Below are 115,343 nucleotides of genomic sequence, written 5' to 3' on the forward strand. Positions count from 1 at the left end.
TCTAACAAGAAATGGAAAAAGCGGTATGGTTATCATAAGCGCTCGCTCTCAGAGACAGCAATGTATCGGGTAAAACATATATGGACGCACCTCAGGATGCAATGGCTAATTGAATGATACGGTCGCTAACATATATCCGACGTCTTTCTAGGTCGATAATAAACCTGCGCCATGATGTAATCCGCCCCTCACTGTCTTTTCAAAGCCTCGGTTTCAATAACCATGTTGCGTTATCAGAGTGTAGTAAGGATGGTTCACCGTTTATTCATCAGCTATTGCAAACTCAGTTGCTTCTCTAGGATAACTCCTTAGAACTTGCTATTTTTTATCAAACAGGCTTAAAGGCCTGATTAATATCGTATTCACTATTTTTCACCAAGATGTGCCATGCTACCCGACCGAGCTTGTTTGCAAGAGCGACAATCGCTTTTGCTTTGCCTCGGCGTGCAATGAGTCCTCTCAACCATGCTCCCATAGAATCCACTTTGTTAGCTCCACATCGAACCACTGCGCGAGCGCCGTGAATAAGTAATGCTCTTAATTTGCGATTACCATTCTTCGATAGAGAGCCGAGACAACTTTTTCCACCTGTACTATTTTGTTTTGGAACCAGGCCACACCATGCTGAGAACTGGCGACCATTTTGGAATTGGTGTCCAGCACCTACCTCACTAATCAGTGCCGCTGTCAAAATCGGACCAAAACCAGGAATATTCCGAATAGCCTCATACCTTGGATTTTGCTGACTCAACATGGTGACACTTTGGGTCATTTCATCTATCTCTTCGCTAAGGCTGACAAAGTCACAGTATAAAGTTTGCAGTAAGTTCCTCATTACTGGGGAAAGATCATTCTCTGCATCTTCAAGAGCTATCGGTAAATGACTTCGCAAAGCTTTAATAGACAAAGGGAAAACCACTCCGTATTCAGCGGCGAGTCCTCTGTTCTGGTTCGACAAGGCAGTTCTGTTCTCCACCAAGCGTTTACGGACACTGCGTATAGCTTTGAGGTCTTGTTGCTCAACAGACTTAACAGGAACAAAATGAATATCAGGCCTAGAAAATGCTTCGCAAATTGCTCTCGCATCATTAGCATCGTTCTTTTGCCGCCCAACAAATGGCTTTACGTGCTGAGCTGGGATAAGAGCTACGCTATGTCCAAGCTCTTGAAATATTCTGCCCTAATGATGCGAAGTTGCGCATGATTCCATCGCAATAGCCGTTTTCTCTGGTAATTGACGGACTGTATCAAGAAGCTTGTCACGCTTTACCTTTCGGTTTGACAAGATTTGTCCATCAGAACTCAACACGCATACTTGAAAGAGGTTTTTGGCTATATCGATACCGACAACTTTAATAGACATGATGATTACTCCTGCTCTTACTGGTTGCACCATTAGTTTGGTACAACGGTGCTAGAAGGGAGGTGCGTCCATCACATCAAAGCCTTTTACATGTTCAAGCAATCAGGAAAGAGGATGTAAGCGATAGTGATAGTTCCTCAATGATTCGTTAACTTGAAAAGTGTCATATTTAAAATGGATTTGTTCATCAAGACATTGAGTAAACTTGTCTAATTGTTCTGTATGAATGAGTAAAGAAATTGGTGCGATTTGGTGATTATCGATCTCATCGAAACAATTGTTAATGTGTGCTCTATCCAAATAAACTACATCTTGATTCTGTGTTGAAGTTTCCTCAATCAGCTTTGTTTCAAACCCTGCCTTCTCGAACTGCTCAAGCAAGTCATAGAGTTTGTCTACATCATTCTTGCTCTTGATTGAGCTATATTGTTGAATAATCCCACTTAAGTGTTTCTCGATTGACCCAAATTTGTTTTTCATTAAGCAGATGGTTTTTAGCTTTTTTTTGATAAGTGAATAGCGTTGCTCTCTCAATTTTGGTTTTAAGAAGTCAATGAGGATTTTGTTGCGCTGTACTTCTTTGACAAAGTTTTGAGACGCACTGACCTTAAAGTAGAGATGAAGCAGTGCATTTTCAAAAGTAGATTTTAAAAGCTTGTGATATGACTGTTCTGACATTGTAAGCGTTGATTATTTACTGGTGTTGTTATTCTAACATACAAAAAGAAATGCAAACGAACACAGCAATTGAATTACTGTCATTTTTATAAGGGGGTGTGTCCGATTATCTGAGCGGATGTCCACTAAAGGGTGGTATGGAGCAGTCTAGTAGTAAGTGTAATGGAACTAACTAAGTCAATTCTGCCCGTTCAATACTAAATGTTTTCCCAATGTGGTACCAAGCGTTTTCATTCAGCACTGCTTTCGCAGGCATCAATCGATGTTTGATTCATAGTCAACAAACCATCTTTACCCCTTATAGAGGGTAGTCTGTCGTTTACCCCCGCTAAGGGGTAAAACCGATTCTTTGTTTTTATTAGATATAAATAACGTCAAAAGTAAATAGTAAGTATATGTTTTAATTGAAATAAATTATTGACGAATAGCTTTTTATACGTTTTAATAAGCTCGAACACTCTCTATCTCAATTTGTATAAAGATTGAGTTAAATAAATTAAACAATATCAAAGAATTCATCACCTTATCGGTGAGAGGAGGGGATTATTTTTTAATAAAAGGAAACGCCAAAATGGCCAAGCAAACACTTACTCTTGTGCGTGGATTACCAGGCTCTGGAAAGTCTACATACGCAAAAACTCTCGATGCTGTCTTAGTTGAAGCTGACCAATTTTTTATCGATAAAAACGATACCTATCAATACGCCCCCGCTCTAATCAAAAATGCTTATGCCTGGTGTCAACTCGAAACGAAGCGCTTACTTCGTGCAGGATTTGACGTCGTGGTTGCAAACACATTTGTAAAAAACTGGGAAAGGTCATTTTACAAATCACTTGCGGATGAGATGAATGTATCATTCAAAGTCATTGACATAAATGGGAAATACCAAAATATTCATGGTGTACCTGATGCTGCCATTACTCGAATGAGTAAACAGTTTGAGAAGTTAAATCCTGCATTGATGTCTTCAACTGCAATGGAGGCGTCACAATGAGTTTAATAAAAATCAATGGGTTAGACAAAGCACTCGAGTCAGTGCAAAAGCGTACAAGTGCTAGAGAATTAACCAGCGAAGGCGTCTATAAAATACTCAACGAAGTACAACAGACTTTAGATACTTATCTATTAAAAAAGGATCAGGTAGGTATTCAAGTCTTGATTACAGTTTATACAGCAGTTGCGAGTTCATACCGAGGCATACCTCATGCAACTTTCGTTGAAGTTGAACGTGGTAAAACCGTGTGGAAATTGATCAACGTGTATCGCGATGAAGCGATAGCGGCGGACGCAAAGATCCTCAACACGCAAAAATTTACTGATCAGATTTATTGTAAAGCTGAAAAGAAACTCAATAGACTAGTGTATCCTGACATCGATTTGTTGAGTGTGTGATAGCGAACACCTGATCTTCGGTTCATCGACCCAGCGGGTCGTATATTGCGGCGTTAACATCTGACGCCGCATTTGCACTTCTGCGATTCCCCCTTGTTCCACACACCCAAATCTTTGGTTTAACGTATCATAAACATCCATTAATTTTGGACCAATTGTGATTCAGATTAAAGAGTTCGACTGCTCATGTTGCTCACCCACTAAGTCAACCAGTTCCATACCAATTTTATAAAATCTTATCTCGTTTGAAATAACAGGTCTGATAGTTTAGAGGATGCTTAGTAGGTTCAGCCCAGCATTGTAACTCGGTTTTAGGTATTACCTCCCAGTGCAAAATGCTCTGTATTTTTTGATTCGTAATTTATTACGATAAATTACGATAAATAAGTAATTACATCTCATTGGGTATTCTATAGTCTATAAATCAATACTTAAGGAGAACTTATGAGCAAGAAACGAGATACCATATTGTGGATAAACCACGCTATCAGCTACTTTAAGAGTCAGGGTAAAACGCAGAAAGATATGTCAAATGTACTCTGTATAGAAGAGTCTCGCATAAGTGAGATGAAAACGGCCAAAAGACTTTTGTCGCCATCTGAAAGGCAATCAATTATCGACTTTTGCGGAGCGCCGCGTCGTGAGTCTGGACGTTTTGAGCATGCTTTATGCTTTAACAGCGTAGACACCTTTGTCGCGTCGTTTGATGAGTTAATGGAAAATCGCTACTTGCGGGAACTCATTCGCTTTTTCCAAGATCATGAAAATCAGGCCAATTTATTAAGTAAGTGTATTCCAATAGAAGATGAGAATGGTAACTACATTGAAACTATTCGCTTGTCAGATATAGATGAAATGATTCGCGATGATGACTTAGAAGATACCTTCCAAAGATATCATCACTGGTTAAAAAATCAGAATGAGGATTCCTGTCTTAAGATGCCTGTGTCCAACAGCTCTGTGTTAGTTGAAGATAAAGATGTCTTCCACTTGATATACCAACTTTGGATGCTTGTTAAGCAATGTCCGACATTTTTACTAGCTACCGAGGAGTCTTTTAATCTAAATCCTGTCGTTGATGTTGAAGAGGTCGTCATGACAGGAGAGAAAGTATTACTAATCGAAAACTCGAACAACCCCAAACCTGTTAATCAACCGATTATCGAGCGTTTTGGCGATGGCAGTCGTTATCCAAACAATAAATGCATCAAACATGATTTATGGCAATCGGTACGATGTGAACTGTACCTAAGTGAAGACATGAACTATCACCTGCTGATTCATCTTTCTCATGAGTACCAGATTTGTTCTTATCCAGATGCTGAAAAATACGGTGATGGGGCCGTACATATGAATGAACTCACCTGGCTAACGGATGTGGATGAGAATGACTTGTTAGTCGTAGTTGAGAACATCAATTCACTGAAGTTATTCTCTATCATTGAAGATGTCAGAAAGTGGTGTGGACTACCTATTGATAACCACCTCGAATTAAAACGTAGGATAGCTAAGTCGGGCGGTTACGTACCAGGTGCAAGGGTATTGGTGTAGGATAGTTGCTGTGAGATTTGTTGCATTTTTTAAGGCTTGCCATTAAATACCTACATTAATGAACAGGTCAATTCCGATGTTGACAGTGAGTCAGTGCAAGCGAAGAAATGATAAAAACTGAGCAGCATAATTATATTAAAGCGGCATAAGCCGCTTTAATATCTCATAAACAAATATCAACTAACCCCGAGGGCCTTGTAAACAGCATCTACAGGGTCACTGTAAAAGCTAACTTGAAACTTAGTAAATGTTTCAGCTGGCACTGTCGGGATATCCGTAGCAGATGCCATAGGAATAAGAATCTTGCTTGCACCAGCTTCGAGAGCGACTTGCATTGAACCTGCTAAATCCTGAACTGGATGCAATACTCCTCCTAGGGTCATCGACCCCAAAACCACCATCGATTCTTGCATCGGCTTTCCAAGTAGAGCTGAGCAGTTAGCAATCAAAGCGGCTAGGCTAGAACTATGTGAATGACCAGACATCTGGAGGTCAACAAAATGCAAATGGAACTCATGTTCCGAATACTGATTGTTCGCCGCTATTCGTGATAGGTTTCCTTTGAAATACTCGAAACCGACTTTGACTTGCTCTTTTGCTTCGGTATCCGAACCAAGCCCTGATGTCGTTAGTTTACCGTTACCTGCTGTTTTTTGAGTTTCAATACGGAAGACACCAAGTTTACCCGCAGTGCCAGGGCTAACGAAATGAACGACTCCTGCATTGGGTCTACCTGGAGGGATGATTTTAGACCCGCCTTGTTCTGGAACGTTGACAAAGAACTCTTCGAGCGTTTCATTATCAATGTAAGAGAAGTTAACATCGAAGAACTCCATTCCTCCAATTTTTTTGAGCTGCTCTTTCACTCGGCGGCGAACCTCGAGTGCATAGGTCAAGCAAATCCGTACATCTTCTTTAGAGTACTCGCCATGTGGCACTAAAAGTTTTAGCAGTCCAGATGTGGTACGGCGAACGGCGATAACATCTCGCTGATTGAGATTGTTTCCCAGCTTGAAGAATTTGTCGATAGCATCGGCAAATGCATGTTTGCGCATTTCGCGCATGTATTCAGCAAGGTAATCTGTGATCAAACCAAAACGGTTTGTGAAAAACTCTGGACGCATTTTAGGAATTTCCCAGCCAGGAATATAGGCGTGGAAACGGTCAAAAAACGCTGAGTCAATCATCTCTGCAGGGAATGGGGCAAGTAGATGACTCGTTTTAACCAGTGTTTCGACACTTTGATCAATATTACCGACAAAGACCATTGAAGCCTTCGCTTCAATGGAATCACGACCACGGCTAAATGAACCTGAAGCCATGTAGTCTTTCATTATCTGCACGCCATCTTTGTCTTTAAATCGGATACCAGCGACTTCGTCAAAAGCGACAATATCCCACATGCCAACCAAACCGACTTGGCGGCTTGACATGTTATAGAAAAGGTTAGCGACGGTGGTTTGACCACCCGATACCAATAAAGAGTTCGGGGAACATTCTTTATAAACGTGAGATTTACCTGTACCTCGAGGGCCTAGTTCGCAGACGTTATAGTTATTTTCAACGAACGGTATCATTCTAGCTAAGATATGCCACTTAGCACGCTGCTCCAGATTGGCAGGTTCCATACCAATTGAGCGTAATAGCATATCTAGCCATTGATCCATAGTGAAGTTGCGTCGAGCATCAAACACTTCTTGCATGTTCATTGAAGGCATTTGAATTGCTTTTAAGCCAACAACAGAAAATGGTGACGTCTTTTGCCCTTCCTCATAGAAGTAGCTTAGAGTGATGATGCACCAAATACCGCCTGTCAGCAGCTTTTCATTCTCTTTAACAACATTGGCAGAGATCACCGCGTCCTTGATACCTAAATTCGATAGGCTCGCCTCGTATACGTCTTTTTTCTGATTAAGCTTTACAGTGACTTTATCAATAACTTTATGTGTGCCTTTTTCTCGGATCAGTGATTTGACCTTTTCAGCTTCGTCTGGGCGAACATAGTTATCAGTCAGAATTTGTTTTACTCGACCTAAGCCAGCTTCTATCAACTCATCATCATCAGTCGAGCAATACATCCCTAACAGGTACTCGAGGACATAGACAGGAACATTGGCTCCTTCCTTAAGTTGTTTGGTCAGGTCTTTACGTACAACTCTTCCTTTGAATTGAGTCGTCATCAACTCATCCAGATCGACATCTCTGACATGTTGGATTTCATCTGCCTGACTAGGAACGTCAATAGGCTCTTGTTGATTATAATTTTCTGTCATACAGGGTTCCTAACGCCTTAAAAGAAGTCATCTTCTATCGCGATATCGATCGTGACGGAGTGAGGTTGTAGCTCTTGTGTCTTAGTCGGATCGCTGATGTCTTTCATCATTAACTTATAAGATAAGGTGCGATCAAATCCCGTACCGTTGAGCATGATCACAACATTTCGCTTCCTATCATCTTGCTTTTCAGAGGTCGCATCAAACATCACTTTCTGTTTGTGGGATACGGGTTGGCCATTAGGATCAGCAATCCAAATCTCTAGCTCACGAGCCGTGTACTTTTCGCCAACAGCTGCTGCCTGGAAAAGCTCGATTTTATCTGCCATAGAGACAAGACGGATAGGGTTTGAAAGCGGAACAACGGGTACTCGCTCTTTGGCGTATCGTGACTGCAATTTATTTGTAGTCAGTTCTTTGACTTGGATGACTGGAACACAAATTTCTTGTGGCATAATGCCACCGTGAATAAATTTTGCCCCTCCAACGAAGTTAAATCTATTTGATCCACGAGGAACAATAAATTCACCGTCACTGCATTCCGAGTTTACTGTTAAACTCGCTGTGTTGGTCATCTTACCGTGCCAATAGAAGCTATCGTTTGGAAGGCTTTCACCAATGATGTAGCGCTTTTTAGCTTCAACAGCGCCTTTTGGTTTGACGGTTAAAGCCGTTCTATCTGAATCGACAACATCGCTGGATTTAAAAATAAAACCATGATCAGCGGTAATCAACACACGACTACCATTTAAGCGATTGATGATACGTTCAATTAACTGCTTGATTTCACTGATAGCTGTCGCACAGGCTTCAAACGTTTGATGCTCTGATTCACCTTTATCTCCAACCTTGTCAATTTCATTGTGGTAGATATAGATCACTCTAGCATCGTGAACTTTTTCTCTGCCTTCCTCATTAGTCCAGTTCAGCACTTCTGAAGCTTTAAACGCGATCCCATTGCGCTTAGCCAAAATCTTATTTCGATTGTCTGTACCACGAGCACTGATACCATCGACTTTGTATTCGACGGTTGAGTTGATGTGTGTAGAGATTTCATTGTGTGGTAGCAAAGAAGCCATACCAAGCTGAGTATAGGAAGGTACGACACCAAGTTGAGATTTAATCTCGGAATGAAAGCGCTTTTCATTATTAATTTGGTCACTTATTGCATGTGCAACCTCATAACGAAGTGCATCAGAGATAATGACAAATACTTTTTTGACTTGTGTTGTATTAAAAATGCCTTCGACTTGTCGTCTATAAAACTCATTTTGGTTTGGTACGCCTGAAATCGTCCAGTTATCTAACAAAGACTCTTCATCGACCAGTTTACCCCAAGCGATCGCTAGGTCGTGTAAGTACCAGTCCACATAGAGTGTTTCGATATCAGAAACCAACCCTGTTTTTTTCAATATATCAGAGCCATTATGAGCGACTTTTAAAGCATGCTCACAGAAACGACGGTATGCAGAATCGAACTTATACAAGTCAGTTTCATACGCTCGGTACATTTCTTTGGCAGACGAAAAATTAAAGCCATCAATATACTGCTGCTTTAACGCATAAAACTGTTTGGCAGCTCGAATTGCTTTTAAGATAGCTGCGTAATTTGGCTGATGATGAGTCCAATGTGTCGTTAAGCGATGAGAGATCAACGAATCGACTTCAACTTGATCGAGGTCGCTCAATTGTTGAGCGAGTAAGATAATAAAATGTTGCTCTGCATATTCAAAAGTATCGACACGATGAAGGTGCGTAGAGGACTTAACCATCGACAAGATGTGCTTTATCTCGAATTCTTGCTCTACTTGTTTTGCAAGGGTGTTATATGCATTTGATAAATTTCGATTTTCTCGCATACCCTTAATAAAACTGATCGCTGTCGCTCGTTTAGATGAGTTAAATGTTCTTCGCTCGGTATAATCGCGTTTACCTGATTCATCTAAATTGATTGGTAGCAGGTGCTGCTTGAACCTTGCAAAGACCTCGTGATTACCGTTGATTCCACTATTAAGTAAAGACTGGTAGCACTCTGTGAATAGAAGTTTGGTCACCAAATCGTTTAGATGAGGTTGAATTTGCTCTGTGTCATCAAATTTTTCAACTTGATATCCCATCACATCGAAAGCAAAGCGCCAGAAAGTATCAACCAAGTTGTACTTTTCTAGATCACTGAAAATAGTATTAACATCGATGCCATCTGCAAGCTTTAATAACAGATGATTCAAGATAGCAGGAAAGGTTGGAGACTCAACTTTAAGTGTCGCTGCTAGTAGTGCTAGTTCCAGCTCTTCTTTATTTGCACTGTGAGGCAACAACTTCTTCAGGCGTTCACGGCGAACCTTAGCTGTAAAAAAGGCGCGGTAATGGGAAATAACCTGACGAAACTCCATTCTCATGCCAATCTCATTCAGGATCATTGAGCTTGAGTCAGCATAGAAATCTTCGGAGTAAAGGCGAATGTCATATAACCAATCGCGTTCTGGTTTGTTGGTTTCAGTGTTGCTGTACAGAACAAATCGGGTGGTTGGTTCAAGTAGCTCGACACGAGTCTTTACTTCGAAGTGGGACTTATCATCTAAATGGATGATCTCAATGCCGTCAATAGAAAGCTCATCAAGCTGATCAATAAACTCTTTGTCGGTATCTTGCCAAAATACCAAACGGCTATGTTCAAATTTGTTTAAAAGGCCCTGAGATATTTGGTCTATGTTCATTGTGTATTCCGATAGGGCAGTTATAGTGCTGAAAATTCTATCTTATTTTAACACTATGACTGGCTATAGTCAGGTGATTACTGTGATGACTAAACGTATCGGATTTAGATAACAAGGGAGATAAGTTCCCCCTTGCCAAATTTTCTTGGATTAACTGGCAACTACCTCTAATTTTGGTGTTTGTAATTCTTGTAATAGCAGAGGGTTATGTTCCGATTGGAAGAGCTGCTGCAACTGTGCTTTTTTTTCATGAAATGGAATAGAGATAGCTTTATCATCCCCCCTTATTGCTGCTTTTGCTTTGTCGTTACACCAAAATCGAAACTCATTAAGTGTTCTATTGTATCGCTTGGAGTTTTCTCGCATGAGGTGCTCTGAGAGCTTAAACTTGCTATATCGGTCACAAAGTTGACTTTCTATATAAATAGCTTTGGGTAAAATATCCAGCATTAATGAGATGAAATCCAGCATGTGCTCAAGATGTCGATCCGTCGCTTTATCTGCAAACGAAGTTAGGTTGTCAATCAGCGACAAGACTTCGTTTCTTTGTATTGATAACGTGCTGATTAAACTTGCTGCAATATCTTGAGTTTCAGATACCAGTGATTTATCAAGTAGAAGCACTCTAGCTGACTCAATAGTACCGAAATATTTAGACATTTTTTCTAAATAGAACAAGATGTTTTGAGCATCAATATCAGAAGAGATCACATCAATTGTCTGCTGCAACTTGTCAATTTTTTTCGCTAAATACATGGTTTGAACAACAATAGCACCTACAATAATCGTTGTTGATAACCCGATCGCTGCCATCTGTGTTGCATGAGTTGCTTGTATCAATTGACTAATTTCGTTCAATTTTTCTGGATCAAAAGGTACTTGCTTTAAGGGCATATGTTGAACAATTCCAGATTGTTCCGCTAGCTCCGTCCAATACGCAACACCATCCCTTAAGACAACTGTACCGTTTTGTAGCCCTTCTATAACTTTTGGGTAAACTTGTGCCCAGTCGAAAGTGAAAATTGTGTCCATTAGAAAATAGGCTCCTCTGAATTTAACATTTGCTGTCTCATTGCCGCAATTTGTACTACTGAGGGTAGCGTTACCCGAAATGCTGGCCCACTTATAGCAGGTATTGTCAAGAGCACCGTAACTGCCATTCCGATTGGACCTGCAAAAAGTCCAATCACACGCGCTAGCCCAGCGTTTGCGGCGATCGTGAGGCCGCTACCAAGTATTGCTTTTGCTACTGCGCTCGCGACAATCATAGCGATTTGATATGACATAAAACCACCCATCCTAATAGCAGTGATGATTGCAGCCAAAGCGGCGCTACTCGTTAACGACGGATCTATTTTAAGTTCTTGTCTAAGTTGGTCTCTTTCGGTCTCTGACATTTTTTCCCAAGAATCCTGGAATAGCTTGGCTAGGAGTGCTTGTTCAATATCAACGACACCAGCTTTATAGTCGGTTTTTATGCTCAGTTTTTTACAAACATCGATTAGAATTTCTCTGTATTCCACGCCTGATCTTCTAAACAGATTAACTAGAGTATCCCCACCAAAGTGTTGTAATTCACCCGCGATAAGCTGCCACACTTGTTGATAGTTGCCTTGGGCAGCTTTAAATTGTTTATCACCCGTCAATGTTTCGGTGAAGCGAGTTTTGCCATCTTTATCTATGGTTAAGTACTTGACTAAGATGCTGAGCATTTCATTATCGGCGTAACGGAGTAACTCTAAATCTTTGTCGTTTCTATATGTATTGCTCATTTTTAGCTCTTCTGATGTTGCAAGTGATTGCCAAACTATTTTTAAGCTAGGCAATTAGATTTATTATTTTGTTCACGAAGTTGTCGTGATTACTTCATTAAATCCAATCATCCCGACTTTGAAGTAAAATGAGCAGCCATTACGACTGCTCAATACCTCACTTGAGTTCTTCTGGTTTTTTACCATGAATCGCTTTGACGTCAGCGAGTAGGTTACCGAACTTACCGTAGTTAACTTTTACTCCGTCATCTAGGTCTATAGAAATCTTCATTTCTGCTAAGTGCTTTAACTCTTCATCGAAGGCACGAAGTTCGGACTGTTTCTTCTCGATTGATTTCAACTCTTTATCAATGCGTCGCTGCTCTGTGCTACTCGCGTTTGTGCGGCTTTCCGTTAAGACCGAGTGCTGAGTTTCCAGCTTACCCATCAATGGGGTGACATACTCAGTACGCATACGGGCAAGGGTACTTTCATTGTAACGATGCAAGTACACCAAGCATTCAAATGCCTTTTCTTTGCCTGAGCTAAATAGCCAGTAAATAGGGCGTTTTTTATACGTTTTTAAATGATCTTTGTAGAACTGAGTCGAGAAGTAACGACGAATCGTCTCCATCGAGCTTTCGTTCTTCTTCGGCTTGATGGCATCTAAGCACAAGCTTTCGGCTACAAAGTCGAGGTTTTCTTGTAGGTGCTCTTCACCCCAAACCGTTTTTACAAACTCTCGGAAGCGACTAGTTGCATCGTCATCGAATAACCACTCTTCGGCTGCTATTGGAATGATGCCATCATCATCAGCAGGGAAGGTGTTGTATGCGCCTTTTGCTACGAGTTCTTTGAAGCCTTGGTTACCTGAGTGTGCGTAGACTAAACCTTCGCGGTCAAGGGAGTAGCGGCCCATCATACATCCTAGGGAATAACTGATTAATTCAGCAATAGTGTCGGATTGATACCTTCCAGATAAGTCAACGGTTGTATTATCAGACTTATATCTGTAAGCAAGGTTTGACATTAAAGTAATTTCATCGTTATTCAGGTCTTCTAATAAGTGTCCGCCTAATTTTAAGGCATTTATAAATATCTTCTTATTTTTTATTTCTAATAATCTAGCCCTTTCAAGTTTTTCTGTATGAAGTTGATTTAATTTTTCAAATGATAACTTTAAAGTTTCCGATTTTATATTCAGAAGGTCTGGTTTCTTAAAGTTCCATGAACGTTCAAATGCATCCCAGTCTTTTTGAGCTATATCTATTAATTCAGAAACACATGCAGAAACTTCATTGTGTTGTTCAGGTGACAATACTGGATTAGGTAGAGTACTAACATTACCAGGCTGTAAATTTAATGTGGGATTTAAAAAACGAAGTATATATTGAGCTACTCCAGAGCAAAAATATCCAGTGTACACATGATGAGAATGATTGCTTTTAGGAAATGCGGAACATCCTGCGTAGTCAAATAAGTGGCCTTGAGGAGTGTATCGTGCTCCGAAATATGATGAGCTGATAAAAGTCCACGTGATTCCCTCTTTAAGCATATAGTCTAGGTTCTGGATATACCTTGACCAATGTTTACCACCATTTCTTTTAACAGCATACTCTTTAATTTCTTGACCATCATTCTCCCAATTGATTACTGAGTCGAAATTACCGTACCATTTTCTAAACTCTCCACCCTTGTTGTAAGGGTACCACTTAAATCCATTTGATAACGTATCTTCAAGAGACTTTGTGTTGTAACCAATTTTCGAATAGTCGATTTCACTCCAATTGCGAATGAATCTTGCGTTATCGCCAGTGTTTTGTCCTGATTTTGCATTTAAAACATCAGCAAGGTATCCATTCTCTTGGAAGCAGTTAATAAGCGGTGTTGGCATGTCATAAGCGATTGGGCTTCCTGGGATCTTTTTAAAGTCGTCAGGCTTAGTATCAAAGAGCCATCCACAATCCCTATTATTAATTGCCTCTAAAGTCTTAGGGCCTTGATTTGTCGAACCTTTAAAGTTAGATAATCGGATATAAGAGCCTGTATAATTACGTATATGGCCTTTGGTTAAGGTAAAAGTGCATATTGGTACGGTTGCCCCATCAAAGCCAGAGTATTCTAATTGTACTAGAGATGAAATGATTTCATCGTCGATGAGTTTAGTTCGCAATTCTTCATAGCTGGAGATAAACATCCAAACAAACGGTGTCATAAAGCCGAGTTCACCGAATTCGCGCGTAAGCTGCAAGTTGCGAATGATGAACGCTGAGAAAAGATCCTTTTCATATCCTTTGAAATTATCTTTAAGATATTTTTTCACCAATGGAGCTTGATATTTACTACCCATATAAGGTGGATTGGCCACACATACATCGTACTTATTAGCCAGGAGTATAGCCTGATTAACGATAGGTAAAAGAGTCTCGCTAGTGACACGAGTCGTTGGGTTAGTATCTCGTGTTTTGTCTTCAAGCAACTTCCTGAAATTGTCAAGTACCGACTTATACTTGCTATCAACTTGAATCAAAGAACCAAGGTTTTTCGCATCAATAAACTGTGCATTTAGGTATCGAAGTAGCTCTAGATATTTTTTGTTCTCATTTGATGGTTCTGCTATCTCTAACTGCGGCTCTGCAAACAGGTCATTCATAGAGCCTGCTTGTTTATTTTCATCTAGATCTAAGTCTTGCCAAAGCTTATTGATATCAAGGTGTTCTGTTGACTGGATTGAGTGAATATTAAGTTTAATGTGGTTATCTTCAACGCGACTAAAGATACGACGATCATCCTTGCGAGCCTTCATTAGCACAGCGAAAGCGGCCATTTGTGCAGCACGATCATCAATATCTAAACCATAAATATTCTTAGTCAGGATTAGCTCTGGAATTTCGCGTAAGCGATAGCCACGCTCGAGATAGATTTCACGCAGCACTTCATACACTTCAACCAAGATATGACCACTACCACAAGCAGGATCGAGGACTTTAATTTGCTCTGGGTCAATACTGGTAGGCGTAATTGCCTTTAGTTGCTCAACTACGTCATCACTTTGCTCGGCAGGAGTGATGTAGTATTCCATTTTATCTTTCAGCTCAGAGTCAGGGTAGGTGGCTAGCCACTGGCGACCAAGTGAGTTTTGAACTAAATACTTTACAATCCAATTTGGAGTAAAAAGCTGTGTTGCAGCTGGAATATCTTCTTTTTTTACAACTTTACCAATAACCGTATCTTTGTGCTCTGAAATGTAGAACTGGTACAGCCAACCGATGACTTCGATTTCGCGCCAGTTATCTTCAGGTACGTCATTAACCAGTTCTTTGAGAATTGAGTCGGTTTTAGTCAGGTTATCTGGTAGTAGCAACTCAGTGGCGTCATCTAGTTTTTCGAACATAAATGGCATGATTTTGCTGAGCTGGTGGCATTGAGCGAGCAATAATTCACGATACAGCTCTTCTTCTTTGTCGCCAGCTAATAGCATTTGTACGATGTCGGATTTATTTAATCCCAAATCCTCTGCCACATCAGCGGCATGAGCTAAGATTTCAAAGCCTTGGCCAAACTCTGAACCCTCTTCTTTACTCAGCATACGGAAGCCATGGTCAAGATAACCATTCACTTCCATGAAACGAATGGCTATAAAACGGTTAAACCAGGTAAACGCCATTTCGTTAATAAATTGGTTGTAGCCATCTTTACTACCACCAAGCGCTTCGATGCGATTCACTAACTGTTGACGCTGTTGACCTTGCTTGCGTGTAAAGATACGCCCTTCAATAAGGGTATCCGTTCCTTGTGTCGTGGCTTCACTGATTTTATTTTCGTAAATGCCGAGTACGGCAGCGCGTTTTTTTACTGCATCCATAAAAGCCAAACGGGCTTTCGGAGCATAAGCTTTGAGTTTGTTGGTATTCATTTATATAACTCGATGGTTTAGCCTGAGCTTGCGCTCAGGCAGAAATTCAATGGTTGTTGTTTTTCACTGCTATTTAATGCGTACTTTATGGTTACTCTCAACGAGAGTGACCAGTTTATCGCGCAGCGCCTTCAGGTAATTTTCAACATCTTCGACGGTTTCCATATAAGTCGCCTCAGAGACTTCTCTGTAGACTTCCATCGCATCAATTGCTTGAGTAGGCTTTGCCTTGGGCGCTTTTTCGCGGACAGGCATTGCTTCTGTCGTCGATGAACCATAGTTCGCAGAAGATTGACTCGTTGATGATGGTGAGTCGGTGGCTTCTGAATTTGAAGATTGTGTTTCTTGCGTTTTTTCCGCTAGCGCTTGCTGCTGAAGAATGTAGGCGTTCACTGCCTTTTCCGCATCGTTAAACCAATCATCCGCTTCGATAAGCTCGTGCTTAATCTGCGAAACACTGTTTTCACGTTGCACGCGTTTAATTGCGTTCTGGAAAGGCAATAATGCTTTATTGCTGATCTCTGCACTTGCTCCAGCGTTTTCAATCAGTTCTTTAACTTCACCAATACGTTGTTCGAGCTTTTTAATGGTATAAGTTTGCTGTTTTTCAATCAGTTGGTTATTGATTGAGGTCAGCGTCTCAACCAGAGGTTGAATATTACGAATATCTCGATACGGTGATGTGTTGTGGTAAATAGCAGTCAGTTTATCAAGTGCAGCCATTGCCTCTGCATTCTTTTCAAGGAACGCTCGGTTTGCGGAGAAGGTGATATTTAAAGCTCGCTCTAGCCCTTGCCAACTTGTAAACTGAGTTTCGTAGAAGTTTTCCAGTAACTCATAGTCTTCTTCAAAATCGAGCAGGTCGTTGGTTTTAGCGATGAATTCATCAACGAACTGGAAGCTGGTTTTGATTTCCGTTAAGCCTGATAACAACATAATGCCATCATCGATCTCGTTACCACCAGGGTAATGACCAGTCGATGACATAGATTTGAATCGTCTCAGTTTAGTCAGCCATTGATTTAACTTTTCAACTGCTGAGTTAAATAACTCTTTTTCGGCGCTAGGAGCGGTGCCCAAGCTAAGGTCTTTATACAGCTTCGCTGCCTTTTTGAGATTAGCTTCAGATTGTTGCTTGATACGGCGAATACGCAGGTTCGCTCTTTTTTGAGACTTACTTAGATGTTCATATAAGCCTTTTAACGGGACTTCCTGTTGATTAGCCTGAAACACAAGTTTATTGGCAAGGCCAAGACGTGCCAATATTAGGATGATCTCATCGGTGTTCCAACCATAAGGGCGCTTTGAGAACTTCTTGATGATATCGGCCGCTGTGACCGCGTAACCATGGTCGTCACTTAATGAAACGTGCTGTTCTATTTCAAGAACTGCGAGTGGATTGGCTTCTTCACCTGCTAAGTCGAGGCCAATCTGTGCCGTATCGCCAGCGGCTAAAGTTTGCTGTGTTTCGCTTAGGATATTTCCAGGGAATGGCTTGATCAGTTTGAGCTTACCGAAAGTATTTTCAATGATGTAGCGGTAGGCTCCCTCTAGCATGACAGCAAGTGAGCTACCTTTTGCATCAAAGCCAGAGCCAAGCGTGTAAAAATCAGACTCTTTGATGAGTTCTTCGAGATCTCCGACTAATCGCTTGCGACGATTCATGTTCTCGTTGGCTTTATCGCGGCGGATCTGTTCTTGACTCGAGCCTGAGGCACTACTGCTTTTGCGAATGAATTTTTCCGTCTTTATATAAGCACGAAGATCATCGAATAGTCGAGGGTTATCATTCAGTTTGACAAGAATGCAATCTGATGAAAAGTTTGCACAGGTAGCGTCGTTGTATTCGTCGTAACTGTTGTCGATAGGTGAAACGACTTTCAGCAAAATATCACTGTCTAAATTGCGATCAAAAGGAACACCGTTACAAAAACGAGCCACTGGAAAATCTTGCTTGTTCTCTGGGTAACGGTAGTTGTTGTTGCGACGCAATATCTCGTTAAAGATGATGTTACTCAGTTCGGTGGTCTCATCTGAAGGTTCGATATCGGTCTTCTTAATCGCTTCTTCAATCTCTTTTTCCTCATTAGTAAGGAAAATGTATTCATCGTTTTGTCGAGCAATTAAGTTGTTACGTTCCAATACCTCGAGGCGAACCTCAATAGCCAGTCGCAACGCGCGTTTGTCCTGATCAATTTCGCTGATGCAAAGGGTTACCAAGTTATCGATATTGGATTTCACTTCATCGACGTAACGGATCATAAATAAAGTTTGCAGAACTTGAACTGCAAATTCATCGATGGAAGATTTGTCTGCGGCATGGTTAATGTCACGCACGACAGCATCATCAAGAAACTTCTTAATAGAGTGATAAAAACTGTGAATTGGGATCAAGCGACCTACGTTTTCATCGGCAAATCTTTTTGAGGCGATTTGGAAGGCGTCAATCAACGAACGTTCACCACGACTCATGTGTTGCCCTGAAGCACCAGCACGGCTGATGCCTGTGAAGATCTTTTGTACCAAGTTGTATTGGTACGGCACGAATGGATAGGTATTGATGAAATCATCGCTACTTTGATAGTTCGCCATTTCTGCCGCATTGCTTTGTTCAAAACTCAACTGGCTACGAATGATATCGCCTTTGGCATCATAAAGTTCAGACAGGTGACTTTTAGCTTCCTCTGTTTTACTGAGTAGACGCTTTTCGATGACTTCATTTGTGTTGGAACTAGAAAGCGAAATACGTTCAAATCGACCTTGGATTTTGGAAAAATCCTGGCTTTTTGAGCCTTGCATACCGCCAACAATGGAGTCGATATCGGCTTGAGAAGTCACTATCACCCAAGCGCGACCACCACAAATTGTTCCGAGATTCTCGGTGATAGTTTGTAGTTTGAGCATCATCTGGGTGTTTTTACCAATAAACTGACCGATTTCATCGACGAAGAAGAGCAAGCGGCGATCGGGATTCCCATCAAGGTATTCTTTTACCCACTTACAGAAATTGGCAATATCCAGAGGGAAGTTTTCTTCAATTTTCTCGACCCACAGCTTAGTGGAATCTAATGATTGCCCCGTAACCTGTGCCAGTGCTTCGGCCATGTCATCACGGTAGAAATCATAGGAATCCCGTTGTTCTAGCCAACTTTCACCTGTAATTGACTCAAAGGCTGTTTGAAAGCCTTCAAACTGTCCACGAGAATCCAGTTCTCGCTCCAAGTGGGCAATATGCGCATGATCGCCTGAGTAGCCCATTTCTTCATTGAATACTTTTAGGAAGACCTTAAGAATCGCATCTTCTTTGTCATCAGTGTCGGCTCGGCTATCAATATTGAATAAGATAACTTTGTTGTCTTTCTGGATCGCTTTTTCAATGTCACCAACTAGGAATGCATCGTCTTTCAATTTTTCAGAGAAAAAATCAAACGCTGTGCGAGTTGTTTTTCCATCAGTAGCCGACACATTTTTCAAAAGGTATGACAGGATCTTGATGAAGTGCGACTTACCGCTACCGAAAAAACCAGAAACCCAAATCCCTGATTTGCCAGTGATCGCAGCTTGTTCAGGATCGTACACAGAGGGCATATAAAATTTAAAAAAGTTCTCTATATGCTCTTTTAGTTCATTCGTGATTACGTATTCATCAAGTTCGACGAAGACGGTTTCATTTTCGGTTTGATCTGCTTTAACAACGCCATTGATAGGGCGAGCGATATCTTTCGTAAAAAGTTGTTTAATATTCATTCTTTTTCTAACCAACATGCTTATTGTAAGTTTGCAAGTTCATCGTCATATACTTTTTACTGAGCTACGGGACGAGTTTGAACGCACGGTAATAGTTATTTGATTCGATACGGCCGAATGGTTTTAATGTTGCTCCATCATATTCACCTGGATAAAACATTACAGTAGGCACGTTACCCACTTTGGCATGCAATGCATTGAGAAGACCATGCCCGCGAATGATAGGCCAGACACTGCCTAGGCCGTGTAAGATTACGAAGTCGCACTCAAGTACATTAGCCTGTTTCACAATAAATTCAGCAAACCGATTTTGTTCAAGAGGGCCTTTTAGTGCTTTGAATAAGGCATCATCACCTTTCTCAAATTGCATCTTGTAAGCTCGGTCGAGGAGCTTACGAGACTTCAGTAACTCGACAACCATTTCATACAAATTGATACTTGCGAAGCGTTTACCTGTGATTTCGCTGCGTGATGCCAGTTTTTTAGTCAAAAAGTCGATATGCTCTCGAACGATAATCTCGTGCTCAGCAGGGTAGTCGAAAATGTAGAAGCCTATCTCACCGCCTAATTCTTTATTGGTAAGAAATTCATCACTTTCCAGTCTGACTTGCACTTTTTCCAAACGTTGCTGGAGTTGCTGTACTGTTTGCATTATGGCTCCATTGCTCTGACGATATCATCTCTATCCATCTCTGATAGGAGACTGCGTACATCAGGTGAGACAAAGATATTCATGAGTTTTTTGTGTTTGGTGGAGTCTATATAGCCTGCATCTGCTAAAACTTTGAACGCGACTTGGGATATTTTATATGTAGATGCCTCTGACATCTCCAGTAAACCTGGGTATAAGCGTCCGCGCTCCTGCCAAAAATGCTGCCAGTCATCTACGTTCAATGCTTCTCTATACATACGCTTTGCGTCTGTTACTACGATTCGCATGAAATCCGCTAGGATAGGGGCGTTGATTAATGTTGCAGCGAACATTAACTGTGTTGCTTCTTCTGTACCGCTATAAGCTAATTTTTGAAGGTACTCGTTGTTTAACGACTCCAGACGCTTTTTGATAGTCGCGGCATTGCGTTTAGCTGACGCAGCTGAAGGCTTTTGCAAGATGTTATCTTCTACAATCGCTTTGTTCCAAGCCTCTAGGGTTGGTTCTGTTAATAGTAGATCGGCAATGATTTGGCTTTCACGGAGCATTAGACTTCCACCAATAAGATCGCCTAGGTAGCGTTTGTGTTCAGACATCAATGTTTCCTAAAGAATGAAGTTGAGTTCGATTCCCCTCGTAGCCTGCGGCTAAGTGTAGGTTTTCGATACCATAAAGTGTTGGACTGTTACGCAGCCATAATTGGTGTTCTGGAGACAGTAATCTGGCACTATCAGAACAATCGACATTGAGTCTTCGTAATAAATAACCAGCAATAGCAGCTCTAACATCGAGGTATAAAACACCATCATTCATGTTGTAATCCAACTCAATGGCTTTGGGGTGCTTAATATTTTGGGGATGGGGTACTAGCTCTAATGGAACGATACGTAACCATTGGTTATCTGACATCTTGGATTGAGACTCTGATACCGCTAGATCCAGCAGTTTGGCTTTAGTTATACGAGTAACAACAAAATCACGAAACTCATGGCTCTTCATATCGTAGGCACGTACATGCCATCGAAGACCATTGTTCACTAATGTGTGTGGTACTATCGTTCTTTTGCTTGGGCCACTATCTAGAGAAATGTATCCAATCGATACCGCTTTGTTGTTGAGTGCTGATTGGGTTAGCTTAGAAACAATGTGGATATCGGGTACAGCAAGCTGACTCGGTGTTTCAACAGGGAAACGAACATCTTCCATTATGTCGATGCTATCACTGAAGTTGTGCGTAAGCTGACTGAGCGCTTTTTGCGCATCATAGTCAAAAAGTGGCTTAAAAAATGACGTTTGGAAATAACGCTTCTCGGCATTGTCGTACACAAGGTTCTCGCCAGCCAGTTCTTTATACAGGTTAATGTCCCGAGTGGCATTGGAAAGCCCCATCTTAAAATGTGCGACGACTTCAGCTCGCGAAAAATGGCCCACAAACATCAAACGGAAATCTATATAAGACAAACGTTGTTTTTGAGCGTAGCTAAGTTGTTCCATAGCAATTATCATGAATTATTTAATGTTTGAAGTATGAACCATTTTGGGTCTTACATCAATCCAGATAGTGTTGATGGGTGTTTTATTGAGCATAAATGTGAGGTAGGCACAGACGATAAAAGCCAGCGTTTACACGCTGGCAACAATCAATCTGGGGAAAGATTAACATAGAGTAAAAATATGGTTTACGAGGTTTTATGGGTCTTAACTTGTTTTAGCCAGTCGTTAATTGAGAAAGAGCAACATAAATCATCCATTTCGGAGTTGTTATCGACATCATCAAAAAGATAAAGTTGAAGTTGCCCATTATCAGTTATATTTCTAAAGTGAGATTTATTGAGAGCAAACACTACGTTTAAAATGTCTTCCTCACTTTCAACCTGACATAGAAACGTGCTTGAAAAGGTTGCCATAATAACGGAACCATCGTTCAATTTGATATACGAAAGGAGCACAAGTTCCATAGATTGTGCAAAAGTAAGGCACAGGTCTAGTGGGGAAGTGATATGTAATTTTCTGCCGTTTAAACGAATGTCATGACTAGTAAGTATAGGGCGGTTAATCAAAGAAAGTTGATTATTTAACTGTTCTTGATAGTTCTTCAAATTTTGCATAATAAATCCTTAATAAACTTACCCCAAAAACTTCGTTTATTGTAGATTTATTAAGTGACACGCGGGGTGTTTAACGAGTCTGTTTTTAAATTATAACTGATGATGATTAAAGTCAATTAAATTCTATAAAAAGTGAAGGTTTATCATTTTAATTATTTAGTCATCACAATAGAGTTCTTCGTAATCGATAAGATGCATGTTTCTATCAATCCGTTTTAAATCTTCGAAAGCAAAAAATTTCTTAGCTAATCGAATAGCGTAATAAGGTTCGGTCGTATTTGAAAGTATTACCTCTCGACTATGAGGAACATGGACAAACTCAATACTGCCAAACCTAGTCTTATAAAAACCTGATTCCCCTGTTGTACCCAGAATTAAAATCATCGGGATCTGAGAGATAACACTCCACCTTGAGAGGGCATCTTCGAAAGATATATAACACAGTTCGTCTTCTCGCAGTGACAAGGCTAATTTATCAAAAAAATCAGGCGGCAATGTCGAACGCAAGTAAACAAATCGCTCAAAATCAATACTGACGATGTAGTCGTTTTTTGCGATGATCTGCTCAATATCATCACTTCTAAAGATTGAGCAGATCTCTTCACGTTTATAGATGAACTTCTCTCTACGCCGATACTGCATTTCGAAAATCATTTTCAAGATGGAACTCCTTACATTAAAAATGATTAAACTTAATGGCTTTAGCAACATCATTCTATGTTATGTTTAATATTAAAACAACATTAATCTGATGAGATTATATAGTCATAACTACAGATAATTATATTTTATTTGAGATTTAATAATTAAATATTTAATTATTAAATTAGCAGAGCATAAAGTTATAAAATATTCTTTACAGTGGGGAGTAATTATGGTTAATTAAAGTTATTGGTTTTATTTTTAATGGATATAATTATGAGTTTTGAAGTAAAAACTAAGAAAAAAAGAAAGTATCATTACATTAATAAAAGAAGTGTTGAAATTTTTTCTGATAATAATGTTGGAAAGAATAGTTTATGTATTTCAGATGAAGAAGCAATTTTTAAAGCTAATTCATTAACAGTTGAAGAACAACTCGAGCGCTTTAGGTATTCTGGTACTAGAGAAAAGTCCGTTACCAACAATTTATATCAGCAAAGCTCGATCCAAAAGGAGTCTCGTGTTCCTGGACTATATGGTTGTAACAGGTATAAATCGAGAAGAAACGTAGCGACTGAGACATCAGAAAACTTCGTATTCTTTTAGACAGATAAACTCATTAAAGCCGAAGGTGAATGCATGAATAAACAGCATCAATGTGAACACATGCCAGAAGAGGTTGTTATCTATTTCACGGATCATTACACATCAGATCGACAATGGTTTCTATTCATTTCAGAAACTGCAAAAGAAAGAGACTTGGAGCTAAGCACGGAAATCAATACCGTGGGAGAGCTTTTATGGCAAACGGCGTTTAATATTCGCTTTTGTCCTTACTGCTCGGAAAAACTCGATATGAACAATGAGGAGACTCACTTTCATAAAGCCGTGAACTACAAACTTGTGTAGAAAAACAACAGAGTGGTTACTGGTGAGCTTTGAAGCCGAGGAGTTTATCGTAATTGTCTTCCATCCCAATAGCGCAGTGGTGTGCAACTAATCCCTTCGTGCAGAAGAAGCAGAAAAAGAAGCAAAACAAATTTCTGCTCAAGGATTAGATGTCAATGAACTGATTTCAGCTTTATCATCGACTAGTACTAAGAAATCTAAAAAGCAGGGTAAGCATGAACTTCGACCCACGAAGCACAAATACATGGATGCAAATGGCATCGAGAAAACCTGGACTAGTCAAGGAAGCACTCCGTCAGCCATTCAAGAAGCTCTTGATGCAGGTAAAACACTCGAAAAATTCGCAATCTAAAGCCTTGGCCCACTCATTGATTAAAGAATCTAGAATTATCGATAAGCCCAGCACACGCTGGGCATTTTTCAGTGCGCTTTTTCTGAAATCTTTGCACTAGCAGAGAACTTGTGATTCGATTTTCTGAGTGTGAAAGCGGGCGAGAGTACGCTACTGAGTATTTAGGAGAGATTAACATTATCATTTGATTAATCATTAGAATTTTGAGTTTGATATTGTTTTGATGAAGTCATATCTAGAAGAGTTTTAGATATGTAACCATCACTAACATTAAGAACTGCGAGAATGTCTTCCTCTGTCGCTATATCTTTAATTTCTTGAATTAGCTGTGATGCCTTTTTCATGTTTGCAGACGATTTCTTAATTTCCCATGCTAGATCGTCCCAATTGAATTTAGCTGATCGGAAGGCTTTCTTAACCTTGTCTTTATGTGATTTAATTACTTTAATCTGGATCTTTTCAGTTTTTATATTAACACGAAAGATATGTTCTTTAAATTCACTAATTATTTTGGTTTTATTAGCAGCAATGTCGTGAAGAATAGTCCCGACCATCTGATCGAGTTGTTCTGCCTGCGCCATATTATTGAATTTAATTAGACTTCGAGCGTGGCTAGTAACGCCATGATTAAAGATGTTGCTTTTCGTGTTTAGGTCTACTTCGAAAATTGTATCCTGGCGCTGTTTACCTTTACGTAGTCTGAGTTTACTTTTATTTTCTCTTTCTGTGATGGTGATATTTTTAAAAGTGGATTTATTCATTTTGGTTTGCCTTTATATCCTGTATTTATATTTATTAATTATAATTTTACATTTGTTGTTTGTCTATGAATATTTTACTGTGCTGAATTATCTGACACGGTAGGTGAAAATAATCGTAGTATTACGTAATTATTTTTTCTAGCTGAGATATATGTTGTTATTGAGGAAGGCATTGTTACTAGTACAAAGGTAAACTTTGATTTCCATCCGAAATCATTTTATAAAAATTAAGTTTTCGTATGTTCGGTAGGGAAAGCTATTACCTAAAATATTTAACTAGATAACGGACAAAGACACGATCTGGTCATCTGAATACTAAGAAGAGTAGTAGAGAGAACTTTCAAATGCCGAAGTTTCTTGTTAGCTTGTGGTTAGAGATAATAAGCTTTTTTAGGCATTAGTCCACTGGTTCTCAAGCGGACAGATCCTTTGGGGTTACAAATTAAGGTGGTATTACCGTCAGCGATGAGTTTCTCTACAGCATCATGTTGATGCCCAGCCACCCAAAACCTCGCTCTTGAAATCAAGTCATTACTTAGCCCTGCTTGGTAATAGGGAGTATAGACACTGTTGGCATTTACTTCTGAGGCGAAGGCTTCTTTAGAAGGAAGATGATGTGAAACAACAAGATCAACTTTTTCTGGTAGGTTCTTAACGAACGATTTGTACTGCTCTTCAATCATTGAGCTGTCAATAAACTTAATGTCGTTCATCAACTCAGAATATGCTTCTACAAGCTCGGCAGAGTATGTATGAATAGGAAACCAGAGCGTTCCACCAAAGATAGTGAATCCTTCCAACTCAATCGATTCATTATTCAAAAAGAACAGGTTTTTAGTAGTATCGCTATGAGCCTTAAGCCTTACTAGTACTGAACTCGTATAATCTTTGATAACGCCAGATTTGGTAATGGATTCGTTGCCAAGGAGTGTGCTTTTTTTACAGTAGGATCTACTTTTGTTGCTATACCATTCATGGTTTCCAGCAATCATGATGACGGTTTTAAAGTGGCGGCAAAGTACATTCTTTACGTATGTTATGCCTGAGAGACCGTTCGCCGTGTCACCTGCAACGATCAAAGTAGCTTCTTTATCGAAGTCATGCCAATAATCACGGCGTATTCCGTGAATGTCGAGATGTAGGTCGGAGACAACGTAAAACTTCAAACTATCATGGCCTTAAGATTGATTGACTACTTCATATTACATTGGTTATTGGGATTAGAGAAGTGAGTATATACGCTAAGGCACTTCTATCAGTTACTTGAAATTGTAACTTCTGGTCATAAAACAGTTGAGCACGGATACGACACAGATCCTACCTATCGATTCTCGCAGCGTAGCTGCGTCAAGTCAGCACAGCGAAGCTGTGCAATATCAAATGGAGGGATGACGTCAGCTATGCACTTATCGTCAAATTTATATATTCACGTAAAAAGTGCATAGCGAAAAGGAAGTGGGAGAAACGAAGACACACAGTTGGGCACGGACGCGACACAGGGCTTACCTATCGTTTCTCGCAGCGTAGCTGCGCCAATAAACATGGAGTTGCTGTACAACTATAAGGTTAAGGGGGCACAAGTCGTCATTCATTAGAGACTTGTTACTATGACAATCAGTGCGGGAATTCATGTAATATGTTAGATTTACAAAGCATTTTTATTTTAATAGGACAGTTGGGTGAAGGTACGGAACAGTGTCATTCACGATAAGGTATCTCGCTTTGATTGATAGTAAATACATCAATTTTCATATGATTATAATTTAATGGCAAACAGTAAAGAGTATTTCTCATTACATGGAAATAAAAAATGTAATGAGTGCATCATTGTATTATCAGATATGCTTCCAGAATGGGCTATGTACGATAATCGAAGAGTCATACATATTAAACATGTTAATGATATACAAAGAGCTTTAGAATATCATAAACGAGGTCTTATAGTTAAAAATTGGTTGAAAGCGATTTATATCTCTGATGAAAAATTCTCGTTTTCAATGTTTAATAATTTTTTTATTTATAAAGGATTAAATATATCCAATATAAAAAGCATGCTCTTTCATGATCTTGATGGAAACGTAATATTTGAGTTTTTAAGTAACCCACTTATTGAAGACATAACTTTTAATTACTATTTATCTGTATATAAATTTTTGATAAGGCATAATGCATCGAACTTTTGCACATCAATGGCTATGTTGAAAGCTAGAAAATCTGTAAAAGATCAATTTAGTCAAGAAGATATAGATAGTGCAATTGCATTTTCATTAGATCTAGATTTAACCTCAGTTGTAGAGATTAAAAGAAAGTCAGCCGAAAATTTTGTTCATCATATAGTTGATGAGTCATTGGTTTTTTCAAAAGAAGTGACTGATCCTGGTTCTTTTATTTATTTTGAAGGTGCAATTAATGGCAATAGTGATTTGAATATCCGATATTTAAAACGTTTGCGAGGTATGGGGCGAGGGGATTTGTGGAAGTTTATACCTGATATTACTCTATTAAAATCAGGTACAGGTAGTGGTAAAACTGATTTGGCTCTAGACGTTGTTATTCATGCTCATCGCATAGGAAAAAAAACATCGATAATTTCAAATTTGAAGTCGGTAATTCAGTCTTATGAGCATAGGCTACAAGAAAAAGTCAGTCAGTTAATGGTAGAATTAGAGCCTTGCCATATTATAACATCAGAAGCAGTTCTCTATGAAATTGAAGAAAGTAAACATATTGCTACGACATTAAAATCATTAAGTAAACCGCATATTATAGATTCTGTGATATCATCAGATATAATTATTATTGATGAGGTGGAAAAAGTTTTTGAGGCATTATATTCAAAAAGTAATAGCTATATAGACGAACGTGAAAAATCTATAGTCAGAGAATTACTTCAATATTCATTAAATGACCCTAATACGAAACTGTTGTTAATGGACGCGGATATTACTAACAAAATAACAAAAAATGTCATCAAGAGCTTGTTAAATTTTGAAAGGAACGTATTGCTCGCGAACGCATATAATTCTTGTCTAGAACATGATTTTGGGTCTATAGAGGTATCTCTTTTAAATGGAAGCCATGAAAAACAAACTATCATTGATAAAATCCAAAATGTGAATGAGAACTGTTTTGTATTCTCATCTTCAAAAGATAAAGTTGATGTTATCTTGAAAGAATCGGGATTTATTAGTGATGATGGCAATGTAGATTATATAAGTGCCTTGGATAACCAAATACTTGTAATTGTTGCAAGCAAATTCTTGAAAGAACACCATGAAGAGGCTGTCGAAGAATTTATCCGTAGCCCAAATACGGAAATATTTAAGTATCATACTGTTATATGCAGTCCAGTTTTAAAAGAAGGCTTCAGTATTGAATCGAATTACACGGATACCGTTTATTGTTTGTGTGATAAAGTTTTGACACCCAAAGAAATAATACAATCTTCCAGACGATTACGGAAAGCAAAGAAGATCCGATTTGGCATTTTTGGTCTATCTACACCGAGCACGTTAGACCATAATAAATATAATAATTCTCCTGAGGATTGGATAGAGTCCAGTATCGAATTTAGAAAAAAAGTGCTGATTGATAATTTTTATGATGCTCTTAAATTAACCTTAGCTAAGTTGAAGTTCAATATTGTTGAAGATTCATTTGATAATTTACCAAGTGGTATTTATGGTAAGAAAAAAAATCCGCACTTTGATAAAGATGTGTTAGAAATTATCATGACAGGGAGAACTATTAGTCAGCTATCCTCAGCAATTGAGAAAACTAAACTCGAAGCAGCTTTACTCCTTCGAAGTATACTTAAGGTTGATTTAGTTCAAGACTTTATTGTTATCTCTAGCAGAGAAGAGTATAAAGGTAAAAATTTTCATGGTTCATTTATAGGTATAGATAAGGAACTATATAACCATAGAAGCATCATCAATCATATTCTTCCAAATAAACTCAAAATTACTGAACGTAAAGATGAAAATATAGGACAAGCTAAAATTACAAGGAAAATTAAAAATATATTCCAATCGCTTGGTTTTAATTCTAAGAGAATTGACTCTGGAAAGTCTTACAAATTCACCTATATGGAAGAGGATAAATAGTAATTTTAAAAACTTTTATCTTATAGACATACAAGGGATAATTAGGATTTTGATTTTCACTAACACTAAAAAATTAACGTTGAAAGTGCTTTTCCGATTAACTGAATCCTTTTCAACTGAAATAGTATCTTAGCTAATCAATCGCGCTTTTTTAACTACTTGTCAGCAAAAGGGCGCGTTGCTTAAATCAGTTAAAAAAATTCCCAACCTTGCGATCAGCTCCTTTGTTATGGTTAGAACGCTCGGTGTTGATGTGGGTAAAGTGAAAAAGAAAATAACTAACTGGGGAAAGTAGAATAAGACGGTGTAAACGTGGTTCAGTTACGTACTATATAGATGACTTAGCCATAGATGCATGGCAATGTAAAAATGGTAAGTGTGGTTATTACTAAAGCATATATACGGGGGCTTATATGAAGCATAAAGCTAAAAGGAGTAACAGTACTCAAATGACAGTGATATTGTGCTAACAGAGTCTCTTGACTTGCTTGAGCACGATATTTCGAACTACCAAGATAAGATAGTTGAAGGAACAGCGACCTATAAAAACGAACTTGAAGAGATCATCGGTGACTATCAAGTTGAGCTGGACGGCAAGTATTAAGAATAATCTTTATTTGCACCTGCACAGCATAAAGCTGTGCTATCTAAGCGGAATATTCCGTAGAAAAGAGGTATTGCTGTCGTGGCTAGCTCAGTACTGTTCAAGACTTAGGACCTATCTCAATAGGTGTTGTTTTAGTTAAATCAACACCTATTGAAAACACTGCAAATGAGTTCAACACAATACCTAATCTCCGATGCCCTCTGGGAAAAAATAGAGCCGCGACTTCCCGTCCACAAGACTAACAATCCTCTAGGTACGCATCGAAGACGAGTCGATAACCGCGATGCGATGAACGGCATTTTTTGTTCTCAGAACTGCTTGTCAGTGGAATGCATTTGTCCCTCTAGCTCTGCGCATCGCCGCTTTCAAGAGTGGCGAGATGCGGGAGTATTTGAGCGATTTTGGCAAAACGGTCTGGTTTACGGTGGAGTTGATTGGCGTTCTCTATCAGTGGATGGGGCTGTCCCCCTTAGCTGGCTCAAAAAACAGGAAAGAACCCAACACACAGAGTGAAACAAGGAGTAAAACGTAGTTTGTTGACGGATGCGAATGGATTGCCACTTACCGTAGTCAGCGATGGTGCCAACGTTCACGATATCAAATTGGTACTTCAAACTTTAGAAGCATTAGCGTGTTATTGACCACCTTTACAAATGCCACTGTATCTAGACAAAGGTTATACAGGCCAGTGGTTACATGTGAACTGGTTACTTTGAACTACATCCCTCATGTTCAATCCGAGTATAAGAGGCTGCGAGGTTAAACAATCTGATGATTTTAAGGCTCATCGTTGGATTGTGGAGCTAACCCATAGCTGGTTAAACCGCTATCGTAGATTACTTGTTCGTTGGGAGAAGAAAATAGAAAACTACGATGCCATGCTGCATTTTGCTTGTGGCCTCATTGTTTGGAATAAATCCCTTTATGGATAGGTTCTTAGTAACCTGGTCATCTGTTTTTTCTGAAGAAAATTGAAGGTGGAGAGGTGTACCCAAATCTTACAATTAGTTGACAAAATTGCTAGTGCCGATTTTACAGCACAGTGGACAGACTATTAAGGGATACGGTTAGTTATACAACAGCCAGCGATCAAAGTGCTGGCTGTCAATTTTGTTAATAGTAATTACATTTTTGAATGAAGATAGGTTCGATAACCGCCTATAAGATTACGAGCTTTGTAACCATTGTTAACTAACTGACGATAGGCAACGTTACCACGTAACCCAACTTGACAGTAAATCACAATCTCTTTGTCTTTTGGTAGCTCGTTCATACGATGACGTAATTGGTCAACAGGAATGTTGATTGCACCTTCAAGATATCCTACCGACTCAAGTTCACCTGGATTACGTACATCAAGAAGGACCTGGTTTTCAGACAATTTATCGATTTCATCATAATGAATCGCAATCGCGTCACCTTTGATGATGTTGTTTGCGACAAACGCAGCTTGGTTGATCACATCTTTTGCACTGCCGTAAGGTGGCGCGTAAGTCAATTCTAAGTGTTGAAGTTGCTCTACCGTCATACCTGCGCGTTGAGCCACGGCCATAACGTCGATGCGTTTATCGATACCGTCTTTACCAACTGCTTGAGCGCCGAAAATCTTGCCCGACTTTGGATCAAACAACATTTTAAATGAAACGACTTCTGCACCAGGATAGTAACTCGCGTGGCTTGCGGTATGGACGTAAACTTTTTCGTATTCAACGTCAGCATGTTTCAATTGTTTCTCATTTTTTCCTGTTGAAGCCACAGCAAGGTCGAAGATCTTACAAATCGCAGTACCTTGTGTACCTTGGTAAGTTTCTTTGCGACCTAGCATGTTATCGGCAGCCATACGACCTTGACGGTTTGCTGGTCCAGCTAGAGGAACAAGTGTCTGCTCGCCAGTGACAAAATCTTTTTCTTCAACTGCATCACCAACAGCGTAAATTGAAGGATCGTTAGTTTGCATGTATTCATTGGTACAAATACCACCTAGAGCACCGATTTCTAAGCCAGATTCTTTTGCCAATTTGATCTCAGGGCGAACACCAATTGCCATAATCAAAATATCGGTGGTGAGTTTTTCACCGTTATTTAGAGTGAGTTCCAGTTCACCTTCTAAGTGTTGGTGCTTTTCGCTTTCACCAGCCTCGATACTTGCAATATGCTCGTTAGGTAAGAACTGAACAGATTCAAGCGCCACCCCAAGCTTCAGGTTGATCCCTTTTTCACGGATTTCTGCGTGAGCAAAACCTGCCATTTCACGGTCAACAGGTGTCATGACTTGCTCTGCCATTTCAAGCAAAGTGGTTTTAATCCCAAGTCGGTGGAAGGCTTCCATTACTTCTAAACCAATGAAACCGCCGCCTACAACCGTGGCGTGCTCTGGCTTGTTCATCTGGATCGTTTTAATGATGCGATCCATATCAGGGATATTACGAAGTGAATGAGTCAACGGGTTATCCAGACCAGGGATTGGTGGAACGATAGGGCCTGCACCTGGGCTAAGTAATAGGAAGTCGTATGTCTCTTCGTATTCTGAGCCATCAAGAAGATTTTTTACTGTCACTGTTTTGTCTTGACGGTTTATCGATACCACTTCATTCATTACACGAACATCAACGTTGAAGCGCGCTAAAAAGCTTTCTGGTGTTTGTAGCAATAATTTACTGCGATCTTTGATGTCGCCACCGATGTGATAGGGAAGGCCACAGTTAGCAAAAGACACGAAATTACCTCGTTCGAACATAATAATTTCTGCATCTTCACTTAAACGACGAGCGCGGGCTGCTGCTGATGCACCGCCAGCCACACCACCGACAATGAGAATTTTGGTCATATAGACACTCCAACTTAGCGAGTAAAAAACAAACAATAATACACTCGAAAACAAGTAAATTTTTGTTTGTTTTTAAGATTATATTAAGAGCAGTGCTAAACTATTTTTAATGTCGTCTATCATATAGTTGACTAATGACACAAATGGACCGCGTTCAAACATAATGATTTCTGCGTCTTCACTAAGACGACGAGCGCGAGCTGCTGCAGATGCACCTCCAGCAACCCCACCAATAATCACGATTTTGCTCATGGATTTCTCCTGCTGAATGATCGAAAACGCCTACACCTTACTTAAATAAATTAGCTAAGTCTAATGTTATTTAATCTACATTAGCATTGACTTAATAATATTAATTAGTAATATCTAATGAAATGTAATGTAGTAATGAAGAGGCATAAGAATGGACGACAGTATGCTACAAAGTGCGACCGAAGCGAGTGAGCTGCTTAAAATTATGGCTCATCCAGAGCGCCTAATCGTGATGTGTAAGCTGATTGAAGGCGAGAAAGGGGTTGGTGAACTGTTTGAAGGTTCATCATTAAGCCAATCTGCTTTTTCACAACATCTCACCGTATTGAGAAAGCACGACATTATTAAAGCTAGAAAAGTTTCTCAGCAGGTATTTTATTCAATTTCTGATGAAAGAGTTGGTCCGTTGGTTGAGGCCTTTAAGCAAGTTTTCTGTAAGTAATTAGTTTGGCGGTTGCTATGTTTGAAGTTCCTTGGATGTCGCTGTTGGGCGGCATAATAGTTGGCGTATCAGCGATAACACTGATGCTATTTACTGGCAAGACTGCTGGGATCAGTGGGATCTTAAACGGTGCCGTTGAGAGCGCAGACCGCGTTTGGCGAATTGTTTTTTTAATTGCGATGGTATTAGGTGGCTTGTTTGCTGTTTATGTTCTTGGCGGGCATGTACCAGATCAGTACAGCGGTTCTCTTATTTTAGTTATCGTTGCTGGCTTGTTAGTCGGTGTTGGTACGCGTATCGGCAATGGTTGTACTAGTGGCCATGGCATTTGTGGAATAGGGCGTTTCTCAATCCGTTCTGTGGTCGCGACGTGTACTTTTATGGCCACAGCCATGTTAACCGTCTTGCTAGTATCGTGAGGAATAGTGTCGTTATGAAAACTCACGTAATGAAAAGTATTAAGCAAATGTCCGTTGTTGCATTTTCTGGTGTGCTCTTTGGTATTGGTATGGTGGTCTCTGGTATGGCAGATCCGGCAAAAGTGATCGGCTTTCTTGATATTACCGGTTCATGGGACCCAAGCTTAGCCTTCGTTATGGGCGGAGCACTTGTTGTGTTCGTTCCTGCTTATCTTTTATTAATAAAGCCAAGAAGCGAATCTGTGTTTGGTGATGAGGTTGTCTGTCCGACTTCTAAAACGATAGACAAAAAGTTAGTCGGTGGTGCAGCACTGTTTGGTATTGGTTGGGGCTTACTGGGTGTGTGTCCTGGTCCTGCGCTTGCCAGCCTTTTTACTGGCAACGTACAAGTTCTGCTCTTTATAGCGGCAATGTTGGTTGGGTCATTCACCGCTAAAAGAGTGGTTCGTGGCTAAAAAGAGAGCGTCGTAGATACCGGGCAATGATCACTCAGTTTGTAGTCGAGCACATCTTGTGTTTTGAAAACAGTTTGAACACCAGACGACGCCTTTAAATCACCACTCACAATAATGTGGTCTATCACCGAGCGGAATTGGTGGGTTTTATTCGGATTACGATTAGAACGCACTTTACATTCCGCTTTGGTATTTTTGGTCACTAACTTAGCATCGGTATTGTCCGATAGTACTTCCCATAACCAATCTCCTCGATAACCCAGATTGTGGTTAAAGTCGCCAAGCACCACATATTGTTGTTTGTTGTCTTCGCGCGCTTTTATCCACTTAGCTAGTGCCAGTCCTTGTTGTTTCACTATCTTACAATCGCGGTTATTACGATACGCGCCACTGCAACCCGCTTTCAGATGTACAGAGAGTAGGTGAGTCTCGTTTTCTTGGTTTGGATTTAAAACAAGGTAGCTCGCGAAGCGAAGCTTGCTGTTGCCTCGTGTGATAGAGAAGTCTGGCTTGTCTAATACGCTTACGACATTGCGCACGGCAAAGCCTGTGTATTGGTTGGTGTCGTTAAACTGAAGGTGTCGGTTGGAGGCGTTTGAACGATCGGAAAGATAAATAGTGAAGTCATTGCCAACGGCTTTTTGGATGGCAGCAGCACTTTCGACTTCTTGAAAAGCAAAAATGTCGGCTTGTGTTTTATCCACATAGTGGGTCAGTTTTTCAAAATCTTGTGGTGTTCTCGACACTTTTCCACCATCTATAGATAACCATTCTATGTTCCAACTGGTTAGATTGATGGAGTTTTGAGCAAATGAAAGAGAACTAAAAAGTAATATTAACGTAACAAAAAGTGATCGCATTTTGGCCTGTTGCACTCCTATCTTTTAGCGTATTCCTTTCCATCCTTTATCCTACAAGACCTCCAAAAATAGCAAGTAGATTTAGTACCAATTTTGCAATTTTCATGGTTTTCTTCGCAACTGAGATCAACGCCAATAAGATCGATTTCTTCTTGTTCGCTAGCCAATCTTTATTGATCAAAATCAATGTTTTCGAGTGGTGCTTCTCGTTAAATACGCCACAATATATTGTGTTGCCAGAATAAAAAATAACCCCATATAGTGTGTTTGTGGATAACTCTGTGAGTATGCTCGGGTAAGGAGAACAAAGTGAAACCAATCGTAATCAAACGCGACGGATCAAGAGCTCCGTTCAACAGGGATCGTATCCAAGCAGCAGTTGAAGCAGCAGCGGAAAACAAAGATAAAGATGTCGCTATTTATGCTCTTAATGTGGCTCTTGCTGTCGAGTTACAGTTAAGAGAACACGATGAAGTTCACATCCATGAGATTCAAGACTTAGTCGAAAATGAACTCATGCAAGGTCCTTACAAAGCCCTAGCGCGTTCTTACATTGAATATCGCCACGATCGCGACATCGCTCGTGAGAAGCAAAGTGCACTAACTCGCGAAATCGAAGGTTTGATTGAAGAAAGTAATCTGGATCTAATCAACGAGAACGCGAACAAAGACGGCAAAGTAATTCCGACTCAACGTGACTTGTTGGCTGGTATCGTAGCGAAACACTATGCGAAGACGCACATTCTTCCTCGCGATGTGGTTCAAGCGCACGAAGTGGGTGACATTCACTACCACGATTTAGACTACGCACCGTTCTTCCCAATGTTTAACTGTATGCTTATCGATCTTAAAGGCATGCTGACGCATGGTTTTAAAATGGGTAACGCTGAGATTGATACGCCAAAATCAATTTCGACTGCAACAGCGGTAACAGCGCAAATCATTGCTCAAGTCGCGAGCCACATTTACGGCGGTACAACCATCAACCGTATTGATGAGGTTCTAGAACCGTACGTAATCACAAGCTACGAGAAACACCTAGAGATCGCAAAAGAGTGGAACATTGCTGAGCCAGAAGAGTTCGCAAAAGCACGCACTGAGAAAGAGTGTTACGACGCGTTCCAATCTCTAGAGTACGAGGTAAACACGCTACACACGGCGAACGGTCAAACACCATTCGTTACGTTTGGTTTTGGTCTTGGTACAAGCTGGGCATCACGCCTTATCCAGAAATCGATTCTGAAGAATCGTATTGCAGGTCTAGGCAAGAACCGTAAAACAGCGGTATTCCCTAAACTTGTATTCGGCATCAAAGATGGTTTGAACCACAAATCAGAAGATCCAAACTACGACATCAAGCAACTTGCGCTTGAGTGTGCGTCTAAGCGTATGTACCCAGACATTCTTAACTACGACAAAGTAGTGGAAGTAACCGGTTCATTCAAAACGCCAATGGGTTGCCGTAGCTTCCTTGGTACTTACGAAGAAAACGGTGAGCTGATTCACGAAGGTCGTAACAACCTTGGCGTCGTGAGCTTGAACCTTCCTCGTATCGCTATCCGTGCAAACGGAAGCGAAGAGAAATTCTACGAGCTTCTAAATGACCGCCTACGTCTTGCTCGTAAAGCACTAGAGACACGTATCTCTCGCCTTGAAAACGTGAAAGCACGTGTGGCCCCAATCCTATACATGGAAGGCGCATGTGGTGTTCGCTTGAAAGCAGACGACTCAATCGCAGATATCTTCAAGAACGGTCGTGCGTCTATTTCTCTTGGTTACATCGGTGTACACGAGACAATTAACGCGCTATTCGGTACAGAAGCGCACGTTTATGATGACGCTGTTTTGCGTGAAAAAGCGGTCGCGATCATCAAGCATCTAAAAGATGCTGTGAATCAATGGGCTGACGAAACAGGTTATGGTTTCAGCTTATATGCAACGCCAAGTGAAAACCTATGTAGCCGTTTCTGCCGCATCGATGCGAAAGAGTTCGGCGTAATTGAAGGCGTAACAGACAAAGGTTACTACACCAACAGCTTCCACCTAGATGTTGAGAAGAAGGTGAACCCATACGACAAGATCGACTTTGAGATGCCTTACCCAGAAATCTCAAGCGGCGGCTTTATCTGTTACGGCGAGTTCCCGAACATGCAACGTAACGTTGAAGCACTAGAAAACGTATGGGACTACAGTTACACCCGAGTGCCTTACTACGGTACAAACACGCCAATTGATGAGTGCTACGAGTGTGGCTACAACGGCGAGTTTGACTGTACAAGTAAAGGCTTCACTTGCCCAAGCTGTGGTAACCATGACTCAACTAAAGTATCAGTAACACGTCGAGTTTGTGGCTACCTAGGCAGCCCAGATGCACGCCCGTTTAACTTCGGTAAGCAAGAAGAAGTGAAGCGCCGAGTTAAACACCTGTAAGGTTTACTACCACTCGTTTTAACACTTTGAAAATCAACTTTAAACAGGTTGATTTTCTCTTTCGCGATAACACAGAGACGCATTATGAATTACCACCAATACTATCCAATTGACGTTGTTAACGGACCGGGTACGCGCTGCACGCTGTTTGTGTCGGGTTGTGTGCATCAGTGCCGTGGGTGTTATAACCAGTCGACGCAACGTTTGGATTCTGGTGTACTTTTCACGCAAGAAGCGGAAGACAAAATCATCGCTGACTTAAACGACACGCGTATCAAACGCCGTGGCTTGTCGTTGTCGGGTGGAGATCCGCTTCACCCTGCTAATGTGCCTCATATTTTGAAGATAGTGAAAAGGGTGAGAGAGGAGTGCCCAGGTAAAGACATTTGGGTTTGGACTGGCTACACGCTGACGGAACTGAATAACGCGCAAAGGGAAGTGGTGCAATACATCGATGTTTTGATTGATGGTAAGTTTGAACAAGACAAGAAAGACCTCAATCTCGAATGGCGTGGCAGTTCAAACCAAATCATTCATCGCTTTACGGACATCTAATCAAGCATTCTCCGCACATAAAAAGGGCTCACGCGTGCATAACGGGTGAGCCCTTTTGGTGTGAGTTCGTTAATGTCTTTTTGGTTACGCCGTCACCGATTGGTCATCTTCAACCATATTATTTATCCAACGTTTAGATTGAATACGGTAAGTCGTCAGTACGCCTTTCACTAACTCTTCCGCGAGCAGAGACATCAAGACAAAATGCAAAGGCAGCCCTAACACCATGCCTGTGTAATAAGTAAGGGGGATGCCAATAGCCCACTGACCGAACGTGTCGATGAAAATGCTATAGCGAATATCAGCGCCACTCTTTAGTACGCCGCCAATCCCAACCATGTTAAACACCCTCAAAATCATACCTAGCGCCATGACTAAACATACGTTAAGTGCCATGTCTGCATCGGTTAACGGGCTCAGTACCAATAGGTGATGAATCATGGGCGAGCTCAACCACACTAGGAAAAACAGCAAGGTGGCTAAGATTGCGCTGGTTAACACATACCACCACGCCGTTTTCTCGACTCGGTCATAATGTTTTGCACCAATATCATTCCCAAGAAGAACGGATGCAGCGACCGCAAATCCCATAAAGGTTGAAATCAGTACCCCTTCAATCGGTGATAAGAATGAGATGATCGCCAGTTCTGAAACGCCCAATTGACCATAGATGATGCTGTAAACGATCAATCCACCAGTCCAAAGCGCATCGTGGACCAACATGGGTAAAGAAACCTTAAAGTACTTTTTTCGATACTGTTTTAAGCGGCCTTGTACCCAATCGAACTTAGTCGGAATTAGGTAAGCATATCGTTTGTAGAAAAAATAAATCAAGACGGCGGTTTGGAAAAATCGAGAAACAAAACTACCTACGGCTGCACCAAATACGCCCCATTGAGGGAAACCAAATAAACCAAAAATCAAAACATAATTAAGCGCGATGTTAACGACAATGGCGGAGATACTAACGTTGGTTGCCAGTTTGGTTTGGCCCACGGAGCGCAATACCGCTTCAATCGGTACTACTATCGCCGTAGCAATGAGGCTAAAGCCCGTAACCACAAGATAATCACGTGCATAAGTGACGTATTCAGGATCGTCTGACATAAAAGAGACGATCTCTTCATCAAAAATCGCATAAAGAACGATAAACGGCAGCGTCACCAAAATGGAAATAAACCAAGATTGCGCCAACGTTCTGCGAATTCCGGCTAGGTTTCCTGAGCCGTAGTATTGAGAAGCAAGTACGGTAACTGCACCGCATAGGCCAAAGACAACCGCTAAGTTGAAGAAAAAGATACGATTTCCAACTCCAACTGCTGCCGTTGCAGATTCACCGAGTAGGCTTACCATGAAAATATCCACGACGCCGAGCAAAGCAAAAAGCATGGACTGAAGTGAAACAGGTAGGCCAATCGTAATCAGTTTTTGCCAAAATACTTTATCGATGTATTCGCGTGTTAAGAGCATCGCATTTCTCCTTAAAGATTAATGCGAGTAGTTTATCCTCATGATTTGGCGGTGTATTTTTCAAAGGAATCCAAAACCTTTGTAAAACTCTCTACTAACGCACATGTGAGCCAATAAATCATGGAAGATAAACAAGAACGCTACGCGATTTCAGAAAAAACTTATCAAGAGTTTATTGATCACAGTCGAGTATTAGCACTTGAGGAGAGAGGCATTGTGCAGTGCGGCATTGCCACTTGTCGTGACTTCTTCTCTGTTTATCGTAAAAACCAAAAGAAACACATGCTGCTCTATACGGTGCGTGGTAAAGGGTGGCTAGAGAGTGGGACTTATCGATACGATTTGGAACCGGGCTCGTTGATTACAGTACCCGCAGGTGTTGAAAACGGTTTTGGTATAGAAGAAGAACCTTGGCAGATCGCGTGGCTTTTTCTTGCTCCTGATAGAGAGTGGCCGATATTAGAATGCGATGTTCGCTACCAGCTTTCATCTACACCTGAAGTGATGTATGCATGTATCCAAACACTACTACGCAGCATTCACCTTCCAATCGATTATGGTGGTGCGGTAGGTGAGCATAGTGTGGCTCAGTTAGAGCTGATGTTAAACATGCCGCCCTCAGAGTCGATATCACGCAGCCAATTGAGGCTTCGGCGTGTATTTGACCTTGTCCAACGTCAGCTCCATAAGGATTGGAGCGTTGAGCAGGTGGCGGCTCTATATCCATGTTCGGAGCCTCATTTGCATCGACTGACTCAAAAGCAGTTTGGTCGAAGCCCAATGGCACATTTAACGCGTATGCGCATGGAATATGCTGCTAGGTTACTTCGTTCAACAGAATGGCCAATTCAGCATATTGGAGAAATAGTCGGATATCCGACAAGCGCTAACTTTAGTACACGTTTTAAAGCGTGGTCGACCATGACACCAAGAGAGTTTAGAAAAAACGGTAGAGTGGATTGGTACGACAAGGAGTGAATCGTTCTTTTTCTGAACGATAGAGCGCACAAAACTCACCGTAAGCCAGAATTTTGTTCTCTAATTGATGAAATAAGTGAAAAATCATTTCGTCATTTTTTGCGATGGTGTTAACGTGAGGTTCGGTACTTGAATTTCAAAGGGTTATGACTTTCATGTTTTCTAATCTCCCAACTCCCGTATTAGATCCTATTTTATCTCTATCCGTTGCATACCGTAACGATGAACGTCCAAACAAGGTTGACCTTGGCATTGGCGTATACAAAAACAGCGCAGGCGAAACGCCGATTATGAAAGCCATTCAAATGGCGCAGGATGTCGTTGTTGAAACTCAAAAAACCAAGTCTTATGTTGGTCTTGCGGGTTGCGAAGAATTTAATAAAAGCATGATCGATTTGCTGCTGACGGGAACGTCTGCAATGGATCGTGTTGCAGCAATTCAAACGCCAGGTGCAAGTGGTGCGCTGCGTATGCTCGGTGATCTGATGAAGATCGCACAGCCAGATACGACGGTTTGGATTTCCAACCCAAGCTACGTAAACCACAAGCCAGTAATGGAAGCAGCAGGCCTTAAAGTTAAGTTCTACCACTATTTCTCTTCGGAAACGAAACAAGTAGACACCGCAAAAATGATGGATGATCTTGCGAAAGCTGGGCCTTCAGATGTGGTACTTCTTCATGGTTGTTGCCACAATCCAACTGGTGCGGATATTGACTTCTCTGCTTGGCAAGCCATTACAGAATTGTCGCAGAAGAACGGTTTCATCCCATTTGTGGACATTGCCTACCAAGGCTTCGGTGATGGCCTAGAAGAAGACGCAAAAGGTCTTCGTTTTATGGCAGATAACGTTGAAGAGATGTTGATTACTACTTCATGTTCGAAGAACTTTGGTCTGTACCGTGAACGAACTGGTGCAGCGATTGTGGTTGGTAAGAACATGCATGATGTAACCAATGCAAAAGGTAAACTCCTCACTCTAGCTCGCTCGACTTACACGATGCCACCCGACCATGGTGCAGCTTTAGTTAAGACCATTCTGCAAGATGACAATCTCACTTCCGTTTGGAAGCAAGAATTGAGTGAAATGCAACATCGTTTGGTTAGCCTTCGTCAAAGTTTGTGTAACGAGTTGAGAAACAACCATAATACAGATCAATTTGATTTCATTGAGGGTCACAAAGGCATGTTTACTGTGCTAGGCTTTAGTGGAAACCAAATGGCGCAACTGCGTGAAGATTATGGCATTTATGGTGTTGGCGATGGTCGAATTAACATTGCCGGACTTACCGAAACTCATATTCCATACGTAGCGGACGCAATTAAGAAAGTATCTCAAGCTTAATTGGAGTGTGGATGAAAAACTGGAAACTGATTCTGCCGCTTATGATGAGCGGCAGTTTAATTGCTTGTACGTCAACTCAAACGACGCAGGAACCTGTTGAGCCAGAGTCGCCAAAGGTCGAAGAGCCCGTTAAAGTCGAGCCAGAAGTGAAACCTGATGTAGATCCAAAGCCAGAGGTGGAGCCCAAACCAGAAGCGAAACCTGAGAAAAAGCCGGAACCAAAGCCTAAGAAGCCAGTCAAGGTCACAAAAACACCCGATGGCATGTTAATTCTTGGTTCTGAAGAATGGGTTTATGTTCCTGAAATTGACCAGACTTTCAAGGCTAGAGTCGATACAGGTGCGACAACATCATCAATTAGTGCGACTGACATTGTTCCGTTTGAGCGTGATGGTAAAGACTGGGTTAAATTTAAGATAGATTTAGGTGACAAAGACACCAAAGAATTTAAAGTACCCGTTGAGCGCTGGGCTAAAGTTAAGCAGTCTTCGTCAGAAGAGGTGGATAAACGAGCGGTGGTAAAAGCCTACATTACCGTTGGGGATCACAAAGAAAAGACAGAGTTTACGTTAGCGGATCGCGGACATATGACGTTTCCAATTTTGCTTGGTCGAAGCTTTTTTAGAGATATCGCCGTTGTAGATGTATCGAAAAAATATGTGCAAGATAAACCTAAAAAAACCGCTAAAAACTGATGTATTAAAGCTGGTTTCTGCTACAAGCTAATAATTCGTGATTAACAAAAAATGGCCTCCAAAATCGGAGGCTATTTTTATTGAATCATATGCTTGCTTGTGATGCCCTAGTAGTCATGTCCACTAAAATGCAAAACGAGCAGACATTACAATTTGCTGGCCATAGACACCATTATTTTTGAAATCTGCACCAAGCGATAGTTGCTGAGTTGAGTGGAATCGTGCGCCCAGATTGTAAATGGTGTTCGAATCGTCATTATCTATGATTTGGCCGATACGGCCATGTAGCTCAACATTTTGCATAAACCAAATACGAGTGCCAATATTCACTTCCGTGCGCCACTCGTCGCCCACTTTATCACTGCCGTTCTCCTTAATGTTGTGTACCAACATTTGGCCATAAATATCTGCAAATTGGCCTGCTGGCCCATTAAAGCCTATACCACCAGCAATGTCCCAGTCTCCGCTAAACTCACTGTCTGCGCGAGCAATGAAATGGGTATTCTCTGTAAAGTAGGTATTGAACTCGCCACCAAATGTACCAGGGCTAGTACCCATGCGAAATTCCATCGTGTTGTAGTTGAAATTATTTGCATGTGCGGAAAGTGGCAAAATAGCACACAAACCAAAGGCTGCAACCTTTAGAGCTTTACCTAGCATGGTGTCTCCGGGCAAGATGATTAAAATGAACAAAAAAATGGTCTGCAAAAAGCAGACCAAGATTGATAAAGCTATCATTTTAAGTGCTTGCCGTCACTATTTAGCTGTAATCGTCACTACATCATGTTGATATGCACAGCAATCGGGGTTTTGTTTTACATGACCACGAGTTGTTCGACTTCAATCTCTGGCTTATTTCCGCCTTCAAATTCGCCAAACAGACGGACTTTAGTCGTGTGATCAATCGGAGTATTTAGCTGAATATCGTCATCGAGTTCGACCATCACTTCACCGGAACCATCGCTAAAGACAAACTTATCCGCGCGAACTTGACGCAATAAGTTACCTTCAACGACCACATCTTTTTCAGTAAACATATTGGAGTCGTTTAGCAAGGCATCCAATTTTTCCACAGTGACAGGACCGTTAAACTGCAAGTTTGATTGGTTTTGAGCGTTATCTTTCGCGAACGCGATAGAAGGAGCAATAGCTAAGGCGGCGATTGTTGCGATAATTGTATTCTTTTTCATGTTACATCCTCATCGGTTTGTTTTGATGGGGTCATTAAAGCAGGGCTTGTTTGAACCAATGATGATTTCAACATTCATATTCTATTCATTTGCTTGAGTAAGTGGGGACGATGACGTTATGATTGTTCATCTTCCTCTATTCCTTACAAATGTTCATGAAATCAGCGATCCCATCTTTAATGGTTCAAGGCACCACTTCGGATGCCGGAAAAAGTGTCCTTGTGGCAGGTTTATGCCGTGTATTAGCACGAAAAGGGATAAATGTTGCCCCATTTAAGCCACAAAACATGGCACTAAATAGTGCGGTAACCAAAGATGGCGGTGAAATAGGTCGAGCACAGGCCGTTCAGGCACAGGCGTGTAATATTGAGCCAACCGTACATATGAATCCGGTTTTAATTAAACCTAACAGTGATACAGGTGCTCAGATCATTTTGCAGGGTAAGGCGATTTCCAATATGGATGCGGCTGGCTTTCATGATTACAAGAAAGTGGCGATGGACACGGTGTTAGATTCCTTCTCTCGTCTGACTCAAGAATTTGATTCGATCATTATCGAGGGCGCGGGGAGTCCTGCTGAAATCAATTTACGAGAAGGCGATATTGCAAACATGGGTTTTGCTGAGGCCGCTGATGTACCAGTGATCATTGTTGCTGATATTGATCGTGGTGGAGTGTTTGCACATTTGTACGGAACACTTGCGTTACTTTCTGAATCTGAACAAGCGCGAGTAAAAGGATTTGTTATCAACCGTTTTCGAGGTGATATTCGTTTATTGCAATCGGGCCTCGATTGGCTAGAAGAAAAAACAGGTAAACCTGTACTTGGTGTACTTCCTTTTCTTCATGGTTTGAATTTAGAAGCAGAAGACGCGATCACTGCGCAGCAAGAGTTGCACTCTGAGGTAAAACTGAATGTTGTTGTGCCTGTTTTAACCCGGATTAGTAATCATACTGATTTTGATGTGCTGCGATTGAATCCAGATATCAATCTACGTTATGTAGGTAAAGGCGAAAAAATAGATAAAGCCGACCTTGTTATTTTGCCTGGGACCAAATCAGTGAGAGACGACTTAGAGTATCTAAGAAGCCAAGGGTGGGATAAAGATATCTTGCGTCATATTCGTCTTGGTGGAAAAGTGATTGGTATCTGTGGCGGCTACCAGATGCTTGGAAACTTGATTGATGATCCAAACGGCGTCGAAGGCCAACCAGGTCAAAGCGAAGGACTTGGCTTGCTTGATATCACTACGACGCTAACTAACAGCAAACAGCTTACAAACACACAAGCACAGCTTTCTCTTAACGGCAAAACAGCCAATGTAAAGGGTTATGAAATCCATGTAGGGCGAAGTGAAGTACGGGGCCTGCAACCTCTTACATTCAGTTCCGGTGAAGCGGAAGGGGCGATCAGCGAGTGTGGTCAAATCATGGGAACCTACCTTCACGGGTTCTTTGACGAGGCAGATGTCTTAAGCCTGGTATCAGAATGGGTAAACGGCACCCAAATCAAACAACAAGACTTTGAAGAGTTAAAGGAGCAAGGCATTAATCGCATCGCAGATGCGATAGAACAACATATGCGCCTTGATTTTTTGTTTAAATAGCACATTAACTGATTGAACTTTATATTCAAATAACCTGTTCTTTCGCTTGCCTTGTATTGGAGTATCTCTATGAAAGCATGGAAACAGTATGCTTGCCTTACGGTAGTATTAAGCATTTCATTTTCAGCAAACGCAGCAACGAACCTAAAAGTGTATGCAGCCTCTTCTATGACGAATGCGATTAACGAGATCGCGCAAAACTTTGAAGAAAAGTATGACGTTTCTATCACTCCCGTTTATGGTGGTTCTTCTTCTATCGCTCGACAAATTATCAATGGCGCACCAGCGGATGTATTCATTTCTGCGAACACGAAATGGATGGATTATTTGGTCGATAAAGAAGTCATTTATCGTGACAATGTCACAAATCTAGTGCGCAATAGCTTAGTGTTGATTGCTCCTCAGTCTTCAGAATTAACCTCATTTAACTTTTCTGATGCAAAGGCATGGGAGAAGGCATTGCATGGAAATCGTCTTGCTTTAGGCAATCCGACGTCAGTACCTGCTGGTATGTACGCGAAAGAGTCATTGACTACACTGGGTGTATGGAAAGCGGTTCAAACTCACGTCGCACCAGCAAAGAATGTGCGCTTAGCTTTGGCGTTGGTTGAACGTGGAGAAGCGCCTTTAGGTGTGGTCTACAAAACCGATGCTCAGTTAACTGATAAAGTCAAAATTCTCGGCGAATTTGCAAGTGATACGCATGCGGCTATTGTTTACCCGGCTGCAATTGTGAATGATTCTACTGAGTCAGAGCAGTTCTTCCAGTACCTAAAATCGGACGAAGCCGCACGCGTTTTTGCTCAATATGGCTTTCAGCAATAAACCGGCCTTCAATTATAGGAACGAAGCGTGACAGAACTGGAATACCAAGCCTTAATGTTAAGCCTCAAAGTAGGCGCGTACGCAGTACTTTGGCTGATTCCTCTCGGCGTTTTTCTTGCTTGGCTACTTTCTCGAAAAACGTTCATTGGTAAATCGATTCTCGATAGCTTAATTCATTTACCACTGGTATTGCCGCCAGTGGTAATCGGCTATTTATTGTTGATTTCTTTAGGACGACAAGGGTTCCTTGGAAAGTGGCTCTATGAAAACTTAGGGGTAGTATTTAGCTTTAATTGGAAAGGGGCAGTAGTCGCTTGTATTGTCGTGGCTTTGCCTTTGATGGTTCGTTCAGTACGCTTAAGCTTAGATAGCGTCGACCCTAAATTGGAGCACGCAGCCTCTACGTTAGGCGCTTCTCCTTTAAAAGTGTTTCTCACCGTCACGTTACCACTGACCATTCCCGGAATTATTACGGGCACGATGCTGTCATTTGCTCGTAGTCTTGGCGAATTCGGGGCGACGATCAGTTTCGTCTCTAACATTCCGGGTGAGACCCAAACGATTCCGCTGGCAATGTACAACTTTATTGAAACGCCAGGTGCAGAAATGCAGGCGGCTCGTCTGTGTATCATTTCTATCGCGTTAGCCTTGTCTACATTAATGATCTCTGAATGGCTAAATCGTAAAGCGGCAAGCAGATTGGGTGCGAAGCAATGACGATTAAAGTCCAATTTAAACAAATGCTTGGTGAGGCTGACTTCGACATTAAACTTAAGTTACCCTGTAACGGAATTAGTGCCTTGTTTGGACGATCTGGTGCTGGTAAAACGACGTTGATTAACATCATCAGCGGATTGGTAACTCCAAGGCAAGGGTATGTTGCGGTTGGTGAGCATGTTTTGTTTGACAGTGAACAGGGAATCAACCTACCAACGCACAAGCGTGGTATTGGTTATGTGTTTCAGGATTCACGTTTGTTTCCTCACTATTCGGTTCAAGGCAATTTGTTATATGGCGTTAAAGAAAAAGATGACGAGTATTTTGATGCAGTCACCGAACTCTTGTCTATCAAACCGTTACTAAAGCGCTTTCCGGTATCACTTTCTGGTGGTGAAAAGCAACGTGTTGCGATTGCGCGCGCATTGCTATCTAAACCCAATTTGCTTTTGATGGATGAGCCACTTGCCTCACTCGATATGCCAAGAAAGCGTGAGGTAATGCCTTTTCTCGAGGAGTTGTCGGAGAAGGTAAATATCCCTATTATCTATGTCACACACAGTCTCCAGGAAATTTTAAGGCTTGCTCAGCACCTTGCAATTATTGACCAAGGTAAAATTTCGAGTTCAGGTAAGCTTGAGGAAGTGTGGGCTTCTCATGCTATGCGTCCATGGCAATCTTTCTCAGATCAAAGCAGCTTATTTGAAGGCCGGATTGCTGAACATCATGAACGTTATGCACTGACTTGTATCAGCCTTGCACCTAATGTATTCCTGTGGGTGCAAAAGATTGACGGAACACCAGACACGCCAATACGCTTGCAAGTGCGTGCCAACGACGTTTCTATCACGCTCGAGCAACCCAAGGCGACGTCGATTCGAAATATTTTGCCTGCTATTGTCGATTCCATTGAGGCGTTTAACGCAGCCGATGACAAGCAGAGTATTAATGTATCACTCAAGCTAGACGAGAAATGTTATTTGTGGGCAACGATCACACCGTGGGCCCTTGATGATCTCAACCTAAAAGTTGGTAGCCGTGTTTTTGCACAAATTAAAGGTGTCAGTGTGACACAAAAAGATATGGCACTAGCGCCTCATTAACCGTTTAGACTGATTTACGCTTCATGATCAAAAAAGGCCGCAAAGTGCGGCCTTTGTTACTAGAAGAATGTCGGAATTACTTCGCGAATACTTCTTTGAATTCACGCTTAAGAAGTGGGTCACGACGTGCTTTCTTAAGTTGCTTAACCATGTCTTTCACACAGTTGTGAAGCACATTATCAAGTAGTTGAGCACGGTATTCTTCTTTATCTTCATCTGTCATGTTTTCTGGCAGATTAAGAGTCGGAAACTCTTCCATCACATTAATACCAGCGAATGCTTGGCCTACAGAAACTAGAGCATGAAACTGTTCAAAGTTGTCTAGAATGTTCTGTGCACTTGCTGGCATTTCGTCCCATGATTCACGTACCGCTTCTTCAGACACTTCATGGATAGAGGTAACCATTTCGAACATTTGCTCTGGAACTTCGTCAAATTCGATAACTTTACGTAGCTCTGGAGAAATGCTGGCTAGATCGATTTTTTTGCTTTCGCTGTTAGTTGCTTCTGACATGGTGTGTCTCTCATTACAAAAAGGCGGGAATATTAATACCAAATGCATCAAATAGCTATACCCATTAATCCACAAGATGACCAAAGTGAATGAGTTTGTTGAACTTCTGCTCACAGGCCATGATTAGATAGGGTAACGTCCAGTCTAACTGCTTTATGCAATGGATTCCGTGATATTCAAACAAAAATATAGCACTTAATTATGAGTCGAATGCAACAACTCTATGAGTATGGTATATGTTTAATAAAGACATAATTAAAAATGGAACGCGTTATGCAACCGACAGGGACATCGATGCGAATCCTTCTGGTTGACGATGTTCAGCTAGACAGGATGCAGTTGGCTATTCGTCTAAAGCAACTTGGACATATTGTAAAAGCCGTAGGTAGTGGACTAGAGGCGTTAAATACCTACGAGAGTTTTGAGCCGGAACTGGTGTTACTCGATATATCAATGCCAGATATTAACGGTTTTGAAGTCTCTCTTCATATAAGAGAAACGTTTCCGGATTGGATCCCTATTATTTTCTTGAGTAGTCACGAAGAGCCAGAAATGATTGCTAAAGCCATAGACGCGGGCGGTGATGACTATTTAATTAAGCCGGTAGATAAACTGGTACTGAACTCTAAACTTATCGCAATGCAGCGTATTGCTCATATGAGACGAGAGCTTAAGCAAGCGACAGCTCAATTGGAGCAAGTTAATCAACTTTTGACTCAGCAAGCGAATGAAGATGGCCTAACCAAACTCTATAACCGCCGTTATATCGACCATAAGTTGGAATCGATGGTTGCATGGCATGGCCGTCACAATATGCCAATGGCTTTGATTCTATTGGACGTCGATTTTTTTAAACCGTTTAATGATAATTACGGTCATATTGAAGGCGACCGTTGCTTGCAAGCGATTGCGAATCAACTAAAGGCGACGTTTTGTCGCTCTGGGGAATATGTAGGTCGATATGGTGGAGAAGAGTTTGTTGTGTTGCTAGGGTGTACCGACACTCAAACAGCAGAAAGAGAAGCCGAGCGTATACAAGAGGCTATGTATTTTCTCGATTACCCACATGAGTATTCTAGTGTGTCAAATAGAGTGACAGTGTCACAGGGTGTTTTTGTTTTTCAACCAACAGGGAAAGAAGTGCAATCAGACTTGTATGCAACCGTTGATAAAGCACTATATACATCAAAATCTTTGGGAAGAAACACACATACTGTAGTTAATTCTTTTTAAAACAAAGTCTTATGAATACCACTTTTTTGTTGCGTTGTCACGTTTTGGTAATTCTTTTAAAGTTAACTCAAAGTAAGATAGGCAAACAGTGCGAACGGAATGTCGCAATCGGGCGTATACCTTATACCTTTGATTAGATAGATAACATCGGGATAGTGGCAACGATGAGTGCAGTTATTATGCTGATGGGGAAGTTCGGTTTTGTTTTAAACCCAGACAAGCTTGTTAACTTTCACGATTGGTGAGGGTCTAACGAAGCTTTATGCAGTTACGTCCGGCCTTTTTCGCTTTGTAAAGTGCTTCGTCCGCTGATTTAATAACGTCCAGAGGAGCTTGCCCATTCCGGCTATCAGCAACTCCGAAACTTGCGGTAACAAAAACCGACTTTCTTTTCGAACTGTTGCTACCACGACGTTTTTGTCCTTGTTTATGGTTCTCAGGGCGAGATTCTTCATCGCGTAATATCATCTCGTATTCTGCAATCGATTTGCGAGCTTCTTCCAAAAAGTTCTTACATTCGTCAGCGTATTTGCCTTTAAAAACGATGGTAAATTCTTCTCCGCCAAATCGATAAACTTTTGCGCCGCCTGGGGTTTTAGTGAGGCGCGAAGCGACCATTTTTAGAACGTCATCACCAGTATCGTGACCGTAGGTGTCGTTAAACTTTTTAAAATGGTCAACATCAAGCATTGCGATCGTGAACTTCTTACCCATGTGTTTTAGATCGAGATCAAGTGCACGTCTGCTTGGAATCAGCGTTAGGCTATCGGTGAAAGCCAGTTGATGGCTAGCGGAAGCGGCATAAATAATGATAAGCAGCCCTGTTAGCGTAAACATGGTGCTTGATATGTACTGCACATCAAAGAAAATGAACGTCGCAGACGCCAATACCATGGCAGAGTAGGTCATCGCATGAATAATTTCATTCTTCTTTAAAACAAGGATTCCAAGAAAACAGACAATACCCACGCAATATAAAACAAGAATTAAAGGCAGTTTAGAGACCGTAGGTACAATAAATAAAATACCGCTTGTCCATTGTTCAAACCCTCCTTCAACGTAATATGCTAGCGTTAGATAAGACCAAAGAACGAACATTGCTAACATCAAGATGTAAGTCAACATGGCTCTAGAGTCAAAACCTTCTTTACTAAACAAAAATACCGTAAGAAACGAGACAGGAAGTAACGTGGCTAAAATGGTTAGCTCAAGTAAAGCGGTACCACTTTGAAGCGGGACTTGTAGGCGGTGCTGTATCACGAAATAGGCTAGCAACATTGCCAAGCACACCATGGACTCTCTGCCTTGCTTAAATGAATAACAAAGGAGTAGCGCACAACCTAATAGTATGTACGGCAAGTTTGCGGCAATGCCCCAGTTTGCCTGAGTCATCTGAATAATGCTGTCCATGCCCGAACTCACTATGCCCAGTAGCAAAAAAGGGAATAAGAATCTGAAGCCTGATGAAGTCATTGACGATGAGGACATCTATTACAAACTGCCTGAAAATAGTTGACTATATAATTGGTTAGGTAAATCGTTTTATCAATATGGATATTTATCCGTTATTGAATTTCGAACTTTGAGAACTAGCAAGAATACGTCTATTTGTTCCTTTTCCCAAGTATTTTGGAAGACATTACGGCAAAAAGAGAGAGATTGATTAAATTAAGAGCAATCAATAAGTTGTTATAAACAAGTCGTTGCTATACTCATTTCATAGGAAAAAGGAGATTTACAGATGCAGATAAGCTCAGATGTGCACAATTACATGGAAACATTAGTAGGCCAGGTTCTCAGTTTGCCCGAATTTTTAGAACAGTATGACAACGAACAGTTAGCCGATATTGCTTGCCTTGCGCTTATCCAACTCAAGCCTGTCTATATCCGTCATGATATTGATTTTTTGTCTTCACTTCCTGAACAAAAATTAAGCCAGTTTAAGCAAAGCGCGGATATAGCGGTGAAAAACGCCGCAGAAATGGTGAAAGAAGACAGGCGTAAGAACCGAGAGTATGATGTGCCTGTAATTTTTTCCCATACTAGTTATGATGATGACAAAGAGTTGGATTGGTATGAAAAACCGATCCTTAACGTTAATATCAAGTAAGAGTCGCTCAGTTGACTAGTGAGTTGACCCAAGGAGGAATCGTGGGATTTTTTTCGCGTTTGTTTGGTGGTAGTGAGAAAACCGCTGAAGCTAAAACTATCGAGCCAGTTGAGTATAAAGGTTTCTTTATTTACCCAGAGAGCCTTTCAGAGGGCGGACAATATCGCATCGCTGGTCGAATAGAAAAGCATGACAATGATGAAGTGAAAACACATCGGTTTATTCGCTCCGATTTACTTGGCTCAGAGCAAGATGCCAATGACCTTATGTTGAAGAAATCTCAAATGTTTATTGATCAAATGGGCGATAAAATCTTCGACTAGCAATTTACTGCAATTTGATTCCAGTCATCTTAAAAAGAGCCATTAGTGTATATGCTAGTGGCTCTTTCTTTTTAACGCTTAAATCTCTGTTAAGTCGGTATTTAATCGTTACCTGGTTAGACCTCAGTCTAGTACGGTGTTGCGTTGTTATTTTTCGTGCACAGAGCGACAATCATTCATTACTTAGCGTTATATGTAATGAAATTTAGTATTTAAATTACAAAACACTTGAAGTAATGAGACGCGTTCGATACAAACAGAATAATAACAGGGCTGTTAGTCAAGGTGTTATTGTGCAAATGGGTGTCCCCAAACATCATCTTTCGTTTGCAATTGTCTTGCGTGGTAAACAGATAGAAATAAAAAAGAATTAGAGTAGAGCAACGCTCTGTTTTGGGACTAATTTATTGATATGTATACAAGGAGTATGCGTTTTGCAAATCGGTGTACCTAAAGAGATACTCGCGGGTGAATCGCGAGTGGCTGCATCGCCGAAGTCGGTTGAGCAGTTAATAAAATTGGGATTCGATGTCGCGATTGAATCCCAAGCGGGGGTGCTAGCGAGTTTCGATGATGCCGCTTATGAAGCAGCTGGTGCGAAAATCGTTTCTAGTGAAGAAGTTTGGGCATCTGGCCTTATTTTAAAAGTTAATGCGCCAATTGTGGATGATGAGCAAGGCATTGACGAAATTGCGTTACTGCAAGATGGAGCAACACTGGTTAGCTTTATTTGGCCGGCTCAAAATGCTGAGTTGATGGAACAACTTTCAAGTAAGAACATTAACGTTCTTGCCATGGATTCCGTTCCTCGTATCTCACGTGCACAAGCCTTAGACGCGCTATCTTCGATGGCTAATATCGCTGGTTATCGTGCAGTGGTTGAGGCAGCTCATGAGTTTGGTCGTTTCTTTACAGGTCAAATTACGGCTGCCGGTAAAGTACCTCCAGCGAAAGTATTGGTTGCGGGTGCTGGCGTCGCTGGCTTGGCGGCTATCGGTGCTGCAGGTAGCTTAGGTGCTATTGTCCGTGCGTTTGACGTTCGCCCAGAAGTAAAAGAGCAAGTTGAATCGATGGGCGCTGAGTTCCTGACCGTTGACTTTCAAGAAGAGTCAGGCTCTGGGGATGGCTACGCAAAAGAAATGTCTGATGACTTCAACAAAAAAGCGGCAGAGTTATACGCAGAGCAAGCTAAAGATGTTGATATCATTATTACGACCGCGCTCATCCCTGGTAAACCTGCGCCGAAGTTGATCACCAAAGAAATGGTCGACAGCATGAAAGCGGGCAGTGTAATTGTCGACTTGGCAGCTGCTAATGGCGGTAACTGTGAATATACAGTGAAAGACCAAGTTATCATGACGGATAACGGCGTAAAAATTGTTGGTTACACTGACATGGTTGGTCGTTTGCCAACACAATCTTCTCAGCTTTACGCGACAAACCTTGTTAACCTTCTAAAACTGCTGTGTAAAGAGAAAGATGGCAACATCAATATTGATTTTGAAGATGTTGTTATCCGTGGCGTTACCGTGGTGAAAGAAGGTGAAGTTACTTGGCCAGCGCCACCAATTCAGGTTTCAGCTCAGCCGCAAGTGAAACAAGAACAGCCTGTGAAGCCAGAGCCTAAAGTAGAAGAACCTACGTCTCCAACGAAGAAAATTATTGGTGTGGCAGCGGCTGTTGGAGCCTTTGCATGGGTAGCATCGGTTGCTCCGGCAGCGTTTCTTTCTCACTTTACTGTATTCGTTCTAGCGTGTGTTGTCGGATACTACGTAGTATGGAATGTTACCCATGCACTTCATACTCCACTAATGTCAGTAACGAATGCTATCTCTGGCATTATTGTCGTTGGTGCATTACTGCAAATTGGACAAGGTAATGGCGTCGTTTCATTCCTATCTTTTATTGCCGTATTGATCGCGAGTATCAATATCTTCGGTGGTTTCACCGTCACCAAGCGTATGCTTGAAATGTTCCGCAAAGATAAATAGGAGTCACAATGTCTGCAGGATTAGTACAAGCAGCTTACATTGTTGCTGCATTATTTTTCATCATGAGTTTGGCGGGGCTTTCAAAGCAAGAGTCTGCTCGTAATGGTAACTACTACGGTATCGCTGGTATGACGATCGCGCTAATAGCGACGATCTTTAGCCCAGATGCGCAAGGTTTTGGTTGGATCATTATCGCGATGGCGATAGGTGGTGCGATCGGTATTTTCTATGCGAAGAAAGTAGAAATGACCGAGATGCCAGAACTGGTTGCGATTCTACACAGTTTTGTAGGTTTAGCTGCGGTTTTAGTTGGCTACAACAGCTACCTAGATGCGCCAGAAGCAGCAACACATGCTGAGCATGTTATCCACCTTGTAGAAGTATTCTTGGGTGTGTTCATCGGTGCCGTAACTTTCACCGGTTCAATTGTCGCATTTGGTAAGCTGCGTGGTGTGATTTCTTCGTCGCCACTTAATCTGCCTCATAAGCACAAAATGAACCTCGCAGCGGTTGTTATTTCTACGCTTCTTATGATCTACTTCGTAAAAGCAGATGGCAGCATGTTCGCTCTTATTGTGATGACTTTGATCGCGTTCGCATTCGGCTACCATTTAGTCGCTTCAATCGGTGGTGCAGATATGCCAGTTGTTGTCTCTATGTTGAACTCATACTCAGGTTGGGCAGCAGCGGCAGCAGGTTTCATGCTAGCAAATGATCTATTGATTGTAACAGGTGCTTTGGTAGGTTCATCAGGTGCGATTCTTTCTTACATCATGTGTAAAGCAATGAACCGTTCGTTTATCAGTGTTATTGCCGGTGGTTTTGGTCAAGAGATAGTGATTTCAGGTGACGAAGAGCAGGGCGAATATCGTGAAACAACGGCTGAAGAAGTTGCAGAGATGTTGAAGAACTCAAAATCAGTAATCATCACTCCAGGATATGGCATGGCAGTAGCTCAGGCACAATACCCTGTTCATGAAATTACTGATGTACTTCGTTCACAAGGTATTGAAGTTCGCTTTGGGATTCACCCAGTAGCGGGTCGTCTACCGGGGCATATGAATGTGTTACTCGCTGAAGCAAAAGTACCGTATGATATCGTTCTTGAAATGGATGAAATCAATGATGACTTTGCAGAAACCGATACCGTATTGGTTATCGGTGCTAACGATACGGTCAACCCAGCCGCACTGGAAGATCCGAACAGCCCAATCGCTGGTATGCCCGTATTGGAGGTATGGAACGCGAAAAACGTAGTGGTATTCAAGCGCTCAATGAATACTGGTTACGCAGGAGTACAGAACCCACTGTTCTTCAAAGAAAATACATCAATGCTATTTGGTGATGCGAAAGAAAGTGTTGAGTCTATTTTTAAAGCACTTTAACCATTCTTGATTTAAAACTATACAGGGTCAGCAATCGCTGGCCCTTTTTTGTTCCGTTTCAATGTTATAGTAATGCAAATCCTTCTGTTAGCAGATGTCAATTGCTTGTAGATTGATGTATAGTTTTGGCTAATGTAACAAGTGACGGTAACAGTTTGATTAAAAAGTTTTTGCTCGGTTTTGCAACTGTATTGCCGCTTTTTTCGGCACCTGCATTTTCCGATTCACTACCAGAAAGAATAGATACGTTTACAGAGCTATTTAACTATGAAGTAGCTCTTAAGTCGTACGATATTCGTATTCTGCAATCAAATTATCCTACCAAGTTACTTGCGCCAGATTCGCTTCTGCCGCAAACGTCTGACTATCCGTTAAAAGATATCCAACAGCTTTACAGCTTGGCGAATACTTGTCGTGGCAAATTACCATTAAGTCCTTTAATTACTGAGCCTTTAGTATTTACAAGGGCGATTTGTAAAGGGACGCAGCTGACACCTCGTTGGTTCTCGCGTAGTGGTCTCATTCACCCTGGTGGTGGGACGTACGCGGCACGTTATGTGGATAAGTATCCAGAACTCAAACCCAAACTATCTCAGTACATGCATATAAAAGAGCGTGATGACGAGGAAGGGGATGAGTTGCTAGAAAGCTTGAAAAACATGGATGACGACGCCATTAATGCTTTGATTGCAGGCGCGAGCATGTTTATTGAAGGTAACGAACTTTGGCTAAGACGTGGTGACCGTTACTTTGTTTTCGAGAAAGATATCTGGCAAGAGAACGTAGCGAATGCGGGTCTGTCATACGCTCTAGCCTCTCAAAGCAAAAGTTGCTTTGTTAAACGAGGCAATATTTGTTGGGATGTAGAAGATCACTCGCAAGTTTTGCGGATCAGTATGATCATACTGGTAATCGCCAATATTCTTTTGGTGATTGGTTGGGCGGTATACCGTTGGAATAGCAAGCGAGAAGAACTACGTAGTAGAATGCTCGTGTTGCAAATTTTAACGCATGAGCTCAGAACACCGATTGCATCTCTGTCACTAACGGTTGAAGGCTTTCGTCGAGAGTTCGAGCATTTGCCTGAAAGTGTGTATGACGAATTCCGCAGATTGTGTGAAGATACGCGCCGCCTGCGTCAATTGGCAGAAGCGAGTAAAGATTATTTGCAATCTGATAACCAAATGCTTGCAACAGACTGGGTACCATCCGTTGCAGATTGGTTAGAATTTAAGATCGAAGAAGAATTTGATAGTGCCGTGCTTTTTAACATCAATGAAGATGTGGCTGCTAAAGTTAATGTGTACTGGTTAGGAACTTGTGTCGATAACTTGCTTCGTAATGCGCTTAAGTACGGTGTCGCACCGGTTGAATTGGATGTCTCAACTAGTGAAGAAAAAATAGTATTCCAAGTCCGAGATGCAGGAGGCCTAACGGCTAAAGATTGGGCAAATTTGAAGAAACCGTTCGTAAGTAAGAGCGGGTTAGGACTTGGATTAACAATCGTTGAATCTATGGTAGGCCGCATGGGCGGAAAAATGTCCTTAATGGGACCACCTACAACTTTTATATTGGAGATACCTTGTGAAACAGACACTGCTTCTCGTTGAGGACGATAAAAACTTGGCTGACGGCCTGTTAGTAAGCCTGGAACAAGCAGGATATGAGTGTTTACATGTGGAGCGTATTGCAGACGTAGAGCCACAATGGAAAAAAGCTGACTTGGTAATTCTCGATCGCCAACTCCCAGATGGTGACTCTGTACAATGTCTCCCAGAATGGAAACAGATTAAAGACGTACCAGTTATCTTGTTAACGGCACTTGTTACCGTAAAAGATAAAGTTGCAGGCCTTGATTCCGGCGCGAACGACTACTTAACAAAGCCTTTTGCTGAGGCGGAGCTTTTTGCGAGAATCCGTGCACAGCTACGAGCACCGGATTCAGCAGAACAAAGCAACGCTGATAAAGTGATTACAAAAGACTTAGAGATTGACCGCTCGACTCGTGAAGTGACTTATAAAGACGAGCTAATTACGCTTACTCGAACAGAGTTTGATTTGCTGCTATTTTTGGCGTCAAACTTAGGTCGCGTGTTTACTCGTGATGAGCTACTTGACCACGTTTGGGGTTACAATCATTTCCCGACAACACGTACGGTTGATACACATGTACTACAGCTTCGTCAAAAACTGCCAGGACTGGAAATTGAAACACTTCGTGGTGTTGGCTACAAAATGAAAGCATAAGTCGTAATGAAAATACTACTCCCTGTAGTTGTCTCATTAGCGTTAGTGAAACCAGTCCATGCGATGGACTGGTTTCAAACTAACACGCCTTTAACACAGGCACATCAACACTTACTTGAAGATGATCTTGCGGGTATGTTCAACTCTCTTGTTGAACTCTGGCAAACGGAACCAAGTAAAGATTTGACTCCTCACCTTAATGATCTTCTTGGTCAGTCACTATCTAAAAACTGTGGCAAGGCTCTCACTGGTGTAACGCTGCCTGATTGGATAAGTGGTGTGAACGTTATTCGTCAGACTATTCAAAGCCCTGGGCGAGATACATTTAGATTGGTAATCAAGCTAAGAGCTACAACTGACATCGAAAATATTTCATTTAATCGATGGGTGGATGATTCTATATCCGCGGACAGTTCATTCAGCTATGAACAACAGCCGAGCGGGACAGAACTTGCCAACGAGCGTAGCTACTCGAAACGCTATAACTTAACAGGTAAACTTGAAGCTGGTTTATATCACTTAACCGTTGTTTCTACTGATAAACAAGAGTATCGAACTTGGGTAATACTTGGAGATTCAAACTCTTCTCAATATGTTCGTTGGACATCTAAAGAGAATTGGAAAGTAGAAAAGAGCGCACTTCGTAATCCCCATTGTCCATTACCGCAACTTGAAGTCGGTTTGTATGACTACATTGATGGCCAGTACGAGCAAATGTGGAAAAAGACTTACGAGTCTAACTATCCAAATTCATTGGAGCTAGCGGGTGTCCCAAACGATAGATACGTATTGGCGGTAAGTATCAATAGTCGCCGTTGGCAGGGCGATATAATTGTTGAGCAGGCTCAAACTATTAGCCGAACCTATGATCTTTCCCAGGAAGAATAGTTAAAGAAATACTACTTGTGCCGATAAAGGTTCAGGACGAACTAAAATCACAAGTGTAGTATGAAAAACAAATATAAAATTCTTGCCACTTCTGTTGCTACTATTCTTTTCACTAATGCTGCCTCTGCTGCTACTTATGCGATAGAGGCTCGTAGTGATGCAATGGGTGACGTTGGTACCGTATCAGCAACTTATCTAACTGCGCCTTTTTTCAACCCCGCTCTTACTGCGATTTATCGCCGAAATGACGATGCAGGCATGATCGTGCCAAGTTTTGGTGGCAGCTACGATGATCAATATGATCTAGTTGATGAGATCGAACGCATCAGCAAATTGGCAGACGTCGATGAAATCAAAAAATCGATGGATGCTATCGATGGGAAAAAGACAGACTTTGATCTTGGTGGTGTCGTTGCCATTGGTATTCCCAACAAATTCTTATCTGCAACTGCATACGGTAAGTTATACACTGAATCATTCGTACAACCAAATGTTGATACCTCAGGTACTAATCCATTAGATGATAGCTATGTACAAGGTGTTTCTATTGGCGTGGCTGAAGCTGGTATTTCACTTGCTAAATACACTAATTTCATGAACCAACACCTTTCTTTTGGTGTTACTCCTAAACTTCAGCGTATATACACATACTCATACGCCACGAGTTTTCAGAATTTTGATACTAAAGACTTACGTGAAAATGAGACCGCGGAAACGATGTTTAACTTAGACGCAGGCGCACTTTGGTTCTTTGGCCCATATCGTCTCGGTATTTCAGCGAAAAATTTGATTGGAAGAGACGTTAAAACAAAATCATTCCAGTATGGCAGTGATACGATAAAATCATACGAATATAGCATGCGTCCTGTATACACTGTTGGGGCTGGGATTGTTGCCGATTACTTTACGATGAGTGTTGACTACGATCTCAACGAAGAAAAACGTTTTTCATCCTTTGATGATAATACGCAAATGATTCGAGCTGGTATTGAATTTGATATTTTGCGTCAAATGGCATTACGAGCAGGGTATATGAAGAACTTAGCTCGAAGTAATGACGAAGGAACCATTACTGCTGGTATCGGGTTGTCTCCACTTAAGTTGTTCGAATTGGATATCGCAGCTCAGTACACAAACGAGAACGCTATGGGGGCATCCATTAATTTCCTTGCTACCTATTAATTGAATCGTTATAGTCAGCTCCTCAAAATGAGGAGCTTTTTATGTTTGACGATTTACCCCCTCTATCCCACCAAGAGCAACAACAAGCTGTAGAGAGAATTCAAGAATTGATAGCGAAGGGCACAAGTACTGCAGAAGCTATCAAAATTGTTGCCGAACGGATTCGTTCTGAGTACGCAGAAAAACAACAGCAACAAAACTAATCAATTCATGGACAGGGCATACGCCCTGTTTTTTTTTGCCTTTCTATTTTCTCTCCCAAACACCACCCTGGTTACGCTGTAACTAAAATTTACTAAACCTATATGATTTTAATCTTGTTCAATTGCCTTTAAGACTAAATAGCGAGTTAGTAAAATTTTACCTAATCGTGTTAACCTTGGTTTTCGTAGCACAGGTAATTAGGCGTTTTTTAAAGAAATCATAAATTAAACTCAATAATATCAATTATTTACCTCGGGCATTTAATCTACCAACCATATTGGTCTTGATTGGTCTTGTAATTTAATTACAAAGCGCGAAAGGGCTTTGCTCTCAGGTAGAAGATTATGCTGAAAAAAGAAAAAAGATACACCGTAACTTATAGCGGTAATTAAACTAGAGTTATTAAATAAGCGATATAAGAACAGTAAGCACTCGCAGACATATGTAATAGATGAATCGAAATTCATCTTATTGAACTGCTTTTTTTAGCCGAAATACGTCTCCTGGATTTGAGCGGAGCGTTACATATTGAGCATGCTTAATCTAAAGTAGTTTTACTAAACTAGGCGACGTTGAAGTGGGTAATATGAAACCTCAAGAGTAGTAGAAATCAAGAGTAGTAACGCGTGTTACAACGTAATGTTTCCTGGCATCCTTCCAGTTAAATAGTCCGATAATTAGAGAAGAAATTGGAAAAACATCGTTGATCTTTGTATGAGAGGAAGCAACAAGGTTGCAATGAAAACTATTTGCCTGTTTTACACTAAACTCCTTTAACTATCATGTACCAGTAGTTTTGATGTTGTGTTCGCTCTATGTGGACTAGACTTAATATGAGAACAAAAACTAACCAAGGGAGGAATGATGGGTTACAAGCACGTTTTGGTTGCTGTCGACTTATCTAAATCTAGCCAAGCCGTTATCGAAAGAGCAATAATGCAAGCAGATAGCTCAAGCAGCAAACTCTCATTTGTTTACGTAGATGTTGATCGCATAGTCATGGAAGCGAAGGAAGAGCAAGAATTGGAAAGAAGGCTGCAAGAGCTCGCTGATAAATGCTTATACCCAGTAAACGAGACCATGGTAGTAATTGGCGATCTTCATATAAAACTATCGGGAATCGTCAAAAAAGAGGGGATAGACTTAGTTGTCTGTGGCCATCATCACAACTTATTGAGTCGCTTTTTTTCATCGATACCAAAGGTTGTGAACGAAGTTGAAGCTGATTTATTAATCGTCTATTTAGACGAGTGATCGACAACTCTTGTTCGCACTCATCATTTTTTGTCAATAAAAAGCCGAACGTTTATGTTCGGCTTGGTGTATCGGTGATAATAAAAGTTTTTAGCCAGGAATGATTGATGCCTCATGAGATAAAACAGATGCAGACTCCGCGTTTGACTGCAGATCAAAATGTACGTTAACTTGCACGCCTTCTCGCTCAAAAGTGACATCATCAAAATCGGTCATAGCGATTTTGAATCCATTTCTAGCAAAAAAGCCAGTCACCATAGTTCGCTGCTTAATTTCTAATGCAGACGCGAGTAGCTTATCCATGGCATTCTCCTTGGTTATTGTGGGGATATGGGTAGAAGATACACATAGATTGGTATGAAATCAATTTTATATAAAGTTGCTTTTGATGAAAATTTTAATGTAAGTCAATCTATCATTTACCCCACGTGATTTATTCCACGCAAAACCTTGATAACAAGACGGAAGAGCATCCCACATTGTGATAGCAAGCATAAAGATGGGGGGGTTAATAAATGCCGCTGAAACAATATGTTACAAAGATTAGCGTTAGGCCTGGTTGAGTAGACAACGCAAAATTCTAAATCTGAACAACCGCCCTAAAATGACTCACTCTTCAATACTTGTGATAACTCAGACCGAATAAAAGTAGATATCTCAGCTAGCTTTCTTGGCAAAGGGTTTTGATAAGGGTAGGCAATATACATGGAACGTTCTATATCAAAAGTTTGCGATATTCGGATGTTTTTGTCTATATAGTTACTTTTAACAAGATAGTTTGGAATGACACCAACCCCAACTCCCTCAGAAACAAAGTTTATTAAAATAGAGGTGTTATCAACTTCGATAACATCAGTATATTGACTTTTAATTGATTCCTTATTCGAATGATGTTTGTAGATTAATAGTGTTTTGTGGTTGGCATTACTTACCCTAGATATCAAAATATCACTATAATCACCAATTTTATGTGCAATAAGAGTGTCATCAATAACATTATTAAGCCTAATCGCTAAATCTACATTGCTTTCTAATAAATTTTCTACATTGTTACTTGATGATATTTCAAAATCAACTTTTGGATATCGTTCTTGTAAGTCTTTAAGAACAGAACCAAAAATAGAAGAGGCTATAGAGTTGGGCATTGTGATTTTAAACTTTCCATCAATGCATTCACTCAACGAGCTAGCTCTGTAATTTAACTCGTGCAAACTCTCTAACGTCTTGATAGCAAGCTCTCTAATGCTTTCGCCATGATCAGTTAAAACGAGTTTCCTTGTTGTCCTGTGGACGAGTGTTACACCAAGTTGTTTTTCTAATGCTGCTAGCTGCCTGCTCACTTGAGCTTTAGACTTTCCAAGTTCTTTTGATGCCTCTGTAAGAGAGAGGTGTTTACAAATGGCTGCAAAGCAGATCAACTCATTGTTCATCAATTCCATGATTGTTACCTTTTTGCAACTCTGAGTCACGTTGTCTTTTAACTGGTGGGAAAGTATAACTTGCTTCATCGGAGGGGGACAATGATATTAAAAAGCTGCCATGAAATAAAGGCTGGCTACTATCTTAATAAAACCATATTGGATATTAAGTTAAACCGATATCCTGAAGAAATTAACTCAATCGGATTAAATATAGAAATTAAAGATTTAAAAATAAAAAATTTTCTCGTGAAATTACTAAGTTGGATTCGGGTGACTTAATTCTTGATTGTGCATCATTGATAATGACTCATTCCATATCGAAAAAAGTAATAATAAAAGTTGAAATTGAATCTTTAAATTATAAAGTTAAACGTGTGAGGATATTTAAATATGAAGACTGCAATACAAAATTCGAAAAGATCTGTTTATCAGAAAGATACATTGTATAGAATAATAAATAATATTAATACTTTGTATACCAAATCACTAGTAAAATTATTTGGTGAAGAGTTGAGAATCCATCATTGCAAACATAAGATTAATGTAAGAACCACTAACGAGTTGAGTGAACATATGAAGAAAGATCTAGGTATAGATTGAAAAGTAGAGAGTTTACATCTGTTAGATTCCTTGTTCCTATAAAAGTAATGTAGTACTTACACGTTTGGGTTAAGCAAATGCGTGTCCATGTTGACTCATGTTGAATGAGCAAGATGCAGAACCAACGTGTACAGTGTTAAACGTAACCCAAGATACAATGAAGGAACTTAATCAGCCACACGGTTTTAAAGTTGATGACTGGTTATTATCAAGTTGTCGCTGTGGTGAAATCGAAGTTCACGGTCCATACAAGACAGCTGATGAGGCTTGCAAAGCAGCAACAGCCAAATACGGTGTAACTAAACTGACTTCACCAATGCTAAATAAAGCAGAATAGCTTCAGTGTTTCCATCCATACTCAAATAGTCGAGCAAATCTGCAAAATCGATTCTTCTAACCTTTAAGTTCGTATTATGTATATTATGTTAAATTGCATATCGCCGTACGCTAAATGTTGTCTGAGTATGCTCCTATTCCCCTGCAGATTTTAAATTTAAGGGCCTTACTGTGAGCATTAAACATAATGGTTATTTACCATAAAATAGCTAATATCGATCTATCAATCTACGATTGCTTGCTCTTCAATTAGCAACTTATAAAAAATGGCGTCTATTTCTTTAGACGCCATTTTTGTTTACTGGAAATATTAAATTAGCCACCGGCTAATTTAACTGTCATGCCTTTCTTTTCAAGATGTGCCTTGATCTTGTCTCTAGCATCACCTTGAATCTCGATATTGCCATCTTTTACAGAGCCACCACAGCCACAGACTTTTTTGAGTTCTGCCGCTAATAACTTTAAAGGTGCATCATCCAAGTCTAAACCTGTAACAATGCATACGCCTTTACCTTTACGGCCTTTCGTTTGGCGCTGAATCCGAACAACACCATCGCCTTTAGGGCGAGATACTTTTTCTTCTTCCGGCTTAATTCGACCGGTTTCTGTTGAATATACCAGAGTCATTCTATTGTTTCTTTTGTTGTTGAGCTTGCATCGCTTTTTGCTTTGCAACCAAATAAGCTTCGATATGGCGTTGAATAGCGGCTTTACTGCCCTTAATCAGTTTACCATTAAACATACAGTACCAAGAGTTAGGTTGGCCTGTATCGTTTTGAATAGTATAGCCGTTAAAGACCTCTGATTTTGCAACACCAGTTTGCTGCACTCTTTGTCCGAGTGAAGCAAACTCTTTGGGATCAATAATCGATGCGGTGTCACACCACCAATCAATGCTTTTCTTTACCGCCGTCAAACTGCCCTGTAAAACGTGGTTCTTGATTTTAACCTTCCAAACACTGCCATCTGATCCGACTGACTGCAGGTTAAAACCTCTATAATTTGAAATCGCCATACCACTGAGTCATCTGTTTAATGCGTTGATATAATCATAATTGCTACTGAGCAATATTCAAATACGGCTTGAATAATCCTTGCTCTAGAAAACAACTTGTATCATAAAACGCGTCTCGATAACGTTAATCACTTTGCACTGTTTATACAATCTTCCAAGAACTCATGAAATTTGTGCCCGTTGTTTTGAAGCATTTTAGGGAACATTGAGATCGGAGTCATTCCTGGAAATGTGTTTACTTCGTTTAAGTAAATCTCATCATCTTCCGTTAGGAAAAAGTCGATACGAGATAAATGACGAAGATTCATTTGTTTAAACACCGTCTCTGACGCGTGTTGGATGGAATCTAATTGTATTTGAGTTAGATTCTTCGCCTCAACTTCTGTGAGCGAGTGACTTGAACTGCTGTACTTTTCATCGTACGAGTAAAAAGCACCATCAGGCGCGATGACCTCGCCTGGCTTAGTGATATGTAGTTGGCCATTCATCTCATATGCAGCAACTTCAAGTTCTCGAGGTTTTACTGCTTTCTCAACCAACACTTGGTCAGAAAACCCAAAAGCATCATTTACTGCATTAGAAAGCTTGTCTTTTTCTGTGACACTGTAACAGCCAACGGAAGAACCTTGGCGAGCGGCTTTAACAAAAACTTTTCCCCACTTTTCAAAGGCTTTATGAGCTTGAACGTGAGCTTCTTCATCGTTTCGCGTTAAGAATAAGTATGGCGTATTGGGTATGCCAATAGCGTCGTACCAAAGCTTAGATGTGATTTTATTGAAACTATTGCTACTCGCTTCTGGCCCGCAGCCAAGATAAGGAATACCTGCGATTTCAAACAGAGATTGAATGTCGCCTGTTTCGCCAGGAAAACCATGTATACAAGGCACGATGAAATCAATGGTTTGATTAGATTCACTTGAGCACAACTGCTTGGTATTGAGATCCAAGTAAACCAACTCACCTTGGTTGGTCATCCAACCTTCGTTTTTAATTTCTACGCGTGTAACGTGAACGTCTTCAATAAGATTTAGTTGTTGTTCGACAAAGTTTGCAGACAATAATGAAATCTCGTGCTCAGAAGAGCCACCGCCGCATAGTAAAAGAATATTTTTAATCATGAATCCATCTTTCCGTGACCTACAAAAGATACTATTTATTATGATAAACCTTTGAAGTGTGACGTACAGTAATTTTAATGTGAGGAATGTTGTTCGAATAGGATTTGAGCAAATAAATAAGGGAGCTATTCGCTCCCTTATTTGATGTGCTAATTTAATTTGTTAAGCGTTGGGTAAGCTGAGTTTTTGATTGCATCAATGCTTTTAACAAATGGTCTTAACTGCTGAAATTGCGCTGGCAAAGTCGAAATCGCTTGCTTGGCTTCTGCGCTTGTTGCGTAGTCTCCGTATAAAACTGAGAACCACTTAGTACCGTTTACAACTTTGTAGTTTTCCCAAATTGGCTGACCGTTCTGTGGCAGCTTATTTGCAAACTGATCGACTTTAGCTTGGCTACCCACAGCTGCGACTTGAATGGTATAGCCGAATCGTTGAATGCCAGCTTGCTTTTTACTTGGTGGTACGATCTTAACTGGCTTCGCCTGCTCTTTTGGCGTTAGCTTGACTACTTTCTTTTCTTCAGGCTTTGCCGTCATTTTCACAACAGTTGGTTGTACGTCTTTTTCTACTACAGCGTTTTCAGACGCCATAATTGGTTTAGAGATACGATCTGATTTGTAGTCCTCTCGGTAACTTTCTGAGGTCACATCCGTGATGTAAGTTTCAGATGCACAAGCAGAAAGCAGAACTGACAAGCCGATGATTGCGATTTTTTTCATGAAGTAACAAATGCTCTGGATAAATATTACGATAAATCATGCCGATAGCAGGGCCGTTTATCAAGCATCAAATACAATAATCTGTGATTTTGATGTGATGAATAACACAAACTCCATAAGCATCGTACACATTTTCTGCAATGTCTGGTCTGAAGATGTTTTATCAATAAATTATTCGTTTATGATTGATATGAAACCGAGAAGCCAACGTGACTTACAAACGGCCAGGAGTCAGCATGAATAAACTACATAAACTCTTTAAACCCAACTCTGTGGCCGTTATTGGGGCATCTCAAAAAGCATTGCGAGCAGGACATGTTGTGATGCGCAACCTTCTACAAAGTGGATTTGGTGGCGCGATTATGCCAGTAACGCCGCGATATAAAGCCGTATCTGGCGTGATCGCTTACCCTGATGTAGCTTCCCTGCCCTATACGCCAGATATTGCAATTTTGTGTACGAACGTTTCACGTAACGAGCAATTGCTTAAAGAGCTAGATGAGAGAGGCACACCGTTTGCGATTGTTATCTCTGATGACCCTAATCCTTTAGATATCTCATCATTGAACATTCGAGTCTTAGGCCCAAACAGCTTAGGTATCATCCTTCCTTGGCACAATTTTAACTGCACGTTTTCCCCTGTTGCAGCTAAACCCGGAAAAATTGCTTTCATCTCACAATCCGCGGCGGTTTGTACCACGGTTTTAGACTGGGCAAATGATAAGAACATTGGTTTTTCTTCGTTCATTTCGATTGGGCGCGGACAAGATATCGATTTTGCAGATTTGCTCGACTATTTGAGTATGGATGGAAACACTGAAGCTATTCTGCTTTATGTTGATAATATCCAAGACGCTCGCCGATTTATGTCTGCTGCGCGCGCCGCTTCACGTAACCGACGTATATTGGTGCTAAAAGCGGGCCGCTCTAAAGAGATGAATACTTTTGAGCAGCAAGACGGAGATACACTTGACGTAATTTACGATTCTGCTATTCGCAGAACTGGTATGTTACGAGTCAGCAATACGCATGAGCTTTTTGCCGCGGTAGAAACACTCACGCATTCTGTGCCACTTCGTGGAGAGCGTTTAGCGATCATCACCAATGGCGGCGGCCCTGCTGTTATGTCCGTTGATACTTTGATTGAACGTGGTGGCCAACTCGCAACGCTTGATGACGCTTCCATTGAGCAATTACAAGCAGTACTTCCATCCAACTGGCGTGCTCGAAATCCAATTGATCTGTCTGGTGACGCAACCCAAAAACGCTATATTGATACCATTAACGCACTGATGAATAACGACTGTGCAGATGCGATATTGATTATGCATAGTCCTTCTGCTGTTTCTGATCCTCTTGAAACTGCTCAAGTCGTTATTAATGCCATCAAATCTCACCCTCGGCATAAGCATTTTAATATCTTGACCAACTGGTCAGGAGAACAAACGTCGAGAGAAGCGCGACTGGCCTTTACTCAAGCAGGCATTCCAACCTATAGAACACCTGAAAGTGCGGTTGTAGCATACATGCACTTGGTCGAATACAGACGAAACCAGAAACAACTAATGGAAACGCCAACGACGGCAGAGCCATTACATTCAGGAAGTGTGAGTTCAGCAAAAGAATGGGTAAACGAACGACTACTGGATAAAAACACAGTCACCTTAGATACGCATCAAACTAGCCCATTATTTAAGCTGTTCGGGTTTAACGTTTTGCCGACGTGGATTGCATCTGACGACATTGAAGCCGTTCATATGGCAGAAAATATTGGATATCCTGTTGCGGTTAAATTGCGTTCTCCAGACATTCCTCATAAATCTGATGTTCACGGTGTCGCTCTAAATTTAAGAAACAGTCGAGAAGTTTCCAACGCAGCGCTATCCATTTTAGATACCGTAAAGCTCAGCTACCCTTCCGCCAATGTACATGGGCTGTTGGTACAAGGGATGGCAAAGCTCGGCAGCGCTGAAGAGCTACGGATTAGTATTGCAGTAGATAAAGTCTTTGGACCAGTGATCTTGCTTGGTCAAGGCGGCTCTGAGTGGAATATCGCCCAAGATGCCGTCGCTGCACTTCCTCCTTTGAACATGACGCTTGCGCGCTACCTTGTCGTTGTTGCCCTAAAGTCTGGAAAGATTCGCCTGCAGAAACACAAAGATGCGCTCGATATTACTGAGTTGTCGAAGTTCTTGGTTCGTATCTCCCAAATGGCAGTTGAGTTACCAGAAATACAAAGGCTGGATATCCATCCAGTGCTGGTGTCCGGAAGCGATTTAACTATCCTTGATGCAGATGTCACACTGTGTAAATACGAAGGAGACGCCCAAAAACGGCTAGCGATTCGCCCTTTCCCGGCAGAGTTTGTCGAAACTGTAACGCTTCGAGATGGCCAACCTATCCTGCTTCGCCCTATCTTGCCTGAGGATGAACCGCTGCATGCTCAATTCATTAATAGCGTATCGAAAGAAGATCTCTATAAACGTTTCTTTTCTGAAGTTGGAGAGTTCAACCATGAGGCTTTGGCAAACTTTACTCAAATCGACTACGACCGCGAAATGGCGTTTGTTGCGGTAGCGTTTAATACTGACGGACCGTCTATCATAGGGGTAGCCCGCGCATTGATTACACCAGACAATAGTGACGCTGAGTTTGCTATTTTGGTTCGTTCAGATTTGAAAGGAAAAGGTTTAGGCAAAGTGCTGATGCAGAAAATAATCAGCTATTGCAAAGTTAAAGGCACAAAGCAAATGTCTGGAATGACCATGCCAACAAATAGAGGAATGTTGATGTTGGCTCAGAACTTGGGGTTTGAGATCGATGTCCAGTTTGCAGACGGTACGGTAGATATGGTGCTCCCTTTAAATTGAAAAGCTCAGCATTAGCGATGACTTTTACTTCTTACATTCGATAATCAATGGGAATTTAAGAAGTAAAAGTTACGTTGTTACTTTAGTTTCCAATTCTTTTTTAGGTACTGAATACACCAGGATTTTGCTTCACCCATAGTGTTCCGGCGCCATGCCAAAATAATATCCATCGGCTGTTCTTCAGTGCCTTCGATTCGTTTCAATACACCACTATCAATAAGAGGTTGCGCAATTTGGCTTGGTAATGTACCAATACCTAAACCTGCAGTGAGCGCTTCTACTTTTGCCGTAAAGTTGGTGACGGTCAAGCGAGGCTGTTTTTGAATGATATTAATTGAGAGCGCTGGTTGCTCACGTGCGGTATCTGCAATAGCAATAATCCGATACTTTTCTCGCGCTGCTTCATCAAACTTACCACTACGCTTGTGAACATAGTGATCAGCGGAAGCTACCCAATACATACTCATTTTACCAATTTTTTCTGACTTAACTTCTTGAGGAAGCGTATCCAGTGATGGGCAAATCAGTAAATCAGCTCTCCCCGTATTCAACGACTCCCAGCTACCAGCCAGAATCTCCTCTTGCAGCCTGACTCGAGTTGAGCTGACCTCGGCCAGCGCATCAACCATCGGGAAAAAATTGGATATAGGAATAATGCCATCAAAGGCAATGGTAATATCCAGTTCCCAACCATTCGCCAATAACGTTGCATCGTTCACTAACTTTTCACTGGCTTGTAAAATGGCTCTTCCTCTTTCAAGAATAAGCTTACCTGCTTCAGTAAAATGGGCTTTGTGACCAGAGCGATCGAAGATAATAATGTCTAAATCTTGCTCGAGTTTCTGGATTTGATAGCTCAGCGATGACGGGGCTCTGTCTAACTCATTCGCAGCAGCAGCAAAACTCCCTCTTCGATCAATAGCATCTAGAATATGGAGTGCTTCTAACGTAATTGGACTCTGCACACGGCCTCTCTTAATGTGATATCCATCACATTCGTTGTATTTGGATGAACTTATCAAGAACTAACGACAAATAATATAACACATTGATAACTAAAGACTAGGAATGCTCATAGCCAAAGAAGAAGATTCAATACAAACCAACAAATGACAATGGTAATGATAGTAATTACCATTTAGATCCATTAATATCCGCGTGTTGTTACCTATTATGGATCTAAGGTATTGAAGCCAATGTATAAAAAATCAATTTTGTCAGCCTCCATTTTAGTTGCCCTTTCCCATACTGCTTATGCGGAAGAAGCTTCTAAGTTTGAAGAAGTCGTTGTGTCGGCCACCCGTACCAACCAAACCATAAACACTGTTGCTGCTTCTGTTGCTGTTGTATCAGAGAAAGACATCGAAGAAAACATGGTAAAGGACTTGAATGATCTATTCGAGTATACGCCAGGTGTTACTGTTAATGGCACTCAACGCCAAGGCGTCCAAAGTATTAACATTCGCGGGATGGAAGGTAAACGAGTTAAAATCTTAGTAGACGGTGCATCTCAACCAGGTGTATTCAGCGGTGGACCATATTCGTTTATCAATTCTAGTGCCGTTACTGTCGACCCCGATATGCTAAAGAGTGTCGAAATTGTTAAAGGAGCAGCTTCTAGCCTCCATGGTAGTGATGCAATTGGCGGTGTTGTCGCATTCGAAACAAAAGATCCGAAGGATTTCCTCAAAGATGGTAAAGACTTTGGTGGTCAAGCTAAACTCTCTTATTCATCGGAAGATAACTCTTTTAGTGAGCATGTAGCTTTAGCAAAGCGTTTCGGTAATACAGAAGCACTTATAGCCTTTACACGCCGTGATGGTGCAGAGCTACAAAATTTCTCTAAGGCGCCTTACGATAACTATTCTGTGGACAACCAAGATTATTACAAAAACGATCTATTGGTAAAACTTCAATCTCAATTGAATGACGCTCATCGCTTGGAGTTCTTGGGAGAAGTTATTTACAACGAGACTGACTCAGAGATCGCACATAAAAGTTACAAAAACTTCAACGCTGAAGACACAACCAAGCAAAATCGCATTGGGCTCAAGCACATTTGGTTTGCAGATGCAGCTATCTCGGATACGATCACGTCCAAGCTTACATGGATTGCTAAAGAAGAAAACGGCGTCTCTAATCGCTTTATCGAAGCCAGCCCTGGTTACCCACCTTACGTACCGCCTAGTGGTGACAACCAACAGAAAAAAGATTACGAATATACTGAAGACAAATTTGAATTCGAAACTCAGTTAGATAAAGAGATTCAAAATCACTATATTGTTTACGGAATATCGTACAAACATAGTGACATCAGTAATACCAATCGCGAGTTTAATTCCGATCCTGGCACGCCAGATACTGTTTACGTTTACACACCGGATGCAAAAGAAGAAAGCTTAGGTTTATTCTTGCAAGATGAAATTTCGCTTCTTAATGACAAGCTAATTCTGACTCCAGGTGTGCGTTACGATTACTTCTCTACTAATCCTTCAAATACTTCTGAAGAGTCATTCGAGAAGTTTAGCGACTCTGCATTAACTGGTCGTTTAGGAGCGACTTACTCTGTATCGCAACCTGGCACGATCTTCGCGCAAGTGAGCCAAGGGTTCCGAGCGCCATCGTTCGACGAGCTTTACTACACTTACGATAATCCGGCTCATGGCTATACCAACCGCCCTAACCCAAATTTGGGATCTGAAAAGAGTTTGTCTTATGAACTTGGTTACCGTCATAACACTGCAGCGTCTGCAACTGAAGTAGCGTTCTACTACAGTGATTACAGTGACTTTATTGAGCAAACGTCATCAAACAATGGTGGTTTAACTGAATTCACAAATATCAATATTAGTGAAGCAAACATTAAAGGGGTTGAGCTCTCTAACCGTCTTGATTGGCATGCCATTGCTGGTCTTCCATCAGGCGTGACAACTCGCTTTGTTGCAGCATACACAGAAGGTGAAGATGGTGATGGTAATCCTTTGAACAGTGTAAACCCATGGAATGCCGTAGCTGCTGTAAATTACGATTCACCAAATGCACTTTGGGGGACAAGCCTAAAAGTAAACTACACGGCTAAGAAATCGAACAGTGATATCAACTCTGATGGTGATAAAGGCGGAATCAAAGACCAAGTTGCTTTGCCGTCTGCGACAGTCGTTGACTTAACGGCGTACTACAAACCAATGAAAGATATAACCATTCGTGCTGGTGTTATGAATCTAACGAATGAAGAATACCATCTTTGGAACGATGTTCGCGGTAAGACTGAGTTAAGTCGAGACAAAACGCAAGCTGAGCGTAATTATAACATTAGTGTTAAATACGAGTTCTAAACCTTAAAAACACAAAAGCCAGCGTAATGCTGGCTTTTTTTATGGCTTTCATTTCAAAAATGTAAAGAAAAGTATGAAAAATGAAAGTTTACTGTTTTGCCATCTCTTTTTTCACCATTACTGCTGCTGCAATGATGAAAGTGATGATCAGACCGAGTTCCATGAACTACCCCAATAGCTATGAGAAAATTTATAACCCAAATTAAGAGTCGGGCATAGTTTAACAGCTCTATATATACTTGCTACCTTTTAACCAGTAATTTACGATTTTTTCCGATTTGGATCAAAAAAGACGCAATCACGCGCCTTTTTGTTACTATTATGTAAATTAAAGATTAGGCATCTGGATAACCTTGAGGGTTAGTAGACTGCCAGCGCCATGTATCGCCAGTCATTTCTTCTAGAGAGCGAGTTGCTTTCCAACCTAACTCATTCATCGCTTTTGATGGATCCGCCCAACACTCTGCAATATCACCTGGACGACGCTCAACAAGTTGGTATGGGACATCTTTACCACTTGCGGCTTCAAATGCTTTCACCATGTCCAGTACACTGTAGCCGTTACCAGTACCGAGGTTATAGATATGAAGGCCAGCTTTGCTACCTACTTTTTCTAATGCAGCAACGTGACCATCGGATAAGTCCATTACATGAATATAATCACGTACGCCTGTGCCATCTTTGGTCGGATAATCACTACCAAACACAGAAAGGAACTCTCTGCGCCCTACCGCAACTTGAGAAACAAACGGCATTAAGTTGTTTGGAATACCTTGAGGATCTTCACCTAGCTCGCCTGTTGGATGTGAACCTACCGGGTTAAAGTAACGAAGAAGTGTAATGCTCCAGTCAGGGTTCGCATTTTGGAAGTCGGTTAAACACTCTTCTACCATTAATTTGCTGCGCCCATATGGGTTAGTTGCGCTAGTTGGAAAGTCCTCTGTGATGGGTACAGATGCAGGATCACCATATACAGTCGCTGATGAACTAAATACCAACGATTTAACTCCGGCTTCACGCATTGCATCAACCAATACTAAAGTGCCATTAACGTTGTTGTCGTAATACTCTAAAGGTTTTGCTACAGACTCACCGACGGCCTTTAAACCTGCAAAATGGATAACAGCTTCAATATTGTGCGACTTTAGTGCTTCTACCATCGCCAATTTATCTCTGATATCGGCTTTAATGAAGGTTGGCTTTACACCACATACCTTTTCAATTCGATCTAATACCGTAGATTTACTGTTGTACAGGTTGTCTAGAATCACTGGCGTCATGCCAGCTTCGATCATTTGAATACACGTATGACTACCGATATAGCCCATACCACCCGTAACGAGTACTTTCATTTTATTATTCCTTCTGACGCGAATTGAGTTAGTTTAAAGCTTTGACGTTACGATTTAAACTGTCTCTTGTAATTCGCATCCCATTAATATTGCTTGGCCTTTCCCGGCTTTCTTTGCTTGATACATTGCCGTATCCGCACTTTTTAAAACTCGAGTAGCATCGCGCTCATTTACGCCGACTAATTTTACGCCGATACTAACGCCAACTTTGAGTAAGTGACCTTTGTACTCAATTGGAGCACATATGCTCTCGAGCAACTGTTCTGCTATTCGGGTGACCACTTTTTGATTGGCGGGATTAACCAACATGACAAATTCATCACCAGAAAGTCTTGCGATTAAATCACTATGTCTCGTCGCAGATGTTAGACGCTCGGAAACTTTTTTCAAAACTTCATCACCTGCATCATGACCGTAGGTATCGTTAACTTCTTTAAATCCATCCAGATCGAGGTACAAAACTGCAAATTCGTCACGCAAGTATCCAGAGCGTTGTACTAGTTGTTCCAACTCTAAATGGAACTTAGATCGATTGGCTAACCCCGTTAAAGCATCGTGATGAGCTAAATGCTCCAATCGTTCCATCTCTTTTGCGCCGGAAAGGTCGGTAAGAACAATAACCAGATCATAGAAACCATAGTCTTCACACTTAACGATACGATTGACTCGAGCAAACATCGGTACAAACTGACCAATATGGTTCTTCTCGATAACTTCACCTTGCCAAACGCCATAATTTTCTATCGACTCGATGATACTAGGCATCATTTCCTGTAACTTGCGCCACTTTAGCGTTTGGATGAATGACTTCCCAATAAGCTGATCCACCTCTAAGCCGACTAACTTAGTGACGGCAGGGTTTGCCATCGTAATGACACCGCGATGATTAAGAACAATGAGACCATCTTGGCTGCTTTCAAAAACGCGTCCCGCAACACGTTGCCGGTTTATGGCTTCTTCAATTTCGGTGATATCTTGAATCGAAAACAGTAAGTATTCATGTGTCGAGAGGCGACGACTGGTTAGGCTCAACTGCTGTTCGTTATCTGCATTTTTGAGGTGAATATCATCGCACTCTAGGCCTCGACTCAGGATCTGACTCAGCTCATTCGGTGTTTTGGTTTTAATTAGATCACGAATATTGGCATATTTAAGTTCATCTAATTTTTTTTGAAATATTTGCTGGGTCGCCGTATTACAATGAATAACACGTCCGGAATTGTCTGTAATAACTAATGCATGCTGAACAGATTCGATAACCTCTTCTGAAAATGCGCGCTTTTGTTCTAGTGTGTCTAGCGAATGTTGCCGCTGCTTCTCACGTACTGTTAACCTATTCATCATTTGATTGAAAGAGCTCGCGAGGTCTCCAATTTCATCCTTGGCGTAATAGCGAGCTTGATTTTCCGTGTTTCGTCCGTGTGTCACATTCTCTATTACGCGGTTGAGTTCCATCACGGGCCTGAGAACAAGCCTCTCGATACTTATGTAAAAAACAGTGCCACCAGCGATCAGAAACAGAAGAAGTAAAGCGCCATCTCGAAGTAAAGATTGTATGGCTTCTACAATTGGGCGATGAGAAAGCGTAACTCTCATGCTACCAATGACATAGCCATCATGGATAATCGGCTCTAGAACATAAAGAAATTTGGTTGATAAGGCATAGCCTAGAGCGTGCAACCTACTTCTTTCGGTTTGACTTGGAACGGGTGCCAGTGCCCCACTTATCTCCATAACAGCGAATGGTTGGTCATCTTGGTCATAAAGTTTGACCCGCGTTACATTTGGCTGGTTTAAAAAGTTGGCGAGAATAGTTTGAGCTTTTTGCTTGTCCTTTGTCGTCAGCGCATCTTTAATTGAGAAAGAAACGTTGTTAATCAACTTTCTTGTCTGCTCGACCAGTTCATGCTTAGACGATTGGTATACAGTATACGAGGTGTAACCTTTTGAGATAACAAAGATAGCCGTTAAAAAGACCAGAAGAGGCCAAATAAGCTTCGCTCGTAATGACATATATATTCCTGTCGCAGACAACCACAAAAATGACAGAAGAACCATTATGCAATCTATCACCCATGAAGGGCGACAAGATTAACACGATGCTAATGCAAAATAACCTTAAATTCTCAAAAATTGGATGGAAAAGAAACGAAATACCTTAAAATTCGGATCAACTCAAATAACGGCAACATCTTTATGGACTAACGTGATCTTTTTCGTCACCTATCTGCTCAAAAAGCCTCGTTTTCATGATAGAAGAATGAAGTGAGTCACTGAACCTAGATGCATTTTCCTGCATCGTAAACCCATTGCTTGTGTAGAAATAAAACGTATGACATTGAATAAACAGCAACTTACATTGAACTGTGATATGGGCGAGAGCTTTGGCTCTTGGAGTATGGGCGCAGATGAAGAAGTGATGCCCCATGTTGATATGGCGAACATCGCGTGTGGTTTTCATGCCTCCGACCCTAATGTCATGCACGACACTATCACCCTAGCGAATGACAACGATGTTGATATTGGCGCACACCCAGGTTACGCCGACCTACAAGGCTTTGGCAGACGAAGCATAAGCATGACGGGTGATGAAATTACGAACATGGTTATATATCAGGTTGGTGCTTTACAAGCATTATGCCGGGCGCAATACACAGACATCAGTTACATAAAGCCTCATGGTGCTCTATACAACGACATGATGAAAAGTGATGCGATATTTAGAGCGGTAGTAAAGGCGGCAGCACTGTTCAAAGTACCGTTAATGATCCTAGCTTCACAGGAAAACGAAAAATACTTAGAAATCGCAGACGATTATGATGTTCCCTTGCTATTTGAAGCATTTGCAGATCGTTTATACCAAGATGACGGCTTACTGACTCCTAGAACACAGCCCAATGCCGTGTTAAAAAGCGAGCACGCGATACTTGAGCAAGTCCGGACCTTAGCTGACTCTGGGCGTGTCAAAACCGCTTCAGGCGGTTACATATTATTGGAAGCCGACACAATTTGTGTTCATGGTGACAATGAAGAGTCGATCGCGCTGATCCAAAAGATCCGCCAAAGCCTATACGCTGGAGGAAATTAATGCATAAAGAGAAATTTAATATCTCTTTGATCTCCGAGTGCAGTATTTTCATTAAGTTTGATGAGAGTATTTCTGAAAATGCAGTCGGAGAGCTTGCTCGCAGCATAAGAGAAACTTTCGCTTCAATTGTTATGAACGTTGTCCCCTCCTATCAAACTATTCTCATTGATTACTTACCTTTTCGAATCAACGAAAAGAACTTAGCCAATGAGCTGCAACAAATCGTGAGCCAGTTTGATACTCAATCACTTAAGCTTTCCCAGCCGAATCACATTACTATCCCTGTATATTACTCTGAAGAAACCGCGTTAGATCTATCTCGTTTTAAAAAGCGAGGTCTGTCATTAGACGATCTTATTACCCTGCATACGAAAACCGAGTACGCGGTTTCTGCAATTGGCTTTGCTCCAGGCTTTGCATTTCTCTCGGACGTTGATACTCAATTGCACATGGCAAGGCTTGCCACACCAAGAACTCAAGTGCCGGCCGGAAGTGTAGGAATCGCAGACTCTAAAACGGCCGTCTATCCATCAGATAGTCCTGGCGGATGGAACATTATTGGTAAAAGCCCGCTTGCGCTCTTCTCCGACTCTACTCCTTTTATACCGTTTGAAGTGGGTGACAAGGTCACCTTTAATGCTATTTCAAAACAAGAGTTTATCGATTTAGGAGGCGTACTATGAGTTACGGTGGATTACTGGTGGAAAAGCCAGGACCGCTCTCTTTAGTTCAAGACTTTGGTCGTTTTGGCTTAGCGCATGTCGGTGTGACTCAAGGTGGCCCGGTCGACGACTATGCTTACAGTTGGGCCAACCATTTGCTTGGTAACGTAGTCAATTGCGTTGCGATTGAAATTACTCTGGGTAACGCTTGTTTTATTGCATTGCATAACTGCCACCTTGCTATATGTGGCGGTGACTTAAATGCGAAAATAGATGGTGAACCTATTTCAAATTGGTCTGACTTTACGTTGAAAAAAGGACAGAAGCTTCAGTTCGGAGTCGCAAGGAATGGACTTCGCTCCTACCTAGCGGTTAAAGGTGGATTCAATGTTGCTCAGCACTTAGGAAGCGCATCGACCGTCTTGCGAGAATCTCTAGGTGGTTATGATTCAAATGGTGGCGCTTTGAAAGCTGGTGATATTCTTCCCTTTGTCCCTCATAACTTACCGAAACGTAAACCAAGGCAAATGACGTTTCGCTTTAAGCCAGATTACAACTTACCCATTAAGCTGAGAGTGATTGAAGGCTATCAGAACGAGGACTTTGATGAAGACGCTCGCCAAGCATTTTATAACAAAGCATTCATCATCTCCCCAAATTCGAATCGCATGGGCTACCGTCTTGAGGGCAATAACATTCGTCCACCTTACGAAGGCGTCCTATCAGAGGGAATTGCATTAGGTTCAATTCAAGTACCTAGCGATGGTAACCCTATTGTGCTGCTCAACGATCACCAGACTATTGGCGGGTATCCTAAATTTGGCTGCGTAGCTCGTATTGACTTACCTAGACTGGCACAGGCGAAACCCGGACAAAAAGTCAATTTTGTGAAAGGAGATAGACTAGGCTTGCAAGAAGTATGGTGCCAATGGGCTCAGTTTTTTGGGTATTAATACAACCACTGAGCCCAAACACAGCCGATTATGCAGGCATACCATAACGCACTGCTAAAGCTTGTGGATAGCCTCGCTCTTGAGTGAGTTTAATCGCGTACTGCTCGACCTCTTGTTCAGACCACTTCACAGCGACCGGATGCTGTGTTTCCACATTTTGGTTAGGATCGATGTCAAACCAGAATTGAAGCATTTTTTGCGCTGCGAGTAGTGTCGATGACGCTTTTACCACCTCTATTCTCGCGTAGTGGTTATCTTCAAAAGTCACATCTGCCGCTCTGAGTACTGGATCTGTTCCGGGAATTTGCTGAGCGCCAAATAATGCTTTTCCTCCTTTTACAGCAGAGTGATAGTCGGGAATAAACTGCGCCATGTGTTTGATGGCGTTGTTCGTTCGCTCTTCTAACACTTCTTCTCTCCAGCCGTAACGGATCTTCGAGAGTAAAGGCATAGGCAGTTCAGGTTGAGCAGATGAGTTCGTGCTCTCCACTAAACCATCTTCAAACAGCGTGATTCCTTTTGTCATACCATGAAGTTGAAAGTAACCATCGCCATAAGGCGTCAATTGAGCCATTCCTTTATCGGTTCCACGCGGGCCATGAAAAATAACTTCTGGCCATTGTTGTTGACAGTCTGCCCACCTCGTAACGTAAGCGGCTTTAAACTCCACCAACCTGTCTCGCTTGGCACCAACTGTGTTGTCAATTGAGCCTGTTTCAAAGCCACACGCGTTAACCAAGTAGTCGCATGTCATCAGGTAATCGATACCTTCACGTTCATAGCCAAGTTGCCAGTGTTCCCCCATCCAATCGGCTTGCTTAAACGTTGCTTGTGTGAAGACCGAAGCATTAGGAAGCGTATCTAGTGTTAAGTTGGCAATTGCGGCGAGGCGAAAAACACTCCAACCATATTCTTGAACTGCGACAACAGGATACTTTAGCGCTTCAAGATCAGCATGTTGAGCAAAAGGAATGCACCACTCATCGAAGTTTGTAGGATGACTTGGTTGAGTACGTTGCGCGAGAGCTTCTAGCTCCGCTTTTGAATACAGTTTGTAGTATTCGCTTGGCTCGCCGAGCACTTTATTACTCTCATCTTTATCAACGAGCGTCTGATAAGCACTTTTCACAACCTCTAATCGCGGAATTAGTGTGGATGGGTCTCCACCATCGGAATGAGGAACCGCGATGATTGTCGGACGAATATTCAGTGAAAGCGGATACAGGCGAACAGTATCAATAGATTGTGCTAACAAGTCTAAGCACTGTTGCTCGGAAATCTCTCGATATAAATTACCACCAGCATGCAAATGACAAATGGGTGGACCATTTACTAGTGATACGCCCTTCTCTATTACGGAAACTTTAAAACCCAGCTCCGCAAAATGAATTGCTGCTGTTGCACCTGCTACACCGCCACCAACAACAGCGATATGCTTATCTTTATAACTTGGAAACTCAGACTTCATTGCTTCACTAAAAATTTTATAAGGAAAATTCTTTACTAACGGTGAATTCTACTCGTGTTTGGACTTGATTAAAATCACAAAAAGTTCATGGGTTTGCGAAATATCCAACAGCGCCTGTAAAGTGCATTAAAGTGGAAAAAATTTGCGAAAAAGTACTTGACTACATGGTTAAGAAGACACTTTTTTGTGTCTATGTGAATAAGAATTTCACTGTAAGACCCATGGCGCAAAGCCTGCAGAAACACCCCACTTTTTACCCCATTTAGTTATCCCAAAAGTTATCCACTGTTTTTGTGGATAACTAAAATAAAAGTGTCATGGAGTGTTCCAAACTTGATAACACTCGCTGCGATTAAGTGTTTACTGGCGTTAACAATCTTTTCAACAAACTCATCACTACAAGTGCCAACGTAACAAATGTTGCAAGCGGTAAAGCTATCCACAATTCGGGGTGAATTTGTACATTGAGATCGAATCCATATGTCATGACTGCGGCCACACAAACTTCCGCAGCGAATACCGCAACACCACTAGCAATCAACGCCATAATTCCGTACTCGGCCCACAGGGTTGTGTTGATCCGTTTCTTACTTGAACCTAATGTGCGATACAAACGAATCTCTTGTTGACGTTGGGACAAGCTTAACCTCAGTAGAGTAAAGATGAGCAGCAGACCAGCAACAACGCCTAAAAGAGCAAGGATGGTGATTGCTGATACGATTTGCTGAATCAAAGCCTGAATTTTCTCGCCCATAGTTCGGATATCTAAAACAGAGACCGTTGGGTGAGCACGTGACATTGACGTCAACAACGCTTCATTTCCTTCTTCAATCCTATAACTGATGAGGTAAGAACCAGGTAAATTAGCCATCACGTCAGATGAGAAAATAAAATAAAAGTTAGGCTTCATGTCACGCCATTCGACATAACGGATGGTATCTACTACTGCATCGTAATTCTGACTGTTTATTACAAAGCGCAGCGTATCACCGAGTTTGATGCCTAAATCATTTGCTACATCCGCTTCTACAGATACACTCCCTTTGTTTGTCCATTCACCCGAAAGCACATCATTATATTCTGGTAGGCTGTCTCCCCATGTCAGGTTTAGCTCTCGACGTATCGCGTCAGAACCTTCTCCTTCGTACTCAACCTCTTTGACGTTTTGACCGTTGATCTCTGTTAGTCGTCCACGAATTATTGGATAAGCTTGGGACCGCGTAACTCCATTTTTATCTAGGGTTTCTAGGTAGTTATCGAGCTCATAATCACCAATATTTAAAGCGAACACATTTGGCGCGTCTGCAGGTAAGGTTCTCTCCCAATCAGCGAGAATATCGCTGCGCACAAGCCAAATGATAGACAGCAACATCAAAGATAATGCCAAAGCACCAAACTGTAGACCGCTGGTTACTGGCGTCCGGTTGATACGACTCAACGCAAGCTTCATTGCAGAATGGGTTGACATACGTGCAAACAGCTTTGTGAGTGTGACGCTAACTGCTGCGAGTACCACAAACAGTACCGCTATACCAGTGAGCACGATCCAAACTAAGGTGTTATCAGCATACAGTAAAAGTAATGGAATAACGGGCACTAGAACAAGTAACATTCGCTTCCAAGAACGTTGCGCTTTACCCTGCTGTAGCACTTCTAACGCGGGAGTTTTAATCAAGCCTAAAAGTGGTATACCGAGAGCAGGCACCGTAATCAAGACTGCTGAGATAAATGCCACCAAAAATGGTGTGACGCCGTAACTAGGGAGTGGGTCGGGTAATAAGTCTTTGAGTGGAATACGTAATAAATATTCCAGCCCGCTCCCTAACAATAGACCGACGACACTGGCACTAATGAGAAGGATTGTGACTTGAATAAATAACCACTTTTCAATCCATCGGCGGCTCGCACCAAGACTTTTCAACATCGCGATAGTTTGTGTCCGGCTGTTCACGTAATTTTGACAAGTAAGAACCAATGTTGTCGCTGCCATAATGATGACAATCGCTACGGTCAAAGACAGATACTGCGTCGTGCGTTCAAAAACCTCATTACTACGACTGGCAGTATCTTGCGTGCGCCAGCGATCGCTCGGAGAAAGCTGCGTATCATCTTGTAAGCTCTTTAGTGTTTTATCATCGGCTTGTAAAAATAGACGGTATTGAACTCGACTCCCAACTTGAATTGCTCCTGTTTTATCTACGTCACTTTGATGAATGTATGCAGAAGGCATTTGCTGAAATGGATTAAAGCTCAAGCCTGGTTCCATCAATACTGCGCCTGATACAGTAAACTCGGCATCGCCTATCGTGACGCTGTCACCTGAATTTACGTTTAGTTGAGTCATAATCCGCTCATCAAGCCAGAGTTGGTTCTCTTTAACGCGACCGGCCGGATTATTTTCAAGAACGAGCTCTCCCATTAAAGGGTAATTATCATCCACCGCCCTTACAGAAATAAGCTGCATACCATTATCGCTAAATGCCATAGTGGCAAATCGCGTCATCATCGAACGTTCAAGGTTTTCAGTCGAGGTTAACAACGTGTCCGGAATGGGATTAGCTGACACAAACACCGCATCTGCCGTTAATGCGTCCTTCCCTTGCTTGACGATCACCTGCTCCATTCGTTCTGCTAATGCAGAAAGCGCAAAGATACTCGCAATCACGAGAATAAGAGCAACGCTAATAGGCCAAAGGTTCCCCTGCCTTATTTCGCCGAAACTCCAACGTATCAAACTTTTATTCGGCGAGTGCTGTGTTGTACTGTTTTGCTCTGTGGATGTTGCTTCACTTGATGATACTGCAGACATTACATCTCCTCCTTAAGCTCACCCGCCTCCATACGATAAATACGGTCACATCGGCTTGCTAGATGACCATCGTGTGTTACTAAAATCAGAGTTGTCCCGTGCTGTTCATTAAGATCGAATAGCAGCTCAATCACTTTGTCTGCGGTTTGATGGTCAAGATTGCCGGTAGGCTCGTCTGCGAACAACAGCTCAGGCTGTGTCATAAATGCACGCGCTAGCGCAACTCGCTGTTGTTCACCACCAGATAACTGGCTTGGTAGATGATCGACACGTTTTTCCAATCCAACAGCAGCTAATAATTCCGCTGCTCTTGCTTCATCTTCGGCTTCACCACGTAAAAGACAAGGAAGCGTGACATTACGTAATGCACTCAAACTCGGGATTAACAAGAAACTTTGGAAAACGAAACCTAAAGAGTCAGCCCGAATTTTCGCACGTGCTTCATCGTCCAGTTTTGATAATTCATGACCTAATAAAGTAATTTCGCCTGATGTCGGCGTATCAAGACCAGCTAGCAACGTCATCAATGTTGACTTACCTGCACCGGAAGTTCCGACGATGGCGATTTTTTCTCCTTTTCGGATGTCAACATTTACGTCTTTGAGGATTGTTAATTGTTCTTGATTAGTAGAGACTTGTTTAGAAACCAAATTGGCTTGAACAATAGGTGCATTAAGTACAGGTGTTTGCATGATTCGTATACTTTCCTTAGTTCTATTTTTTTGTTTTTCCGCTACTGCACATGCGAGCGAAAAGCTACTTGTCTTGGGTGATAGCTTGAGTGCAGGCTATCAGATGCCGATCGAAGAGAGTTGGCCTAGCTTACTCCCTGATGCGTTGTCAGAACATGGTCAAGATGTAACAGTTATTAATGCCAGCATTTCTGGCGATACCACTGGCAATGGCTTAGCACGGTTACCTCAGTTGCTAACTCAGCATAGCCCGGACATGGTACTTATTGAGTTAGGTGCCAACGATGGACTGAGAGGTTTCCCTCCTAAACTTATTACGTCAAATCTTTCAAAAATGATTACCATGATAAAAGATTCTGGTGCGGACGTTGTCATGATGCAAATTCGGGTTCCACCTAATTATGGTAAGCGCTATAGCGATATGTTTTACGATATCTACCCTAAGCTTGCACAGCATCAACAAGTTGCCTTGATGCCATTCTTCTTAGAGCATGTTGTCACCAAACCAGAATGGATGATGGATGATGGCCTTCACCCAAAACCAGATGCACAACCTTGGATCGCTGATTTCGTTGCTCAAGAATTAATTAAACATCTCTAATTTTAATGGTCTAGCTCAATAAGTTTTACGTAACTTTACGTTAATCTATTTTCAATTCCACTCATCGAGGATAGATAACAACATGCGAATAGAACCGTTAATTCAAGGTGTTGTTGCTCGCTCTGCGCACCCCAAAGGGTGTCATGCATCTATTAAAGAGCAAATTGAATACGTAAAACGCGCCCCACAGATCAAAAAAGGCCCAAAACGGGTTTTAATTATTGGTGCCTCCTCTGGTTTCGGCCTAGCGGCCCGAATAGCCCTAACGTTCGGTGGCGCTAACGCCGATACCATTGGCGTCTCATTTGAGCGTGGCCCTTCAGAGAAAGGGGTTGGGAGTGCGGGTTGGTATAACAACGTCTTTTTTAAGCAAGAAGCAAATCAAACCGGGCATACCGCAATAAATATTGTTGGTGATGCATTCTCTGGTTCGGTGCGCAATCAAGTGATTGAAGCCATTGAAACGTACTTTGAGGGTGAAGTTGACTTAGTCATCTATAGCTTGGCAACCGGTGTTCGACCTAAACCTGAATCTGATGAGTTTTGGCGCAGTGTCATTAAACCTATTGGTGAGTCTGTCACTGGCGCTTCTATCATGCTGGAGAACGATAAGTGGATAGAAACCACCTTAACGCCAGCAACAGAAGAAGAAGCCAACGCCACCATTAAAGTAATGGGCGGCGAAGACTGGGAAAGCTGGATTGACACACTCATCAATAACGACTCTATTGCAAACGGCTGCAAAACCATCGCCTTTTCTTACATGGGCCCTGACATTACGCACCCAATTTATCTCGATGGTACGTTAGGTCGAGCGAAAATCGATTTACACCAAACCAGTCATTCATTAAACCTCAAACTCGCCAACTTTGACGGCGGTGCTTACGCAACCGTGTGTAAGGCGTTGGTGACGAAAGCCAGTGTATTCATCCCTGCTCTAAGCCCTTACCTGTTAGCGCTTTATCGAGTGATGAAGGAAAAAGGTACTCACGAACGCTGTATTGAACAAATGCAGCGGCTGTTTACTACGAAGTTATACGATCAAGAGAAAGTGCCAGTTGACGGTGAACGCTTGATTCGAATAGATGACTTGGAACTTGAACCGCAAGTTCAACAAGAAGTCCACGCTCTTTTAGAACAAATGAATGCTGATAACTTTAAAGAGATTGGTGATTACCAAGGTTTCAAAGATGAATTTATGAAGCTCAATGGCTTTAACTTTAAAGATGTCGACTATTCGCAAGATATTTCTATTGAATCGTTAATGTCGCTTAAGCCTTGATGCTTGTTATCTGTTTCAAGGATGAGATATGTGACAACTATTCCTAGTCCTGAACACTTTTCAGGACTTTTTTTGTTTCGAGCCCTAGCCACCCTATACTTAATTAAAAAGCGAGAACAAAATAGAGCAGTCTGCATTTTTAATTCACAGGAAGTGAAACCACGTAAAGGATGACCTATATGGGGAGATTGCAAACATTAGACTACGAAATCCCTGAGTCTATGCGAAGAAGTTGGCAGGAAATCGTCAACTTACTGGCTCAAATAACACACGTACCCACCACATTAATTATGCGTATCCATCCGGATCGCATAGAAGTAAATACATCTAGCGAAACTCTAGGTAATCCTTATCGTACTGGCGATGCAGAGCAGCTTGGTAACGGTTTGTATTGCGAGCAAGTTATAGAACAGAGAGGCGAGCTTGTAATCCCCAATGCGCTTGAAGATGAAGAATGGCAAAATAACCCAGACATCAAACTAGGCATGATTTCTTATTGCGGTTTACCGCTATTCTGGCCAAATGGGGAGACATTTGGAACAATCTGTATGCTTGACTCTGAGAGAAACGAGTACAGCGATAGTTACCGTCAGTTGCTTGAAACTTTCAAAGATTCAATCGAAGCACAGCTTTCAGTTGTGTACCAACAACATAAGCTTCAGCGACTTAACACCGAGCTAAAGAGTCGAATTGAAAATCGTACCACGGATTTAGCCCAGTTAAGTTACTCCTTAACACAAGAAATTGATCGCCGTAAAGCCGCGGAAAAACAAGTGAGCTACCAAAAAACACATGATCAGGGGACTGGATTTCTAAATCGTTCTGCACTTGAGAACATTGTCCAATACACCTTACAGTCCCTTGATAGTGATCAGCAATCGCTTGTGGTCATCAACATTGGTTTTAGTAACGCTCGCAGTATTCAGACCAGGCACGGGTTCGAGGTCTTTGACAACATTTTAAAAGAATTTCACTCCAGATTAACCAGACACGGTGCTAGCGGATTTATCACTGGTAGACCAAGTTCGAATGACATGGTTTTATTGATTTGGGGAGAGGATATTGAAGCTCGGTTAAATCAACTATTAGATGGTATCACTAAAATTAGCGTAGATGGATTTGTCTTCAACAAAACAGAAATACATTTGCACACGTATATCGGTATAGTTCAAGCTTACAAAGATTGCAGCAATGCTAAGCGTATCCTTCAACATGCATGTTACGCGATGCTTCTATGTAAAGAATCCGGCGAACCTTTTAGTTATTTTAGAGAAAATCATTCGGCGGATCTCAATAGTCACAATGAACTGGAAAGTTACCTTTTACAAGCAGTGCGTAACGACGATTTAGTGTTGTACTTTCAACCTCAAGTAGACTCCAAAACACGTAAATGGATTGGCGCAGAAGCCTTGCTTCGTTGGAGACATCCAATACTTGGCGACGTTTCCAACGAAGCATTGATACATATGGCCGAACAAAACGGGCTTATCTTTGAAGTTGGCTCTTTTGTTCTGCGTACCGCGATAGACAAAGCGAAACAATGGTCTGAGTTAATCGATAACTTCAAAATTGCCGTCAACGTTTCTCCCATTCAATTACAAAACGTAAATTTTGCAGAACAAGTGCAACACCTACTCGACACTTTCCATTTGCCAGCACACTTTCTCGAACTCGAAGTAACCGAGAGCGCTCTAATTGCTGATGAAATAGTAGCACGCACAACGTTAAATAAGTTGCACAAACTAGGTGTGACATTGTCACTTGATGATTTTGGTACAGGATATGCTTCGTTCAGCTATTTAAAGAAATATCCGTTTGATGCCATCAAAATTGATAAAAGCTTCGTCCAGCAAATGGAAAAGTCAGATGATGATCGCGAGATCATTTGTTCAATCATACACATTGCAAAAAAACTGGAACTCCAAGTAGTGATCGAGGGCATTGAATCCCACCAACAAGAGCAGTTTCTTATTGGTGAGGGTTGTGATATCGGACAAGGTTTTCTTTATGGTAAACCTATGCCTTGTAATGAATTTGAGCAAAGTTTGTTTAATCAGCGCCTTTCTGGCGGGCAATACGCCTACTCTTCCTAAGCATTCTCTTTACTATGAGGGCGGTGGTTTCTATAATCGCCGCCCGCTTCTATTAAAAGGCCAATATCTTCATGGATCAGTTGACTGCCACGCTTAAGAAAATTGAAAAGCAGAACTACCGAGCTTATCAGCAAATCAAAGGTCAATACGACTTCACTGATTTCACTTTGTTTATCGATCATGTACAGGGTGACCCTTATGCATCGGCGTCACGTTTTCGTGCGACTCGCGCATGGTCTTTGACTGGTCTTGAGTGGCTAAGAGACGAGTCTCCTGCATTTCAAAGAGCTGCACGTGATTTTATTGCGCGTAGTTTTGAACAGTTTGCTAAACAAGAAAACTCAGTATCAATTTCACTGACAGGCCAAACTGTACTGGATAGCACCGCGGTGTTGTTTACTGAAGAAGGTATTGAACTGCGTTTTCGAGTTAACTTACCAGCCGAAGGTCGTTCAGTATTGGGGAAAAAAGCCAACAACATACTGACTTTCCACCTGCCTAAGTTTATCCGTCGAGCAACTTTAGAGCGTGAACTCGACAAAGCCGCTTTAATTAAGCACTGCCAAGTTGTTGAAGACCAAGATGCCCTACGAGAACAGTTAGAGGCCAATAACTTAGTCGCGTTTGTCGCAAACGGCAGTATTCTTCCTCGAATTGCAGGTAATTGCGACCTTCCAATGAAAGAAGCCGTTGAGTTTAAAGCCCCTGAATCTCTACAAGTCACTTTACATGCGCCAAACAAGGGCCATGTCACAGGATTAGGAATTCCAAAAGGTATCACACTGATTGTAGGTGGTGGCTTCCACGGTAAATCTACCTTATTAAATGCAATAGAGCGTTCAATTTACGATCATATTCCAGGAGATGGTCGCGAATACATTGTTGCCGATAACAAGGCTATGAAGATTCGTGCCGAAGATGGCCGATGCGTACACCACTTGAACCTGTCAAACTACATCAACCATTTACCGATGGGTAAAGATACGGCGGACTTTTCTACTCAAGACGCATCAGGCTCAACGTCGCAAGCCGCTTGGCTTCAAGAGTCTATTGAAGCGGGTGCAAGCACATTATTGATTGATGAAGATACTTCTGCTACCAACTTCATGATTAGAGATGAGCGTATGCAGGCATTGGTGGCAAAAGGTGATGAGCCAATTACTCCTCTCGTCGACCGCATTGGTCAATTACGAGATGATCTTGATATCTCTACCATTATCGTTATGGGTGGGTCGGGCGACTACTTAGACGTTGCCGATACCGTCATTCAAATGCACGACTACCAAGCCGTTGATGTGACTGAAAAAGCGAAAGAAGTTATCGCTCAGCACCCTACTCAACGCCATAACGAGTCAGAAGAACGTTTACAGACCTTCCCACCTCGAGCACTGAACCGCGTTGCGTTGATGAATATTCTTACTGACGGCAAGTTCCGTGTGAATGCGAAAGGCAAAGAGTCACTTCGATTTGGTAAAGAGTTTACTGATCTTAGCGCTTTGGAACAGATAGAGTCAGCCGATGAAGTCAACACAATTGGCTGGTTATGGTTCCAAATTGCTCAACTTCCAGGTTGGTGTAATCATCCTGCGAAGGAGATTGAAGAAATGCTGTCTGGTGAGTGGCATGCCGCTCTTCCTAAGCAAGGCGACTTAGCCAAACCACGCACACTAGACGTTATGGCTGCCCTCAACCGCATGCGAAAATCTCAGTTTAAGTCATCATGCTAGTTTTGATACGCTGACAGAGACAGTTCAATCAAAAGGCAGCTATAGTTAGCTGCCTTCCTTTATCTTTATTCTTAGCGAATCATTCGTTTCTCAGTACATTCCACGCTTCACAAAGAACTCTAAATCTTTCTGCATCGCCATTTTCTCGATCAGGATGCCAACGAAGCGCGAGTTTTCGCCATTGTTTTCTAATTTCCGCAGGCGTAGCGTCAGTGTTAAGTTCAAATAGTGACAGTGCCTTTGTCTTATCTACGCTGGCTACTGACGAACCACCGATGAACTTTTGATAAGTTGTCCAAAATTCATTCAACAGTCGACGCACTTCATCTTCGTCCGCTTCGTAATTGCGCCAATCTAAGTAATACTCACGCAAAGGATCATGAATATCGATCTTATGCCTCAAAGCTTCCATCGAAGACATGAGCTGAATATCCATGGCTTCGACTTGAAGCCAGCTATCCGGATACAGAGTGTCTTGCAGTTGATATAATGCATTCATGATCAGGAAATTTCTTTTGAATAAATCCTTATCGGGAGAGTCGTCCAGCTTTGAAATATAACCTTGTTCACCCAACGAGCTTGCCAAGGTGTGCACTTTCCAATTAGAGGGCTGTTTTCTCAGAATTTCTAACATTGGCCAAAGCAGCGGATTTTCTATTGCATGAGGCTCAATACTATTGACAGTACGTTGTCCTTCCATTCATCCTCTCTGACACGAGTTTAGGGCCCCATTCACGGCACAAAAAACATAATTTCCACTTTGTAGCATAAATGCAAAAAGGCCGATAGTCATTCACCATCGGCCTTTGTAAGGAGATCACGTAAAGGTTAAATAACCCCTAGCTCACGTAAACGTTCCATAAGGTAGCTATGTGCAGTGTAGCGCTCAGATAACACCACTTCCGGCTTTGGATGCAGGAACAACGGTAATGAGATACGTGACTTTTCTTGACGGCCACCCGTAGGGTTGATTACACGGTGAGTCGTTGAAGGGAAATAACCACCTGACGCTTCTTGAAGCATATCACCAATGTTGATGATTAAGTTTCCGAAGTCACATGGTACATCGATCCAATCACCCTCTTTACTCTTTACTTGCAGTCCAGGCTCATTGGCAGCAGGCAAAACCGTTAGCAGGTTAATGTCTTCATGCGCAGCAGCGCGAATAGCGCCGGGCTCTTCTTCGCCTGTCATCGGTGGGTAGTGAAGCACGCGTAGTAATGTTTTGTCGCTGTTATTGATCATTTCTGACAACGCGATAGAGAACTTCTCTTGAACGTCCTTAGGTGCGTACGCTTCAACCCAACCTAATAGCTCTTGAGCAAATGCATTGGCACGCTCGTAGTACTCTAAGATTTCAGCTTTAAGCTGCTCTGGGATCTGCCCCCAAGGGTAAACATGAAAGTACTCTTTGATGTCTTTCACTTTGTGCCCTTTCGCTACTTCAGACACTGAAGGTGGGAAATAGCCATCTTGGGTGTCTGCGTTAAAGTGAAAATCATTCTTTTGATCTGAACAGAAAAACTCATGCCAGTTTTTGTAAATTGACTCTACAAGCTCTTGTGGAATCGGGTGGTTTTTCAACACACCGAACCCCGTTTCGCGTAGAGAGGTAACGAACTGTTGAGCAGCATCGTCAGCAAGATAATCGACAGTTTCCAGTTTCATGGCTTTACTTCTTTTTTATTAGACTGAATCATGGATTCTATGGATGGGCATGTTGTAAATCAAACTTTAATGAAAAGTGCACGCGCAAACGTTTTAATGTTGAGCAGTTTGCCAATAAATCAACATTTTCAGTGATCAAAAAACCCATTAAAATATCAATTGCACACCGTTCAATTAAGTGCAATCATTAACACAATCTATGGAGTCCCACTGTAAGATAAATTGAAGGATCAAGTAACTCTATGAAAAGCACCTCGACACTCTTAGGATTAACGATTTTTTATGCCATCGTGTTTTTATTTTCTGCGTTGGAACCTAACTCACGCGCAGTTTGGTTTGCGGAGATTATCCCGGCGATTGGTATTCTTGTTGCTATTTGGGCGATTTCGATTCGCTATCAGTTCAGTAATACGGCTTACTTTTTAATGTTCATCTGGCTCTGTTTGCACACTATCGGTGCGAAATATACGTTCTCCGAAGTGCCGTTTGACTGGTTTAACGACATGATTGGTTCAGAGCGAAATAATTTTGATCGCGTTGCGCACTTTTCAATTGGCCTTTACGCATATCCGATCGCTGAATACTTGATAAACAAAAAACGGTTCAACAAAGCGTTCTCTTGCTGGTTTGCTTTGTTTGCTATCATGTCACTTGCTGCTGGCTATGAGATTATCGAATGGTGGTATGCGGAGTTGGCTGGTGGCGATGAGGGAATTGCCTTTCTGGGCTCGCAAGGTGACATATGGGACGCCCAGAAAGATATGTTGTGCGATACCGTTGGTGCAGTGTTGTCGTTATTCTTAATGTCGGCTCAACGTCGATTCTCTCAACCATTCTAAATAAGGGTTAAACCCATCAACAATTGGAACCTGTACGATTTGAGCGACCTCGTATTCGTGCAGGTTTTCTATTTTCTCTTCCACCAATTCATAAAGTTCTCGACGAGTTTTGATCACCAGCAACCATTCGTTGTCAGTACAAATCTCCCCTTTCCACACATAGTGACTTTCAATAGGCATCGTTTGAATACACGCGGCTAATTGAGCATCTAGCAAACCTTTAATGATCTGATCTCGATTTTTTTCATTACTGGTTGTACTTAAAACCATGCAATAGTCATGTTTCATACTCATTTTCTAGCCCTTTATTATTTCATCGTCACTTTGCCGCCAATCATTTTGTAAGCGGGGGTTCCTCTTACTAAAGTATCTCTTGCAAACTCTTGTCCGCAAGCGGGGCAAATACATGGGGTTTGTGTGAAATCGTCAACAATGCGCTCTTTGAAGCATTTAACCAGTGCGCCTTTCCCGCCTTTACGGTACTTAAATAGTTGAGTTTTACATTTAGAGCAAAAGATATCGACGGTTTTCGTCGGTTGTTTTTTATTCGGTTTCGCCATGGTTACTTTCTATATCCGGTTTGACCCATACATTATTAAAATCAAACCAACCTAAGGCATTACACTTTGCATTTTGTAACGCACCGCTGTGGTCTTTATTCACGCCTAGCCAGCAGTGAAACATAGGAATCACCTGACAGCTTTTTACTAACTGTCGTCCTAGCTCACGCGCAGGAAAGTCTGTGTGCATGCCGGCACGCCATTGATCGACAAGTTTAGCCCATTCACTAAAATCGTAACCTGAACTGAACTTCTCAATATCACTGTAATCCAGGAGCCAGCCCGCCAACGCGTCATTTCGGTTCGTTGCAATGCCCATAGCTTTCACCCAGATATCCACTTCCTCAGGCGCGGGCGGTTGAGAATCATAACGAATAAACTCAACCTCTATACCGTGCGGTTTTAAGAGTGTCTTGATGGCCTTGGCAACTACTGGAAACATCGGATGCTTTTTCTGATACGCTACGGAAATTACCTTATTAGCCTGTGGTACGCTGCCCGCTTCCGCTGGCCTGAGATCAATCCAACCGGGCTTAAGGCCAAAGGCTTGCAATACTCCCAGTTCCATCACTTTATCTTGTGGAACATGCGCGTAAATCTGGTGACTGTTGAGGGTTTGCGAGAGGAACTCTGCCCAACGTGGATCTTTTGCAATTCCGGTGTTTTTGTTTAGTAATAGGAATGTACAGCCAGGGTCCAGCTCGACTTCATCGGATGAACCTTGTTTATCCATCTTCGGCTTTGACAGGCTTGGATAAACCATTGAAGAATAGGCTTCATCGATTACCCACACCTCCACTTGGTCAAGTAAAGGGCGAAAACCAAAGTAGCCATCAAAAGCAGTCAAAATAAGACGCTTATCATCATTCATTTTAACTTGGAACGGCCCTGTCCCTATCGGTTGTCTATCAAAGCTTTCAGAACGCAAAGCACTCGGTAGCAAAATTTTTGCTTGCGACTCACTCAGAGCCAGAGGAAGGTAGCGATCAGGACGGACGAGCTCAATATCAACGGTCCACTCTTGTGGTGAAGACACCCGCTTTATGTGAGAAAACAAGTTCAAGCTATTTAACGCAAGCACACTTTCAAGAACACAACTAGTTGTTAACGGTTCACCGTTATGAAAGCGTACTCCACGACGAAGATAAAAACGCCAATGTGTATCAGAAATTGCTTCCCACGTGTGGGCTAAATCTGGTTGAAGTTGTTCATTTTCATCAAGGCGAGTGAGTCCGCTAAAAATTTGTCTGGCGATGTGCTGTTCAGAACGCCGCATCGGTTTCTGCGGGTTTAACATCGACAATGGTCGATAATAAGGCAAACGCACGACCTGCTCGCCCTGTCGATGTTGAAGCCCTAGATAACCTTGGATAACCTGCGTCAATCGTGCCGCATCGTTATCAAGCGCATCTAGAGCCTGACCGATTTTCCCTTCATCGAGATAACGCCTGGCGAGGTTTTCGCTGACGTCGCTTCGATTACGTTTAAAAACGAGTTTCGAAAGTTTTCCTCGACCCGCTGCCGGATGCCACTCAATCCAGCCCTCTTCTTCAAGTTTATTTAGAACAATACGAGCATTACGACGTGTACAAAACAACGCTTCGGTGATGTCTTCGAGCTGAACGTCCGTATCGTGACCGGAAAATTTTTCAAACAGTGTTTCGAACTGAACACGTAAACGAGGGCTACTCATAAAGAGGAAATTCTTATCTTGTTGTCGATAAGCTAAGTTTCCTCATTTTTACCAAAAAGTGCAAACATCACACTATAAATTATTGAATATCGATACCAATTTCTCGCGAAAGTTCGGCCAGTTGTTCCTCGTTGTCCAGCTTGATAGACCATTTGCACTCTGCTCCATGAGATAAAACAACGTTCGCTCCTCTACCCAGCGACTGAATTGCATCGGTTTGCGCTTGCAAGGTTACCATTGCACTGCCGGAGAGCTTAATCACTATTTCACGCTGGGTTGCAATGATTTTTCCTAATGAAAACTCAATCACCATCTTAGTTTATACCGACTTTGTTTTGTGTTGTTTCACAGCGATGGTCAAGCGACTGGTACACACTAAACGGCCTCGCTCATCAGTGATATCGATTTGCCACACTTGCGTTGAAATACCCAGATGAAGCGGTTTTGCCGTACCAATCACATGACCACTTCGCATGGCTCGCACATGGTTCGCGTTAATATCTAAACCGACGCAGTAGCTGCCCTCATCGACAGAGAAGTTTGCAGCCAATGAGCCTAATGTTTCTGCGAGCACGACTGATGCACCACCGTGAAGCATTCCTAAAGGTTGATGAGTAAAGCTGCATACGGGCATGGTTGCTGTAAGGGAGTCGTCAGTGAAATCTGTATATTTAATTTGTAGGTGCTCGATCAGGGTATTTTTTGACGTGGCATTCAGAATCTCTATGCTTACGGGCTTTTTCCATATACTCATTGTTTTACTCTTAGTTTCACAAACTGGTTTGTTAGGTTGTAACGATGTGCTAGGAAGCTAGCATAGACGCTACTTGGGCATAACTTCAAGACGTAACATCTCACCTTCTTTATTAATCAGATGAATAACTTGATCCATGCATCATGTTACTATTTGGGTATATACTATTGCTTCAAAACAAAAAATTAAATGGAGCCTGTTATGAAGGTATGGATGAAAGCCTCTGCTCTTTTAACTATCGCGGGTTTAACAGCGTGTAGCGCATCACCGACGGGTCGCAACCAGATCCTGATGTTTTCAGATCAGGAAATGTCATCGCTTGGCGCTAAATCTTTCGAACAAATGAAGAAAGATATCCCAATCAGCAAAGATCGCAAAACGAATGCCTACGTTCAATGCGTTGCCAAACACATCACTGACACCATTCCCGCTCAATCTGGATTTAAAGACTGGGAAGTCGTTGTTTTTGATAGTGAACAAGTCAATGCGTTTGCTCTACCAGGTGGGAAGATCGGCGTGTATACCGGGCTTTTAGATGTCGCGAAAAACCAAGATCAGTTGGCAACAGTTATTGGTCACGAAGTCGCTCACGTCCTCGCTGACCACAGTAATGAACGTCTTTCACAAAGTCAGTTAGCAAATGCCGGGTTGTCTCTAGCAAACGTTGCCATTGGAGCTTCCGAGTACAAACAGTATCAACAAATGACGATGGCGGCACTTGGTGTCGGTGTCCAATACGGTGTTATTTTGCCATACGGTCGTACTCAGGAATCTGAGGCTGATATTGTCGGGCTGGAATTCATGGCAAAAGCAGGTTTCGACCCACGTCAAAGTGTCGATTTATGGAAAAATATGAGTGCTGCATCAGGTGGTTCTCAACCACCTGAATTCTTCTCAACCCACCCATCGCACAGTACGCGCATTAAAGATTTACAAGCAACCATAAATAAGCTGCCTGCGCATAACGCGAAAGCACCAAGATGTGGCTAATTCATTGCTACTTGCTACTACTTAACTTGCCAAATAACAAAAAGCTCCCTAGGGAGCTTTTAATGATTCTAATCAAGTGCCCAATATCTGTAGCGGCAAACTTAACAAACTATCTCCGAGAGTGGCAAAATACCAGATGATAGAAACAAAACCTCCGACAGAGACCAAGTACCAAGCCAGTGAGAATAGCTGCCCATAACGGGTTAATGGCAATAAATGGCTTCGATGTCGAGCTCTCCATTCCATCACCACTTCTAAAATTCCCATTAACAATAAAAATCCTAGCAACGTCAGACCGAAATAGTAACTGATAAAAATGCCTAATAAAGCGGTCGCAATACTGCCAACTAACCCGACCCAAGTATTCATTGAGAAGGTAATACTTTTGAGCACATGGCCACCATCTAATGGTAAAATAGGCAGCAGATTAAATAGGTTTAGCAAGGCGTTAAACACAGCAAGCCCAGCGAAGATCACCTCACCAGTCATCCAATAAAGCAAAGTAAAAACTATACTAAGTACTAAACCGAAAAATGGTCCCATGATTGAGATAACCACATCCTGCCAGCGCGTGTTTATCTTTTCGTCACTTAGCGCCAAACCACCTAGGAATGGAATCAAATAGATCCCTTTGGTCTTCATTCCAAAATACTTCATCGCTCTAATGTGACCATATTCATGAAAAACCAAGCAAGCGATCAACGCTAGCGCGAACTCGATGGAAAATAGCCAAGAATATGCAGCGAGACTTGCAGACGCTAACGCCACTTTAATAACTTTCGCACTTTTAAGTGCTTTCATCCCAAGAGATACGAGGCCTATTACACTTAAACGCTTTTCGGATGGTGGCGTAACTTCTGGCACTTGGCGCTCGATGTCTTTTTCATTTCGACAACCTTCGTTGACGAGCTCACCGTTAATTGTGACCTTGTAACTCAATTCAAACGGTTGCCATGTTAAAGAACACTCTAAATGACAGTTCAGGATTTCCTCACCCGCAGAGAGCTTAAACTGGTGTAGACAAGTCTCTGCGGTATTGTCACTGGCATCGATTTGAGACACCAACGTATTATCCCAATATAACTGCTGCCACCCAGCCATCGATCCTTCGAGCCTTAGCGAACGACCTAAAAATTCAACATTCAGTAATTCCAATGCGGTTCCTATTGCGTCTATTGAATAACTACATAGCGAGCGCGAATTATGCCTGTGAAGTGAAGAAACAGCAAAGCGAGCTATCTCTTGATTTGATCGTTATTTAACTATAAAGCTCGCAAAACAATTCTGGTCGTACCATTCTCTTCAAAAATATAACGATAATACATGCCCTTACAAGCCATCGTTTGACCTATGCATCATATTTAAAACGCAAAATACGCTCAAACTTTGACAAGTTATTAAACATACAATTAACATTACATTTACATCACCGTTGTATTTCGCGTATTAACAATTGGTGTAAGTACCACACAACAATTACAAGGACTTCGGTCCAGCATTATGACACCCTAGGAGGGTCAAGGATGAACAAGAAGCACTGCTCTCTGCTTACAATTTCAATATTGTTTGCGTGTAATGCCCACTCAGCGGGCTTCCAGGTAGCTGAACATTCGGCATCTGGTCTTGGTCGAGCATTTTCAGGTGAAGGGGCTGTCGCAGATAATGCCAGCGTCCTTGCTCGTAACCCTGCAGCAATGACACTTTTCAAAGAAGCTCAATTTTCGGGCGCGTTATCTATCATCGACCCTGAAGTCGATGTGTACGACACTGTAAACAATGAACACGCGAAAGATGTCGCTCCTTTACAGATCGTGCCAGCAGGTTATTACATCAGCCCTATCAATGATAACTGGGCCTGGGGCATCGGTATGTTCACAACATACGGTGTTGCTACCGACTATCCAAATGATATTTCCGCAGGTGATATGGCGGGTGACACTTCCCTACTTTCAGTAAACATCAACCCTAATGTCGCTTACCGTATCAACGAGTCTTTCAGTGTCGGTGGTGGTATCAACCTCGTATACGCTGAAGCAGAGCTGACTCGTCACAAAGGCGCACTCGCCGGTATTTTAGGTGGTAATAAGTCCGATAACCTTGTCGGCATGGAAGGCGAAACTTTCGCTTGGGGTTGGAATGTCGGCGCTTTATTTGAGCTAAATGAAAACAACCGTTTTGGCTTTGGCTACCGCTCTAAGGTTGATCTAGATTTTGATGACGGTGAGTTTAGTAGTTACGACTCTGGTCGAGCTTCATCACCAAAAGTGGATGGCCGTTTAAAAATCTCTCTTCCTTCAATTATCGAATTATCGGCTTTCCATCAATTGAATGAACAATGGGCTGTACATTACGGCTGGCAACAAACCGACTGGAGCACATTTAAAGAACTAAAAGCGACCAGTAACGAATGTAATGACGGAGTATGTTTCTTTAAACCTGAGAAATATGAAGACAACAATCGCTACTCCATTGGTGCAACTTACATACTTAATACAGACTGGACATTCCGTGCAGGCTTTGCGTACGACGAACAAGCAGGTGAAGCGACATTGAGTATCCCTGACAGTGACCGTTTTTGGTACAGCGCGGGCCTAACTTACGCAATGAGTGAGAATTTAACTTTCGATGCAGGCTTTGCACTTGTTAAGAGTAAATCAGGCTCTTTCACTGAGACAAATGCTCTGGGTGAAGAGATTAAGTTTGACTCAGAAGGTACTGCTTACATCAGCGCGGTACAGATGAACTACACCTTCAAATAATGGGATTACGGAGTAAACCAATGAAACACACGTTTAAATTATCAATGCTTTGTTCTGCAATCCTTCTTGCTGGTTGTGGTGATGATACCTCCAGCTCTGGTACTTCCGACAAAGTTCAATTTGAAGATGAAGTCCAAGCATTGCTTGATCGCGAAACATCCATCAGTTTTACGCTTCAAGGAGCGAACGCAGATGTACCGGCACCGTCTTACTTATTAATGGACACAAGCGATGGTACGCTTGGTCTGCCAACTGATGGCGATGATGCTTTAACCAACCCTAGAGCCTCGATGAATACGATGGATGGATGGTCAACGTCTATGCCAATCGTTCTGAACTTTAAAGGCGATGGTTTTGCAACGGGCATGTTGCCGTCTGGTGTTAAAGTCATCAAGATTAACCAACGCTTAACCGAGTGGGACGGTAAATCTAACCCAATCGAAGAGGTACTCGTTCAGAATCAGGACTACGTAGTTCAAGCAAAAGGTAACTCTCTATACGTCCAGTTCTTGGCTGCACTTGATGAGTCAAGCGAGTACATTTTTGCGGTTACACAAGATGTTACTGACGTAAATGGTGAGCCAATTGGTACATCAGCAAGTTATGCGACTGGTAAATCGAAAGAAATCGTTTATGAAACTGGCGACCTTGCTTCTGTTCAAGCAGTCACTCAGGCGGTTGAAGGCATTTTTGGTATCGCCAAAGTAAACCCTAACGACATCGTTTACTCCTCATGGTTCAGTACCCAGTCTGTAGGTGATACGTTAGCGGCAGTCAAAGGAGTAACCGCTACTGGTTTTTCTACCGGCGCAAACACACTAAATACCGTTTACAAAAATGACTCAAACGAAGGTTCAGTTGACTTATCAACGGCCTACACAATAACGCTCGGTGAAACCCAAGACTTTAGCACTGCGCTAGACTCTGACGATGACTTTAGTAAATACATTAGCGATCTAGACGCAGCTAAAACGGCAATTAAAGGCCTTTACATGCAATCAGGTGCCGATGTAAGCGTGACACAAGGTGTGGTAAGACTGCCTCATTACCTGGAAAAAGGCGCAAGCTGGAACATGCAACCAATGGTATCTGCGATGCCAAGCCTAGCGAAGCTAAGCGCAGCATTAGCGGATCCGAACGAGCAAGCAAACATGGTTCAGCAGCTATCAACAGGCGTTTTTGCAAATGATCCTGTTGATGTGACAAAGCTTGCTACAGATCCTACAGAGCAGCTAAAACTTGTTGGAGCTAAGCTTACTCTTACCGATGGTACCCAGCTTGATAGTGAGCGTATCATTACTCGCTACTCGCCTGTTCCCGTAGTGAAATCGGTTGAAGATGTCGAAGTACTGGTCTTCACACCTAAATCTGGCGTCGCGACAGACGTTGTGATTTATCAACACGGCATCACCTCAGCGAAAGAGAATGCGTACGCGTTCGCGTTCAATATGGTAAAAGCAGGTGTGGCAGTTATCGCTATTGACTTACCTATTCATGGTACGCGCAGCTTAGATGAACAACGTTCCGCAAATGCGAATGTACTGGCTTATCTAAATCTTTCCAACTTAGCCGTTGCGCGTGACAACCTACGTCAAAGTGTTCTGGATGTGTTAGGTTTGCGCGCTAGCTTGGTAGTATCTGCTCAAGGCGGTCTTTTAGCTGGAGGTCCTCTGCAAGGCTTCAACCCAATGACGGGTTCAAAGGTCAAAATGCTAGGTCATTCACTTGGCGGTATTGTAGCTACATCTGCCGTCGCAGCAGCAAACAATACATTGGGCAGCCCTACTGCCGATGCGCTGTACACCTTTAGTTCTGCATCAGTACAGAACTCTGGTGGACAAATTGGTAATTTGTTACTGGGTTCAGACAATTACGGCCCTCAGATCAAACATAACCTCGCTTATGCAGCATCAAAAGACTATGCGACTTACGCTGATGCATCATGTGCGGATCTAGAAGATAAAACATGTTACGAAGCATTTGAGGCTGCGGCAACGGAAGCTCAAGTAGCAGCGCTAGAAGCAGGTTTCTCACAATTTATCTATGCAGCACAGACTACACTAGACACTGTCGATCCGTTCACAAACGCTTCAGATTTAGTGGCATCTGGTTCGCTAACGACACCATTCTTTATGACAGAAGTGGATGGCGATAGCACAGTACCAAACAGCGTTCCAAATGCACCATTCGCGGGTACTGAACCGCTTGCTAATAAGCTAGGGTTGAAGACTGTGAACAGTACGGACACTGATGTGAATGCAACTGCGAGCTTTGTACAGTTTAATGCTACTGCATCGCACAGTACTTTTGCTTCGCCAAATGGCACTCTGTCTGATATTGATCATCATGTAGAGATGCAGATGGAAAACACTGACTTCTTAATGGATGACGCACTAACAGGTGTCACTAACACTTCTGTTTTGAAGTAATCGCAACACCCTTCCTACCAAAGCCCAGTTTCTACTGGGCTTTTTCATTTCAATTCTATTCAAACCCACTCATATTTCCTCTGCTATAGTTAAATCGATGTCTTTGCCTAACTCACTTGTTTAAAAGGAAAACTCTATGCGCGTATTGACTGTTATTGCCACTGTATTACTTCTTTCTGCATGCGGAAGTAGCCAATATCTGATGTCGACAAATGAAGGGAAAATTATTACCTCTTACGGTAAACCAGACCTGAACGAGGAAACGGGTATGTACGAATATGAAGACATGGATGGTAAAGAAATGAGTATTTCAAAAGAGCAAATTGTCCAGATTGTCGAACGTTAACGACAGGCCCTCTGTAAATTAGAGGGCTATGTTCTAGCCACCCTCTCTCTAAATTTACCTCTTTTAGGCTTGTAATCGTTGTAGAATTGACACAACTAATTCATAAGCCAAAACAATTAATAGTGTCTTTTATACTTCCGTATTATTTATTTAGCGAATATTTTACATCTTCACCTTAATCAGGTTGGAGTATTGTAAAATCTAGTCTTTAATTCGCTAACACCCTTTTATTTCTCAGGATAAAGTGGATAATACCGCCACAAAATAACATTACTAAGGTGAGTCCTTATGTCTATTGAAGCTACTCTGCTTGCGCGCTGCGAGTCAAAATGTGAACTGTGTTCTTCTGAATCTCAACTAACTGCATACGCTGTCCCACCTCACGGTAATGTGACGGTTGATACTGCCATCATGGTTTGTGATAAGTGTCTGGGTGAGATCGATGAGCCAAAAGACATTAACCACTGGCGTTGTCTAAACGAAAGCATGTGGAGCCAGGTTCCTGCTGTACAAGTGACCGCATGGCGCCAACTCACTCGCCTAAACACAGAAAGCTGGGCTCAAGATGCTCTTGACATGATGTACATGGAAGAAGAGCAAATGAACTGGGCAATGAAAGGGATGTCTGCTGACGATAAAACGGTTGACTGTAACGGCACTGAACTTAAGAAAGGTGACGATGTAACAGTAATTAAAGACCTACCAGTAAAAGGCACTAATCAAGTAATCAAGCAAGGTACCGTGATTCGTGGTATTAGCCTTGGCGATGATCCAAAGCTAGTTTCGGGTAAGGCAAATGGTGGTCAGTCGATGTACGTGATCGCAGAATACTGCCGCAAGAAGTAATATCGCACTTCAGTCATGTCAAAACGGGGCACCAATGGTGCCCCGTTTTTCTATACAACACTTAATCTACTCTCATGTCTACCTCCTCTAGAGTGTTTCTTTTCTAGGGCGTAGGTTGAGTAGGCATGTTTTACAAATAAAAAATACCGGCTCATAGGCCGGTATTTCTTACATTATTTCAATATTAACGGTACATACCGATGTCTTTTTGAATATGTGCTGACAAGTCTTCTGCGTAGTAACTGCGTGGCGCAGTGTTATCTACAAATAGAATGTCCAGTAAGTGAGCAATCAGTCCTTTGAAGTTAACCGCGTAGGTTTTCTTATCCATAGAGGTTGGTAAAGCTACATTTGTCATTTGCATTGCTTGTGCCATGATTGCCTCTCTTTAAAAGCAGTAGTCTGTTTAGTTGGTTGTATATTAGTCAGTTTCTTATTGTTTAAGAAATGACAAATTTTACCCATTCAAATTAGAATTTCTAATAAAACAAACTCATTACAAAACTCAAAAATACAAATGAATAATAACGGCATAAATAATCACAATTGCTGTAATCACATTGAATAACTGAACATTACCTGCATAATCGCCCCTTAACTCACAACATATATTTAACAATATTTTTCGTTATTTCTTTTGATTTTTGTGCTTACTTTATATTTTTTGATTAGTAATATTAACGCTAGTTTGACGCTTCGCTTTATTTTTTAGGAGTGATGCCACCACTGCCGATGTCATCACAACAACTAAAAATGTGAGAGACCATGCTGTCGGAATCTCATATTCTGTTCCAACCAATAGCATTTTTACCCCGATAAACATCATGATTACTGATAATGCGGGTTTTAAGTATACAAACTTGTCTAACATTGCTTGAAGAACAAAGTACAGCGATCGCAAACCCAGTAATGCAAATACGTTCGCGGCTAAGACTAAAAATGGCTCTCGTGTTACCGCGAATATAGCTGGTATAGAATCCAACGCAAACATAACGTCCATTACTGCAATGACACCAACAACGATCAGCATCGGTGTTGCCACCCACTTACCAGCTTGCTTTAAGATTAAGCGATTTCCTTGGTAGTCATCTGTAACTGGCAATACCTTTCGAATCAACTGCTCCGGATATGGATTAAGTTCTTCTGCTTCGCCTTTGTCGCGAGCTAGCTTAACACCTGTCCAAATAAGGAAAGCAGCAAATAAGTACAATACCCAGTGATACTGTGCAAGTAACTGAGCACCAACCGCAATCATGACAGCGCGTAAAACTAGCGCACCTATCACCCCCCAAAGCAATGCTCTCGGACGCAAATGCTCCGGCACACTGTATTGTGCAAAGATGATGGCAAACACAAACAAGTTATCCACGCTTAGCGACTTCTCTAGTAAGTAACCAGTTAAGAATGAAATCGTTGCTTTGTCGTTCGTATAAGCGCTATGTGGCGCGTAAAAGTCCCAGAATAAATAAATAGAACCTGCAAAAACAAAGGCAAGCAAGAACCAAAAAACACTCCAAACGATGGCTTTTTTCATCGTGATAGCGCCACCACGTGTTTGATAGATATCAAGCGTAACAAGAACAAGGGTAAATAAACCAAAAGCACCATACATCGCTAATGATTCTTGAAGAGGCACCGATTGGCTCAATTGGGTGGTATTTTCGATAAGAGACATATTTCCTCCCATGGCGGAAGGACTTCGTTTGGTGACCTTCCGCAGACAATAACAACCAACAGCCACATAACGATTATGTGCTGCTAGTCAATGAATGCGTTGGTCTCGTTGAAGTGTTGACGTGAATAAACCACGTAACACCTTTACTTACCGGATAAGCTGATGCTTAACGAGATGACGATAAGTAAACTTGCGCTAACTACTCCCCAAACGCCGACATAATAACGCCGAGCGTCAGGCTTTCCAACAAAAAAACCTTGTCTTATCGAAATAAAATTCTTATCAAAAATCAGGAAGCACTATAAAAAGAAAGAAATGGATTCAACCACCTGAACTATAGTAAACAGACAAAAAGCAGCAAATGGCTCAAGACAAACTCTTCATTAGTTAGGGCCCTAACGGGGAAGATAGATACAAAAAAGGAGCATTACTGCTCCCTTTTGTAACATCCACATTCTTAGCAATTCAAAAGCCGCTTAGAGGCACAAAGTAGACCAGTGTTGACCAAATTGCGATCCAGGCAACCACGACTGCCGTATCTGCCCAATCTTTATTCCACATACTGCCATCCTCATCAACCCATGTAGTAAGTGGAGAGCAGCAAAATCAATACCAGTATCTATTATCGACGTCGCTTTGTGTAAAGTTTGTGACTTTGATTCAAACAGTTTGGCTCATCGGTCAGGAGTTCAATAAAACAATCAGCCATGGACAAACTGGTCACACGCCCTTCTCCTTTCATCTCCTGCAATGCGTCGTACCCCTCTTTCCCTTTCATCGTATAGGCAGAAGAAGTCCCTCGATACCAAACATCATCTTGAACACCAACCCATTGTTTGCCATCAAAAATCACTAATGATTGAACTCTTTCACCTTTTGGGGCATCTGCGTGGTACTCGAAGTTTAAATTGTAAGTGTACGGATAACTGCCAGATCCAGTGCCGTCTACGCCATTGTTGAGTGCATTATTTATCGCGCCTTCAAGTGCACGGCGAATAGCGCTGCCTTTTACATCGTAAAAGCCGATAGGAACGGCAAAAGGCAACAGCCGTCCGGCAATGTCTGCCACTGTGATGTTGCCAGGGTTCAAAGAGGTTCTCACGCCACCCGCATTATGAATTGCAAATTGAACGTCATATCCACGTTTGTTTAAACAGTGCAGAAATGATCGGGCAACGGAGGAAGCTAACTCACTCTCACCAAATTCATCGGGAATTCTCACATGACGCTTTTTGGTGTCAACACTAGCAATGACTTGTGACTGTAACTGCCTGACCTGAGGAATATATTTATCGCTCAGGATCGCTTGAGTTTCCGGGTGTTTCTTACAAACCACGACATTCGGTTGACCATGGATGAAGTCGCACGCGGTTTCGAATACACCTTGGTCGAGCTGTTGGTTTAGCGTCGAGTCCCAAAAAATACGTCGACCAAGCAACAGTTCATTTTGTCCACTCAATATCGTTGCTTTACCGTGTTCATCAAACTCAATGACGCAGTGCCCCATTGTCAAAGCATGGAAACCCGCTTGCACCACATAGGTATCATTAATTTTGATACCGTAGGGATCGTCTTGTCCTAACCCTATTGATGAAAAATCACCTTGCAACCGGTGGCTGTGTCCACCAACAATTATACCAATACCTGAGACTTGCTCAGCTAACTCTAAATCACCTTCATAACCTAAGTGGCTCAGAAGAATAATATTTTTTATATCTGATGAATGGATTTGTTTTACGGTCGCCTTGGCGGTTTCAATTGCTGAGTGAAAAGGCGTGTCTGCATCAGGGTTTGCGATGTCGCTCATTTTATCTATGGATAATCCGAAAATCGCGACCCGCTCACCATGGAATTCTTTAACAATGTATTGAGCGCTCTGTGTATCCGGTTGGTAACTATATACATCCTTGCAATCACTGATACGGTGAGGTTTTTTAAGTGACTCATTGGATAAATCCCAGTTGCCAGCAAGCAATGGGAACTGAGTACGTTGGCAAAACAATGCAACTGGCTCATTCCCCATATCTAATTCATGATTGCCTAACGCCATTGCATCAATCTTTAATGCGTTCAATAAGTCGGCATTGGCTTTGCCTTTAAATAGTGAGAAATACAGCGTGCCTTGGAAGCAATCTCCGGCATGGAGGAACAACATTCCATGACCTTGGCGCTGAGCATCATCTCTTAACTGCTCGACTCTGGTTGCGATACGAGAAAAGCCGCCAGCACTGACATAGGGTTCTAGCGTGAGTTCATTGTTTATCTTAAGCTTTAACTGTAATGACGTTGGTTCAAAGTAGGAATGTGTGTCATTGATGTGTGCCAGTTTGATTCTCACTGGCTTATGATTGTTATTCATCTTCATCTTCTCTTTTTTCATTCCTTATAATAATAAGAAGTGAATCATGACAGAATCATGAATTTTATGAAACTGCGATTTAGGATTTCATGTTTAAGTGATCACGATGCTGTCCCCCGGCTTTGAAAGCAAGCCTCGCTTGTAACGGTCTCTATTCAGTAAGAGGCTCTCGTAATTTTGTGAACTGAGCTTAACTCAAAAATTCCGAATTCATATATGCTTAGGAGTAGCAAAATAACTCTCGATAATTCAAATAATTGCAAGGAGGATTGAGATGAAACTAGAACGCATCGAAATCTCCGGGTTTAGAGGCATCAAACGCCTTTCACTCTCTTTTGACGAACTCACCACGCTTATCGGTGAAAACACGTGGGGCAAATCATCATTACTCGATGCCCTTTCCATCGCATTACCTGCCAATGGCTCATTGTATCAATTCAAACTGAAAGATTTTCATGTTGACTACTCAATTTCTCATCCACAAACACAACACTTACAGATCATTGTTTGTTTTAAAGCGCAGGATAAAAACGAAGTAAAAGCGGGACGCTACAGACGCATAAAGCCTACATGGTGCACCAACGAAGATGGTGAGCAAGTCATTTACTATCGTATTAGTGCGTCTCGCGATGAGCACAGCATTAATACAGAGTACGCGTTTTTAGGTCATAACGGCAAACCCAAAAAACTTCACCACTCAGAGAAACTCGCTATTGAGTTAATGACACTTCATCCTGTAATCCGACTACGTGACTCCCGACGCTTCCCAGATTTAAACCATGTCAACGGCGATGGTAAAAATGCTCGGATTGAAAAACGAATCAACAACACCTGTCGACGCTTATTGGCTATGCCTGGCCATGTGAATAAAGGTGAGATTCGTAGTAGCCTCGACTCAATGCAAACGCTTGTTGAACACTATTTCGCGTTCAGAAGTGTCAGTAAAGGCAACCCACGCAAACCTCGTGATGGTCTTTTCTATACAAGCCCTTCCTCTGATAAAGGCTTGAGTCAGTTCTTGAAAGAAACCAATGACAAACAAAGCCGCTTGCTTTTAATGGGGTTACTCAATGCCTATCTTCAAGCTAAGGGTCCCACCGATTTAAGGCGCTGTGCGAGACCAATACTGATTATTGAAGATCCAGAAGGTCGACTGCATCCAACTCATCTAGCGAGAGCGTGGTCCTTATTGCAATTGTTGCCAATGCAAAAGATATTAACCACCAACAGTGGCACGTTACTCGGTTCTGTTCCACTGTATTCAATTCGACGTTTAATTCGGCTATCAGACAGAACCATCGCTAAGAGTTTAAACTCAACAAAGTTTGGTCGAGATGAGTTGCGCCGAATTGGTTTCCATATTCGTTTTCATCGTTCAGGAGCATTATTTGCGCGGTGCTGGTTACTTGTTGAGGGCGAAACCGAAGTTTGGCTTTTTCATGAACTGGCTCGTCAATGCGGGTATGACTTGGCTGCCGAAGGGGTTCAAATCGTTGAGTTTGCTCAATCAGGTCTAAAATCACTCATCAAAGTAGCAAAAGAGTTTGGTATTGATTGGCATGTCGTTACTGATGGCGACCCAGCAGGGAAAAAGTACGCGCATGCAGTGCGAGCACAGCTCGACCATGATCAGGAAAGGCATCGACTTACGGAGTTACCCGACCGAGACATCGAGCACTTTCTGTACAACAATGGTTTTGAACTTTTCTTTAAGGACATCATCAAAGTTCCTCATGACCACCCTATCCCTGCTAAAAAAGTCGTAAATCGTGTTTTGAAAAAACATGCAAAACCGGACTTAGCTTTGGCTATTGTTTCTCATTGTGAAGTGAAAGGCATGGAGTGTATTCCTGTTCTTCTGCGCTGGACACTTAAACGCGTTGTTACCATGGCCAACGGCAATACATGAGTTAGGCGTATTTCACACTCAGCGTATTGTCTTGTAATACAAAAAAAGCACACCAATTTGGTGTGCTTGTATCAAACATCATTAATTTTGATTAAGGGTATTGAGAGGGATAAAACTCAATACACAGTGGATACCAATAAGATCGGGGGTTCACTACTGTGCTTGCTCAGCAAGCGAAGAAGAAGTAGCGGTTGATTTCGTATGCAACCATAGCCCTGTCGCTTTCATTAGATAGCCAAACACACCACCTAGCAACAACGATGGAATGACAAGTTGCCAGTTTCCGTCAGCCGCAAATGTTGCGCATGAACCAATAAAAGTACCAGGGATGTACGCGAGCCAAGCCTGTTTAGCTTGAATACACATGAAGAATGCCACAATAGCGGTAATCACATAGCCAATAATTTCCAACCCCACGTAAGTGGAACCGTGAATAATTACCATTGCCCAGAATACGCCTGTCATATTGGTGATTAAGCTGATGCCTAGTCCTTTCAATCCGCTCGTTGGCGCTGCAAAGTAGCTCGTGCAACCTAAAAAACCAGCCCAAGAAAGCAAACCTAAAGAGATGGCGATCCAACCCCATACGCCAGATAAAATTCCAGTAGTGATAGAAATAGCTAAAAGTGTCGTCATGGTAGTCATACCTGCTCGGCTATTATCGTACCTATATGGTTCAATAACTGCCTTCATACATTGAAATCAAGGACACATGTTAGATACATCAGCTCAGCTTATCGGTGATATTGATCACAATAAGATATTATTATTTTCACAATTTACATTAAAAGTTTGACGCAACCGATAAATCAACAGATTTAGGGAATAAAACCAACTCATCTCGTAGGCATGTTTAATCAACCTTTAAAGAACTGAAGGCTTCCCTTTCATCATTCGCAGTCCCTCTCTTTTAATGCAGTCGACTAATGGGTTTTCTGCCATATCTGAGCGCCATATAAATGAAAGCGTCCTTTCCATTTTTAACTCAGGTACATTTAATGCCACAAGATGACCTGCTTCTATATATCGCTCTACATCTAAATACGGTAAGCAAGTAAGGTACTGACCATTAGCAACTAAACTACGTAACACCGGAACGTGTTCATACTCGCGCCACACATCCAAATCTTCAATAAGGTGGTGAATGGAACTATCAAATGTTTTTCGTGTGCCAGAGCCATGCTCTCTTAGTACCCACTTCGCTTGCTCTAACTGCGCAAGGCTAACAGACTGATTACGCGCAAAAGGATGATGAGAAGCTGCGACAACAGTAAGATGATCACGACACCATACTTCTTGGTGTAAACGGTTATCATCACAGCGCCCTTCAATAATCCCTAAGTCATACTTGTAATCTAATACCCCATCAATCACCCCTTTTGTACTTTGTACACCGAGAGAAATACGCATTTCTGGAAAGTCATTATCAATGATACTGATAAGGTCGGGAACTAAGTGCTCTGCTGGGGTTTGACTCGCTCCCATACGAATCTCACCACTCAATAAATGTTGCTCATAGAAGCCCATTTCAATCTGCAATGCATCTTGTAGCAAGCGTTTTGCTTTTGGTCGTAACCACATCCCCCAATGGGTTAACGCCATTTGCTTGCCTTGCCTCTCAAACAACGGCCTGCCAAGCATCTTCTCTAATTGCGCAAGCGACATACTCGTCGCTGATTGTGTCAAAGCCAATTTTTCTGCGGCTTGGCTTACACTGCCGGTATCTGCAACTGCGTCGAAAACCGCTAATTGCTTAAGTGAGTAGCGCAAAGTGTCCTCCATTATTAGTGGGTATTTCCCAATTCCCACAATTGTTAAAGCATGCCCCAATAAGCAATAGAGTTCATTTTACCTAGCCCCGTAAAGTTATCAATTAATTTGATGAGGTTTCTAAATATTATCAATTTTACCTTACTAACCGTTCTCCCTATTCTGAGTACGCGGTTCGGGAACACCGCAAGCCTCAATGGTTTTGAAACCGAAGTCATTGAGGCTCTTAATAAAAACAACAATTTCATTTTTGAGTTAATAACCAAGGATTTTTTATGCGATTACAAATTAAGGAGTCAATATGGCGGTGACCAGTTCTCAAAATCACCAGTATTTTTCTCCAAAAGAGATGATGGTTGAAGCGGAAAAATTTGCGTTAAGTAAGGCAAACAAAACCAGCAGTATGACATTAAGCCTCGCGATTATGGCCGGCGCGTTCATCGGGTTAGCATTCTTGTTTTACATCACGGTGACCACCGGTAGTACGGGCGCTGGTTGGGGCTTGAGCCGCCTAGCTGGTGGACTCGCATTTAGCATGGGATTGATCCTCATAGTGATCTGCGGTGGTGAATTATTTACCAGCTCCGTCCTATCCAGTATTTCTTGGGCCAATAAGCAAATATCGTTCGGTAAGATGCTTTCGATCTGGGGCAAAGTTTACGTTGGTAACTTTATTGGTGCGATGTTCCTACTTGCGCTGGTTACTGCTGCTGGTCTTTATCAGATGGATGGCGGTCAATGGGGATTAAATGCGCTTAACATCGCACAACACAAACTTCACCACACTCTCATTCAAGCGTTTGCACTCGGTATTCTCTGTAACCTGTTGGTCTGCCTAGCGATTTGGCTGACATTTAGTTCTGCAAATGCAATGACAAAAGCAGCAATGACAATTTTGCCTGTGGCAATGTTTGTCAGCAGCGGTTTTGAGCACTGTGTTGCGAACATGTTTATGGTTCCACTTGGTATTGTTATCGCGAATTTTGCACCTGAATCTTTTTGGGCATCTGTCGGTGTGCCCGCGTCACAATACACAGACCTAAACATTAGCCACTTTATTACCGCTAACTTAATTCCTGTCACGCTTGGCAACATCGTCGGCGGAGCGGTATTAGTTGGCCTTTCAAACTGGTGTATTTTTCGCCGACCAGAACTAAAAGCAGCGAATATTTCTTCTATCACTACAACTACAACACTGTCGTCAGTTAAGGATTTCACCATGAAAAATGCCTCTTTTGTTAAAGACATTATGAACCCAAAACCAGTCACCATTCGTGCAGAAACGCCAATTGCAGCCGCGCTGGATGTGTTACTTGATAACAACGTAACTAGCGCACCTGTTGTAGACGTACAAAATCGATTAGTTGGCTTCTTCTCTGCTCACGATGTGATGGTAGAACTATGGTGTGAGGACTACATTCCGGTGAAAGACCAAAAAGTCGTCGACATCATGAGCAGAGATGTGGTCGCAATTGACGCTGATGATCGCCTCGTTGATGTTGTGGAATTCCTATGTATCGATAAAGAGCAGTTGTACCCAGCGAGCAGTATGGGTATTGCCACTCGCTTGACGTCTTTGTCTCTCGAAGAACGCGCTAAAAGTATCAAAGTAAGTAAGCCACAAGTGCTTCCTGTGCTTGAAAATGGGCAGATGGTCGGGGTGGTTACTCGTACTGAAGTATTAAAAGCACTACGCCCGATTTTTGGTGAGCGTTTAAACTTAGTGGAAAAAAGTGAGTTAGAAACAGCGTAATTCGCTAAACATTTACAACGTCTATTGGCTTTCAATCGCTATCACTGACTGGTTTATCGATGTTAGTGATGTGATTAAGATAATAAAAAAGCGCTCTTCAAGTGAAGAGCGCTTTTAGTGTATCTAAAAGGAACTAATTACTTCTTAATACCTTCGATATGAAGTTCCATATCGACGTAGCTTGAAGCACCCATTACTGGGATGTCAAAGTCAGCAAGCTCTAGGCGAGTGTTGCCAACAAAGCCAGCGCGCTCGCCGCCCCATGGGTCACTGCCAGCACCAACGAATTCAGCCTCAATAGTAATAGGCTTAGTAACACCGTGTAGCGTTAGATCACCAGTTACATCTAGTTTGCCATTGCCTTTATCAACCACTTTTGTGCTCGTAAAGGTTGCTTCACTGTATTTACCAGCATCGATGAAGTCACCACTACGAATGTGTTTGTCACGTTCAGCATGGTTTGAATCTAGGCTGGTTGTATCAACAACAACATTTACTTTTGAATCAGCAATGTTGTTTTCATCAAAAGAAAAGTCACCAGAAAATGTATTGAAACGACCTTTGATGAAACTGTAACCCAAGTGGCTAACTTTAAAGTTGATTGAAGCGTGAGCACCTTTGGTATCGATGACATAATCTGCAGCTTGCGCACCAAATGGCAGTGCCATAGCGATAGCTAATCCTGTAGCGAAAAGTGACTTTTTCATTTTGAAGCTCCTAACATTTTTCTTAATGTGTTGTCTTTATCGATAAAGTGGTGTTTTAGTGCAGCAATAGCATGTAAGCCTGCAATCAGGATGACTGCCCAAGCTGCATAGAAGTGAATCTCACCTGCAATATCTGATTGGCCTGGGAATAACTCTCCCGCTCCTGGCACGGTGAACCAATTAAACACTTCGATGCCGCGTCCATCAGACGTTGAAATGAGGTAACCTGAAACAAAGATGGTGATCAATAGTAGGTACATGACACCATGCGCTGCTTTAGCAGCAAGCACTTCGTAACGTTTGCCTTCTACCTTTGGTGACGCCGTCACATGTTTCCATACGATGCGTGCCAAAGTTAAAATAGCGAGTAAAATACCGACAGAGCGATGGTAATGCGGCGCAGTTCGATACCATTCGCTGTAATAGCTAAGGTCGACCATCCACAAACCCACTGCAAATAGACCAATAATGCACAGCGCTGATAACCAATGCATCACGCGTGCAGTAAGGTTGTAATTCTTTACCAGTGTATCCATCTCAAGTTCCTAGATATATTCCTAAGTTAATGCTGAGCAAGAAACACTACATTAACCTATTTACGTCATATGAAACAGATTATTTACCATCATTTACATCCAGCCAATGGTACCGTATCTATCAAGTTGTTCGAATTTTTTGAAGGAACTTTAAATCGTTTGTAAAACTGAAACTTACAGCTTAACTTCTTGTTCTATCTCATACAGCTCTTCGGAAACTTCTAACATTCTGCGTTCAACCAGTAACTTAGCATCTTCAACACCCTTGTTATAATAAATTGGCCCTAGTTTTTCTGTAATAAAATCAATTAGAAACTCACTATCGAACTGGCCAATTTCAACATCTAGCTCGTCTTGCATGTAATCTTGAATGGCGGTGGCCAACGCCTCTTTTTGTGCGCGTTCTAGCTTTATCATTTTTTCCCTTTCAAATTTTTGTTCAACTTCTGCTTCTTTCGTGTTGCTCTATTAAAGATTAGACACGGTCATTTGTGAGAAATTTGGTGTTTAGATCAAGAAGTTGCCGAAGTAAATTAGTCTATTCTCAAAAGACTATGCTAACCTTTTGCAGTTCGTTTTGTAATTATTAAGGGATATTCTTTGCTACTCGACCTAGTTATTCAAAGTGTTAATGATTTTCAAGACGACTGTCTTAAGCTGTGTGAAAAGCATTACCCTGCGGTGCATAACCAAGGCATGAGTGAGCATCATCTTGGTCTCGCTTTTTCAAGAAGGATGGAACATACTTTTCGTCACTTTGGATACAACTGCGTGATAAAGCCAATCGAAGTGTTGGATTCTCCAGACCTTCCCCATCACTATCGAATTTCATCCGACATTGGCACTGTCTGGGTTCTGAGTCACCATATGGTCAGTGCCGGAAAATCTTGCCGGGAAAACTTACTCTCATCAATTACGGAATGGCAGAGTGAATATGGTTATGCCTTACAGCCTAATGACCTACTCTTTTTGGTTTGCGATCATTGGATAAGTCGCAGCAAAACGAGCCGAGAATTGCTTCATTGGTGGATGGGTGAACTACCCGATCAGATCAACGAATACACAGAACAAGGAATCACACTGTACACCAGCGAGTCGCAACTCACGCAATCTTTGGACACTCGATTCGGTATTAGCCCTTGTTACATTAAGTTTGGGCATCCTTTACGGCGTTCGAACAAACAGCAGTTAGTCAGAAAATATTTGCAGTTGTATGCCGTACTGCAATGGTAGCATCAAATTGAAGTGCTGAGATTATCAATTATTTCATCAATTTGTTTGATATCACTCGACAAAACTACCCATCCATTACCATCGTTCTTGCTTGAGTTAATGAGCACACTTAGATTCATTGCCAATGAAATAGAAAAATTAGCGCGATAACGCTGATGTTGAGACATTGATTTAGGTTGTGGTAACAATGATGAACATCTCGCAACTACTTAGTTGCATCCGGAAAGAAGCCGACGGGCAGTATATTGCGAAATACGCGAACTTCACTCTCCGCAGTGTCTTTCAACCCATATATAAGAACGATATTTCCATCGTTGGCCTTGAAGCACTGGTAAGAATTAGCAATGCCAATGGCACCATGGTTAGGCCAGATCAGTTTTTCCAATCCAAAGCGACTCCCACTCAAGATTTGCTCAATGTTGAACGCTTAAGTCGCCTAATCCATATCAAAAATTTCTCTCAGTCTCGCTTTCACACAAAACAATTGTTTCTCAATGTATTACCGGTAGCGGCAGAGATACTAGTCAAAGACATCACGTATAACCGACTGCTAAAACAAACCATTTATGAATCGCATTTGATGAATGAACAAATCGTCATGGAGTTACTTGAATTGAAGGTGGAGGATGAACTCTCTTTGTCTCAAGCTGCTCGGGAGTTAAGTCTTGAAGGATTTAAATTAGCGATTGACGATTATGGCGTCAATGCATCGACAACTGAGCGAGTGAGAAGCGTTTGCCCAGATATAATCAAGATGGATCGCTCTTTATTGCTAAGGTATGAAAACGGTGATTTTAAAGCGCTTAACGATGCATTATCACTCGCAAAAGCGTTATGCTCTAAAACCGTTATCGAAGGAATTGAAACCGAGCATCAACTTCGCTTAATGAAAAAGCTCGGTTTCGATATGTATCAAGGGTACCTACTTGCTATCCCCCAAACGTTAGACGTCTATGAAGAGGCAAAAACAGCCTGATTATGTAAGAACAAAAATTTGCGCGGTTTAGCGAGAGCTACGTGATTTACCACGATTCTTATGAATCGCCAATTTTGCTTTTAGCTTACGCTTCTCAGATGAACGACTACGACGGCGCCCACCCCCATTTTGTTCAGGCTCAACTTCTTCTACAAGACTTGGTTCGAAACCTGCCAGCCATTCTTGGGGTAAGCGTTGATCAAGCAGGTTCTCGATAGCTTGCAACAAGTACTCCTCATCTCTACTCATCAGAGAAACCGCCAAACCTGACTTTCCTGCTCTTCCAGTGCGGCCAATTCGATGGACATAATCTTCTGCTTTGAATGGCATATCAAAGTTCACGACTTGTTCTAGCTCTTGAATATCTAACCCTCGT

At 41.8% G+C, this 115,343-nt stretch carries 101 protein-coding genes and 5 pseudogenes (1 of these 106 running past the window's edge); 53 read left to right on the forward strand and 53 right to left on the reverse strand.

Annotated elements, in window-relative coordinates; translation table 11 throughout:
• Nucleotides 1-328: 328 nt before the first annotated feature.
• Nucleotides 329-1,363 (reverse strand): annotated as a pseudogene (locus R7Z10_RS02415) (IS110 family transposase).
• A gap of 102 nt (nucleotides 1,364-1,465) precedes the next feature.
• Nucleotides 1,466-2,041: a DUF2913 family protein gene (locus R7Z10_RS02420; protein ID WP_158155147.1), complete on the reverse strand. Its 576-nt coding sequence runs from the start codon at nucleotides 2,039-2,041 to the stop codon at nucleotides 1,466-1,468.
• Nucleotides 2,042-2,612: 571 nt separating this feature from the next.
• Between R7Z10_RS02420 and R7Z10_RS02425 the strand changes: the two genes are divergently transcribed.
• Both R7Z10_RS02425 and R7Z10_RS02430 read left to right on the forward strand, forming a co-directional pair.
• Nucleotides 2,613-3,035, forward strand: a complete 423-nt coding sequence (locus R7Z10_RS02425; protein WP_158155145.1) for an ATP-binding protein — start codon at nucleotides 2,613-2,615, stop codon at nucleotides 3,033-3,035.
• Entirely contained in the window at nucleotides 3,032-3,433 is a 402-nt protein-coding gene (locus tag R7Z10_RS02430) for a hypothetical protein (protein WP_054868358.1), read from the forward strand. The genes R7Z10_RS02425 and R7Z10_RS02430 overlap by 4 nt, the downstream gene beginning before the upstream one ends.
• Here R7Z10_RS02430 and R7Z10_RS23785 read toward each other — a convergent pair.
• The gene (locus R7Z10_RS23785) at nucleotides 3,398-3,574 is read right to left on the reverse strand and encodes a DUF4113 domain-containing protein (protein ID WP_158155143.1); all 177 of its coding nucleotides are present in this window, start codon (nucleotides 3,572-3,574) and stop codon (nucleotides 3,398-3,400) included. The two genes, R7Z10_RS02430 and R7Z10_RS23785, sit on opposite strands and share 36 nt — an antisense overlap.
• Nucleotides 3,575-3,877: 303 nt before the next feature.
• On the opposite strand from R7Z10_RS23785, the gene R7Z10_RS02435 reads away from it, so the two are divergent.
• Nucleotides 3,878-4,984, forward strand: coding sequence for a hypothetical protein (locus R7Z10_RS02435; protein WP_158155141.1), 1,107 nt, complete (start codon nucleotides 3,878-3,880; stop codon nucleotides 4,982-4,984).
• A gap of 176 nt (nucleotides 4,985-5,160) precedes the next feature.
• Here R7Z10_RS02435 and brxL read toward each other — a convergent pair whose 3' ends face one another.
• The 11 genes from brxL to R7Z10_RS02490 form a co-directional block, all read right to left on the reverse strand.
• A complete protein-coding gene (brxL, locus tag R7Z10_RS02440; protein ID WP_199267668.1) occupies nucleotides 5,161-7,200 on the reverse strand; it encodes a protease Lon-related BREX system protein BrxL in 2,040 nt (679 codons plus the stop codon).
• Nucleotides 7,201-7,274: 74 nt separating this feature from the next.
• Nucleotides 7,275-9,974, reverse strand: a complete 2,700-nt coding sequence (gene pglZ, locus R7Z10_RS02445; RefSeq protein ID WP_158155137.1) for a BREX-1 system phosphatase PglZ type A — start codon at nucleotides 9,972-9,974, stop codon at nucleotides 7,275-7,277.
• Nucleotides 9,975-10,124: 150 nt separating this feature from the next.
• Nucleotides 10,125-11,006 carry a hypothetical protein gene (locus R7Z10_RS02450; protein WP_158155135.1) on the reverse strand — a complete coding sequence of 294 codons (882 nt, stop codon included), beginning with the start codon at nucleotides 11,004-11,006 and terminating at the stop codon, nucleotides 10,125-10,127.
• Entirely contained in the window at nucleotides 11,006-11,746 is a 741-nt protein-coding gene (locus tag R7Z10_RS02455; protein ID WP_158155133.1) for a DUF3944 domain-containing protein, read from the reverse strand. Before R7Z10_RS02455 ends, R7Z10_RS02450 begins: the two co-directional genes overlap by 1 nt.
• Before the next feature lie 157 nt (nucleotides 11,747-11,903).
• Nucleotides 11,904-15,641, reverse strand: a complete 3,738-nt coding sequence (gene pglX, locus R7Z10_RS02460) for a BREX-1 system adenine-specific DNA-methyltransferase PglX (RefSeq protein ID WP_318103853.1) — start codon at nucleotides 15,639-15,641, stop codon at nucleotides 11,904-11,906.
• A gap of 69 nt (nucleotides 15,642-15,710) precedes the next feature.
• Nucleotides 15,711-19,388 carry a BREX system P-loop protein BrxC gene (brxC, locus tag R7Z10_RS02465; protein WP_158155131.1) on the reverse strand — a complete coding sequence of 1,226 codons (3,678 nt, stop codon included), beginning with the start codon at nucleotides 19,386-19,388 and terminating at the stop codon, nucleotides 15,711-15,713.
• Between the two features lie 64 nt (nucleotides 19,389-19,452).
• On the reverse strand, nucleotides 19,453-20,040 hold the full coding sequence (locus R7Z10_RS02470) for a DUF1788 domain-containing protein (RefSeq protein ID WP_158155129.1): 588 nt from the start codon (nucleotides 20,038-20,040) through the stop codon (nucleotides 19,453-19,455).
• Nucleotides 20,040-20,636: a DUF1819 family protein gene (locus R7Z10_RS02475; RefSeq protein WP_158155127.1), complete on the reverse strand. Its 597-nt coding sequence runs from the start codon at nucleotides 20,634-20,636 to the stop codon at nucleotides 20,040-20,042. Before R7Z10_RS02475 ends, R7Z10_RS02470 begins: the two co-directional genes overlap by 1 nt.
• Complete coding sequence (locus R7Z10_RS02480; protein WP_318103854.1) at nucleotides 20,629-21,534, reverse strand: WYL domain-containing protein; 906 nt, start codon at nucleotides 21,532-21,534, stop codon at nucleotides 20,629-20,631. Before R7Z10_RS02480 ends, R7Z10_RS02475 begins: the two co-directional genes overlap by 8 nt.
• Before the next feature lie 185 nt (nucleotides 21,535-21,719).
• A complete protein-coding gene (locus tag R7Z10_RS02485; protein WP_158155125.1) occupies nucleotides 21,720-22,148 on the reverse strand; it encodes a hypothetical protein in 429 nt (142 codons plus the stop codon).
• A gap of 156 nt (nucleotides 22,149-22,304) precedes the next feature.
• On the reverse strand, nucleotides 22,305-22,790 hold the full coding sequence (locus tag R7Z10_RS02490) for a hypothetical protein (RefSeq protein ID WP_158156046.1): 486 nt from the start codon (nucleotides 22,788-22,790) through the stop codon (nucleotides 22,305-22,307).
• A gap of 276 nt (nucleotides 22,791-23,066) precedes the next feature.
• On the opposite strand from R7Z10_RS02490, the gene R7Z10_RS02495 reads away from it, so the two are divergent.
• The 3 genes and pseudogenes from R7Z10_RS02495 to R7Z10_RS02505 form a co-directional block, all read left to right on the forward strand.
• Nucleotides 23,067-23,396 (forward strand): hypothetical protein, encoded by a 330-nt coding sequence (locus R7Z10_RS02495; RefSeq protein ID WP_158155123.1) that lies wholly within the window; start codon nucleotides 23,067-23,069, stop codon nucleotides 23,394-23,396.
• Nucleotides 23,397-23,429: 33 nt separating this feature from the next.
• The gene (locus R7Z10_RS02500) at nucleotides 23,430-23,699 is read left to right on the forward strand and encodes a hypothetical protein (RefSeq protein ID WP_025613228.1); all 270 of its coding nucleotides are present in this window, start codon (nucleotides 23,430-23,432) and stop codon (nucleotides 23,697-23,699) included.
• A gap of 97 nt (nucleotides 23,700-23,796) precedes the next feature.
• A pseudogene (locus R7Z10_RS02505) lies at nucleotides 23,797-24,051 on the forward strand (H-NS family nucleoid-associated regulatory protein); the annotation flags it as partial.
• A 188-nt stretch (nucleotides 24,052-24,239) separates the two neighbouring features.
• On the opposite strand, the gene R7Z10_RS02510 reads toward R7Z10_RS02505, so the two are convergent.
• Complete coding sequence (locus R7Z10_RS02510) at nucleotides 24,240-24,812, reverse strand: hypothetical protein (RefSeq protein WP_318103855.1); 573 nt, start codon at nucleotides 24,810-24,812, stop codon at nucleotides 24,240-24,242.
• Nucleotides 24,813-25,183: 371 nt separating this feature from the next.
• Complete coding sequence (locus R7Z10_RS02515; protein ID WP_158155119.1) at nucleotides 25,184-25,978, reverse strand: metallophosphoesterase; 795 nt, start codon at nucleotides 25,976-25,978, stop codon at nucleotides 25,184-25,186.
• A gap of 600 nt (nucleotides 25,979-26,578) precedes the next feature.
• Here R7Z10_RS02515 and R7Z10_RS02520 point away from each other — a divergent pair.
• The 4 genes and pseudogenes from R7Z10_RS02520 (at nucleotide 26,579) to R7Z10_RS02535 (ending at nucleotide 30,457) form a co-directional block, all read left to right on the forward strand.
• A complete protein-coding gene (locus R7Z10_RS02520) occupies nucleotides 26,579-28,918 on the forward strand; it encodes a hypothetical protein (protein WP_158155117.1) in 2,340 nt (779 codons plus the stop codon).
• A 253-nt stretch (nucleotides 28,919-29,171) separates the two neighbouring features.
• A pseudogene (locus R7Z10_RS02525) lies at nucleotides 29,172-29,286 on the forward strand (IS5/IS1182 family transposase); the annotation flags it as partial.
• A 95-nt stretch (nucleotides 29,287-29,381) separates the two neighbouring features.
• On the forward strand, nucleotides 29,382-29,522 hold the full coding sequence (locus R7Z10_RS02530; protein WP_158155115.1) for a hypothetical protein: 141 nt from the start codon (nucleotides 29,382-29,384) through the stop codon (nucleotides 29,520-29,522).
• Between the two features lie 168 nt (nucleotides 29,523-29,690).
• Nucleotides 29,691-30,457 (forward strand): annotated as a pseudogene (locus tag R7Z10_RS02535) (IS5 family transposase).
• Between the two features lie 191 nt (nucleotides 30,458-30,648).
• On the opposite strand, the gene R7Z10_RS02540 reads toward R7Z10_RS02535, so the two are convergent.
• Both R7Z10_RS02540 and R7Z10_RS02545 read right to left on the reverse strand, forming a co-directional pair.
• Complete coding sequence (locus R7Z10_RS02540) at nucleotides 30,649-32,352, reverse strand: FAD-dependent oxidoreductase (RefSeq protein ID WP_318103856.1); 1,704 nt, start codon at nucleotides 32,350-32,352, stop codon at nucleotides 30,649-30,651.
• Nucleotides 32,353-32,487: 135 nt separating this feature from the next.
• A pseudogene (locus R7Z10_RS02545) lies at nucleotides 32,488-32,604 on the reverse strand (pyridine nucleotide-disulfide oxidoreductase); the annotation flags it as partial.
• A 151-nt stretch (nucleotides 32,605-32,755) separates the two neighbouring features.
• Between R7Z10_RS02545 and R7Z10_RS02550 the strand changes: the two are divergent.
• The 3 genes from R7Z10_RS02550 to R7Z10_RS02560 are packed head-to-tail and all read left to right on the forward strand — an operon-like array spanning nucleotide 32,756 to nucleotide 33,920.
• Nucleotides 32,756-33,046: a metalloregulator ArsR/SmtB family transcription factor gene (locus R7Z10_RS02550; RefSeq protein WP_318103857.1), complete on the forward strand. Its 291-nt coding sequence runs from the start codon at nucleotides 32,756-32,758 to the stop codon at nucleotides 33,044-33,046.
• Between the two features lie 17 nt (nucleotides 33,047-33,063).
• Complete coding sequence (locus R7Z10_RS02555) at nucleotides 33,064-33,465, forward strand: YeeE/YedE family protein (RefSeq protein ID WP_025767756.1); 402 nt, start codon at nucleotides 33,064-33,066, stop codon at nucleotides 33,463-33,465.
• A 14-nt stretch (nucleotides 33,466-33,479) separates the two neighbouring features.
• On the forward strand, nucleotides 33,480-33,920 hold the full coding sequence (locus R7Z10_RS02560) for a YeeE/YedE family protein (RefSeq protein ID WP_318103858.1): 441 nt from the start codon (nucleotides 33,480-33,482) through the stop codon (nucleotides 33,918-33,920).
• Here R7Z10_RS02560 and R7Z10_RS02565 read toward each other — a convergent pair.
• Nucleotides 33,917-34,780: an endonuclease/exonuclease/phosphatase family protein gene (locus R7Z10_RS02565; protein ID WP_017634630.1), complete on the reverse strand. Its 864-nt coding sequence runs from the start codon at nucleotides 34,778-34,780 to the stop codon at nucleotides 33,917-33,919. The two genes, R7Z10_RS02560 and R7Z10_RS02565, sit on opposite strands and share 4 nt — an antisense overlap.
• Before the next feature lie 309 nt (nucleotides 34,781-35,089).
• Here R7Z10_RS02565 and nrdD point away from each other — a divergent pair, with 309 nt between their 5' ends.
• Nucleotides 35,090-37,210 (forward strand): anaerobic ribonucleoside-triphosphate reductase, encoded by a 2,121-nt coding sequence (nrdD, locus tag R7Z10_RS02570; RefSeq protein ID WP_005388026.1) that lies wholly within the window; start codon nucleotides 35,090-35,092, stop codon nucleotides 37,208-37,210.
• 84 nt (nucleotides 37,211-37,294) lie between these two features.
• The gene (nrdG, locus tag R7Z10_RS02575) at nucleotides 37,295-37,765 is read left to right on the forward strand and encodes an anaerobic ribonucleoside-triphosphate reductase-activating protein (protein WP_017634628.1); all 471 of its coding nucleotides are present in this window, start codon (nucleotides 37,295-37,297) and stop codon (nucleotides 37,763-37,765) included.
• Between the two features lie 84 nt (nucleotides 37,766-37,849).
• Here nrdG and R7Z10_RS02580 read toward each other — a convergent pair whose 3' ends face one another.
• On the reverse strand, nucleotides 37,850-39,235 hold the full coding sequence (locus R7Z10_RS02580) for an MATE family efflux transporter (protein WP_318103859.1): 1,386 nt from the start codon (nucleotides 39,233-39,235) through the stop codon (nucleotides 37,850-37,852).
• 120 nt (nucleotides 39,236-39,355) lie between these two features.
• On the opposite strand from R7Z10_RS02580, the gene R7Z10_RS02585 reads away from it, so the two are divergent.
• The 3 genes from R7Z10_RS02585 to R7Z10_RS02595 all read left to right on the forward strand — a co-directional run bounded on the left by R7Z10_RS02585 (nucleotide 39,356) and on the right by R7Z10_RS02595 (nucleotide 42,251).
• Entirely contained in the window at nucleotides 39,356-40,213 is an 858-nt protein-coding gene (locus R7Z10_RS02585; protein WP_017634626.1) for an AraC family transcriptional regulator, read from the forward strand.
• Between the two features lie 155 nt (nucleotides 40,214-40,368).
• The gene (locus R7Z10_RS02590; RefSeq protein WP_017634625.1) at nucleotides 40,369-41,556 is read left to right on the forward strand and encodes an amino acid aminotransferase; all 1,188 of its coding nucleotides are present in this window, start codon (nucleotides 40,369-40,371) and stop codon (nucleotides 41,554-41,556) included.
• An 11-nt stretch (nucleotides 41,557-41,567) separates the two neighbouring features.
• Nucleotides 41,568-42,251, forward strand: coding sequence for an ATP-dependent zinc protease (locus tag R7Z10_RS02595; RefSeq protein WP_005388032.1), 684 nt, complete (start codon nucleotides 41,568-41,570; stop codon nucleotides 42,249-42,251).
• Between the two features lie 123 nt (nucleotides 42,252-42,374).
• Here the strand turns inward: R7Z10_RS02595 and R7Z10_RS02600 are convergent, their stop codons facing one another.
• Together R7Z10_RS02600 and R7Z10_RS02605 are read right to left on the reverse strand one after the other, a co-directional pair.
• The gene (locus R7Z10_RS02600) at nucleotides 42,375-42,911 is read right to left on the reverse strand and encodes a hypothetical protein (protein WP_017634623.1); all 537 of its coding nucleotides are present in this window, start codon (nucleotides 42,909-42,911) and stop codon (nucleotides 42,375-42,377) included.
• A gap of 155 nt (nucleotides 42,912-43,066) precedes the next feature.
• Nucleotides 43,067-43,441: a YgiW/YdeI family stress tolerance OB fold protein gene (locus R7Z10_RS02605; protein ID WP_005376220.1), complete on the reverse strand. Its 375-nt coding sequence runs from the start codon at nucleotides 43,439-43,441 to the stop codon at nucleotides 43,067-43,069.
• 155 nt (nucleotides 43,442-43,596) lie between these two features.
• On the opposite strand from R7Z10_RS02605, the gene R7Z10_RS02610 reads away from it, so the two are divergent.
• From R7Z10_RS02610 to modC, 4 genes are all read left to right on the forward strand, one after another.
• A complete protein-coding gene (locus R7Z10_RS02610) occupies nucleotides 43,597-45,048 on the forward strand; it encodes a cobyric acid synthase (RefSeq protein WP_193837698.1) in 1,452 nt (483 codons plus the stop codon).
• A gap of 69 nt (nucleotides 45,049-45,117) precedes the next feature.
• Nucleotides 45,118-45,873 carry a molybdate ABC transporter substrate-binding protein gene (modA, locus tag R7Z10_RS02615; protein WP_318103860.1) on the forward strand — a complete coding sequence of 252 codons (756 nt, stop codon included), beginning with the start codon at nucleotides 45,118-45,120 and terminating at the stop codon, nucleotides 45,871-45,873.
• A gap of 27 nt (nucleotides 45,874-45,900) precedes the next feature.
• Nucleotides 45,901-46,590: a molybdate ABC transporter permease subunit gene (gene modB, locus R7Z10_RS02620; protein WP_017820163.1), complete on the forward strand. Its 690-nt coding sequence runs from the start codon at nucleotides 45,901-45,903 to the stop codon at nucleotides 46,588-46,590.
• Nucleotides 46,587-47,693: a molybdenum ABC transporter ATP-binding protein ModC gene (gene modC, locus R7Z10_RS02625; protein ID WP_318103861.1), complete on the forward strand. Its 1,107-nt coding sequence runs from the start codon at nucleotides 46,587-46,589 to the stop codon at nucleotides 47,691-47,693. The genes modB and modC overlap by 4 nt, the downstream gene beginning before the upstream one ends.
• A gap of 76 nt (nucleotides 47,694-47,769) precedes the next feature.
• On the opposite strand, the gene R7Z10_RS02630 is transcribed toward modC, so the two are convergent.
• Complete coding sequence (locus R7Z10_RS02630) at nucleotides 47,770-48,207, reverse strand: DUF3069 domain-containing protein (RefSeq protein WP_005376232.1); 438 nt, start codon at nucleotides 48,205-48,207, stop codon at nucleotides 47,770-47,772.
• Between the two features lie 273 nt (nucleotides 48,208-48,480).
• On the opposite strand from R7Z10_RS02630, the gene R7Z10_RS02635 reads away from it, so the two are divergent.
• Nucleotides 48,481-49,440, forward strand: coding sequence for a diguanylate cyclase (locus tag R7Z10_RS02635; protein ID WP_318103862.1), 960 nt, complete (start codon nucleotides 48,481-48,483; stop codon nucleotides 49,438-49,440).
• A 249-nt stretch (nucleotides 49,441-49,689) separates the two neighbouring features.
• On the opposite strand, the gene R7Z10_RS02640 is transcribed toward R7Z10_RS02635, so the two are convergent.
• The gene (locus R7Z10_RS02640) at nucleotides 49,690-50,928 is read right to left on the reverse strand and encodes a diguanylate cyclase (protein WP_025998618.1); all 1,239 of its coding nucleotides are present in this window, start codon (nucleotides 50,926-50,928) and stop codon (nucleotides 49,690-49,692) included.
• A 253-nt stretch (nucleotides 50,929-51,181) separates the two neighbouring features.
• On the opposite strand from R7Z10_RS02640, the gene R7Z10_RS02645 reads away from it, so the two are divergent.
• The 10 genes from R7Z10_RS02645 to R7Z10_RS02690 all read left to right on the forward strand — a co-directional run bounded on the left by R7Z10_RS02645 (nucleotide 51,182) and on the right by R7Z10_RS02690 (nucleotide 61,024).
• Nucleotides 51,182-51,550: a late competence development ComFB family protein gene (locus R7Z10_RS02645; protein ID WP_005376241.1), complete on the forward strand. Its 369-nt coding sequence runs from the start codon at nucleotides 51,182-51,184 to the stop codon at nucleotides 51,548-51,550.
• Between the two features lie 41 nt (nucleotides 51,551-51,591).
• Entirely contained in the window at nucleotides 51,592-51,873 is a 282-nt protein-coding gene (locus R7Z10_RS02650; RefSeq protein ID WP_017634616.1) for an HlyU family transcriptional regulator, read from the forward strand.
• Nucleotides 51,874-52,307: 434 nt separating this feature from the next.
• Nucleotides 52,308-53,864, forward strand: coding sequence for a Re/Si-specific NAD(P)(+) transhydrogenase subunit alpha (locus R7Z10_RS02655; RefSeq protein ID WP_054575447.1), 1,557 nt, complete (start codon nucleotides 52,308-52,310; stop codon nucleotides 53,862-53,864).
• 8 nt (nucleotides 53,865-53,872) lie between these two features.
• The gene (pntB, locus tag R7Z10_RS02660; protein WP_005376248.1) at nucleotides 53,873-55,249 is read left to right on the forward strand and encodes a Re/Si-specific NAD(P)(+) transhydrogenase subunit beta; all 1,377 of its coding nucleotides are present in this window, start codon (nucleotides 53,873-53,875) and stop codon (nucleotides 55,247-55,249) included.
• Between the two features lie 155 nt (nucleotides 55,250-55,404).
• Nucleotides 55,405-56,859 carry a sensor histidine kinase VxrA gene (gene vxrA / locus R7Z10_RS02665; RefSeq protein WP_318104116.1) on the forward strand — a complete coding sequence of 485 codons (1,455 nt, stop codon included), beginning with the start codon at nucleotides 55,405-55,407 and terminating at the stop codon, nucleotides 56,857-56,859.
• On the forward strand, nucleotides 56,834-57,496 hold the full coding sequence (gene vxrB / locus R7Z10_RS02670) for a response regulator transcription factor VxrB (RefSeq protein ID WP_005376251.1): 663 nt from the start codon (nucleotides 56,834-56,836) through the stop codon (nucleotides 57,494-57,496). The genes vxrA and vxrB overlap by 26 nt, the downstream gene beginning before the upstream one ends.
• A 6-nt stretch (nucleotides 57,497-57,502) precedes the next feature.
• On the forward strand, nucleotides 57,503-58,384 hold the full coding sequence (locus R7Z10_RS02675) for a DUF2861 family protein (RefSeq protein WP_033907061.1): 882 nt from the start codon (nucleotides 57,503-57,505) through the stop codon (nucleotides 58,382-58,384).
• Between the two features lie 60 nt (nucleotides 58,385-58,444).
• Complete coding sequence (locus R7Z10_RS02680) at nucleotides 58,445-59,566, forward strand: conjugal transfer protein TraF (protein ID WP_318103863.1); 1,122 nt, start codon at nucleotides 58,445-58,447, stop codon at nucleotides 59,564-59,566.
• A gap of 41 nt (nucleotides 59,567-59,607) precedes the next feature.
• Complete coding sequence (locus R7Z10_RS02685) at nucleotides 59,608-59,769, forward strand: YoaH family protein (RefSeq protein WP_318103864.1); 162 nt, start codon at nucleotides 59,608-59,610, stop codon at nucleotides 59,767-59,769.
• Nucleotides 59,770-60,634: 865 nt separating this feature from the next.
• Nucleotides 60,635-61,024 carry a universal stress protein gene (locus tag R7Z10_RS02690; protein ID WP_318104119.1) on the forward strand — a complete coding sequence of 130 codons (390 nt, stop codon included), beginning with the start codon at nucleotides 60,635-60,637 and terminating at the stop codon, nucleotides 61,022-61,024.
• A gap of 90 nt (nucleotides 61,025-61,114) precedes the next feature.
• Here the strand turns inward: R7Z10_RS02690 and R7Z10_RS02695 are convergent, their stop codons facing one another.
• Nucleotides 61,115-61,327 (reverse strand): hypothetical protein, encoded by a 213-nt coding sequence (locus tag R7Z10_RS02695; RefSeq protein ID WP_005376260.1) that lies wholly within the window; start codon nucleotides 61,325-61,327, stop codon nucleotides 61,115-61,117.
• A 296-nt stretch (nucleotides 61,328-61,623) separates the two neighbouring features.
• Entirely contained in the window at nucleotides 61,624-62,463 is an 840-nt protein-coding gene (locus tag R7Z10_RS02700; protein WP_318103865.1) for a LysR family transcriptional regulator, read from the reverse strand.
• Nucleotides 62,464-63,142: 679 nt separating this feature from the next.
• Between R7Z10_RS02700 and R7Z10_RS02705 the strand changes: the two genes are divergently transcribed.
• Nucleotides 63,143-63,382: a hypothetical protein gene (locus R7Z10_RS02705; RefSeq protein WP_318103866.1), complete on the forward strand. Its 240-nt coding sequence runs from the start codon at nucleotides 63,143-63,145 to the stop codon at nucleotides 63,380-63,382.
• A 314-nt stretch (nucleotides 63,383-63,696) separates the two neighbouring features.
• On the opposite strand, the gene yciH is transcribed toward R7Z10_RS02705, so the two are convergent.
• The 4 genes from yciH to R7Z10_RS02725 all read right to left on the reverse strand — a co-directional run bounded on the left by yciH (nucleotide 63,697) and on the right by R7Z10_RS02725 (nucleotide 66,233).
• A complete protein-coding gene (gene yciH / locus R7Z10_RS02710; RefSeq protein WP_005376292.1) occupies nucleotides 63,697-64,008 on the reverse strand; it encodes a stress response translation initiation inhibitor YciH in 312 nt (103 codons plus the stop codon).
• Nucleotide 64,009: 1 nt separating this feature from the next.
• Complete coding sequence (locus tag R7Z10_RS02715) at nucleotides 64,010-64,396, reverse strand: DUF3319 domain-containing protein (protein WP_005376294.1); 387 nt, start codon at nucleotides 64,394-64,396, stop codon at nucleotides 64,010-64,012.
• Between the two features lie 128 nt (nucleotides 64,397-64,524).
• Nucleotides 64,525-65,514, reverse strand: coding sequence for a D-alanine--D-alanine ligase (locus tag R7Z10_RS02720; protein ID WP_033907069.1), 990 nt, complete (start codon nucleotides 65,512-65,514; stop codon nucleotides 64,525-64,527).
• A gap of 149 nt (nucleotides 65,515-65,663) precedes the next feature.
• Nucleotides 65,664-66,233: an SPOR domain-containing protein gene (locus R7Z10_RS02725; protein WP_005390018.1), complete on the reverse strand. Its 570-nt coding sequence runs from the start codon at nucleotides 66,231-66,233 to the stop codon at nucleotides 65,664-65,666.
• A gap of 236 nt (nucleotides 66,234-66,469) precedes the next feature.
• On the opposite strand from R7Z10_RS02725, the gene R7Z10_RS02730 reads away from it, so the two are divergent.
• Nucleotides 66,470-69,103 (forward strand): bifunctional acetate--CoA ligase family protein/GNAT family N-acetyltransferase, encoded by a 2,634-nt coding sequence (locus R7Z10_RS02730; protein WP_318103867.1) that lies wholly within the window; start codon nucleotides 66,470-66,472, stop codon nucleotides 69,101-69,103.
• 77 nt (nucleotides 69,104-69,180) lie between these two features.
• Here R7Z10_RS02730 and R7Z10_RS02735 read toward each other — a convergent pair whose 3' ends face one another.
• The gene (locus R7Z10_RS02735; RefSeq protein ID WP_017634152.1) at nucleotides 69,181-70,068 is read right to left on the reverse strand and encodes a LysR family transcriptional regulator; all 888 of its coding nucleotides are present in this window, start codon (nucleotides 70,066-70,068) and stop codon (nucleotides 69,181-69,183) included.
• Between the two features lie 231 nt (nucleotides 70,069-70,299).
• Here R7Z10_RS02735 and R7Z10_RS02740 point away from each other — a divergent pair, with 231 nt between their 5' ends.
• Nucleotides 70,300-72,438 (forward strand): TonB-dependent hemoglobin/transferrin/lactoferrin family receptor, encoded by a 2,139-nt coding sequence (locus R7Z10_RS02740; protein WP_176311554.1) that lies wholly within the window; start codon nucleotides 70,300-70,302, stop codon nucleotides 72,436-72,438.
• A 335-nt stretch (nucleotides 72,439-72,773) separates the two neighbouring features.
• Here R7Z10_RS02740 and galE read toward each other — a convergent pair whose 3' ends face one another.
• Together galE and R7Z10_RS02750 are read right to left on the reverse strand one after the other, a co-directional pair.
• Entirely contained in the window at nucleotides 72,774-73,790 is a 1,017-nt protein-coding gene (gene galE / locus R7Z10_RS02745; protein WP_318103868.1) for a UDP-glucose 4-epimerase GalE, read from the reverse strand.
• A 54-nt stretch (nucleotides 73,791-73,844) separates the two neighbouring features.
• Nucleotides 73,845-75,803, reverse strand: coding sequence for a diguanylate cyclase (locus R7Z10_RS02750; protein ID WP_053307690.1), 1,959 nt, complete (start codon nucleotides 75,801-75,803; stop codon nucleotides 73,845-73,847).
• Between the two features lie 319 nt (nucleotides 75,804-76,122).
• Between R7Z10_RS02750 and R7Z10_RS02755 the strand changes: the two genes are divergently transcribed.
• The 3 genes from R7Z10_RS02755 to R7Z10_RS02765 are packed head-to-tail and all read left to right on the forward strand — an operon-like array spanning nucleotide 76,123 to nucleotide 78,493.
• The gene (locus R7Z10_RS02755; protein ID WP_053307689.1) at nucleotides 76,123-76,878 is read left to right on the forward strand and encodes a 5-oxoprolinase subunit PxpA; all 756 of its coding nucleotides are present in this window, start codon (nucleotides 76,123-76,125) and stop codon (nucleotides 76,876-76,878) included.
• The gene (locus tag R7Z10_RS02760) at nucleotides 76,878-77,561 is read left to right on the forward strand and encodes a carboxyltransferase domain-containing protein (protein WP_318103869.1); all 684 of its coding nucleotides are present in this window, start codon (nucleotides 76,878-76,880) and stop codon (nucleotides 77,559-77,561) included. Before R7Z10_RS02755 ends, R7Z10_RS02760 begins: the two co-directional genes overlap by 1 nt.
• Nucleotides 77,558-78,493, forward strand: a complete 936-nt coding sequence (locus R7Z10_RS02765) for a biotin-dependent carboxyltransferase family protein (RefSeq protein ID WP_005376316.1) — start codon at nucleotides 77,558-77,560, stop codon at nucleotides 78,491-78,493. The genes R7Z10_RS02760 and R7Z10_RS02765 overlap by 4 nt, the downstream gene beginning before the upstream one ends.
• 28 nt (nucleotides 78,494-78,521) lie before the next feature.
• Here R7Z10_RS02765 and R7Z10_RS02770 read toward each other — a convergent pair whose 3' ends face one another.
• The 3 genes from R7Z10_RS02770 to R7Z10_RS02780 form a co-directional block, all read right to left on the reverse strand.
• On the reverse strand, nucleotides 78,522-79,961 hold the full coding sequence (locus R7Z10_RS02770) for an FAD-dependent oxidoreductase (RefSeq protein WP_033907074.1): 1,440 nt from the start codon (nucleotides 79,959-79,961) through the stop codon (nucleotides 78,522-78,524).
• A 352-nt stretch (nucleotides 79,962-80,313) separates the two neighbouring features.
• Complete coding sequence (locus R7Z10_RS02775) at nucleotides 80,314-82,770, reverse strand: ABC transporter permease (protein WP_165935323.1); 2,457 nt, start codon at nucleotides 82,768-82,770, stop codon at nucleotides 80,314-80,316.
• Entirely contained in the window at nucleotides 82,770-83,462 is a 693-nt protein-coding gene (locus tag R7Z10_RS02780; protein ID WP_047101137.1) for an ABC transporter ATP-binding protein, read from the reverse strand. Before R7Z10_RS02780 ends, R7Z10_RS02775 begins: the two co-directional genes overlap by 1 nt.
• Between R7Z10_RS02780 and tesA the strand changes: the two genes are divergently transcribed.
• The 4 genes from tesA (at nucleotide 83,461) to R7Z10_RS02800 (ending at nucleotide 89,165) form a co-directional block, all read left to right on the forward strand.
• Nucleotides 83,461-84,063 (forward strand): multifunctional acyl-CoA thioesterase I/protease I/lysophospholipase L1, encoded by a 603-nt coding sequence (gene tesA, locus R7Z10_RS02785; protein WP_005376324.1) that lies wholly within the window; start codon nucleotides 83,461-83,463, stop codon nucleotides 84,061-84,063. The two genes, R7Z10_RS02780 and tesA, sit on opposite strands and share 2 nt — an antisense overlap.
• 82 nt (nucleotides 84,064-84,145) lie before the next feature.
• Nucleotides 84,146-85,345 (forward strand): enoyl-ACP reductase FabV, encoded by a 1,200-nt coding sequence (gene fabV, locus R7Z10_RS02790; RefSeq protein WP_318103871.1) that lies wholly within the window; start codon nucleotides 84,146-84,148, stop codon nucleotides 85,343-85,345.
• A 179-nt stretch (nucleotides 85,346-85,524) separates the two neighbouring features.
• Nucleotides 85,525-87,438 carry a sensor domain-containing phosphodiesterase gene (locus tag R7Z10_RS02795; protein ID WP_318103874.1) on the forward strand — a complete coding sequence of 638 codons (1,914 nt, stop codon included), beginning with the start codon at nucleotides 85,525-85,527 and terminating at the stop codon, nucleotides 87,436-87,438.
• A gap of 71 nt (nucleotides 87,439-87,509) precedes the next feature.
• Nucleotides 87,510-89,165 (forward strand): ABC-ATPase domain-containing protein, encoded by a 1,656-nt coding sequence (locus R7Z10_RS02800; protein ID WP_017821933.1) that lies wholly within the window; start codon nucleotides 87,510-87,512, stop codon nucleotides 89,163-89,165.
• Between the two features lie 79 nt (nucleotides 89,166-89,244).
• Here the strand turns inward: R7Z10_RS02800 and R7Z10_RS02805 are convergent, their stop codons facing one another.
• The gene (locus R7Z10_RS02805) at nucleotides 89,245-89,865 is read right to left on the reverse strand and encodes a DNA-J related domain-containing protein (RefSeq protein ID WP_005376328.1); all 621 of its coding nucleotides are present in this window, start codon (nucleotides 89,863-89,865) and stop codon (nucleotides 89,245-89,247) included.
• 128 nt (nucleotides 89,866-89,993) lie between these two features.
• A complete protein-coding gene (locus R7Z10_RS02810) occupies nucleotides 89,994-90,833 on the reverse strand; it encodes a 2OG-Fe(II) oxygenase family protein (RefSeq protein WP_318103875.1) in 840 nt (279 codons plus the stop codon).
• Nucleotides 90,834-91,075: 242 nt separating this feature from the next.
• Between R7Z10_RS02810 and R7Z10_RS02815 the strand changes: the two genes are divergently transcribed.
• Entirely contained in the window at nucleotides 91,076-91,672 is a 597-nt protein-coding gene (locus R7Z10_RS02815) for a DUF2238 domain-containing protein (RefSeq protein ID WP_005376330.1), read from the forward strand.
• Here the strand turns inward: R7Z10_RS02815 and cutA are convergent.
• The 5 genes from cutA to R7Z10_RS02840 form a co-directional block, all read right to left on the reverse strand.
• Entirely contained in the window at nucleotides 91,634-91,966 is a 333-nt protein-coding gene (gene cutA, locus R7Z10_RS02820; RefSeq protein WP_005376332.1) for a divalent-cation tolerance protein CutA, read from the reverse strand. The genes R7Z10_RS02815 and cutA overlap by 39 nt on opposite strands.
• 14 nt (nucleotides 91,967-91,980) lie before the next feature.
• A complete protein-coding gene (locus R7Z10_RS02825) occupies nucleotides 91,981-92,232 on the reverse strand; it encodes a hypothetical protein (protein ID WP_005376334.1) in 252 nt (83 codons plus the stop codon).
• Nucleotides 92,216-93,925 (reverse strand): SgrR family transcriptional regulator, encoded by a 1,710-nt coding sequence (locus tag R7Z10_RS02830; protein WP_053307684.1) that lies wholly within the window; start codon nucleotides 93,923-93,925, stop codon nucleotides 92,216-92,218. The genes R7Z10_RS02825 and R7Z10_RS02830 overlap by 17 nt, the downstream gene beginning before the upstream one ends.
• Nucleotides 93,926-94,004: 79 nt before the next feature.
• Nucleotides 94,005-94,238 carry a DUF3389 domain-containing protein gene (locus tag R7Z10_RS02835; RefSeq protein ID WP_318103876.1) on the reverse strand — a complete coding sequence of 78 codons (234 nt, stop codon included), beginning with the start codon at nucleotides 94,236-94,238 and terminating at the stop codon, nucleotides 94,005-94,007.
• Nucleotides 94,239-94,244: 6 nt separating this feature from the next.
• Nucleotides 94,245-94,679, reverse strand: a complete 435-nt coding sequence (locus R7Z10_RS02840; RefSeq protein WP_005376340.1) for a hotdog fold thioesterase — start codon at nucleotides 94,677-94,679, stop codon at nucleotides 94,245-94,247.
• Nucleotides 94,680-94,880: 201 nt separating this feature from the next.
• On the opposite strand from R7Z10_RS02840, the gene R7Z10_RS02845 reads away from it, so the two are divergent.
• Complete coding sequence (locus R7Z10_RS02845; protein ID WP_318103878.1) at nucleotides 94,881-95,669, forward strand: M48 family metallopeptidase; 789 nt, start codon at nucleotides 94,881-94,883, stop codon at nucleotides 95,667-95,669.
• A gap of 72 nt (nucleotides 95,670-95,741) precedes the next feature.
• Here the strand turns inward: R7Z10_RS02845 and R7Z10_RS02850 are convergent, their stop codons facing one another.
• Entirely contained in the window at nucleotides 95,742-96,770 is a 1,029-nt protein-coding gene (locus R7Z10_RS02850) for a site-2 protease family protein (RefSeq protein WP_238762746.1), read from the reverse strand.
• Nucleotides 96,771-97,192: 422 nt separating this feature from the next.
• Here R7Z10_RS02850 and R7Z10_RS02855 point away from each other — a divergent pair, with 422 nt between their 5' ends.
• From R7Z10_RS02855 to R7Z10_RS02870, 4 genes are all read left to right on the forward strand, one after another.
• Entirely contained in the window at nucleotides 97,193-98,428 is a 1,236-nt protein-coding gene (locus tag R7Z10_RS02855) for an outer membrane protein transport protein (protein ID WP_005376347.1), read from the forward strand.
• A gap of 20 nt (nucleotides 98,429-98,448) precedes the next feature.
• Complete coding sequence (locus R7Z10_RS02860; RefSeq protein WP_258460730.1) at nucleotides 98,449-100,857, forward strand: VolA/Pla-1 family phospholipase; 2,409 nt, start codon at nucleotides 98,449-98,451, stop codon at nucleotides 100,855-100,857.
• Nucleotides 100,858-100,993: 136 nt separating this feature from the next.
• On the forward strand, nucleotides 100,994-101,203 hold the full coding sequence (locus R7Z10_RS02865) for a YgdI/YgdR family lipoprotein (protein ID WP_017634171.1): 210 nt from the start codon (nucleotides 100,994-100,996) through the stop codon (nucleotides 101,201-101,203).
• A 288-nt stretch (nucleotides 101,204-101,491) separates the two neighbouring features.
• A complete protein-coding gene (locus R7Z10_RS02870; RefSeq protein WP_005376350.1) occupies nucleotides 101,492-102,049 on the forward strand; it encodes a PhnA domain-containing protein in 558 nt (185 codons plus the stop codon).
• A gap of 184 nt (nucleotides 102,050-102,233) precedes the next feature.
• On the opposite strand, the gene R7Z10_RS02875 is transcribed toward R7Z10_RS02870, so the two are convergent.
• The 3 genes from R7Z10_RS02875 to R7Z10_RS02885 all read right to left on the reverse strand — a co-directional run bounded on the left by R7Z10_RS02875 (nucleotide 102,234) and on the right by R7Z10_RS02885 (nucleotide 106,089).
• Nucleotides 102,234-102,425: a hypothetical protein gene (locus R7Z10_RS02875; protein WP_005376351.1), complete on the reverse strand. Its 192-nt coding sequence runs from the start codon at nucleotides 102,423-102,425 to the stop codon at nucleotides 102,234-102,236.
• A gap of 279 nt (nucleotides 102,426-102,704) precedes the next feature.
• On the reverse strand, nucleotides 102,705-103,724 hold the full coding sequence (locus R7Z10_RS02880; protein ID WP_318103880.1) for a TerC/Alx family metal homeostasis membrane protein: 1,020 nt from the start codon (nucleotides 103,722-103,724) through the stop codon (nucleotides 102,705-102,707).
• Nucleotides 103,725-104,346: 622 nt separating this feature from the next.
• A complete protein-coding gene (locus tag R7Z10_RS02885) occupies nucleotides 104,347-106,089 on the reverse strand; it encodes a bifunctional UDP-sugar hydrolase/5'-nucleotidase (protein WP_318103882.1) in 1,743 nt (580 codons plus the stop codon).
• A 268-nt stretch (nucleotides 106,090-106,357) separates the two neighbouring features.
• Between R7Z10_RS02885 and R7Z10_RS02890 the strand changes: the two genes are divergently transcribed.
• Nucleotides 106,358-107,992 (forward strand): ATP-dependent endonuclease, encoded by a 1,635-nt coding sequence (locus tag R7Z10_RS02890; protein ID WP_318103883.1) that lies wholly within the window; start codon nucleotides 106,358-106,360, stop codon nucleotides 107,990-107,992.
• A gap of 153 nt (nucleotides 107,993-108,145) precedes the next feature.
• On the opposite strand, the gene R7Z10_RS02895 is transcribed toward R7Z10_RS02890, so the two are convergent.
• Both R7Z10_RS02895 and R7Z10_RS02900 read right to left on the reverse strand, forming a co-directional pair.
• A complete protein-coding gene (locus R7Z10_RS02895; RefSeq protein WP_017634175.1) occupies nucleotides 108,146-108,628 on the reverse strand; it encodes a DUF1097 domain-containing protein in 483 nt (160 codons plus the stop codon).
• A gap of 228 nt (nucleotides 108,629-108,856) precedes the next feature.
• Nucleotides 108,857-109,762, reverse strand: coding sequence for a LysR substrate-binding domain-containing protein (locus tag R7Z10_RS02900; protein ID WP_005376369.1), 906 nt, complete (start codon nucleotides 109,760-109,762; stop codon nucleotides 108,857-108,859).
• Nucleotides 109,763-110,063: 301 nt separating this feature from the next.
• On the opposite strand from R7Z10_RS02900, the gene focA reads away from it, so the two are divergent.
• Nucleotides 110,064-111,515, forward strand: coding sequence for a formate transporter FocA (gene focA / locus R7Z10_RS02905; RefSeq protein WP_025767788.1), 1,452 nt, complete (start codon nucleotides 110,064-110,066; stop codon nucleotides 111,513-111,515).
• Between the two features lie 137 nt (nucleotides 111,516-111,652).
• Here the strand turns inward: focA and R7Z10_RS02910 are convergent, their stop codons facing one another.
• The 3 genes from R7Z10_RS02910 to R7Z10_RS02920 form a co-directional block, all read right to left on the reverse strand.
• On the reverse strand, nucleotides 111,653-112,222 hold the full coding sequence (locus tag R7Z10_RS02910) for a YceI family protein (RefSeq protein WP_017634178.1): 570 nt from the start codon (nucleotides 112,220-112,222) through the stop codon (nucleotides 111,653-111,655).
• On the reverse strand, nucleotides 112,219-112,758 hold the full coding sequence (locus R7Z10_RS02915; RefSeq protein WP_025767789.1) for a cytochrome b: 540 nt from the start codon (nucleotides 112,756-112,758) through the stop codon (nucleotides 112,219-112,221). The genes R7Z10_RS02910 and R7Z10_RS02915 overlap by 4 nt, the downstream gene beginning before the upstream one ends.
• Nucleotides 112,759-112,932: 174 nt before the next feature.
• On the reverse strand, nucleotides 112,933-113,175 hold the full coding sequence (locus R7Z10_RS02920; RefSeq protein ID WP_005390155.1) for a DUF2164 domain-containing protein: 243 nt from the start codon (nucleotides 113,173-113,175) through the stop codon (nucleotides 112,933-112,935).
• 183 nt (nucleotides 113,176-113,358) lie between these two features.
• On the opposite strand from R7Z10_RS02920, the gene R7Z10_RS02925 reads away from it, so the two are divergent.
• Both R7Z10_RS02925 and R7Z10_RS02930 read left to right on the forward strand, forming a co-directional pair.
• Nucleotides 113,359-113,991, forward strand: coding sequence for a hypothetical protein (locus R7Z10_RS02925; protein ID WP_005376385.1), 633 nt, complete (start codon nucleotides 113,359-113,361; stop codon nucleotides 113,989-113,991).
• Between the two features lie 187 nt (nucleotides 113,992-114,178).
• Entirely contained in the window at nucleotides 114,179-114,967 is a 789-nt protein-coding gene (locus R7Z10_RS02930; protein ID WP_025767790.1) for an EAL domain-containing protein, read from the forward strand.
• A gap of 27 nt (nucleotides 114,968-114,994) precedes the next feature.
• On the opposite strand, the gene R7Z10_RS02935 is transcribed toward R7Z10_RS02930, so the two are convergent.
• Nucleotides 114,995-115,343 carry the final stretch of a DEAD/DEAH box helicase gene (locus R7Z10_RS02935; protein WP_025767791.1) on the reverse strand. It continues 911 nt past the right edge of the window, so only the last 349 of its 1,260 coding nucleotides appear in the window; its start codon lies off the right edge, out of view; its stop codon occupies nucleotides 114,995-114,997.

This window comes from Vibrio sp. Vb1018 (assembly GCF_033338775.1).
GTDB classification, from domain to species: Bacteria; Pseudomonadota; Gammaproteobacteria; order Enterobacterales; family Vibrionaceae; genus Vibrio; species Vibrio alginolyticus.

What these genes read in the sequence shown, in the direction of transcription:
- R7Z10_RS02830 (WP_053307684.1), bottom strand. Translation starts at nt 93,925, where the DNA reads ATGAGTAGCCCTCGTTTACGTGTTCAGTTCGAAACACTGTTTGAAAAA.
- R7Z10_RS02810 (WP_318103875.1), bottom strand. Translation starts at nt 90,833, where the DNA reads ATGAAACTGGAAACTGTCGATTATCTTGCTGACGATGCTGCTCAACAG.
- R7Z10_RS02595 (WP_005388032.1), top strand. Translation starts at nt 41,568, where the DNA reads ATGAAAAACTGGAAACTGATTCTGCCGCTTATGATGAGCGGCAGTTTA.
- R7Z10_RS02815 (WP_005376330.1), top strand. Translation starts at nt 91,076, where the DNA reads ATGAAAAGCACCTCGACACTCTTAGGATTAACGATTTTTTATGCCATC.
- R7Z10_RS02425 (WP_158155145.1), top strand. Translation starts at nt 2,613, where the DNA reads ATGGCCAAGCAAACACTTACTCTTGTGCGTGGATTACCAGGCTCTGGA.
- R7Z10_RS02770 (WP_033907074.1), bottom strand. Translation starts at nt 79,961, where the DNA reads ATGAAGTCTGAGTTTCCAAGTTATAAAGATAAGCATATCGCTGTTGTT.
- R7Z10_RS02835 (WP_318103876.1), bottom strand. Translation starts at nt 94,238, where the DNA reads ATGGTGATTGAGTTTTCATTAGGAAAAATCATTGCAACCCAGCGTGAA.
- R7Z10_RS02685 (WP_318103864.1), top strand. Translation starts at nt 59,608, where the DNA reads ATGTTTGACGATTTACCCCCTCTATCCCACCAAGAGCAACAACAAGCT.
- R7Z10_RS02755 (WP_053307689.1), top strand. Translation starts at nt 76,123, where the DNA reads ATGACATTGAATAAACAGCAACTTACATTGAACTGTGATATGGGCGAG.
- modC (WP_318103861.1), top strand. Translation starts at nt 46,587, where the DNA reads ATGACGATTAAAGTCCAATTTAAACAAATGCTTGGTGAGGCTGACTTC.
- R7Z10_RS02490 (WP_158156046.1), bottom strand. Translation starts at nt 22,790, where the DNA reads ATGCAGTATCGGCGTAGAGAGAAGTTCATCTATAAACGTGAAGAGATC.
- R7Z10_RS02630 (WP_005376232.1), bottom strand. Translation starts at nt 48,207, where the DNA reads ATGTCAGAAGCAACTAACAGCGAAAGCAAAAAAATCGATCTAGCCAGC.
- R7Z10_RS02855 (WP_005376347.1), top strand. Translation starts at nt 97,193, where the DNA reads ATGAACAAGAAGCACTGCTCTCTGCTTACAATTTCAATATTGTTTGCG.
- R7Z10_RS02765 (WP_005376316.1), top strand. Translation starts at nt 77,558, where the DNA reads ATGAGTTACGGTGGATTACTGGTGGAAAAGCCAGGACCGCTCTCTTTA.
- R7Z10_RS02605 (WP_005376220.1), bottom strand. Translation starts at nt 43,441, where the DNA reads ATGAAAAAGAATACAATTATCGCAACAATCGCCGCCTTAGCTATTGCT.
- R7Z10_RS02645 (WP_005376241.1), top strand. Translation starts at nt 51,182, where the DNA reads ATGCAGATAAGCTCAGATGTGCACAATTACATGGAAACATTAGTAGGC.
- R7Z10_RS02480 (WP_318103854.1), bottom strand. Translation starts at nt 21,534, where the DNA reads ATGGAACAACTTAGCTACGCTCAAAAACAACGTTTGTCTTATATAGAT.
- R7Z10_RS02695 (WP_005376260.1), bottom strand. Translation starts at nt 61,327, where the DNA reads ATGGATAAGCTACTCGCGTCTGCATTAGAAATTAAGCAGCGAACTATG.
- R7Z10_RS02825 (WP_005376334.1), bottom strand. Translation starts at nt 92,232, where the DNA reads ATGGCGAAACCGAATAAAAAACAACCGACGAAAACCGTCGATATCTTT.
- R7Z10_RS02725 (WP_005390018.1), bottom strand. Translation starts at nt 66,233, where the DNA reads ATGAAAAAAATCGCAATCATCGGCTTGTCAGTTCTGCTTTCTGCTTGT.
- R7Z10_RS02680 (WP_318103863.1), top strand. Translation starts at nt 58,445, where the DNA reads ATGAAAAACAAATATAAAATTCTTGCCACTTCTGTTGCTACTATTCTT.
- R7Z10_RS02420 (WP_158155147.1), bottom strand. Translation starts at nt 2,041, where the DNA reads ATGTCAGAACAGTCATATCACAAGCTTTTAAAATCTACTTTTGAAAAT.
- R7Z10_RS02780 (WP_047101137.1), bottom strand. Translation starts at nt 83,462, where the DNA reads ATGCAAACACCTGTACTTAATGCACCTATTGTTCAAGCCAATTTGGTT.
- R7Z10_RS02550 (WP_318103857.1), top strand. Translation starts at nt 32,756, where the DNA reads ATGGACGACAGTATGCTACAAAGTGCGACCGAAGCGAGTGAGCTGCTT.
- R7Z10_RS02920 (WP_005390155.1), bottom strand. Translation starts at nt 113,175, where the DNA reads ATGATAAAGCTAGAACGCGCACAAAAAGAGGCGTTGGCCACCGCCATT.
- R7Z10_RS02845 (WP_318103878.1), top strand. Translation starts at nt 94,881, where the DNA reads ATGAAGGTATGGATGAAAGCCTCTGCTCTTTTAACTATCGCGGGTTTA.
- R7Z10_RS02540 (WP_318103856.1), bottom strand. Translation starts at nt 32,352, where the DNA reads ATGACCAAAATTCTCATTGTCGGTGGTGTGGCTGGCGGTGCATCAGCA.
- yciH (WP_005376292.1), bottom strand. Translation starts at nt 64,008, where the DNA reads ATGACTCTGGTATATTCAACAGAAACCGGTCGAATTAAGCCGGAAGAA.
- R7Z10_RS02740 (WP_176311554.1), top strand. Translation starts at nt 70,300, where the DNA reads ATGTATAAAAAATCAATTTTGTCAGCCTCCATTTTAGTTGCCCTTTCC.
- R7Z10_RS02705 (WP_318103866.1), top strand. Translation starts at nt 63,143, where the DNA reads ATGTTGAATGAGCAAGATGCAGAACCAACGTGTACAGTGTTAAACGTA.
- modA (WP_318103860.1), top strand. Translation starts at nt 45,118, where the DNA reads ATGAAAGCATGGAAACAGTATGCTTGCCTTACGGTAGTATTAAGCATT.
- R7Z10_RS02840 (WP_005376340.1), bottom strand. Translation starts at nt 94,679, where the DNA reads ATGAGTATATGGAAAAAGCCCGTAAGCATAGAGATTCTGAATGCCACG.
- R7Z10_RS02560 (WP_318103858.1), top strand. Translation starts at nt 33,480, where the DNA reads ATGAAAACTCACGTAATGAAAAGTATTAAGCAAATGTCCGTTGTTGCA.
- R7Z10_RS02675 (WP_033907061.1), top strand. Translation starts at nt 57,503, where the DNA reads ATGAAAATACTACTCCCTGTAGTTGTCTCATTAGCGTTAGTGAAACCA.
- R7Z10_RS02885 (WP_318103882.1), bottom strand. Translation starts at nt 106,089, where the DNA reads ATGAAGATGAATAACAATCATAAGCCAGTGAGAATCAAACTGGCACAC.
- R7Z10_RS02750 (WP_053307690.1), bottom strand. Translation starts at nt 75,803, where the DNA reads ATGTCATTACGAGCGAAGCTTATTTGGCCTCTTCTGGTCTTTTTAACG.
- R7Z10_RS02850 (WP_238762746.1), bottom strand. Translation starts at nt 96,770, where the DNA reads ATGGCTGGGTGGCAGCAGTTATATTGGGATAATACGTTGGTGTCTCAA.
- R7Z10_RS02600 (WP_017634623.1), bottom strand. Translation starts at nt 42,911, where the DNA reads ATGCTAGGTAAAGCTCTAAAGGTTGCAGCCTTTGGTTTGTGTGCTATT.
- R7Z10_RS02555 (WP_025767756.1), top strand. Translation starts at nt 33,064, where the DNA reads ATGTTTGAAGTTCCTTGGATGTCGCTGTTGGGCGGCATAATAGTTGGC.
- R7Z10_RS02635 (WP_318103862.1), top strand. Translation starts at nt 48,481, where the DNA reads ATGCAACCGACAGGGACATCGATGCGAATCCTTCTGGTTGACGATGTT.
- R7Z10_RS02865 (WP_017634171.1), top strand. Translation starts at nt 100,994, where the DNA reads ATGCGCGTATTGACTGTTATTGCCACTGTATTACTTCTTTCTGCATGC.
- R7Z10_RS02580 (WP_318103859.1), bottom strand. Translation starts at nt 39,235, where the DNA reads ATGCTCTTAACACGCGAATACATCGATAAAGTATTTTGGCAAAAACTG.
- R7Z10_RS02870 (WP_005376350.1), top strand. Translation starts at nt 101,492, where the DNA reads ATGTCTATTGAAGCTACTCTGCTTGCGCGCTGCGAGTCAAAATGTGAA.
- R7Z10_RS02700 (WP_318103865.1), bottom strand. Translation starts at nt 62,463, where the DNA reads ATGGAATTGATGAACAATGAGTTGATCTGCTTTGCAGCCATTTGTAAA.
- R7Z10_RS02915 (WP_025767789.1), bottom strand. Translation starts at nt 112,758, where the DNA reads ATGGATACACTGGTAAAGAATTACAACCTTACTGCACGCGTGATGCAT.
- R7Z10_RS02585 (WP_017634626.1), top strand. Translation starts at nt 39,356, where the DNA reads ATGGAAGATAAACAAGAACGCTACGCGATTTCAGAAAAAACTTATCAA.
- R7Z10_RS02435 (WP_158155141.1), top strand. Translation starts at nt 3,878, where the DNA reads ATGAGCAAGAAACGAGATACCATATTGTGGATAAACCACGCTATCAGC.
- R7Z10_RS23785 (WP_158155143.1), bottom strand. Translation starts at nt 3,574, where the DNA reads ATGGATGTTTATGATACGTTAAACCAAAGATTTGGGTGTGTGGAACAA.
- cutA (WP_005376332.1), bottom strand. Translation starts at nt 91,966, where the DNA reads ATGAGTATGAAACATGACTATTGCATGGTTTTAAGTACAACCAGTAAT.
- galE (WP_318103868.1), bottom strand. Translation starts at nt 73,790, where the DNA reads ATGAAAGTACTCGTTACGGGTGGTATGGGCTATATCGGTAGTCATACG.
- R7Z10_RS02805 (WP_005376328.1), bottom strand. Translation starts at nt 89,865, where the DNA reads ATGGAAGGACAACGTACTGTCAATAGTATTGAGCCTCATGCAATAGAA.
- R7Z10_RS02880 (WP_318103880.1), bottom strand. Translation starts at nt 103,724, where the DNA reads ATGTCTCTTATCGAAAATACCACCCAATTGAGCCAATCGGTGCCTCTT.
- pglZ (WP_158155137.1), bottom strand. Translation starts at nt 9,974, where the DNA reads ATGAACATAGACCAAATATCTCAGGGCCTTTTAAACAAATTTGAACAT.
- R7Z10_RS02720 (WP_033907069.1), bottom strand. Translation starts at nt 65,514, where the DNA reads ATGATTAAAAATATTCTTTTACTATGCGGCGGTGGCTCTTCTGAGCAC.
- R7Z10_RS02730 (WP_318103867.1), top strand. Translation starts at nt 66,470, where the DNA reads ATGAATAAACTACATAAACTCTTTAAACCCAACTCTGTGGCCGTTATT.
- pntB (WP_005376248.1), top strand. Translation starts at nt 53,873, where the DNA reads ATGTCTGCAGGATTAGTACAAGCAGCTTACATTGTTGCTGCATTATTT.
- fabV (WP_318103871.1), top strand. Translation starts at nt 84,146, where the DNA reads ATGCGAATAGAACCGTTAATTCAAGGTGTTGTTGCTCGCTCTGCGCAC.
- R7Z10_RS02715 (WP_005376294.1), bottom strand. Translation starts at nt 64,396, where the DNA reads ATGGCGATTTCAAATTATAGAGGTTTTAACCTGCAGTCAGTCGGATCA.
- R7Z10_RS02475 (WP_158155127.1), bottom strand. Translation starts at nt 20,636, where the DNA reads ATGTCTGAACACAAACGCTACCTAGGCGATCTTATTGGTGGAAGTCTA.
- R7Z10_RS02510 (WP_318103855.1), bottom strand. Translation starts at nt 24,812, where the DNA reads ATGAATAAATCCACTTTTAAAAATATCACCATCACAGAAAGAGAAAAT.
- R7Z10_RS02910 (WP_017634178.1), bottom strand. Translation starts at nt 112,222, where the DNA reads ATGAAAAAGTCACTTTTCGCTACAGGATTAGCTATCGCTATGGCACTG.
- R7Z10_RS02450 (WP_158155135.1), bottom strand. Translation starts at nt 11,006, where the DNA reads ATGGACACAATTTTCACTTTCGACTGGGCACAAGTTTACCCAAAAGTT.
- R7Z10_RS02760 (WP_318103869.1), top strand. Translation starts at nt 76,878, where the DNA reads ATGCATAAAGAGAAATTTAATATCTCTTTGATCTCCGAGTGCAGTATT.
- R7Z10_RS02495 (WP_158155123.1), top strand. Translation starts at nt 23,067, where the DNA reads ATGAGTTTTGAAGTAAAAACTAAGAAAAAAAGAAAGTATCATTACATT.
- R7Z10_RS02895 (WP_017634175.1), bottom strand. Translation starts at nt 108,628, where the DNA reads ATGACGACACTTTTAGCTATTTCTATCACTACTGGAATTTTATCTGGC.
- R7Z10_RS02565 (WP_017634630.1), bottom strand. Translation starts at nt 34,780, where the DNA reads ATGCGATCACTTTTTGTTACGTTAATATTACTTTTTAGTTCTCTTTCA.
- R7Z10_RS02485 (WP_158155125.1), bottom strand. Translation starts at nt 22,148, where the DNA reads ATGCAAAATTTGAAGAACTATCAAGAACAGTTAAATAATCAACTTTCT.
- R7Z10_RS02690 (WP_318104119.1), top strand. Translation starts at nt 60,635, where the DNA reads ATGGGTTACAAGCACGTTTTGGTTGCTGTCGACTTATCTAAATCTAGC.
- R7Z10_RS02890 (WP_318103883.1), top strand. Translation starts at nt 106,358, where the DNA reads ATGAAACTAGAACGCATCGAAATCTCCGGGTTTAGAGGCATCAAACGC.
- brxC (WP_158155131.1), bottom strand. Translation starts at nt 19,388, where the DNA reads ATGAATATTAAACAACTTTTTACGAAAGATATCGCTCGCCCTATCAAT.
- focA (WP_025767788.1), top strand. Translation starts at nt 110,064, where the DNA reads ATGGCGGTGACCAGTTCTCAAAATCACCAGTATTTTTCTCCAAAAGAG.
- R7Z10_RS02610 (WP_193837698.1), top strand. Translation starts at nt 43,597, where the DNA reads ATGAAATCAGCGATCCCATCTTTAATGGTTCAAGGCACCACTTCGGAT.
- R7Z10_RS02500 (WP_025613228.1), top strand. Translation starts at nt 23,430, where the DNA reads ATGAATAAACAGCATCAATGTGAACACATGCCAGAAGAGGTTGTTATC.
- nrdG (WP_017634628.1), top strand. Translation starts at nt 37,295, where the DNA reads ATGAATTACCACCAATACTATCCAATTGACGTTGTTAACGGACCGGGT.
- R7Z10_RS02800 (WP_017821933.1), top strand. Translation starts at nt 87,510, where the DNA reads ATGGATCAGTTGACTGCCACGCTTAAGAAAATTGAAAAGCAGAACTAC.
- R7Z10_RS02455 (WP_158155133.1), bottom strand. Translation starts at nt 11,746, where the DNA reads ATGAGCAATACATATAGAAACGACAAAGATTTAGAGTTACTCCGTTAC.
- R7Z10_RS02795 (WP_318103874.1), top strand. Translation starts at nt 85,525, where the DNA reads ATGGGGAGATTGCAAACATTAGACTACGAAATCCCTGAGTCTATGCGA.
- R7Z10_RS02640 (WP_025998618.1), bottom strand. Translation starts at nt 50,928, where the DNA reads ATGTCCTCATCGTCAATGACTTCATCAGGCTTCAGATTCTTATTCCCT.
- R7Z10_RS02470 (WP_158155129.1), bottom strand. Translation starts at nt 20,040, where the DNA reads ATGCAAACAGTACAGCAACTCCAGCAACGTTTGGAAAAAGTGCAAGTC.
- R7Z10_RS02430 (WP_054868358.1), top strand. Translation starts at nt 3,032, where the DNA reads ATGAGTTTAATAAAAATCAATGGGTTAGACAAAGCACTCGAGTCAGTG.
- R7Z10_RS02520 (WP_158155117.1), top strand. Translation starts at nt 26,579, where the DNA reads ATGGCAAACAGTAAAGAGTATTTCTCATTACATGGAAATAAAAAATGT.
- R7Z10_RS02590 (WP_017634625.1), top strand. Translation starts at nt 40,369, where the DNA reads ATGTTTTCTAATCTCCCAACTCCCGTATTAGATCCTATTTTATCTCTA.
- tesA (WP_005376324.1), top strand. Translation starts at nt 83,461, where the DNA reads ATGATTCGTATACTTTCCTTAGTTCTATTTTTTTGTTTTTCCGCTACT.
- pglX (WP_318103853.1), bottom strand. Translation starts at nt 15,641, where the DNA reads ATGAATACCAACAAACTCAAAGCTTATGCTCCGAAAGCCCGTTTGGCT.
- R7Z10_RS02930 (WP_025767790.1), top strand. Translation starts at nt 114,179, where the DNA reads ATGATGAACATCTCGCAACTACTTAGTTGCATCCGGAAAGAAGCCGAC.
- R7Z10_RS02860 (WP_258460730.1), top strand. Translation starts at nt 98,449, where the DNA reads ATGAAACACACGTTTAAATTATCAATGCTTTGTTCTGCAATCCTTCTT.
- R7Z10_RS02775 (WP_165935323.1), bottom strand. Translation starts at nt 82,770, where the DNA reads ATGTCTGCAGTATCATCAAGTGAAGCAACATCCACAGAGCAAAACAGT.
- R7Z10_RS02875 (WP_005376351.1), bottom strand. Translation starts at nt 102,425, where the DNA reads ATGGCACAAGCAATGCAAATGACAAATGTAGCTTTACCAACCTCTATG.